We start from the raw sequence: 113,599 nt of genomic DNA, 5'->3' as shown, positions 1-113,599 counted from the left end.
CGTCACGACCAGTAGGTCGGCCCGAGCGGTCGTCGCGGCTGTACGGCTTACGGTCAGATGAGCCACGATCGTCGCGGCCGTAGGGCTTGCGGTCGTCCCGGTCACGCGAGGGCTTGGAGTCCTTGCGGTCCCATGAGGAGGACTTCGCAGGACGGTCGTCACGACCAGTAGGTCGACCTGAGCGGTCGTCGCGGTTGTACGAGGGACGTCCCTCGTCACGGCGTGCCGAGGGCGCACCGCCCGTAGCGGCCCGCGGGGCCTCGGAGCGCGAGGTGAGTTCCTGCTCACGCAAGGTGAGCCGACGCTCTCGCTCGGCGAGTTCGCGTTCCTTGCGGGCGAGATCGTCGCGCGCTCGTGACGCGCTTGCGTCCTCGCGGCGTGAGTCCCAACGTCCGCCATCAGACATGTTGCGGCTGGGTCGGCGGCCGGTGTCGCCTCGACCACGCGAGCCGCCACCGCGCTCGGGGCGTCCACGCCCACGTTCGGGCTTGGGGGCACGCGGTTCTGGAACAGGAATGCCGCTGGGCTCGTGGCCACCTGTGAGGGCATCGACCATGGCCATGGACTCGGCGTCGTCTCCGCGGATCTTACGGAACAACGGTTCGATTCCTGCGTTCTCGAACAGGCGGTCGACGGTCTTGCGCTGGTGCGGCAGCACGAGCGTGACGACCATGCCGGCCTCGCCCGCGCGCGCGGTACGTCCGGCGCGGTGCGTGTAGTCCTTGTGATCGGCCGGTGGGTCGATCTGCATGACCAGGTCCACGGAGTCGACGTGGATGCCGCGAGCGGCAACGTCAGTAGCGACCAACACCGGAACCGTGCCCGCGCGGAAGCCGCTGATGGCGGCGTTGCGCTCGGCCTGCGTCTTGTCGCCGTGCAGGGCGATCGCGTTGACGCCCGCCTCGCGCATTTGGCCGGCAATGCGGTCGCATCCCAACTTGGTGCGCACAAACACGATGGTGCGGCCCTCGCGGGAAACGATGCGGTTGGCGATCTGGTACTTCAGGTGGGGAGGAACGTTGAGGCCCACGTGAGTCATGGTGGCGGTCGCGTCGTCGCCAGAGGTGACGTCGTGCAGCACCGGGTCGTTCATATACGCACTGACCAAGCGGTCGACGTCGCCGTCGAGGGTGGCCGAGAACAGTAGCCGCTGACCACCCTTGGGGACTCCTGCGAGAATCTCGGTGATCTCGTCCATGAAGCCCATCTCGGCCATGTGGTCGGCCTCATCGAGGACGACCAGCGAAACATCGGAGAGGTTGGCGTCGCCGCGGCGCACCAGGTCGGCAAGACGGCCGGGGGTAGCGACCAGAAGGTGTACGCCGCGGTCAAGGGCCTGGATCTGCTTGGACATCGACAGGCCACCGGCGACTAGGCGCAGCGAGACATGCATGGCGTGTGCGTACGGCTCGAGCGCGTCGTTGACCTGCATGGCCAGTTCGCGGGTGGGGACTAGCACGATCGCGCGGGGCTTGTTCGGCTCCGCGCGTCCCGTGTCCGCGAGGCGCGCGATTGCGGGCAGGCCGAAGCCAAGCGTCTTACCTGAACCGGTACGAGCCTTGCCGAGGACGTCCCGGCCAGCCAGGCCATCGGCGATGGTTGCCGACTGGATGGGAAACGCGGTCTCGATTCCGGCGCGCGACAGTGCCTCAACGAGCGCGTCAGGTAGACCGAGGTCGGAGAAGGCGACGGCTTCGTTGGTGTGGGGGTTATTTATGAGAGAACTCGCAATCGCACGGTGCCAGGCATGCTGGCGAGTGCTTCTAGTGCACCGGAGTCGGTGCCGGCCGCGATGTCGGTGACAACGTAGCCAAGGTCGCCGCGCGTTGAGAGCAACTGCGCTTCGATGTTGACGTCGTGCTGTGCGAGCTCGTGGTTGACGGCCGCGAGCACACCAGGGATGTTGGAGTGCAGGTGCGCGATGCGGTATGAACCGCTGACCTGCTCCAGTGAAAGATTGGGAAGATTGACGCTCAGCGACGTGGAACCGTTCTGGACGTAGTCGCGCAGTCGCGTCGCCACGAAGATGCCGATGTCGCGCTGAGCTTCCTCCGTCGAACCGCCAATGTGTGGCGTGAGAATGACGTTCGGCATGTTCTGCAGGGGAGTGACGAAGGGGTCACCCTTTTTCTTGGGCTCCTCGGGGAACACGTCGATGGCCGCACCGCCAATGTGGCCGGACTCCAGTGCCGCGCGCAGGGCGTCGATGTCGACGTTGAAGCCGCGCGACAGGTTCAGGAAGAGAGCGCCTGGCTTCATCGCGTTGATCTGCTCCGGACCAAAGAAGCCCTGGTTGCCGGGGCGTCCGTCAACGTGCAACGTGACGATGTCCGCAGCCGCGAGTAGTGACTCCAGCGTGGGCATGCGGGTTGCATTGCTCAGCGCGAGCTTCTCGGCGCTGTCGTAAAAAATGACGTTCATTCCGAGCGCCTCTGCGATCACGGACAACTGCGAGCCGATGTTGCCGTAGCCCACGATGCCGAGCGTGCGGCTTCGGATCTCGTGTGCGCCGTCAGCGCTCTTATTCCACACGCCCTGGTGCATCATGCGGTTGTGATCGGGGAGCCGACGGGTCAAAGAGATCATCTCGGAGACTGCCATCTCGACTACGGAGCGCGTGTTCGAGAATGGCGCGTTAAACGCAGCGATTCCCTTGCGGGCAGCTGCCGCGAGGTCGATCTGGTTGGTGCCGATGGAGAACGCTCCAACGGAGATCAGCGAGGGAGACGCCTCGATGACACGTTCCGTGAGCTGGGTCTTAGACCGCAGACCAAGCAGTTCAACGCCCTTGAGGGCCTCAATCAGCTCGTCCTCGTCCATGGCGCCGCCATGGTTCTCGACGTCGATTCCGGCGCCCTCGAGGATCTCGGTGGCTTTGGGGTGAAGGTTTTCAAGTAGGAGTGCTCGCACGTGGCTGATTGTCTCGCACTTTGCCGCCGTTTCCAATTCGTATGCGCGACCGTGGCAGGCTAGAGCCATGTCTCGTGCCCTGAACGTCAGCGTGCTGATCGCCTGCGCAGTCGCGGGCGCGGTGGTGATGGCGAGTTGGCAGGGAATAGTGATAGAGGATCTGAAGCACTTTGGCACGCCACGCAACTCGGTAATTGAGGGAGACACGGAGCGCACCATCCCGCTGCCCGACGGCCCCGCTATGAGGCGCAGTGCGGTGATAGTGCCTGAGACCAGCGGATCCTTCGCGTTCTTATTTGACGATGTGAGTGAGGGTCCGGTGCGGTACGACCCCTGTCGTCCGGTGAAATGGGTGCTCTCGCCAGCAGGTATGCCTCGTGGCGCGTTGCCAATGTTGCACAACGCGGCCGATGCTGTAGCCGCAGCCTCCGGCATCGATTTGGTTTACGAGGGAACTACCAACGAACCCGCCAGCTTTGAACGTGAACTCCTGCAGCCGCAATATGGCGAGGGGTTTGCGCCCGTGGTCGTGGGCTGGTCAACGGAGTCGCAAAACCCAGACTTGGCCGGTGCTGTGTCCGGAGTGGGGGGTTCCAGCGCGGTCAACGGCGCATATGGAGAGCAACGCTACCTACGCGCGGGAGTCATGGTGCTTGACAGTGAAGATCTGCGGCAGCTGGCAGTGGCCCCCGGCGGTGAGGCCCGGGCGACGGCGATCATCATGCATGAGTGGGGCCACGTGCTTGGCCTTGCTCACGTTCAGGACCCCAACGAGTTGATGAACGCATCAAGTTCAACGCTCACTACCTGGGGTCCCGGTGACCTGGCGGGCCTGGCAATTGCGGGCGCGGGGCCCTGCGAAGACGTCTAGCGCAGGCAGGCCACGATCCGACTGGCTACATGCCTGGAGGTAGCGCGCCGGTGTGGACCACCTCGAGGCGGCGCGTCGAGCGCGTGAGTGCCACGTACAGGTCTCCGGGATGCTGTGCGATCTGCGCGGGTTCGACTACCACGACGATGTCGAACTCGAGACCCTTGGCCCCGCGTGCTGTCACCAACGTGACATCCTCGATGCCGGCCTCAAGTAGCAAGCCACCCACCTCCGTCAAGAGAGATTGTGGCGCGATGACGGCGACCAGCCCGCCGCCGGTAGCCGCCAGCGTGTGCGAGTGCTCCGTCGCGATCTGTACGGCCCTCGCGACGGCATCGGCGTCCTTCGTCACGGCAACCGAGTCGTCAAGGTCGCGCGCGGCAGTGAGTTCACTCACCGGCAGGCCAGCGGCCCGCGCATACGACTGCGCGACCTCGGCCACCCCGGCAGGAATGCGGTAACTAATGGTGAGCTCGCGAAGGTTCCATGAGTCCTTGAACACGGGGTCCATCGCCTCTGGCCACCAGCGCGTGCCGGCGCTCGCGGTGGTCTGCGCAACATCGCCGACGATCGTGAAGGACCTGGTGGGGCAACGCCGGAGCAGCATCCGCCAGCCCATCGGCGAAATCTCTTGCGCTTCGTCGACTACGACGTGGCCGTAAGCCCATCGCCGGTCGCCGGATGCGCGCTCCGCGACGGACATGCGTCCCGGGCCGGCCTGCATGCGGGCGGCCAACACCTCGGCGTCGACCTTGATCATGCTCTCCGCGCCAAAGCTGTCGAGCACGTCCTTCGCGTACTGGACCTCCTCGGCCGAGGGAGCCTCGTCGCGTGCGCGCTTGTTTGAGCCGGGCATGTCGCCAAGTAATTCCGCCGCCTCGTCCAGCAGGGGGACGTCTGCGTCGGTAAAGGGTGCGTCAGCAGCGCGGAGGAGGTGGGAGCGTTCGGTCGGGGTGAGTGACTGCGCGGCGTAGTCGAGCAGATGCGGTTTGGCGAAGAGGTCGCGCAACAACTGAACGGGGGAGACCGGTAGCCAGCACAGGTTGATGGCCACACGGATGTTCTTGTCATCGCGGACGTCGCGCTCGAACTCAGCCCGGTCGTCGTCGCCTAGTGAATGGTCGAGCTGCTCCATCAACTGCATGGTCAGGCGCCCGATCATGTCCTTGGCGAATGCCTTGCGGGCCTGGTTGTGAGGCTTGCCGTCGCGTCGCGCTCGTGCCTGGGCGTCTTTGACGTCGGCGCGGCGGATGACCACTGTGCGACCGTCCAGGCGAAATTCTTGGTCGGCGCGCGGCAACCGCTGGCGCTCGCGGACGGCGCTGCGAATCACATTCGCCATCTCAGTCCGGCCCTTGAGCGCGGCGGTCTGGTCGGCCTCGATGGCGGACGTGTCGATGCCCTTGACTAGCCCGCTCATGGTGGTGCTCACGGCGCCCGTCTCGCCGAGCGAGGGCAGCACGTGGTCGATGTAGTTCAGGAAGGACCGCGATGGCCCGATGAGCAGCACGCCGCGGCTCTCGAGCTGCTGACGGTGGTGGTAGAGCAGGTACGCGGCGCGGTGGAGGGCCACGGCCGTCTTGCCCGTTCCGGGGCCTCCCTGCACCACCAGCGCGCCCTGCATCGGCGCGCGGATGACGTCATCCTGCTCTGCCTGAATAGTGGCGACGATGTCGCCCATGCGGCCGGTGCGGCGCTCACCCAGAGCGGCGAGCAGGGCGCCCTCCCCGGCGAGCGCGGCGTCTGCGCCGGATTCGCGCAAGGCTTCGACGTCCAGCACGTCGTCCTCGACTGCGGTCACAGTGCGGCGGCGGGTAGTCAGGTGACGACGATTGACCACGTTGCCAGGGTTCGCGGCGGTCGCCGAGTAAAAGGCCCGCGCTGCAGGGGCGCGCCAGTCCGTGAGCAGCGGGGCGTGATCGGCGTCGGACAGCCCGATGCGGCCCACATAGAGGTGATCGCCGTCGCGCAGGTCGAGGCGGCCAAAGCAAAGGCGATCCTCGACGGCGTCGAGCTGCGCAATGCGGTCCTCGTAGAGCGTGGCGAACGCGTCGCGCTCGGAGCGATTCTGGGGTGATCCGCTAGGTCCGGTACGACGAATTTCAGTAAGTCGCTCGTCAGCCTCGTCGCGCAGTGTGTCCACGCGTGAGTAGAGAACATCGATGACTTTTTGCTCGCCAGCGAGTCCAGGCTGGTCCGCATTCACCGTGTTGTCCTCGTGCATCTTCACCCCTTGCATCTACGTCACGTAAGTCGCCGAGACAGTTGACCATTATCGCAAAGATGCTCGAGCGTGGCGACCAAGGTCCCGTGGGTCGTTCGCTCGCAGCGAGGTCTGACGCTCAGCGAGGGATGCCGTGAAACAATGAGGCCATGACTGACAATTCTCTGTTGACGTGGGACCCGCAAGGCGTCGAGGCGTGGACAGCCCGGTCGTCACACGGCTCCGCAGTGCTGATGTATTCGCTACGTGGGTTCATTGACGCCGGCCGTGCCGGCGCGCACGTCGCGGACCACGTACTCGAGCACAGCGAGCCGGTGCGCGTCGCAACGTTCAACATCGATCAACTGCTCGACTATCGGTCGCGCCGTCCTGAGATGACGTTCTCTGTGAACCAGTGGACCGACTACGACGAGCCTCATCTTGAACTTGACATGGTGACCGATGCGGAGGGGACCGCGTTTCTGTTGCTACACGGCTTCGAGCCCGACGTGCAGTGGGAGCGCTACATCCGCGCGGTCCGCGAGATCGTTGACGAGCTAGGGGTCGGCCTCACGCTGGGCACTCACGGAGTTCCCATGGGCGTCCCGCACACCCGGCCGCTCATTGCGACGGTGCACGGCACGCGTCAGGAGATCCTTCCCGACGCGCCGAGCATTTTCGGCACCGTGCAGGTGCCCGCATCGTCGCAAAACCTCATGGAGTACAGGTTCGGCCAGTGGGACCTCGATGCCGTGGGCGTCGCAGTTCACGTGCCCCATTACCTCGCTCAAAGTTCGTATCCGCAAGCCGCGCAGCGCGCCATGCGGGCCATCGAGGATGTCTCAGGCCTGGTCTTATCGACCGGAGATCTGGACGATGCGGCGGCTACGGCGACTGAGGAGATTAACCGCCAGATGGCAGAGTCGGAAGAGATTCAGGGCCTGGTAGAGCAGCTTGAACGTCAGTACGATGCGCTGGTTGAGTCGCGCGAGGGCGTCATTCCAATGGACGGTTCGCTGCCCTCTGCAGACGAACTGGGGGCGGCATTTGAGCAATTTCTTGAGCAACAACGGCCCGACTTCCCCCCAAATCCGTAAAACGTGCCACAATAGGTTCGGTTGCAAGAACGTAGTGTGCGAAACCTGTCTGGCTTTCCGGGCGTGGAACAAATCATTGCGGCGACAAGCAGGGACATGGTGTCCTTGCTTCCCGTCTCCGGGCAGTACAGATAGGAATTAAAAATGGCACAGGGTGCTGTGAAGTGGTTTAACGCCGAAAAGGGTTATGGATTTATCGCACAGGACGGCGGCGGCGCCGACGTTTTCGTGCACTACTCCGCGATCGTGACCGATGGTTACAAGTCCCTCGAAGAGGCGCAGCGCGTCGAGTTCGAGGTCACCGAGGGCCCCAAGGGTCCCCAGGCCGAGCAGGTTCGTCCCCTCTAAGTCTTCTCAGTCTTGGCAGTTGACGCAGGTTTGAGCCCGCTCGACGCCAGCTGAATACAGGCATCAGTAGTTCCCGGCATTCGTGTCGCGACTACGCGCAACGATGGCCGCTCTCCTTCGGGAGGGCGGCCATTTTTGTTTCCCCACCAAGGGTGGGTTCCCGCGCGGAAGGCCGATGCTGTGACCTCCTGGGGCTCGGGCTAGCGGTTCCAGCCAGGGTCGACGCCGGTGGGTAGGGGAGCCGATGCCGCGTACCGTGCGAGCGCTCGCGAGTCGATCTGGTCGCCTGCGACCAGCACCACGTTTCCGCGCCGCTTGCCCTTGAGGACCGCGTGTTCGCCCACGGCAACGACGTCTTTGAACGTGGCTCGCGCAGCACGCGCGTCGTCGCGGCCCATGATGGTGCCCGGGCGGGTGCCGACGTTCGCGAGCACCAACCCGGACGCTCGTACGGACCGCCGTGCCTGCTCCCACCAGTTGACGTCCGCGAGGTGTTCCGGGGTGGCGTCTCCCGCGAACGCGTCCCGCACGACCAGGTCGAGGCTGTCGTCGCGCCGGCTCGCCACTGCAACGAGCCCGTCCTGGGCGCGGATTCTTAGCCGTGGCGCCCGCGGGAGATCCCACCATTCACGAACTAACTCAGGCAGTGAGGTATCGATGTCCACGGCGATGTGGCCGGACTCGGGGTAGGTGTGAGCCAGGTAGCGGGGGAGCGAACACGCTGCGGCACCCACATGGAGAGCGAGCCAGCGCCCATCAGGCGCCCAGGAGGTGATCGCTGCCGCCATGTGACGCATGTATTCGAAGTCGAGCACGTCCAACTCGGGTCGCATACTGGAACTGGGAACATTATTGACCCACACAGTCGTTGAACCATCAGATTCGTCTCGCAGCTCGACGGTCCCTGAACCAATCGCAATAGGAGTGTTGCGTGGCGTGTTGGGGGCGATTAATGAAGGTGTGCGGCGGGCCATGGCGTTCACTGTAGACCCGGCGTCGCGACGCATGTAGGTGCGTGCTCGTGGTGCGGGCTGCGAACGGGCTCAGTTCGGTCTAGTGTCTACGCCGAATATCAACTAGACTTATCCGCACAGGAACCTAAGGAGGTCACGGTGCCGCTTTCAGAATATGAGCAGCGCGTGCTCGAGCAGCTTGAGCACGACCTCGGATCCGACCCCAAATTGGGTCACGCGATGTCGCGCGGACAGAAGTCTCGCGGTCACTTGACGTGGGCAGTGTTCGGGGTAGTCGCCGGTCTCGGTGTGGTGCTAGCAGGCGTGATGACGCAGTTGACGTTGCTCGGCATTGCCGGCTTCGCCATCATGCTGGGGTTCGCAATTTGGGGCCTCACCGGCGGTAAGCCGACGTCCTCAAGTTCCGGTGAGCCGCGTGCGGACGACGCCAAGGGGCCCGCACCCAAGGCCGCTGCTAAGGACGAAAAGGGCTTCATGGGTCGCGTCGAAGAGCGCTTTGAGCGCCGCCGCGACGAAGGCGACCTCTAACTACCGTTCCAGTTCGCCCCCATGGGCGTCATGGTTCGTCACCTCGCGACGGGCTTGCCCTTGACTGCGTGCTCGACCTCGGTCGCCACGAGGTGGGCATCAGCTTCCAGTGACCTGTCCGCGTGGTCTGTGGCCGTTGCGTGGCCCTCGAAGCCGTAGCGAGCGTCAGATACCGCGCCGCACACCCGCGCCAACGCGGCATCTCCGTCCTCGCTGAGGCGAGCGTGAAGTGGTCGCAGGCCTTGCTCAATGTGAGCGGGAACCTCGAGAGGGGTGAGCGTGGACGGCCAGCCGATGCGAGGCGCCAGGCGGTCGGCAAGGATTCGCCACGCGCGCTCGGGTTCGGTGAGCGCGTGAGCGGGGCGTACTCGACGGCGCCACCATATCGCGGCGATCATGGCGACAACGGCGACGATGATTCCTGTCACAGCCCACCAACTGATCACGGGGGCGGCTGCCGTGTCGACGTGTGGCGTGGGGTTGGCTCCAGGGTCAGGATTACGGATCTCACCTGGGTTCTCCGGCGACCGTCCCTCGGGAAGGTTGATGACGGGCTCGTTGATGCCCTGCGTGGGGTCCGCATAGATGGGGGGAGTCCCAGTCTGGACGGCAGGAGTGGGTTCAAATCGGACCCAGCCCTGATCCGCAAAGTAGAGCTCAGGCCATGCGTGAGCGTCCGAGCCGCGAACCACAAAGGTCTCGTCTTCTGTCACCGTTCCGCCTAGGAAGCCCACCGCTAGCCGCGCAGGGATGCCTAACGATCGCGCGAGTACCACCATGGTCGTGGCGAACTGAACGCAGTATCCAGACTTCGCGTCCAAGAATTCAGACACAGAGTCGTTTCCGGTTGGGGTGACTGTTGTGTCGTACTTAAAGTCGAGCGGGCTGCGTAGGTACTGCTGAAGTGCGAGTGCCTGGCCATAGCGGGTGTCTGCCCGTTCCGTCACGTTTAGTGCGACGGCTTGCACTCGGTCAAGATCAATGTCTGGCGCAACGTCGAGGTACCGCGGGTCGAGTCCAGCATCGGCGCCATCGTCGATCTCGCTCTGTTCCTCAATGAGAGCATCCTTGTCGTGGTAGTCCAGGTCGGTGACGACCGAGTAGGTCAGGCCATTGGTGGTCTTGTCGTCACTCGTGACCTCGTCGCGGGAGGGCACATACGACCAACCAGGGCCTACGTCCACCGTGCGCGGTGCGGTCGGCAGCGGCAGATTGCGCTCGGAGAGCGAGCGCACCTGAATGTCGAGGCGCTCGCGATTGCGTCCGGCCCAGTCGTCCACCGCCGTTGGCCACAACACGCCGTCGGTGGCGGGCACCGACTCGTCGGTGGGCTCGTCACGCTCCCACGAATTACCGTCAAAGTCGGTCAGCGTGTAGAGGCGCAGCGCCTCGGGGCGAGACCCCGAGGTTGCGTAGACCATGACCGCGGTGCCGGACTTGGTGGTGAGCGAGCTGCGCAGGTCGAGTGCCAGGTTGAGCCGCGTGGTGCCGTCCAGGCCGTTCGGCGCCTCGAAGCGTGGAATCAGACCCCAGCCGGGCGCTCCCACTCCGAGCGGGGCGACGAGCGCGGCAACCGCCACTACTGCACCCACCGTTACCACCGCGCCAGTCATGGAGTGCGGAAGGCCACGGCCGGTAGGCGCACGGGTCAGCACCATCGCAGCCACCCAGCAACCGATGGCGGCCATCAGGAGGGTGATGGAGACCTGGTGTTGCAGGATCGCGGCTGGCAACCACGCTAAGAGCAGCAGAATGCCGGCCGTCGCGGTCAGGCCCCAAGAGACCGCGAGGTACTCGCTGATGAGGAACAACGCGAGGACGGAACCCGCGATTATCGCCGCAAACCCGGGAGTAGCAACCACTGGGATCGTGGAGACCTCGGCGTGGTGGATTCCTTGACCAAGGGCGGTCCCTAGATCGCGTAAGGCGCCGACGGTGGGAAACGTGTGGTGCGACCCATCCTCCCGTGCGGCGAAGTCCCAGATCATGAACATGAAGGCGGCGACCGCGCCCACCGCAGTCGGTATCCACTTGGAGGGTGTACGGGTCCGCGCGAACGCCACGATGGCGGCAACGGCCAACACCGTGACGACCACGGTGCGCAGCCAGGTGTCGTAACGGATCATCACGGAGAGTCCGCCCAGTCCAAGCAGGGCAGCTACCGCAATCAGTATGGTGACGAGCCACGAGGGCCGAGTGGCGCGGGCGGTGCGGGTGACTCCAGTGCGATGGCTCATGTGGAGCCTCCTGCGACTAGTTCGCTCCACACGGAACTGAGGTCATCGCGCACCGACGCGGTGACAACTTTCCAGCCCGACCTACTGAGGGTTGCGGCGGTTTGCTCGGCACGCTCGTCTTGTCGGGGGCCGTCGCCACAACGGACTATCGCCCATGCGCGACCGGCCTCGCCCAGTGGCACGAGCGACGCCAGAATATCGCCCGCCAGGGGATCACACACGGCGATGACAACCTCACCGTAGGCCGCTTCGTTGACGGCCGCCCGTGCTGCGGCACGGGTGTGCTCGAGTGCGGTGTCACGATTAGACGGGACCTCAAGGTCGAGTGTCGCGTTGAGGATGCGGGATCTGGCACTGTCTCGGTTATGGGCGTCGTGTACCTCACCGGCTTCGGGAGGCGCATTCGCGCCCACCAACCTCACGGGATGTCCGGAGGCGAGCACAGACACGGCGACCGATGCCGCGGCACTGATGCTCCACTCGGCGGCCACTGGATTGACCGGTAGGTCGAGCAAAACGGTGGCGGGCCTCACTCCTGCGCGCTCATCGGCCCGGACGACCATGGTGCCGCGCCGTGCGGTACTTTTCCAATGCACTCGGCGCAGGTCATCGCCGTCCCGGTAGTCGCGTAGCGACGAGTCGTCTGCGGACGGAGTGCGGGCACCCATCACTACCCGGTCGGCCTGACCCATCAACGCGCCGGTGGCGGCCGTGAGGTCGACAATGCGTGGCCAGACGGGCACGTGCTCGACGCTACCGGCGGCGACGTCTGCCCAGATCATGCCGAGCGGTTCGGAGATCTTCACGAGGGCGGGTCCGAGCGGCCACCGGCCGCGGTGTGTCGGGTGCACCTGGTAGTCGAGCCGAAGTTCCTCGGCGGAACGCCCGACTGTCGCCTTGGTGGAGAGGCCTCCGGTGAGCTCGGCGGCGGCCTGCTCACGCACATCGAGGGCGGACGCGAGTGCGTTACTAATGCCCAGCCGCTGGCGGTGCTTCGCGGTGCGGATGCTGACATTGACTGTTCCATTGCCGCCCGCTGTGAGGGGGTGGGGGGCCACTGTTCGCCATGCATCAGGGAATCTCTTGCGGAACATTGCCACGGAGGTGATTAGCCATAGCGCTGCGATGAGCACCGTGGCAGCCATGGAGACCCCAACCCACACGAGTACTGGGCTGGCGAGGCCGATGCCCAGAATGGCCACGACAACGCCGGACGCTCCCATGCCGATCCCCCGGGGTGTCATCACGGTGATTGACCCCGAGTCGCGGTTGCGGCGTCGCTTCATTGTGCGGGCGCGGCCTGGGTGCGGGTAAACGCCCTCTCACGGTGCGGAGCGACGTCTCGGGCTTCGGATGGGATGGCAGTTCGGGCCAGGATTTCGCGCATGACTTGGTCGGACGTGCGCCCGGCGAGCCGCGCCTCGGTTGAAGAAATGAGTCGGTGAGCGAACACCGGCACCGCTAACGCTTTGATGTCGTCAGGCAAGACGTGATTGCGTGCAGCCATCGCGGCCCGAGACTTTGCGGCGGCCAACAGCTGGAGCGCCGCACGCGGCGATGCCCCCAGTCGAAGTGCGCCGTCCGAGCGAGTCGCCGTGGCGAGGTCGACGATGTATTGCTTGATGGCCGGCGCCGCGTATATACGGCGCGCAACGTCGACAAGGCGGGCGATCGTCTCGGTATCCGCGACGGGGGTTACCAGGGTGAGCGGGTCGACGCCGTCGTGTGACTCGAGCATCGCCATCTCGTCCTGCGGCGAGGGGTAGCCGACCGAGACCTGCGCCATGAAGCGGTCGCGTTGCGCCTCGGGAAGAGGGTACGTGCCCTCCATCTCGATGGGGTTCTGCGTCGCCACCACCAGGAAAGGACGGGGGAGAGGGCGCGTGGTGCCATCGGACGTCACGGACCGCTCGGCCATTGCCTCCAGCAGAGCGGACTGAGTCTTTGGTGACGCGCGGTTGATCTCATCCGCGATGACGACATTCGCGAAGACGGGGCCGGGGCGAAACTCGAAGGACGCATCGGCCGCCCGGAAGATGCTCACTCCGGTGACGTCCGAGGGCAGCAGGTCGGGCGTGAACTGGAGTCGGCCTAGCGAGCAGTCGATGCTCGCGGCAAGGGCACGAGCGAGCGTGGTCTTACCTACGCCGGGGACGTCTTCCATGAGGAGGTGCCCCTCGGCGAGCATCGTCGCGAGGGCGGCGGTCACTGCCGTGTCCATACCGGACAACACGGTGGAAATTGACTCGCGGATCTGAGAGGTGACGTCCGCGACTTCGGCCAGTTCCGCCTCAGTGGGCAGCGGCTGTGACATGTGCGCTCCTTTACGTAACCCCACGAGCCTATGCGATGCAGGCAAGTCGCAAGGTCACTCCACTTATTTAACTAGACTTTTACCTGGTGATTTGTTCAAGATTGGAAACTAATTTCGCCCAATCCACCCAATTGTGGAGAGAAGTGGAGTAATGTGGGGACAACTGGCGAGTCGTGGCGTTGGGGAGGTGATTGGACGTGTCGGAGACAACCGCACATGGGTTGGGCCCTACGGGGGTCTTTCTCGGCACGTTCACGCCCAAACTGGACGACAAGGGCCGCCTGATCCTGCCCGCTAAGTTCCGTGGGCGCCTTGCCTCGGGACTCGTGGCGACGCGCGGGCTCGACCGCTGTATCTTCCTGTTTCCGCTTGACGAGTTTGCGAGTATCCACGACCGCCTTCGTAAGGCGCCGCTCGAGAACAAGAACGCACGGGACTACTTGCGCAACTTCCTTGGCTACGCATCGGACGACATCCCCGACAAGCAGGGGCGCATCCTGCTTTCGCAGCCGCTACGCAAGTACGCAGGAATCGACCGTGAGGTCGCGGTAGTGGGCCTGGGCTCTCGCGTAGAGATCTGGGACATCGATGCCTGGAACGAGTACCTCGAGCGCGGCGAGGACGACTACGCCGCCACCGCAGCTGAAGTTTTTGACGATATGTAACGCCGACATGCCCCGTGGCCTCCTCCCGCGCCGCTCTGACGGACTTCCCCCCGACAGAGAGCCGGAGGGAGACCTCGGGACATGTCACCCAATGACACCAACCACTACCCACAAGGAGGGGCGATGACGCACAGCGCGGCTTCCCGGCACCAGCCGGTCATGCTTGAACGTTGCGTCGACCTCCTCGCCCCGGCCCTCGAGGCTCCCGGGTCCATCGCGATTGACGGCACCCTGGGTATGGGAGGTCACACCGAGTTACTGCTCACTCGTTGCCCCCACGTGACCGTCGTGGGTATTGACCGTGACACCGACGCGATCGCCCTTGCGAGCGACCGACTTGCGCCGTTTGGCGACCGGTTTGTCGCGCACCACGCGGAGTACGACGACATTGCGGGTGCCCTCGCGCTGGTGGGAGCGACCACCGCCAACGGCATTCTGCTCGACTTAGGGGTCAGCTCGCTACAGATCGACGAGGCCGATCGCGGGTTCTCGTACGCGCAAGACGCGCCGCTGGACATGCGTATGAACCGCGAGGACGAGGTCACTGCGGCAGACCTGCTGGCTGACCTTTCCGAGCGAGACCTGGCGCGCATCTTCCGGGAGTACGGTGAGGAGCGTTTCGCTCCGCGCGTCGCCCGGGCCATCGTGCGCCGACGTGAGACCGCGCCAGTGACGCGCAGTGCGGACCTGGTCGAGTTGGTCCGTATTGCTATCCCAGCCGCGGCGCGTGCGAAAGGCGGCAACCCTGCCAAACGCACGTTCCAGGCGCTGCGCATCGCCGTCAACCGTGAGCTCGAAGTACTCGAACGCACCATCCCTACGGCCATCGAGGCCACCCCAGTGGATGGTCGCATCGTTGTGATGTCCTATCACTCGCTGGAGGACCGGATCGTGAAACAGGCCTTCGCCGCGGGCGTTGTGTCCTCCGCACCCCCGGGAATGCCCGTCATTCCGGACGAGGACCAGCCGTATCTGAAGGCCCTGACCCGTGGGGCGGAGATGGCGACCGAGGCCGAGGCCGAGGACAACCCGCGATCCAAACCCGTGCGCCTGAGGGCCGCGCAACGTACCCGTCTCACCCCCGTCGAGCGCCTGAGGAGAACAGCATGAGTGCAGCACCACTGCGACAGCGGCCCTCTGCGCGCGCTGGAGCGCCGCTACCAAGCCCGAGGCAGGCCCCACGCCGGCGCGAGCACCTGCGCGCGGTTGCGGCTCCCGAGCAGGTCCGATCAATGGTTCCCTTCGCCTGGTTGTGCGTGGCGATAGTGCTGGGGTCGATGGCTGCCGTGCTGATTCTCAACACCACCATGGCGAGTGGCGCGTATGAGCGCCGTGACCTCAAAATTGAGATCGCGAGCCTGCACCAGGAGCGCGCTTCACTCGTCACGCAACTCGAATCCAACTCTTCGCCGCAGTTCTTAGCCAATGAGGCGGCCGACATGGGTATGGTTCCCGCAGAGACGTTGGGTTTTGTCTCGCTTAAGGATGCGGTTGTACTCGAGTCGGAGGGGCAGTAGATCGATGGCATCGGCGCAGCGCTCAGTCGCACCGACCGTAGGCAAGCCCGTCAAACGACAGCGCATTCTTGCGGTCCTGTTGTTGGCATTATTGGTTGTCTTTGCAGGACGCCTGGTCCTCGTGCAGGGTGTCCAGGCAGCCGAGCTCTCTCAGGAGGCGCTTGCGTCGCGACTCGTCACCACTGAGGTCGACTCGGAGCGCGCAGACATCGTTGACCGCAACGGCGTGGTCCTGGCCACCTCAGTCAAGCGCTACAACGTCGGCGTCAACCAGAAGCTCATCGCCCAGTTCAAGCGCACAGAGAATAAGCAGGTCGTGGCCGAGGGGCCGCTCGACGCAGCCAAGATCTTGGCCCCCATCCTGGGTCTTAAGGAGTCGGAGCTCGCCGCCAAGATGGTGGGCGACAGCACCTTTAAGTACATTGCCAAGGACATCACTCCTGAGACCTGGGAACTGATCCAAGAGGAGAACATCTACGGCATTGAGCCCGAGCCGACCTCGGAGCGCATCTACCCAAACGGGGACATCGCTGGCAACGTCGTGGGCTTTGTCGCGGGTAACTCGGATGGCCCGGGAGTGCGTGGTGCGGCGGGCACGGAACTCGAGTACGAGGACGAGTTGCTCGGCAAGCCCGGTTCCATTACTTATGAGAAGGGTGGCGGCGGCACCATCATCCCCACCGGCACTCACGAAGAGACCCCCGCGGTTCCCGGCTCTACCGTTGTGTTGACGCTCGACCGCGACATTCAGTGGCAGACGCAGAAACTGGTAGAGGCTGCGGTCAAGAAGACGGGCACCGAGCGGGCGATGGTCACCGTCGAGGACGTCCAGACGGGAGAGATCCTGGCTCTGGTGGATTCCGGCTCAGTGGATCCCAACGACCCAGGCGCTACCGATGCCGCCAAACGTGGCGCTGGCACAGTGTCCACGGTCTTTGAGCCGGGCTCTACCGGCAAGGTCATCACCATGGCTGCCGCCCTCGAAGAGGGCATCGCCACGCCCCTCTCGGAATATAAGGCGCCGTACAAGTACACCACCTCCAATAATCAGACCTTTCGCGACTCGCATGACGCGGGAACCCAAAAACTCACGCTAGCGGGCGTGCTCGTGCAATCCTCCAACACGGGCACCGTTCAGATCGGCGAGAAGCTGTCGCCCGAGACTCGGTACGACTACCTCACGGCTTTCGGCTTTGGCGAGCCCACGAACGTGGGCTTGCCCGACGAGTCGGGTGGAATCCTGCACCCTTGGGAAGAGTGGGACGGCCGCACCAAATACGCCGTGCTCTTTGGGCAGGGTGTTGCGGTGACGGCCCTGCAAACCGCGCAGGTCTACCAGACGGTGGCGAATGGTGGCGTGCGCCTCCAGCCCACAATCGTCAAGGGGCTCCAGCACCCGGACGGCACGTTCACGCCACGGGAGCTCGACGAGCCCACGCGGGTGGTGTCGGAGAAGACGGCATCGGAGCTCATGCTGATGCTCGAGGATGTGACCGAGGACGGTACCGGTAAGAAGGCGCAGATCGACGGATATCGCGTTGCGGGTAAGACTGGCACTGCCCAGGCGCCCGACGCCAACGGGAAACTCTCCAAGATCATCGCGTCGTTTGTTGGCGTTGCGCCCGCAGACAACCCACGTATTGTCGTATCGGTCATTATGTATGAGCCCAAGACTTCGATCTATGGTGGAGAGGTTGCAGCACCGCTCTTTAAAGATGTCTCCACCTTCGCACTGCAGGCGCTGCGCGTGCCGCCATCCGGCACGCCCGCCAAGCTGTACCCGACCACCTGGGAGTAATTTTGGCTGAGATGGCGCTACGGCCCGCCAGTGTTCCGTCCACCACCTTGGCGGACGTTGCCAACCGCGCCAGCATCACCGAACTCGGTGCCGAAGCCGCGCACGTGAGGGTGACCGGTGCAACCGTTGACTCCAAGCACGTCGCCGCCGGTGACCTCTTTGGCGCGTTCCCGGGCTTCAACCGACACGGCGCAGTGTATGCGGCCGATGCTGTAGCGCGTGGTGCGGTAGCGGTGCTTACCGACGAGGCCGGCGCCGCACAATTGTCCAACATTGGTGTTCCTGTCTTGGTAGCGGCCGATGCGCGGCTCGCCATGGGCGAGGCTGCGGCGCTTGTCTACGGTGACCCCTCACGCGACCTCGTTTTTGTTGGCGTGACAGGCACGAACGGCAAGACCACCACGAGCTACTTCATCGACAACGCGCTCGCTGCGGGACACCCGCACCGGGGACTGATGGGCACGGTCGAATTGCGCATTGGCAACGAGGCGATCGAGAGCCCGCGCACGACGGTCGAGGCGCCGGTCCTTCACGCGCTGCTCGCCCGCATGCGCGAGGAAGGCGCGACTGCCGCCATCACCGAGGTCAGTTCGCACGCCGCCGAGCTCGAGCGCATCAGCGGCGCAGACTTCTCCGTGGCAGTCTTCACCAACCTTCAGTGGGACCACCTGGACTTCCACGGCACCATGGAGAACTACCTCAAGGCAAAGGCCAAACTGTTCGCCCCCGGCCGGGCCCGGCGCGGAGTCATCAATGTGGACGACAAGTGGGGCAGGCAACTCGCACGCGAGGTGCAGATTCCCGTCGAGACCGTCGCCACGCGTCCCGACAGAACAGGCGACGAGGAAGCGGTAGCCGCCGCGGCATCGGCCGACTGGGCCGTGACTGATGCGGATGTTGGACTTGACGGGGTGGGCTCGCGGTTCACTTTCCGCGACCCGCAAGGCGTGCTCCACGAGGCGCACAGCCCGCTGCCCGGGCTCGTCAACGTGTCGAACGCCATGGTTGCCATCGTGACGGCGCACGCCGCGGGCATCGATTTGGCCGCCGCGATCGAGGGTGTGGCCACCGCGCACGGCGTCCCGGGCCGCATGGAGCGCGTCATCGAACGTAGCGACGTCGACCCGCTCGCGATCGTCGACTACGCTCACACGCCCGATGCCCTGACGCTCGCGCTCGAGGGGGTGCGACCCATCACACCTGGCAACCTCATCCTCATCTTCGGCTCTGACGGCGACCGGGATCAGGGCAAGCGACCGGTCATGGGCGAGATCGCCGCCCGGCTCGCCGACGTCATCGTCCTCACCGATGAGAACCCACGCTCAGAAGAGCCCGCCGCCGTGCGAGCAGCGATCCGTGCGGGAATCGAGAAAGTGCGACCGGATCTCGCGGACGTTCACGAGGTCGAGCCGCGAGTGGCCGCTGTCGAGTACGGGCTGCGCCTCGGTGGACCGGGAGACTCGGTCATCGTGACTGGCAAGGGCCACGAGCCCACGCAGGAGATCGCGGGCGTGTTTTACCGCTACAACGATCGCGATGCCTACCTGCAGGCACACGAACGCATAGTCGCCGACCGCGCAGGCGGTAGCGGCGCTAGCACTAGGGGAGAGTCATGAGGCAGTTGACGGCGCAGTGGGTTGCGAATGCAGTGGGCGGGACGCTCGTCGCGGACGTCGACGTGCGCGTCGACTCTGTGGAGAAGGACACCCGCGACGTCGAACCCGGTGCGCTGTACGCAGCGTTCATTGGCGACCGAGTCGACGGCCATGACTACGTGGACCACGCTATTGCGGCCGGCGCTACCCTGTGCCTGGTGCAGCAGCCGGTGGGCGCTCCGCACATCATGGTGGACGACGTGACCGAGGCCCTGGGTCGCCTGGCTCGCGCGTACCTCGCGCTGCTGCGGGTCGAGGGCGACCTCACCGTAGTCGGCATCACCGGCTCGAACGGCAAGACCACCACCAAGGACCTGCTCGCTCAGGTGCTTCCCGACGTGGTGGCACCGGTTGGTAGCTTCAACAACGAGATCGGGCTGCCGCTGACGGTGCTGCGCGCGGATGCCTCGACCCGTCACCTGGTCCTTGAGATGGGTGCCAGCGCGCCCGGAGACATCGCCTACCTGACGTCGATCGCGCCGCTCGATGTCGCGGTAGTTCTTACGGTTGGCACCGCACACGTGGGCGGCTACGGCAATATTGATGCGTTGGCCGCGGAAAAGTCGACGATCATTGACGGCGTCATCCCCGGCGGTACGGTCTTGCTCAACGCGGACGATGCGCGGGTAGCGGGGATGCGCGACGTCCCCGCGGTCCATGACAAGAGCCTGACCGTACGGACCTTCGGTGCGACAGAGGACACTGGCGTAAGCCTGATCGCTTCTCGCGCGCGCCTCGTGGACGGGCGCGCGGAGTTCACCCCCATTGTGCAGGCATTGTTCGCGTCGAGCGCCAGTTTCCACGACCCGGATGATCCCGGCCAGGGCGGGGGAGACTCCGCTAGCGATGGATTTGTGGACGGCGCGGTGCCCTACGCGATCCACCTGGGTCTTGTAGGTGAGCACCATGTGACCAATGCGCTCGCGGCCATCGCCGTAGCGCTGACGACTGGGATGGAGTACTACAGGACGATAGACGCAGTGGCCGCAGCGCGGCCGCTGTCAGCCCATCGCATGGCGGTCACGAACCGCGCGGATGGCGTTACCGTGATTGATGACTCATATAACGCGAGCCCCGAGAGCATGCGCGCCGCGCTGCGGGCCCTGATGGCTGTCGGATCCAAAGGCCGCACGTTTGCGGTCATTGGCGAGATGCTGGAGATGGGTGACGCCTCGATTGACGCGCACAGCGACATCGGCCTCGACGTGGTCCGCCTGGGCGTGGACCACCTGTTGGTGGTTGGCGCGGGTGCGCGACCCGCATTTACATCTGCCGTGCGCGAAGGGTCGTGGGGCGACGAGGCTGCCTGGGTCGCTACGATTGGGGAGGCACGGGCGTTTGTTGACGAGCGTCTGACTGCCGGAGACACCGTGCTGGTCAAGGCATCGCACGGTGCGGGACTGTGGAAGCTAGCCGACCAACTTGTGGGAGTGAATGAATGAGAGCGGTCGTAGCTGCGGGAGCGATTTCGCTGGTGCTGTCCCTTTTGGGGACGCCCCTGCTCATTCGGTACCTCACGCAGCGCCAATACGGTCAGTTCATTCGCCAGGATGGGCCTGCGAGCCACCACGTCAAGCGTGGAACGCCCACCATGGGCGGCATCGTCATCATTCTGGCGGCGGTCATAGCCTGGTTCGTCGCTAACCTCGCGACCGGGAAGTTACCCAACGCATCGTCGATTCTGGTGGTCTTCCTCATGGTGGGCCTGGGGCTGGTGGGCTTCCTGGACGATGGCATCAAAATTACTCGCGAACGCTCGCTCGGCTTGCGCGCGCGGTGGAAGTTTCTTGGCCAGGGCGTCGTCGGCATCACCTTCGGCATCTTGGCGCTGCAGTTCCCCAACGGTGAGGGACTGACACCTGCCTCGACGTCCGTGTCGTTTCTGCGCGACACCGCGCTTGACCTCGCGTACTGGGGACCGGCTGTGGGCCTCATCCTGTTCATCGTGTGGTCAAACTTCCTCATCACCGCATGGTCCAACGCGGTCAACCTGACCGACGGCCTGGACGGACTCGCTACCGGCGCCTCGATCGTGTTCTTTGGTGCGTACGTGCTCTTGAACATCTGGCAGGGCAACCAGATATGCGGGCTCAGCGACAGCAGCAGTCTCTGCTACGAGGTGCGCGACCCGGGTGACCTGGCGATCCTGTCTGCGGCCATCGCGGGGGCGTGCTTTGGCTTCCTGTGGTGGAACGCCAGTCCCGCAAAGATTTTCATGGGCGACACCGGCTCGCTCGCCCTTGGAGGCGCGATTGCCGGCCTCACTATCGTGTCGCGTACTGAGATTCTGGGTGGCGTCATCGGCGGCCTGTTCGTCATCATCGTGATGAGCTCGGTGCTGCAGATTGCTTCCTTCAAACTCACGGGCAAACGCATCTTCAAAATGGCGCCACTGCATCACCACTTCGAGCTGATGGGTTGGGGTGAGGTCACCATCGTGATCCGCTTCTGGATCATCGCGGGGCTCTGTGCCGGCATCGGCATGGGACTGTTCTATGCGGAATGGGTCAGTTCGCTGTGACGCTAGCGGGCAAGCACGTCCTGATTCTGGGCGTGGGCGTCGCGGGGACCTCGGCCCGCGCGGCCGCGCTCGACTTGGGGGCGACCGTGTCTACGGTCGACGCCAACGGCAACGCCGATGCAACGAGCATCGCCGAAGTGGACCTCACCACGTTCGATGTCGTCATGGCTTCCCCGGGCTTCTCGCCGCACAGCGAGGCCGTCCTTGCTTGCGAGGCCGCGGGGCTGGAAATCTGGTCCGAGATGGAGTTCGCGTGGCGCGTGCGTCGCCAGGGCGTGCCTTGGGTGCTGATTACCGGTACCAACGGCAAGACCACGACCACGCAGATGGTGGGCACCATTGCAGCGGCCGCAGGCCTGGATGTCGCAGTGTGCGGCAACATGGGAGTGCCAGTGATCGCCGCAGGGCGCGAGCAGCACGACCTGGTCGCGGTGGAAATCGCCAGCTTGCAACTCCACTTCAGTTCTACCATTGCGCCGCTTGCTGCCGTCGCGCTCAACGTCGACGATGACCACACTGACTGGCACGGCGGCATCGAGAGTTACCGGGCCGCCAAGGCACGCGTCTATCGCAATGTCGAGAAGGCGTGTGTGTATCCGGCGCACGACGCAAGTATCGAGGCAATGGTCGCTGATGCGGATGTGCAGGACGGCTGCCGCGCCATCGGCGTCACTCTCGGAGCACCTGCCATCTCGCAGTTCGGCGTCGTGGACGGCGTGCTGTGCGAGAGGGCCTTCACCGACAACCGCCGCACCGAGGCGCTTGAGCTTGGCCACGTTGAGGACCTGCAACACCTCGTGTCTGGCGCCGTGCCGCCCTACCTAATTTTCAACGCACTCTGTGCCGCTGCGCTGGCTCGCGCCGCCGGTGTGCCCACGTCGGCCGTGCGCGACGGGTTACGCGCCTTCTCCCTTGACGCTCACCGCACCGCGACGGTACGGGAGATTGACGGGGTGACGTTCGTGGACGACTCGAAGGCGACCAACGCGCACGCCGTCATTGCTGCCTTCGGCGGGCGCGAGGAAAAGTCCGTGGTGTGGATCGCCGGCGGGCTGGACAAGGACCAAGAGTTCGACGACCTGATCCGGTCCGTTGCCCCGCGTGTGCGGGAGGTGGTACTCATCGGCGTCGACCCTGTGCCGTTGAGCGAGGCGCTCGCGAGACACGCGGCAGATATCCCTGTGACACGCATTGAACCGGGGGACACTGTGATGGCGCGGGCAGTTGAGGCCGCGCGCGACGTGGCACGGGCGGGCGACACGGTTTTGCTGTCTCCGGCTTGCGCATCAATGGATCAGTTCCGCAGTTACGCGGATCGCGGGGAAGCCTTCGCTCAGGCGGTGGGGGCGCTAGGGAGATAGGACCGGGCATGACGGCAACCGCATCAAAGCGTGATGCAGCCGCATCTCCGACGCGATCAGCCGCTACCTCCTATTACCTGCTGGTCGCTGCGACCACCATTCTGGTGGTGTTGGGCCTCGCGATGGTGCTGTCGAGTTCCTCGATTCTGTCCATTCGTCAGACCGACGGCAACCCTTACGCATTGTTTATGGTCCAAGCCATGGCGATGGCCGTGGGCCTTGTTGCCCTGATCATCGGCTCGCGGCTTAGCGTCAAGATGTGGAAGCGGTTGGCTCCGTGGATACTCTTCGGCTCCATCGCCCTTCTGATGCTCGTATACGTCGCTGGCACATCCTCCGGTGGCAACAAGAACTGGCTCAAGGTCGGACCGATCACCATGCAGCCCTCCGAGATCGGCAAGCTCGGCATCGCGTTGTATCTGGGCGTGGTGCTGGCCACCTTCCGCAATGAGCTCACCAACCTTAAGCGTGCGCTGGTTCCCGGGGGGATCGGCGCCGGCATCGTCCTGGCACTCGTTCTGGCCGGACACGACATGGGCACGGCAATGGTGATGGCCATGATGATCGCGGCCGCGTATTGGGTGGCCGGGCTACCCGCTAGGTTTTTTGGCTTATTCGCAGTCTTGGGTGGGGTAGGAATTCTCGCGCTCGTCAACATCGGCGATACCAGGCTTGACCGCATCCAGACATTCCTGGAGCCCGAGGGCTGCGACATTCAAGCGGCGTGCCAGCAGACTACGCACGGCACGTGGGCGTTGGCCTCCGGCGGGCTGTGGGGCCTTGGCCCCGGCATGAGTCGCGAGAAGTGGGGCGGCCTTCCCGCCGCCGACAACGACTTTATTTTCGCAGTGCTCGGCGAGGAGTATGGCCTCATCGGCACGGTGTTGGTCCTGCTCGCCTTCGCGATGATCGTCATCGCGGTGACCCGCATCGTCAGCCGCTCGCGCGATCCCTTTGTACAGATCGCAGGAGCCGCGATCGGCGTCTGGATCGTTGGCCAGGCCTGCGTCAACATCGCGGTGGTGGTGGGCCTGGCTCCCGTCACCGGTGTGCCGCTGCCGATCGTCTCCTCCGGAGGTTCGTCACTGATCATGTCTATGACCGCGCTGGGTGTACTCATGGCATTCGCCAGACACGAGCCTGGCGCGCAGGAGGCATTCGCCGCACGCCCCTCGGTGATCAAGCGTTCTCTCACCGTGCTGTCGAGGGGGCGCCGTGGCTAAGTCATTCCTGCTTGCAGGGGGTGGCACGGCCGGGCACGTCAACCCGCTGCTGGCGACCGCCTCCGAGCTCACTCGTCGCGGGCATTCCGTGACCGTGCTGGGCACCGCAGAGGGCCTCGAGCAGGACCTCGTGCCCCGTGCAGGTCTGCCGCTCCTCGTGGTGCCGCGCGTTCCCATGCCGCGCCGGCCATCGGGCGACATGTTCCGCTTCCCCGGGCGCTGGAACGCCGCCGTCCGCGCCGCCAAGGACGCGATCCGCTCCACCAACGCCGATGCCGTGGTGGGGTTCGGTGGGTACGTCTCCACGCCCGCCTACGTTGCGGCTCGTAGCCTCAAGGTGCCGATGGTGGTGCACGAGGGAAACGTCCGCCCGGGCATGGCCAATAAGCTCGGCGCGCGCTTCACGGCGAACATTGCCGTCACCTTCGCCGACACGCCCCTCAAAGGCGCCGTCGAGACCGGACTGCCGCTGCGCCCGGAAATTACTGACCTCGCCCGTACGCTGAGTTCGCCCGCATCGCGAGACTCGGCTCGTGCCGCTGCGAGGGAGTCCCTCGGCTGGCCCGTGGATGCCCCGGTGGTGCTCGTCACCGGCGGGTCGCAGGGTGCCGCGAGCGTTAACGCCGCCGTCGTCGAGGCCGTCCCTACTCTGCTCGATCACGGGCTGTATGTGCTTCATGCCACGGGCCGGGGCAAGGATGACGAGGCGCTGCGGGCCAAGGGCGATCTCAAGGCCACGGTGCGCGATCGCTACGCCGTCCACGAGTACGTGCACGACATGGCCACCGCCCTTGCGGCGGCGGATGCAGTGGTGTGCCGAAGCGGAGCGGGCACGGTGGCGGAGACCACCGCGATGGGTATCCCCGCGCTCTACGTACCGCTACCTCACGGCAATGGGGAGCAGGCGCTCAACGCCCGTGGCGCGGTGGAAGCAGGAGCCGCCCAGCTGATCGATGACGGTGACCTCACCCCTCAGAAGCTCGTGCTCGCGACCGAGCGCATGGTGCTGGACGCGGAAGTTGCTGCAGCCATGCGGGCAGCCGCAGCCACAGTCGGCATCGCCGACGGTGCGAGCCGGCTCGCCGACATGATCGAAGAGGCCGCGGCGTGAGTCAAGACACCCTGACAACTAGCGAACGAGTTCATTTCATTGGCGTGGGCGGCTCCGGTATGTCCGCCGTCGCCCGGCTCATTGCCGCGCGTGGCTACAGCGTCAGCGGCTCGGACCGGGGCGAGAGCGCCTATTTCCGCGCCCTGCGCGACGCCGGCATGGACGTCCGAGTGGGCCACGACCCAGCGTTGGTTGAGGGAGCGCGTGCCGTCGTGATCTCGACGGCCATCCGCGAGACCAACCCCGAACTTGCTCGCGCGCGCGAGCTGGGAATTGACGTGTGGCACCGATCAGAGGCGCTCGTGCGTGCGCTCAAAGGACAGCGAATCATTGCGGTCGCCGGTACGCACGGCAAGACCACTACGTCGGCGATGGTGGCGCACGTCCTGCACCACTGCGGAATCGACGCGAGCTATGCCGTGGGCGCGCGAGTCTTTGGCATTGAAGGCGCAGTGGCGGGCGGATACGCGGGTTCGGCCGGCATCGCGGTGGTCGAGGCCGACGAATCCGATGGTTCGTTCCTGCGCTACGACGCCGACGTCGCGATCCTTCTCAATGTTGAGCCCGACCACCTGGACTATTACGGCACCGTCGAGGCGATGGAGGACGCGTACACCACGTTCGCTACTGCGGCCAACGCACTCGTAGTGTGCGGGGACGATGCGCACGCCGTACGCATCTCGGACGCCTCCGGACACGCGGCCGATGCTGTGGTCACCTACGGACTCGCCGCGGACACCGACGTGGTGGTGGGCGACGCCGCGATGACTCGCGATGGTGAGACCTTCCCCACCGCACTGACGATGCCTGGTGACCACAACCGGCTCAACGCCGCCGCGGCCTGGATCGCGGCTACTCAGGTGGGAGCTGACCCGCGCCGCGCAGCCGAGGCGCTCGCGACGTTCGCCGGCACCGGCCGGCGCTACCAGCTGCGTGGAATGGTGGACGACGTCAAGGTGATCGATGACTACGCTCATCACCCCACCGAGGTCACCGCGGTCCTACGCGCCGCGCGCGAATCAGGCGTGGGACGCATGGTGGTGCTTTTCCAGCCGGCGCTGTTTACGAGGACGCAGGCACACTCTGGCAACTTTGCCCACGCGCTGTCTCTCGACGACGTTGACGTCGTGATCGCCGGTGTGCACGGCGACCGCGAGGACCCTATTGAGGGCGTGAACTCACAGCTCATCGCCGACCAGGTGGTGCCCGGTGCGGGATCGACGGTGACAGTGGTCGAGGACCTGGCCGATGCCGCCGGGGTTGCCGCGAGCCTGGTGCGCCCGGGCGACACGGTACTGACAGTTGGCTCGGGCACGGTGACTCTCGCGGCTGACTGGATCCTTGGCGCGCTCGAGCGACGCACGGCGGGAGACTCCACTGGGCTCGACGCCAGCAACGGCGGCGACCAGTGACTGATCAGCGCCGCCCCCCGTCACCAAAGCAGTCAAGCCCCGCTCCAGGCGCCAAGCAGCGCCCCGCCGCGCCCAGCAGTGGGGGAGCGCGCAAGACTGGCTCTAAGGCCGCCCCCTCCACGTCGCGCAAGCCCGTGTCGCCGCGCACCAGCGGACCTGCCGCGAAGCCGCGCACCGGCAAGCCGGCGATGCCCAAGCGAGCGCCCAAGAAGTCCACGGCCACGGCATCGGCCGCAACGGAATCCGTCCCGGTGAGCACCACCAGGATCGTCGCCCGTCCCCCGAGCGCGCCGCGGCCTTCCGAGGCAGGCAAGGACGGTGTTGACGCGAAAGCCCCCGGCGCATGGTCGCGCGTGGCGATCGTCACGTCGAGCCAGATTCGCAAGGGCCCGGACAACAAGGGCGAGGCGGAGGCACTGTCGCCGCTGGCTGCCACCATTAACCATTCAAAGGCCGCGCTCGGCAACGTGACCACGCGCATGCAGGAGCGGCTACGCGAGCGGTCCAAGGCCAAGAATCGTGTTCTGCTTATCAAGTGGGCCAAGCGTGCCGCGTATGTGGGGACCGCGGTGCTCGCCGTATGGCTACTACTACTATCCCCGGTGTTCGCTCTGGATCCGGCCAAGGTTGAGGCCAGCGGGTTTGGAACCGTCGTGGACCCCGCGGCGGTCGACGATGCAATCGCCACGCACGAGGGAACGTCGCTAGCGTTGTTAAACACCACTCACCTCGCGAACGAGATTCGTGACGTCCCTGGTGTCAGAGCAGTGCACATCGAGCGTGAATGGCCGGCGGGGTTGGCCGTGACTATTGAGTCGCGAGAGCCCGTCGCGGCGGTGCCAGACCCCGAGGGCGGATATTTGCTGATCGACGACGAGGCCGTGCAGGTGGGCCGCTCCGACGAGGCTCCCGACAACCTGCCCGCGATCGAGGTGCCGGTAGGAGAGGACAACGTGCGGGTGCTGAAGTCGGTGCTCGGCGTGGTCGATCAGTTGCCCGTCGAGGTCAGCCGGCGCGTGGACAATATCAAGGCCGCGACCGAGGACTCCGTCACTTTCACGTTGCGCAAGGGGCCGCGGGTCGAGTGGGGCAGCTCAGAGCAGTCGGCGCTCAAAGCGAGGGTGCTCGAGGTGCTGCTGAACTCCGGCGATGCGGATGACGCCAAGGTCATCGACGTCAGTGCGCCTACGCTACCCATCACGTCTAAGTAGACGCTCGAGCGAGTCGCGGCGCGCGGCAAGAAAATAGCGCCGCGATTATCGGCGACACGCGCGTCAATGCGCCGCTGGTCCGTTGGCTGGACGTACCTTCGTGGTGGATCTAGTTGACATAACTATAACCTTCAGGTAGAGGGTTAATGTTTAGGGGAGAACATCATGGCTGCACCGCAGAATTACATCACCGCCATCAAGGTCGTCGGCGTCGGCGGAGGCGGCGTTAATGCCGTCAACCGCATGATCGATGTAGGCCTTAAGGGCGCCGAGTTCATCGCGATCAACACCGATGCCCAGGCGCTCCTGATGTCGGACGCCGACGTCAAGCTCGACATCGGCCGCGAGCTCACCAGGGGACTGGGCGCTGGCGCCGACCCCGAGGTGGGCAAGAGCGCGGCGGAGGACCACGAAGAGGAGATCGCGGAGGCACTGCGCGGCGCCGACATGGTCTTCGTCACCGCTGGTGAGGGTGGCGGCACCGGCACCGGCGGCGCACCCGTGGTGGCACGGATCGCGCGCGGCCTCGGTGCGCTGACCGTTGGTGTCGTGACCCGCCCGTTCGGCTTCGAAGGCGCGCGCCGCTCCGACCAAGCCGACGCCGGTATCAAAAATCTGCGTGACGAAGTCGACACCCTCATCGTCATTCCCAATGACCGTCTACTCGACATCGCGGACGCGGAACTCAGCGTGCTGGGTGCGTTCGCGGCGGCCGACCAGGTGCTACAGGGCGGCGTCCAGGGCATTACCGACCTGATCACCACACCGGGCCTTATCAACGTCGACTTCAACGACGTGAAGTCTGTCATGCAGGGTGCGGGCACCGCGCTCATGGGAGTGAGTTCGTCGCGCGGCGAGGGACGAGCGCTCGCAGCCGCCGAGGGAGCCATCGCGTCACCGCTTCTCGAGGCTTCCATCGAGGGTGCACACGGCGTGCTCCTCTCCGTCGCGGGTGGTTCCAACCTCGGCATCCGGGAGGTCGAGACGGCCGCCCGCCTGGTGCGTGAGGCCGCTCACCCCGAGGCAAACATCATCTTCGGTACCGTAATCGACGACTCACTAGGCGACGAGCTTCGCATCACCGTGATCGCCGCCGGCTTCGACGGAGGCTCGCCGCCGTTCCGCAAGCACGAGGGTGCACTCGGCAGCGTTGACGGCCAGGGCGAAGCGGCAGTCGCCGCTGCGGAACTTGAGCCCGTCGACGCCCCCATCGAGGCGGACGCTATCCCAGTGACGTTCCATTCCGCCCCGCAGGCGACCGCGTCTCACGAGGCCGCGCCGGAGACGGACGCAATTGACATCTCAGCGACCAAGGAAGAGGACGACGCGCTTGACGTGCCGGAGTTCCTGCGCTGATTCGCTGATCTCACCCACTCGAGTCGTGGCCGGGGCGCGCTAGTGCCCGGTCACGGCCGTTCTGGTTTGCATCCGGGCGATGCGGGGCTTCCCGTCACCGCGTTCTTCACTACCCGTGCGGAAGGCGTCAGCCTGGCTCCGTACGAGTCTCTCAACGTCGCCGATCACGTCGGGGACGATGCGCACGCGGTGCAACGCAACCGCCGCATCGTCTCAGAACGGGCCGGCGTTCCCGTCGCGTTTCTCAACGCGGCCCACGGTATCGCCGTCGAACATGTGACGGCTCAAACGCAAACCTTGCCCCTCGCGGATGTCCTTGTGGCGACCGATGCCGGAGTCGCCCTGGGGGCGATTGCGGCAGATTGCGCGCCCGTGCTGATCCACGACGGCGCATCGGGCGCGGTGGCCGCGGTGCACTGCGGGCGCGAGGGGCTGTATCGGGGCGTGATCGACGCCGCTATAGCAGCGATCTTTGACCTGCGTGGCGGCTGGTCTGACGGCGCGCTGCTCACCGCCAGCATCGGGCCGTCAATTTGCGGCCGATGCTACGAAGTCCCCTTGGATATGCGGGAAAGGGTGGCGTCGCGCCACCCCGCGGCACGTGCCTCGACGCGGCAGGGCACCGCGGCTCTCGACATCCCTCGCGCGATCGAGTCTCGGCTGGCGGAATTTGGGTTTGGTGAGATCGTCAGGTCTGCCGCCTGCACCTACGAGGATGAACTCTACTTTTCGCACCGCAGAGAAGGAGTGACGGGACGGCAGGCCGGCGTCATTGTGTGCGAAGGACCCACAGGTTCCGCACGCGGCGCACGATAATCGCGGCGTGTCGCGCCGGTGAAGTCAGGCAGTCGCCGTACCGTGAGAACACATAACTTTTCGTGCCAACTGATGTGATTAAGGGGAGTGCCATGAGCGCAATGCGAAAGGCAATTCAGTACCTCGGGTTCGACGTAAGCGAGCACGAGGAATACGACTACGCAGAAGAGGAGCTCGCGCCAGTGACGAACCTCCACGACGTGTCAGAGGTCAAGCAGAAGGGATCGCGCGCCGAGCGCCACGATCGCCACCGCGAGGCTGCCCCCGCACCGATGTCCGCAGCGGAGCTGCGCCGCATCCAGACCATCAAGCCGCGCTCGTATAACGACGCGCGTCTGATTGGAGAGGCGTTCCGCCAGGGTGTGCCCGTCATCATGAACCTCACCGAGATGTCCGATGCCGACGCCAAACGCCTCGTCGACTTCTCCGCGGGTCTCTCCTTTGGACTGCACGGTTCCATCGAGCGCGTCACGACTGCGGTGTTCCTGCTGTCGCCCGCGCACGTTGAGATCGGGATGGACTCGGACCCCCACCAAGAGGATCAGGCATTCTTCAATCAGGCCTAGGCTCGGTTAGGCTCACTGCGTGAAAGTATTCGTAAACGCGGCCGACTTCGTCATTTTCCTCTTTACGTTGTGTCTCTTTGGGCGCATCGTGCTTGGCTTTGTCATGGCGTATGCCCGTGACTGGCGCCCCACGGGGGTGATGTTGGTGCTGACGGAAGCAGTGTTCACCGTCACGGACCCGCCGCTCAAGTTTGTGCGCCGCTTTGTGTCGCCGCTCACTCTGGGCCAGATGCGCATTGACCTGTCGATGCTCATCGTGTTCGTCGCGCTGTTCATGTTGCGTGTAGCGCTGGCATACATCCCGACATAGGGCTCACGGTGACTCAAGTGCGTGCCGATACGTAAGTGAGTAGAGTGAATTGTGAATGACGCGTTTGATGTCCGACCGAAAAATTGATCCTGCCCCGGCCCACTCGCGGCCGGCCGACTGTAATAGGTGGTAGACGAGATGGCATTGCTCACCGCTGAAGACGTCCTTAACAAGGCGTTCTCAAAGACCAAGTACCGCGAAGGCTTCGACCAGGACGAAGTTGATGACTTCCTCGACGAGGTGGCGCACACCATCACCTCGCTGATCGCCGAGCGCGATGACCTCGCAGCCCGCCTTCAAGCAGGCGGCGGTGCACCGCAGGGAGTCGAGGCCGCACCGCTCACCGAGGCAGGCGGCGTGCCCGGCACGTCGGGACTCCTCGGTGCCGCAACGGACCCCAACCCGCCCAGCCCCGCAGGCATGCTCGCCATGGCGCAGAAGCTCCACGACGAGTACGTCAACGCTGGCGAGGAGGAGAAGGACCGCATCATCGACGAGGCCAAGACCAAGGCCGAGTCCATCGTTGAGCAGGCGCAACAGGACGCGAAGGGTCGCATGGACGACTTGGCCGCTGAGCGCGGCGATCTCGAGCGCAAAATCGATGACCTGCGTCGCTTTGAGCGCGACTACCGAGCCCGCATTAAGACGTTCCTCGAAAACCTCCTTGGCGACCTCGACCACGGCACCTCTCGTGAGGCCGCGGCGACCCCTCAGTCGTCCGATGATGCCGCAGGAGCTGTTCCGTCCGCGGCTGCCGTGCAGTGGCCCGAGGGCAACGCTGCGGATGACGATGCCTCTGCGGACGATGACGCGGAGGAAGACTCCGTGGCGCCAGCGAAGGAGTTCACGCCCGAGGTGCAGGGCGGCGAGTCAGTTTCTACGGATGGTGACGACGCCCAGCAAAGCGACGGCGTCGACGCCCCCGCGGTAGAAGATCCGCCTGTACGCCAGAGCTTCGGTTACCAGCCCCCCGCGCAGAACACGCAGAGCGATGACCAGGGTGAGGCGAGGAACTTCGCAAATCCGTTCGCTCCGGTGACTGCGCAGCACCCCATTGTGAGTGCCGGTGACGTTGCCGAGGGTGACGGCGAGGAGCCACCGCGTTACCCCACCGCTTTCTAGTAAAACTCAGCACGCGAGGTGCCGCACCGCTAACGTAGCGGTGCGGCGCTTTGCGTCTGGGGACAAACGGGACTAGTCTCACTCCACTGGAGACAATCGAGGATGAGGAATGACGAGCACTGACATAGACATCATCGTGGTCGATCCGGCTGTTATTAAGCCGGCTGACGCGAAGGAGCTCCCCGTCCGCGACGGCGACGAGCCATGGAAGGTTGCGGAGCTCCGCGACATTGTTAAGACCCTCAATTCTGACGTCGAGCGGCTGGTCGCTGAGTTCCACGCGACCGAGACTGAGCTTGACGATCTTCTCCACACCTCCGAGGGCGCGGGTGACGATCAGGCTGATGCTGGATCCACCGCGCTCGAGCGTGAGCAGGAGATGAGCATCGTCAACAACACGCGCGACATGCTAGAGCAAAGCGTTGACGCGCTGCGCCGTGTGAAGGCGCACAAGTACGGTGTATGCCGGGTATGTGGCAAGGGTGTCGGCAAGGCCCGCCTGCAGGCATTCCCGCGCGCTTCTCACTGCGTTACCTGTAAGCAGCGCGAGGAGCGGCGTTGACCTGGCGACCAGCCCTTTGGCTGGTCGCAGGCGGCGTGATTCTCGCAGACCAACTCTCTAAGCAGTGGGTGCTCAATAACCTTGTGCCCGGTGAACTGCACCCCGTGCTGGGTGACTGGCTGGGAATCGAGTTGGTCTTCAACTCTGGCGCCGCGTTCTCCTTCGGTAACTCCACGACGTGGTTACTCACCATCGTCGCGCTCATCGTGAGCGCCGCCATCGTCTATTACGCTCGTCGCGCGCAGACGACCGCGGCTGTGTGGATCTTTGGCATCGGGCTGGGCGGCGCGATCGGAAACCTAATTGATCGCCTCTTCAGAGCACCCAGTTTTGGACAAGGCCACGTGGTCGACTTCATCAACTACAACGGCTGGTTTGTCGGCAACATCGCGGATATCGCCATTGTTGGCGCGGCCATCGTGGTGGTACTGATGGGGATCCTAGGAAAGAACTTGCTTGCACCCGCCAGCAGTGACACAGACAAAACGTCTCCCAACGCCGATGCGGCCGCCGGTTCCGACGCGCCCGGCGCTGGCGAAACCACCAGCCCAGAGGCGCGTCCCAGTGAGTGAAACCCGTTATCTTCCCGTTCCCGACTCGCTAGTGGGAGATCGCGCCGACGCAGCCCTGTCGCGCATGCTCGGCCTCAGCCGCACCAAGTGCGCAGACCTGCTTGCTGCTGGCGCGGCCACCCAGGATGGCATCGAGCTCGGCAAGTCCTCTCGTATTGGCGAGGGAGTCCTCGAGATCACCATTCCCGACGAGCGCGAGCGTGGCCCCGAGCCCGCCGTACCCGGTGGGCTCGAGGTGGTGTACGAGGATGATGACCTGCTGGTCGTCAACAAGCCCGTGGGCGTTGCGGCGCACCCATCTCCCGGCTGGGAGGGCCCCACCGTCGTGGGCGCGCTTGCCGCGAGCGGTCACACGCTTGCCGATGCCGGCCCGCCCGAGCGCCAGGGGATTGTCCACCGACTCGACGTGGGCACGTCGGGGCTCATGGTGGTGGCCAAGTCCGATGCTGCCTATAGCGCGCTCAAGCGGGCTTTCAAAGAACGCACGGTCGACAAGATTTACCACGCGATCGCGCAGGGTCACATGGACCCCACCGAGGGCACCATCGACGCACCCATTGGCCGCCACCCGTCCTCCGACTTCAAGTTCGCCGTCATCGAGGGTGGCCGCCCGTCCGTCACGCACTACAAAGTGATGGAGATGTTCCCCGCGGCGTCATTGCTCGAGGTCCACCTTGAGACCGGGCGCACGCACCAGATCCGCGTGCACATGACCGCGATGCGGCACACGCTCGTAGGTGACCTGCAATATGGTGCGGACCCGACTCAGGCGAAGCGCCTTGGTCTCAAGCGTCAGTGGCTGCACGCGAAGGAGCTCGCATTTGAGCACCCCACGCGCGGCGGCGAGCTGCGCGTGACGAGCGAGTACCCCGAGGACCTGGCCTCCGCACTCGAGAAGCTCCGAGCCTCCTAGCCGGATGACGTGGGCGCCTCGCGCCGGGAAAGGAAAGGCGCCGATGCGCGTACAGGCGGTTACCAATGAGGCGGAGTTCGCCGATGCACTCTCGATTCGCTTTGCGGTCTTCGTGGACGAGCAGGCCGTGGATCCCGAGTCTGAACGAGACAACCTCGACGACGACCCACGCACGCTGCACTGTGTGGCCTACGCGGACGATGGCACCCCGCTAGCAGTGGGGCGATTGCTGGCTCCGCACACGGACACGTCTCATGGTGCTGGAACTTCCCACGGCAACATGGATCCTGCGCTGCCGCACATCGGCCGCGTGGCCGCGATCAAGCAAGCTCGGGGCACCGGCGCGGGGCGTGCGGTGATGGAGTTCCTCGAGGAGGCCGCGCTCGAGCGTCACGGCGCCTCCGGAGAGGTGCGCGTCGAGCTCAGTGCGCAGGACCAGGCCATGGACTTTTACGCTCGCCTTGGCTACACGGCCTTTGGCGATGGATACCTCGACGAGGGGATCATGCACCACGACGCCTACAAGGTCGTCAGCTTCTAGTTGGCGGCAGGCTAACTCGGCTCAGGTGCGAGGGCCACCACCCATTCCAGCGCGGCGCTCACAATCTCTGACCGTGCCGCCGCATTGCTAATCGTCGGCACGCCATCGCCTGGCTGCGGGCCATAGTCACCAAACTGCGCGTGTGACGCACCCTCGATCTCCGTGAACTTAGCGTCGTCCGGGAGGTCCGCGCGCGAGGCGGCTATCTTCGCGGGGGTAGACAGCCCGTCCTGTGAGCCGGAGACGGAGAGCACTGACGCGGTGAGCGACTCGCTGATGTCGCCCGCGGGGTAGGACGCAAAAAACATCAGTCCCACGGCGGGGGCTTGTGCATCGGTGTCACCGGCATCGGCCTCCATTGCCGCCACTGTGCCACCGAGCGAGTGCCCGCCTACCACCCACTGGTTGATCTCGGGGTGGTGGGGGCGCGCCTCATCGAACGCGGGCAAAGCGAGGAACGCGATACCGAGGGGCTGCTTGGGTATCACCACCGTGTACCCCCAATACGCAAGCGGCCGCAAGACCGCAGCGTACGCGCGTGCTTCAACCTTCGCGCCGGGCTGGAAGAACACTCCCAGAGTGCTTGGCGTCCCGGTGGGCGTCATGACGATCTGGGTAGCGGTTTCCGTCACGGTCACATCGTGGTTGGATTCCATCGCGCTCAGTGCGGGCTCGTGAGCAGTGAAGGGCCGCAGCCACCACATGAGCACGACCCAGATGATCGCTGCCACGAGGAGCACGATGCGCAGTGCGAGCCGCCAGCCCGACGTGCGAGTGCGCGCCGTGTACGAGCGCCACAGCGCCCACGCGGCGCAGATGACAGTGAGGGTCAGCAGGATCGCATAGGCCGGGTGCCCGTGCACGATCGCGCCCCAAGCCGTGAGGCAGGCCCACAACACGACTGCGAGGGCGGCGACGGAGACGACGCGGCCGGTCCAGGTCAGCCACGCGCGGGCCTGAGACGTGCGATCAGTAACCGCCTCTTCGTCACCATCGGAGCCGGCGCTCTGGTTGGGTGTCGTGTCAGCCATGGAGCACCTTTCGGATGCGCTTGTCGCTCACTGGTCCGTCGGTGCCGAGTTGCTGCGCGAAGAGCGACACTCGCAACTCCTCGAGCATCCAGCGCGCCTGCTCGAGTTGCTGCTCGCGTTCGGCGTTGCTCTTGCCAGCGTCGTACTCGGCACGCGCGGCGGCCACCTCGTCCACGACGCCCCGGAGCTGCCACAGGCGCTCGGCGTCGCGGTTAGGGTCGGAGGGAGCCTTGTCGAGCCGGTGGACGTCCGCGCGCAGGTATCGCGCCAGGTGGCGAATGCGGTGCGGTGCAGTGCGCGCGAGGAAGCCGTCGGTGAGTAGTTCGGCCTTGTGGTCGCGCACGTCCGCGAGGATGGGCAGCATCGCGAGGCTCGAAGTATTCGCCACGCCTACATCGATGTCGCGTCCTGCCGCTAGTGCGGGCACGATTCGTCCCACCAGCGCGTAGACCTCATCCTCGAGGTTGGTGCGAACGTGTGCGAGGGCCTTGGCGTAGCTGTCGGCGTCGCGCACTGTTGTCGCGTCAATACCGGCGGCCGATGCGGGGGGCGCCGGGGCATCGGGAGTGGTCAGAGCCCACACGGCCGCAAACTGAAGATCGGCCACCAGCGCTTCGGTGGAGCGATAGGGCGACGCCGCGAGGGTGAGCGACTCGGTTGCCGTCCAGCGAGAAGTAATGCGCTTGGTGCCCAGCGCGGCCTCTTCAGTCAGGAGTCGGCGCACGCCGCGCGCGTGGGCTGAATCCCGGGCAGTGCGGTCGGCGAGCACCCGTAGTGCGGCGGTGACGGACGGAGCGGTGCCTTCCTCGACGATGCCGGGGTAGCCCCGGACAATGAGCGCCCCCACCTGTGTGGCCACCTCAGCGGGTAGAGCGCCATGGGGAAGGCCTGCAGGCCACGTCGTGAGGCGAGGCTGCTCGTCGATGCTACGGGGGAGCGACGCGGTGTCCACGGAGTCCGGAGAATTGGTTTCCGGGGCGGATGATGCGTCCTGCGCAGCCTCGCCCACCGGAGCGGCCACCGTGGAGGGCGACCCGGGTCGGGTGCCGGCGTGCTCGTTCTTGGTGCTGGGCGTCGGGTGAGGCATCTCGGAGCGGTTCGGCGATGAAATACTCGCACTCGGGCGCGTGCTCTGCACTGCGCTCTGTACGGCGGCGCGGGCGCGGTCGGCGAGTTGGCGCTGCAGTGAAATGAGGTCGCTCGACTCACCCACCACCTCCACGCGTTCGCGGGTGCGGCCCCCGCGGCCGGCTTCGAACACGGTCTCCTCGATACGGAATGTCATCCGCAGGTGTGCGGGCAGGCGCTCGGTGGCCTCATCCCACGCGTCGTCCGGAATGTCGACGCCGCGGATGTCGCGCACGGCGTGACTAAATTCAGTCTGGAACGAGTTCGCCATGTCTCCGGCGCGCGCGATGTCCGCCCACTCCGGGGTGTGCGCGTCGAGCCAGCCGAGCACCTCACGTGCTGTGTCAGGCGCAGGAACCAGCAGCCTGCGAATTGTTTTGGGTAGAGCCCTGATGGTCGCTGTCGCGAGCTCGTCCAAAAGCCCGGGGACCATCCAGTCGAAGCCGTCCACGCCCACCTGCGGCAGTACCTCAATGGGGATATGAACAGTGACGCCGTCGGCATCGGTGCCGGGCTCAAATTGGTACGTCAACGGGAGCGTCAGCTCGCCCTGCGGCCAGTCCGACGGGAACTCGCTAGGGTCCGTCTCACCGGCCTCGGGCGCCAACTGGGACAGTGAGAAGGCGAGCAGGTCCGGATTTTCGCGGCGCGCGTCCTTCCACCACTTGTCGAAGTGCGCGGCGGAAACTACCTGCGCCGGGATGCGCTCGTCGTAGAACGCGAAGATTGCCTCCTCGTCAATGACGAGCCCGCGCGTGCGCGAGCGGGCCTCGAGGTCTGCGGCCTCCGCCAGGACCCGCTGGTTGTCGTTCCAGAAGCTATGGTGCGTGGTCCACTCTCCTTGCACCAGCGCGTGAGTGATGAACATGTCGCGCGCGGCCTCAGGATCCACCTGCGCCCACAGCACCGTGCGATCCGTGACGATGGGCACGCCGTAGAGCAGCACCTTCTCGCGGGCGAGCGCAGCGCCACGCTTGGTGGACCAATGCGGCTCGGAATGTGTCTTCTTGGCAAGCGGGCCGGCGAGTTCCTCGGCCCATTCGGGTTGGATACGGGCCGCGTCACGCGCCCACAGTCGCGAGGTCTCCACGAGCTCGGCCGCCATGATGAACGCAGGCGGCTTCTTGGCAAGGCCAGACCCGGGGAAGATCGCGAACCGCGCCCCCCGTGCACCGATGTAGTCGTTGCGACCCTGCTTCTTGGCGCGGCGGACCGCGGCCTCGCGCGCACTGCCCTTGAGGTGAGCGAAGGATGACGCTTTGGGCGCGGCTGTCTCCTGCATGCCGATGTGCGACAGCAGCCCCGCGAGCACCGAGCGGTGAATCGCCTCGTCGTTCCACACGTGACGGATCGAACCGGGGGCATCGTCGCCGTTTTTCCTCGTGGCGCTTGCCTTGCCGCCGCTATTCTTGGCGACATCGCCCTTCCCAGCCGATGCATCGGCCGGCTTGGGGTCGTCGACCAGTGGGGTAGGGGCACGGTGATGGATGTCGATGCCGAGCGGCCGCGCCTGCTGGCGAATCTGGGCGACCAGGTCCTGCCACTCACGAATGCGTAGAAAGTTCAGGTGCTCGGCCTTGCACATGCGCCTAAACGCGCTTCCGGAGAGCTCTTGCTGGCGCTCGCGGCAGTACTCCCACAGATTGAGGTACGACAGCAGATCCGACGCGGGGTCCGCGAAGCGGGCGTGCGCGCGGTCGGCCTTGTCGCGCTGCTCGGTGGGGCGCTCGCGAGGATCCTGGATAGACAGCGCGGCGGCGATTACCGCGACGTCGCGGGCCACGTCACGGCGCGAGCCCTCGACGATCATTCTGGCGTGGCGTGGGTCGATGGGCAGGCGCGCGAGTTTGCGACCCACGTCCGTCAGCACGGTGCGCGCGTGCACGCCCTTGCCGGCGGTGACTGCGCCGAGCTCCTCGAGAAGTTGCACGCCGTCACGGATCGCGCTCGTTTCTGGCGACTCAACGAACGGGAAGTCGGCCACATCCGCTGGAGAGGACACCACTCCCACGCTGATCATGTGCAGCAGCACGGAGGCAAGCGACGTACGCAGGATCTCGGGCTCGGTGAATGGCGGGCGAGTCTCAAAATCCTCGCGGCTGTACAGGCGGATCGCGATGCCGTCCGCGAGGCGTCCCGCGCGTCCCGAGCGTTGGTTGGCGCTCGCTTGGGAGATGGGCTCGATGGGAAGGCGTTGGACTTTAGTGGCCTTGGAGTACCTCGAGATGCGGGCCGTGCCGGGGTCCACCACGTAGTGGATGCCGGGGACGGTGAGGGAGGTCTCGGCGACGTTGGTGGCGAGCACGATGCGCCGGCCCGTGTGGCTCGAGAACACCTTGTGCTGGTCCGCCGCGCTGAGGCGGCTGTACAGCGGCAGGATCTCGACTCGTTGCGGGTGGCGCGGGTCGCGGGCCCGGGCACCGTAGTGTCCCTCGAGTGCGTCCGCCGCGTCGCGGATCTCGCGCTCGCCGGACAGGAACACCAGGATGTCGCCGTTGCCCCACGTCGACAACTCGTCGCACGCGTCGACGATGCTGGTGATGAGGTCCTTCTCGTCCTTCTTGGATTCGCCCTCGAGCGGGCGGTAGAGGATGTCCACCGGGTAGGTGCGGCCGGTGACCTCGATCACCGGGGCGGCGCGGTCGTCCGCGCGGTCCGTGAGAGAAGGCGACGGCTTGGAGTCGGGGACCGCGGCATCGTCCGGCTGTCGTTCGTCCTCGAGAGGCGGCAGTGGGCCGCCACGCGCGAAATGGCGCGAGAAGCGGGCCGAGTCGATGGTCGCCGACGTGATGATGATCTTGAGGTCCGGGCGGCGGGGGAGCAAGTTGGTGAGGTAGCCGAGTAGGAAGTCGATGTTGAGGCTGCGTTCGTGCGCCTCATCGATGATCAGGGTGTCGTAGGCCAGCAGCTCTGGGTCGCGCTGGATCTGGGCAAGCAGGATGCCGTCGGTCATTACCTTGACGAGGGTCTGCTCCGACGACTGGTCGGTGAAACGCACCTGATAGCCGACCACGTTGCCGAGGTCGGTGCCGAGTTCCTCGGCGATGCGTTCCGCGACTGAGCGGGCGGCGATGCGGCGGGGCTGGGTGTGGCCGATCTGTCCGGCGCGGCCGCGGCCCATCTCGAGTGCGATCTTGGGGATCTGGGTGGTCTTGCCGGAGCCGGTTTCGCCGGCCACGATCACTACTTGGTGGTCGCGGATTGCTGCGGCGATATCCTCGCGGCGAGCGGAGACGGGCAGCTCCGGGGGGAAGACGATGGGCTCGAGCGTGACGGCGGCGCGCTTAGCCGCGGCGGTGTCGAGTTCCTTCTGAGTCACGCGCTGAGGGCGCTGACGCTGATCGTTCCTGCGGTCGCGACCGTGGTCTTGCTTTCCGCGCCTGTTGCTGCGCTTGCTACGGTCACCCTGACCGTTGCCGCGCTCACGTCCAGCATCGTTCTTAGGCGCGGGTCGCTGAGGCGACTTAGCGGCATCGGCGTCGGGGGACATGCCTGCCATTGTCGCAAGTCCCAGGCGCGACTCATAACCCGGCGACAACCACTGCATCGGCGGGTGCGCGCGTCGCTGTGACCGCATGGTGAGACGGCGACGCGATGGGGCGTTTCGGTAACCGCGGTGTCGGTCGTCGCGCCTACAATCGGGGCTATGCCCGGCCAGGATTTCACTCACCTCCACGTCCACACCGAGTACTCCATGCTGGACGGAGCGGCCAGGGTGGGCGACCTCATGGACGAGGTCAAGGCGCAGGGGCAGAGCGCGATCGCGACGACCGACCACGGCTACATCTTTGGTGCGTTTGATTTTTGGTCCAAGGCCAAGGCCGCTGGCGTCAAGCCCATTATCGGACTCGAGGCGTACCTGACGCCCGGTACGGCGCGCGCGGACCGCACCCGGGTCAAGTGGGGTGACCAGTCGCAGTCCTCGGACGACGTTTCAGCCAACGGCGCGTACACGCACGCGACGATGTGGGCGGAGACCACCGCGGGCATGCACAACCTGTTCCGCCTGGCCTCGCAGGCCAGCCTTGATGGGCACTTCCACAAGCCGCGCATGGACCGCGAAATCTTGCAGCGCTTCTCGAAGGGAATCATCGCCACCACCGGCTGCCCGTCGGGTGAGGTGCAGACGCGACTGCGCCTTGGTCAATACAAAGAGGCTGTCAAGGCTGCGGCCGAGTTCCAGGACCTGTTTGGCAAGGAAAACTACTTCGTCGAGCTGATGAACCACGAACTCAGCATCGAGAAGCGCGTCATCCCTGACCTCCTGAAGATTGCCAAGGAAATTGGGGCGCCGCTGGTGGCCACCAACGACCTGCACTACACACGGCGCGAGGACTCCGTCGCGCACGAGGCGCTGCTGTGTGTGCAATCGGGATCGACGCTGAACGAGCCGACGTACGACCAAGGCGGCAAGCGCTTCGCCTTCAATGGAGACGGCTACTACGTGAAGTCCGCCGCGGAGATGTGGGACATCTGGGGAGATCACCCCGAGGCGCTGACCAACACCATGCTGATCGCCGAGCGGTGCGACGTCGAGTTCAACACCAAAGCGGACTACATGCCGAATTTCGAGACTCCTGAGGGTGAGGACGAAACGTCGTGGTTCGTCAAGGAGGTCCAGGTCGGACTTGAGAAGCGCTATCCCGGTGGCATCCCTGGCAATGTGCAGGAGCGCGCAAACTTCGAGATTGAGGTCATCACCGACAAGGGTTACCCCGGGTACTTCTTGGTCGTTGCCGACTTCATTCAGTGGTCCAAGGCCAATGGCATCCGCGTGGGTCCCGGCCGAGGCTCCGGCGCAGGATCGATGGCTGCGTACGCGATGGGCATCACCGACCTCGACCCGATTGTCCACGGCCTTTATTTTGAGCGGTTCCTCAACCCCGAGCGCGAGTCCAAGCCCGACTTCGACATCGACTTCGACGAGCGACGTCGCGGCGAGGTCATCCGCTACGTCACGGACAAGTACGGCGAGGACAAGGTCGCCCAGATCGTCACGTACGGCACCATCAAGGCAAAGCAGGCGCTGAAGGACTCGGCCCGCGTGCTCGGCAAGCCGTACTCGGTGGGCGAGATGCTCACCAAGGCCTACCCCGAGCCACAACAAGGTCGCGACATGCCGCTGGCCGGCGTGCTCGACCCCAAGCACCCGCGCTACGGCGAAGGCAACGACTTCCGCGCGCTCATCGAGTCCGACCCGGACGCCAAGGAGACCTTGGAGCTCGCGCAGGGGCTCGAGAACTTGAAGCGCCAGTGGGGAGTGCACGCCGCCGGCGTGATCATGTCCTCAGACCCGCTGATCGACATTATCCCCATCATGCGTCGCGAGGCCGACGGCGCGATCATCACGCAATTCGACTACCCCACGTGCGAAGGCCTGGGGCTGGTCAAGATGGACTTCTTGGGCCTGCGCAACCTGACGATTTTGGACGATGCGCTCGAGAACATCGTCAATAACGGCAAGGACCCCCTGGTTCTGGAGGACCTGCCGCTCGAGGACGAGGAGGCGTTCAAGCTCCTGGGCCGCGGCGACACCCTGGGCGTGTTCCAGCTGGACGGCGTGGCCATGCGTCAGTTGCTGCGCCAGATGCGGCCGGACTCGTTTGAGGATATTTCCGCAGTGCTCGCGCTGTACCGCCCTGGTCCAATGGGTGTTAACTCGCACACCAACTACGCGGAGCGTAAAAACGGCCGCCAAGAGGTGGACTACATCCACCCAGAGTTGACCGAATCACTCACCGAGGTGCTCGAGGTCACTTACGGGCTGATCGTCTACCAAGAGCAGGTGCAGCGCGTTGCGCAGATCGTCGCCGGCTACACCCTCGGTGCCGCAGACCTGCTGCGTCGCGCCATGGGTAAAAAGAAGCCCGAGATCCTCGAGAAGGAGTTCGAGCCCTTCAGTGCCGGTATGCGCAAGAACGGGTTCTCCGACGAGGCCATCAAGGCGCTATGGGACACGCTCGTGCCCTTCGCCGACTACGCGTTCAACAAGGCCCACACCGCCGCGTACGGAGTGCTGTCGTTCTGGACCGCGTATCTCAAGGCGCACTACCCGGTCGAGTTCATGGCCGCACTGCTCACCTCGGTGGGCACGGACAAGGACAAGTCGGCGCTGTACCTCTCCGAGTGCCGGCGCATGGGCATCACGGTGCTGCCGCCGGACGTCAACGAGTCCATGGCGCGATTCTCCGCCGTGGGAGACGACATTCGCTTTGGTATGACCGCCGTCCGCAACGTGGGGCACAACGTAGTCGCGGAGATCGTCAAGACCCGCGAGGCTAAGGGCAACTTCACGTCCTTCTCGGACTTCCTCGACAAGGTTCCGGCGACCGTGTGCAACAAGCGCACCATTGATTCGCTGGTGAAGGCCGGGGGGTTTGACTCGCTCGGCCACACGCGTCGTTCGCTCAACGCGGTGCACGAGCAGGCCATCGACTCCGTGGTGGGAGTGAAGCGCAAGGAAGCGACGGGACAGTTCGACCTGTTTGGCGACGACCCCGATGTGGGCGGCGGCGTGACGGTGGTCGTTCCTGAGCTCGACGAGTGGGACAAGAAGACGTTGCTCAACTTTGAGCGCGACATGCTCGGCCTGTATGTGTCTGACCACCCGCTGTCGGGGTTGGACCACATCATCCGCTCGGAGGCCTCGCACCAAATTCTGGCCGCGACGCCCGCGAACGGCGTGAAGGACGGCGACCAGGTGGTGTTTGCCGGTCTACTCACCAGAGTTGACCGACGCATCGCCAAGTCGGGCAACCAGTACGCGATCGTGACCCTCGAGGACATGACGGGTGAGACCGAGATCTCCTTCTTCGGCAAGACGTATGAGACGTATGCACGTGACCTCACCGACGATGCCGTGATCGCGATCAAGGCACGCTCGCGGGAGCGCGGTGACGGTGGACTTCAGTTCAGCGCGGTTGAGGTGCGTATCCCTAACCTCAACGTGCAGGACACGTCGCCCGTAGTCATCACGTTGCCGGCATCGCGAGTGACACCACCGCTGGTGGAGCAGGTCAAGGGCATCCTGGGCATGCACCCGGGTGGCATCGAGGTGCGCATGGTGTTGACCGGCTCTGCGGACCCGGTCACGATGCGGCTCGACGACAAGTTCCGCGTGGCCCGGTCCAGCGCGTTGATGGGCGACCTCAAAGCGACGCTGGGTCCCAACTGCCTGCAAAGCTGAAGCCTGGATTCCCACCCGTATCTCAACCGCACCCCACTCAGCCCACCTCGTATTGGTCCGATTTCGCACGGGATCCGGGGGTGTGAGCGCGCTGTTGGTCTGATTTCGCACGGTTCTACGCTTCGTCGCGCCATGTTGGTCCGGTTTGCCACACGTGCGCCGCCAAATGTTAGCCTCAACGCATGGCAACTCTCTGATCCGTGCGCACCGGCTAGTGCCGATGCTGCGCATACCCGAGCCCCCGCACCCCCTCCTCGTGGTAGGCGGCAAAGTGCGCCACCTTGAATCAGATCGGAACACCCATGCGCTCCAGTAATCAAGATCCCAGCACCCGGCAGCCCGACACCGCGGACTTCAATTCTGGGCGACACCGCGGTCAGTTCCTTCTTGCTGGCAAGACAGCTTTGGTGACGGGCGTATCCCGCCGCCGCGGCATCGGCTTCGCTGTGGCCACCAAGTTCTTGGAGCTCGGCGCCAGCGTCTTCATCCACCACTATCGCCCGCACGACCTTGATCAGCCGTGGGGCGGCGACGACATCGCCGATGTGCTCACCGGGCTCGAGGCCGCGCGAGTGGGGGACGCGACCATCGGCGATCTGAGTGGCGACCTGAGTGATGCCGCCGAGGTGCCGAGGCTCATGGCCGCCGCGGCGGCGCTCACCGGCGAGCTCGACATTCTGGTCTGCAACCACGCCAAGAGCGGTGACGATGGCTCGATCCTGGACATGACTGCGGGTCGCCTAGATGCGATGTGGGACACCAATGCCCGCTCGACAGTTCTCCTGACCAGACACTTTGCCCAACTTCACGTGCAGTCGTCCCCGGATGCGACACCGCGCAAGCCGGGGGAGCGCATCCCCAATACCGGACCTCACGACGTGCCGGTGGGACGGGTGTTCTGGATGACGTCAGGGCAGATTCATGGCCCGATGCCGGGGGAGGTGGCATACGCGACGAGCAAGGCCGCGCTGGCGGGGATTACGCCGACAGTGGCGAGCGAGCTTCTCAATCTGGGCATCGTGCTCAACACCATCAACCCTGGTCCGGTCAACACTGGCTACCTTGACGCGGACGTGACAGACAAGGCCCCCGACGAGTTCCGGCAGCTTGAGGAATGGACGGCGACCACGGCCTTCGGGCGGTTTGGCCGGCCCAGCGACCCGGCTTCACTGATTGGTTGGCTTGCGACCGATGCTGGCGCCTGGGTAGTCGGTCAGGTGATCACGAGTGACGGCGGCTTCAGCCTCGGGTAGACCCGCTCGCGCGCCACATTGGACCAACAGGACGCTCGGACCCACCCAGAGCGTGCGAGAAGGGACCAATAGCAGGGTGGATGCGAGGTCGCTCCGGCAGTGGAGTACAGGAGAGGCGCGGCTTCCCTAGGCTTACACCATGAACACTATTAAGTGGCAGCGCGTCGAGAGCGCCGCGATAGCAGTCGCCGTCATTGTCGGAATGCTCGTGTTGGGCTTCGGATGGTGGTGGCTACTGGCGCTGTTCCTCGCCTTCGACCTCTCTGCGCTGGGCTTCCTCGCGAACCCCAAGGTAGGTGCGATGTTCTACAACGCGGTTCACAACTACACGGGTCCGGCGTTAATGGTGCTGATCTACTTCGCGACCGACCTTCGCTGGGTCGCGCTCGTGGCGATGGCGTGGGGTTTCCACGTCGCGGTGGACCGTGCGCTGGGCTATGGGCTCAAGCATGACGACGACTTTCAGCACACGCACCTGGGTTGGATCGGCAAGCACAAGGCCAGCGACACGCCCACCACTGGCTGACGCGCAGTTCCGGACCGCCTGAAAAAACAGAGTGCGTCAAACGTACATTGTGGGACCGCTACGGGGTTGGTGTGGTGGCGCGACGCGATGGCCACATGCTCACCCCAGTAGACTCGTCGCGTGCTTTCACTCATCGATCTTCGCGGCCAGAATCTCACCACGCGCGAGCTGCTCAGGGTAGTTCCGCGTGCCGACGTCAACGTGGGCGACGCCCTCGCCACTGTCGAGCCGATCATCCATGATGTGCGCGAGCGTGGGGAGGTCGCGCTGCGCGAGCTCGGCGAGAAGTTCGACGGCGTGAGCCCCGAGCACTTGCGAGTCCCCGCGGACGCCATTTCCGAGGCGCTCACCACGCTCGACCGCGACGTCCTGGGCGCCCTCGAGGAGGCCATCACTCGCGTCCGCAAATATCACGAGGCGACGGTCCCGCCGGAGGTCTCGGTCGACCTCGCCGAGGGTGCAAACGTCACGCAGCGCTGGATCCCAGTGGGTCGTGTGGGCCTCTATGTGCCCGGCGGCCTGGCGGTGTACCCCAGCTCGGTCATCATGAACGTGGTCGCCGCCCAGGCCGCGGGCGTCGAGTCCATCGCCGTGACCAGCCCGCCCCAGAGCGAGTTCGGCGGCCTGCCTCACCCGACCATCCTGGCGGCGTGCGCGCTGCTGGGTATCACCGAGATGTACGCGGTCGGCGGCGCGCAGGCCATCGCCATGCTCGCCTACGGAGTCGACGACCTTTGCGACCCGGTTGACGTCATCACCGGCCCCGGCAACGTCTACGTCGCGGCGGCCAAGCGCGCCGTGCGTGGCGTCGTGGGCATCGACGCGGAGGCCGGCCCCACCGAGATCGCGGTCATCGCGGACTCCACCGCTAACCCGGACTTCATCGCCGCGGATCTCCTCAGCCAGGCCGAGCACGACCCCATGGCCGGCTCGGTATTGATTACGGACGATGCTGTTCTCGCCGACGCTGTTCAGTCGGCTCTCGCGCGCCGCGCCGAGGCAACCAAGCACGTCGCTCGCACCAAGGAAGCCCTGAGCGGTCGCCAGAGCGCGGTCATCCTGACGAGCGGCATCGCGCAGTCCATCGCTGTCGCCGACGCGTATGGCGCGGAGCACCTAGAGATTCACACCGCCGATGCCGCCGCCGTCGCGGCGAACATCCGCAACGCAGGTGCGATCTTCGTGGGCCCACACAGCCCCGTGCCGCTGGGCGACTACCTCGCGGGGTCCAACCACGTGCTGCCCACCGGCGGCACTGCTCGCTTCGCCAGCGGGCTCAACACCACGAGCTTCCTGCGCGCCGTATCCGTTATCACCTACAGCGCCGATGCGCTGGCGGCGGTGGGGGACAAGGTGGTCGCGCTCGCGAACGCCGAGGACCTGCCTGCCCACGGTGAGGCCATCACCGCGCGCACTCAGCACTCTTAGTGCACTATTAAGCACATGAATCCGAGGCGCATCGCGGCTACGTTGTCAGGGGTGTTGGTCGCCCTAGCGCTCGCGGGTTGCTCAGACAACGGTGGCGGCTTGAGCGCGTTCCAGGGTGGTGGCGCTGAAGCGGCCTGCGCGGCTCCTGAGGTGGCAGTGGAGCCCAACCCTGTAGTGGCCGGTGAAGCCGCGACGATCACAGCCAACAACCTGAGTGCAACGTGCAATGACCAAGGTGAAGGAGCGGACTCCCCAGCCAATGGCGTGACGGTGAGCCTGGAGGCCGCGGACGGTTCGTGGGGGCCGTCGGATGTGGCAACTCTTGACGCGACGGAGGACTTCACCGCTACGGCGACGATCCTGCTTCCAAGCGACACGGTGCCAGGCGCGTTTAACGTGATGCTCGATGGTGATCAGTTCGGGAGCTTCGAGGTGGTCGCGCCATGATGATGCGGGTGCGCTCGGCGCTGACGATCGCTAGCGGCGCGCTCGCGCTTGGCGCCGCGCTCGCCGGTTGTTCGGGTGCAGACGAGATGCAGGTTGTCGCGGCTTCTTGTGTCCCGATGACGGTCGAGTCGAGCCCCAGCCCGGCGATCTCCGGCAGGCATGTGATTCTGTTGTTCACCGACGTACACGCCGAGTGCAATGACACTGATCCGACTGCGGAGACCGCGGAGCCCACCACCGCAGACGTGGGTCTTTGGGAGGTAAGCGGGTCATGGCGAGAAAGCGACCTCGGCACGCTTGAGAAAGACACACAAGACTTGAGTGGTCGCGCTGAATTTTTGATTCCCGAATCGGCGCCTGCTGGAACCTACGGGGTGATGGTTTTTGGTCGCGAGATCGGCCAAATTGAGGTCGAGCTGCCGTAGTCGTGCGTGCCTGGCCGAGTGCTTGACTGGACTGCTTCACGACCGCCAGTAGACTGCCACCCATGACTCTGCCCCTGCGCCCCGAACTCGTGGGACTCGAGCCGTATGGCGCTCCCCAACTTGAAGTTCGGGCTCGCCTGAACGTCAACGAGAATCCCTACTCACCGCCTCCCGCCGTCGCAGATGCGATCGCGACGGCCGTGCGCAAAGCCGCCGAGGGGCTCAACCGCTACCCCGACCGCGACTTCACCGCGCTGCGCGCCGACCTCGCGAAGTACCTTGCGACCGAGAGTCACGTCGACTTTCTCGAGGTGCGCAATATCTGGGCCGCGAACGGCTCGAACGAGGTCATGCTGCACCTCCACCAGGCCTTCGGCGGCCCGGGTCGCACCGTGCTCAGCTTCGCGCCCACCTATTCGATGTATCCGGAGTACGCCCGCGACTCGTTGACCGAGTTCGTGACGTTGCCGCGCAATGAGGATTTCAGCCTCGACATCCCGGCCGCCGTGGCCGCGATCGCGGAGAGGAAGCCCACTCTGGTTATTGTCGCCAGCCCGAACAACCCGACGGGCACGGCGCTTCCACTTGACGACGTCCGACAGCTAGCCGATGCCGCCCAGGCTGTTCCTGGCGGTTGCGTCCTGGTCATCGACGAGGCATACGGCGAGTTCCGCAGGCGCGGTGTTCCGAGTGCGGCAAGCATCCTTCCTGAGTACCCCAACCTGGCTATCAGTCGCACCATGTCCAAGGCGTTTGCCCTGGCAGGCGGCCGACTGGGCTACCTCGCGGCGCACGAACCCGTGGTGGACGCGCTGCGCGTGGTGCGCCTGCCGTATCACCTGAGCGCCGTCACGCAGGCGACGGCCCGTGCCGCCTTGGCTCACAGTCGCGTGCTGCAGGCACAGGTCGACGAGATCCGCGCCGAGCGCGACGAGACGGTCACGTGGCTGCAGGACCAGGGGTACACCGTCGCGGACACGGACGCCAACTTTGCGCTGTTCGGCCCGTTCGGCGACCGGGTCAAGGTTTTTGAGGGACTGCTCGAGCGCGGAGTGTTGATCCGCGTAGTGGGACCCGAAGGATGGTTGCGCGTGTCCATCGGCACGCCCGCAGAAATGGCGCTATTCCGCGCCGCACTACTGGAGGTCACGGCATGAGTGAGACGGCATCGGGAATTGTTAAGGGCACCCGCACGGGCCGCGTCGAGCGCGCCACGAGCGAGTCCAGCGTGCTTGTGGAGTTGGACTTAGACGGCTCCGGCGTCACCGAGATCAGCACCGGCGTGCCGTTCTACGACCACATGCTGACCGCGTTGGGCAAGCACTCGCTCATGGACCTCAAGGTGCAAGCCACGGGCGACGTCCACATCGACAGCCACCACACCGTTGAAGACGTTTCCATCTGCATCGGCGAGGCACTCAAGCAGGCGTTGGGCACTAAGGCTGGTATTTCCCGCTTTGGCGACGCGATGGTGCCGCTCGATGAGGCCCTCGCGCAGTGCGTCGTGGACGTCTCCGGCCGTCCGTACTTTGTGCACGTGGGTGAGCCTGTCGGCCAGGCCACTCACCTGATCGGCGGAAACTTCGCTGGCTCGCTGACGGCTCACGCTCTCGAGTCCATCGCGCACCACGCGGGCATCTGCGTGCACATGCGCGTGCTCGCGGGACGCGACCCGCACCACATCGTGGAGGCGCAGTTCAAGGCGCTCGCGCGTGCGCTGCGTGGTGCCGTGGCGGCCGATGCTCGGGTCACGGGCATCCCGTCCACTAAGGGTGCGCTGTAGTGAAGGAGGCGACGCCGATTGGCCAGCCGGCCGAGGCATCAGAGGAGAAGGCGACGGTTGCATTACTGACCCCGCTGCCCAATGGCAAGGTGCTGGCTGCGCTGTGCTCGCTGAACAGCATCGGCGGCAAGGTCATCGAGACCGGTGCCGGAGCCTTCGCGGTCCTGGACGACACGTCCGAGGGCGCGGTCGACAGCGCAGGCAAGGCGATTTCCACGTTCCTGAAGGATCAGCCGATGCTCGCCATGGAGCGTCGCGGCGGTCACATCACCATTCACCGCTGGTCTGCCGGGGAGAAGGGTGAGTCGCTGTCGCCCGGGTTCGCGCTGGATCAGGCGCCCAGCGCCATTACGAATCTGATGATGGGAACTGAGGACATCGAGGACTTCGCCGTGACGCACCCGGACAAGGTGCACGACGCCAATATGGGTCGCATCAAGGCGTTCAAGGAATTACGCAAGATGGCCAAAGAGGCGAACCGCAGAGAAGGCCTCTGAGCGCTGAGGCGCTCAACGCAAACTCGCTCGTGGCCTACTTGGGATTGATGCCCCGCAAACGCACGGCATCCTCGGCGGCCCGCACCTTGGCCATGCTTTCCTGCTCGGCGGCGTCGTAACGCGCCTGGGCATTGTTGGCCTCGATGGTCGCATTCGAGTTCGCTTCGGCAACCTCCTGCTCCGCGGCAGCGACGGCAGCGTTGCGTTGCTGCTGCAGCGTCTCGACCTGGGCGGCGGCACTCGTAATCTTGGCGGCTAGGGCGCGCACCTCGGCCTCCTTGCCGAGCGCAAAGGTCACCACATCGGAAATGCCATTGCCACCGAGCGTCAGTGCGACGGTTCGCGTGTCCACCGCATCGTCCGTTCCCTCCGCGCCGTCCGCGACTGCGGGCGAGCCGGTGATGTCCGCGCTCGCAGTGGTCTGTGGAGTGAGTGCGTACTCGCCGGACGGAGTGGTGATCATGAGGCCAGTGAACGACACCGTGCCGTTTGCCCCCTTCAGCGAGTCGATCCTGTCCCCGCCGATTGCGGTGGCCTCGCGAAGACGATCCTCGGCGCGCTTGGTGCGTTTGCGGGACTCCTTCTCCGTTGCCTTGAGTTCGCTGTTGAGTTCGCCAACGCGGGTGGAGTACTGGTCCTTGGCGTAGACGAGCTCGCGCTCCTCGGGGGTCAGCGCGGCGAAGGTGCGTGCCTTGCGCCGGCGAATCGCCACGATCAGCACTACTGCGAGTACAGCGACGATGGCCAGTCCGACGATGATGAGTACCGTATTGCTATCCATGATGTGCCCCTATGCCGGTGAGTAGTTCCTACTATTCACAGTAGTCGGCGGGCGTGAACTGCGCTCAGTGTACATTTTGGGACCGCTAGAAAAATCAGAGTGCGCATAACGTGCGCTGAGGGACCGCTAGGGGGACGTGGCACCGACCCACTTCGTAGCGGTCCTGCAAGGGACCTTCCGCGCAAGCAGATAATTCTGGCGGGCCCAAAGTGCACAACTGGGAGTGGGGGAGCGGCGGCATTCAGCCCGGTAAACTTGCCGCCATGTCTGCTCCTCTTGTCTGCGTCCTCGACTATGGCTTCGGCAACGTGCGTTCCGCGGTGCGCGCCCTGGAGCACGTGGGCGCCCGGGTGGTGCTGACGGACGACCGCGTGATCGCCGAGAACGCCGACGGGCTCATCGTCCCTGGTGTGGGTGCTTTTGAGGCGGTCATGACCGGACTCAAGCAGGTCCGTGGCGAACAGATCATTGGCCGTCGCCTGGCTGGCGGTCGCCCAGTGATGGGAATCTGCGTGGGCATGCAGGTCATGTTCGAGAAGGGCGTCGAGCACGGCACCCAGACGGACGGCCTTAACGAATGGCCCGGCACCATCGAGCGGCTGCAGGCCCCGGTGGTCCCCAATATGGGCTGGGCAACAGTCGAGGCCCCCGAGGGCAGCGCGCTGTTCGACGGCATCCGTGACGAGCGCTTCTACTTTGTTCACTCATATGGAGCTCGCGCCTTCCCGCTCGGTATCACCGAGGACACTGGTCGGTTCGCGCCGCCGAGCGTCACGTGGTCTACGGCGGGAACGCCCACGGCCGATGCGCCCGAGGCTGGAGACAGGTTTGTCGCTGCAGTCGAGAATGGCCCACTCACCGCCACCCAATTCCACCCCGAGAAGTCAGGTGACGCGGGCCTGCACCTGCTGCGCAATTGGCTCGCGACTCTCTAGTCCCCGTCGCAGCAGTCGCCGCCGCATCCGCATTGGGATTCTTCTCCGCGTAAGAGCGCCCCTGAAGTCGCGCAGCAACCGTCGCCTCGCCAAGCATTGAGCCCCTCGCGCACTGCGAAGGCGGCGATGACCAACGCGGCGACAGGGTCGGCCCACCACCAGTTCAGCGCGGCATTCAGCGCAAGCCCAGCGAGCAATGCCGCCGACAAGTACGAACACAGGATCAGCTGCCGGGCATCGGCCACGGCCGTAGCAGACCCAAGTTCGCGTCCCGTGCGGCGCTCGAACCACGCCGCAAGGGGCATGATCGCCAATGACACAGACGCGAGAACGATGCCTACGGTGGAGTGTGCGGGCGCGTCGCCTTCGAGGAGGGCTCGGGTGGCATCGACGCTCACCACTATGGCGAGTAGGAAGAATGCTCCTGCGATGAGTCGCAGTGTCACGCGTTCGCGTCGCTGGGGGTCTGGGGCGGAGAACTGCCATGCGACGGCGGCGGCGGAGCCCACCTCCACCACGGAATCCAGGCCGAATCCAATGAGCGCGCTCGAGGACGCTACCGAGCCGGCGGCGAGCGCAACGATCGCTTCGATGGTGTTGTATGCGATGGTGAGCGCGACGATGAGTTGAATCCGTCGCCGCAATATCGCTGCCCGTCCGGGGGAGGTGCGCGTCAGCATCGGCACTCGTCACCCGTGCAACAGGTGGGATCGAGGGTCAGAGTGATAGCCAGCAGCTCGTCGAGGATGTCGAAGAGGGCGGGGTCCGCGAGGCGGTAGTGCGCATGGCGCCCTGCACGTTCGGCGAGAACTAGGCCGCACCCGCGAAGGCATGTGAGGTGGTTGGACATCGATTGTCGACTGACGCCCAAATCTTCAGCCAGGTCCGCGGGGCTGCGTTGGCCCGAGCGTAGCGACAACAGAATGGACGTGCGTGTGGAGTCCGACAGGGCGTGCCCGATGCGGGACATGGCGCTGGCGTGGGTAGCGGTCGCGATCATGTGGGCAACCTTAGTACATCGTTTGATGTATTAACAAGGCTGGTGATTACTGTGCCGCCAATGCAGGGGCCTCGCGCGTACGCGGTACGCTGGTGCCGCCCTGCGAGACCACCAGAAAGCGACTCATGACCACCATGCCTCACCTCGAACTGCTCCCCGCCGTAGACGTAGCTGACGGTCAAGCCGTCCGCCTCACCCAGGGCGAGGCCGGATCTGAGACCAATTATGGTGACCCGCTGAGTGCGGCGCTCGACTGGGTCAAGGGCGGCGCCGAGTGGATCCACCTCGTGGACCTGGACGCGGCGTTCGGTCGCGGCTCCAACGCCGAACTACTGGCGAGCGTCGTGAGGGCCGTCGATGTCAAGGTCGAGATGAGCGGTGGAATCCGCGACGATGAGTCGCTCAAGCGCGCGCTCGCCACCGGCTGCACTCGCGTGAACCTCGGCACCGCGGCGCTTGAGAACCCCGAGTGGACCGCTTCGGCGATCGCCGAATACGGCGACCGCATTGCCGTGGGCCTCGACGTGCGCGGCTCCACGCTCGCCGCTCGCGGCTGGACCAAGGACGGAGGCGATCTCTGGGAGGTCCTCGCACGCTTGGACTCCGAGGGCTGCTCGCGCTACGTCGTGACTGACGTCAAGAAGGACGGCATGCTGTCGGGCCCCAACATCGAGCTGCTCATGGAGGTCTGCGAGGCCACCAACGCGCCAGTGGTCGCCTCGGGAGGCATCAGCTCGCTTGACGACATCGCCGCGCTGCGCACCGTGACCGGGCTCGGCATCGAAGGCGCCATCGTGGGCAAAGCGCTTTACAACGGCAACTTCACGCTTCCGCAGGCACTGGACATCGCTGGCCGCCCGTAGCATTGAAGTTATGAGCGACGGCGAGCCCTTCAAGGAAATCCCCGAGTCGATCTTCGCGGACGACGACGGTAGCGCCGACGCACGCCTCGCCCAGGCGCTCATTAAATTCTCGCGGGGCAAGGCGCCGCTGACCGACGTGGTCGACGCGCTTGCTTATGCTCGGGTGCTCGTCCCCGTACTCGCGTCGGGCGACGAGCGCTTCATCGGCAAGCACGGGATAGAGCAGGACGAAGTCGCCTCCACTGGGGTGGTCGCGGTGCAAATGCCCGATGGTCGTGCGGCACTGCCCGTGTTCACCGACGTCGACGCGATGAAGGCCTGGAACGTCGATGCTCGACCCATCCCTGCCGAAGGCCCTCGTGCGGCCCTCGCGGCCATGGCGGAGGAGTGGAGCACGCTCGTCATCAACCCAGGCATGGAGACCGTGCTGATCCCGCGTCCGGCGGTGTGGGCGCTAGGTCAGGGAGAGGATTGGAAGCCGGCAGTCGTCGACGGTGTCGTTGACGGGGACATCCTCGAGGCCGTGCGCGCCGCCGTGCAGACTGACGCACAACTGCGAGGCGTGGACGCTGTCTCTGGCCGCGGCGCCGAGGTCACGATTGTGCTGAGCCTCGCCGCGGGACTCACACAACCCGAGCTCGACGATCTGGTTCAGCGTGTGCAGAGACAACTGGCTCGGAGCAGTGTGGTCGCTACCCGGATCGACAGTCTCGAGCTTCGTTTGGCGCAGGCCTGAGCGACTACTGGCAGTCCGCGTCGTTGGGCAGCTGAAGCGACGTGTCTGACAGGAACGCGCTCAGCGACTCCAGGGTGACGGCAAAACTCTCGCCCTTCTTGTCCGTCGCATAGAGGACGCCCACCACTTTGCCGGCATCGTCGTAAACTGCCGACCCAGAGTTGCCGTGTTCGGCCTGCACCTTGATGAGATCGACGTCATCCCGCCCCTCGCCAATCGTGTCAGGCACGCGCTTGATGAATGGCCCGGTGCGGGTCTCGAGCGGTCCACCCAGCGGGTAGCCTACGACATCCAGCTCGTCGTCGGGCGCGGGTTCAGTAGTGGCGATGGGTGCAGCAAATTCGAGGGGCTCATCCACCGTTACCAGCGCGAGATCCGCGAAGTCGGCCATGACCGACGCGGTGCCCTCGTACTGCTCGCCGTCATAGGTTGTCAGGGTGATGGTCTGTGCGTCCTCGACCACGTGCCGGTTGGTGACGACGGTGTGTTCGTCCAACATGAAGCCAGAGCCCACGGTGAACTCCTCGCACGTACGCGCCCGGATCCGCATTGCCGCGTGCTCCTGGTCGGAGAAGCCATCGGTGACGGTCACGGCGGCCACGCTGGGAGCGGGCGAAGTGGAGGCCGTCGGTGCGGCGGATGGAACCACGCTCACGGGTGAGAGTGAGGGCAAGGGTGGAGGCGACTGCGGCAAAATGGCGCACCCCGCAAGCGTGACCGCGGCCACTGCGGCAGGAGCCAGGAAGTAAAGGCGGCGCATGTGTCAGTTGGACTCGAGTGAGGCCTGGTAATCCACGTACGACTGCTCGACGTCGCTGCAGTAGTTGGAGACATCGCGGCCCTCGGCGGCGAGGCTTGAGGCCGTGTAGCGAGACGCGTTCTCAAGATGCGATATGTGGCTCGCTTGAGCCTGTGCGCATTGCTGGAAGGAGTCGGCGAGCTCGGTCAGGAACGCGGCTTGGTCATTGGCATTCGCCGAGCTGTCGGCCAGATCGGTGACCTTGCCCGTGGCGCCCGCGAGATTCTCCTGCGCCTGGTTCAGGTCCGACTGCAGCTCAAGAATCTGGGTGTTGTTGTCGGCCACTTGCGCATTCAATGCGGCTACCTGCGTACGCAGGTCGTCATTCTGCTCCTGCCACTGCTCATTCACTACCCACAAGTACGCGGCGAGTACGGCGAGCGCGGCGGTCACGATGGCCAGTACCACCACCCATACCCTCGCCTTCGACTTCTTGGCGGGAGGTGACGCCGGGGCGGGAAGTGTGTCTGCAACGGCGGACGATGCTGGGGTCGCCACCGGTGTGCCGCTACGGACCTGAGGGGGCGAGGTGGGGGAGAAGACTGGAAGACCGCTCTTGGGTACGACGACAGGGAACGACGTGTCGCGGGCGCGCGGCTGTTGCGAGGGGTCGTCGTTCGTGCTCATAGAGTCATGCCTAGCACTGCGCAGCTTCCGGCACCAGTAGCGACGTCTCGTCCAGCAAGGTCTTGAGGGTGGAGACGGGCACAATAAAGCTCTGGTTGGACTTGTTCTTGGCGTAGACCACGCCCACCACACGTCCGTCCTCGTCGAGCACCGGTGAGCCGGACGAACCCGGCTCTACGGTGGCCGTCGTGGCCAATACGGTGCCGATGGCGCTGCCAAGCGGATCTGGCGACTCGCCTAAGACCACTCCGGACACAGTGCTGAGGCGCCCACCCTTGGGGTATCCCACCACCGTCACCACGTCTGTCTCAACGGGATCCTGGCGAGCGACGTTCGCGAACGTCCCCCCAAGCGACTCCTCGGTGGTGATGATGGCGATGTCTGCGACTGTGGTTGTTGAGGCCGTTGTCGCATTGATGGACCGGCCATCGTAGGTCTGTACCTGAATCTTCTTGGTGTCCTCGATCACATGACGATTCGTGACGAGGGTGTGGGCGTCAAGAGCGAAGCCGGTGCCGGTAGAGATGAATCCGCACCCGACGTTGCGGACCCGCACGGTCATCCGCTGAGCGGCCGTAAAGCCGTCGGGGGACAGTGCGCCGGGGCCCTCACCAGGGGACACGGAGGGCGAGGGAACAAAGTCGGTGGGGAGCGGGCCGGGCGCTTGCGGCAACATGTTGCATCCAGAGAGCGCCAGCGTGCATGCCGCGACGAGCGCGACAACCGACCGTGACATCACTGTGCGAGTTCCTCTTGCAGGTCGGAGTTGGCCTTCTCTGCGTTGTCACACAGTTCCCTCACGCTGTCCTGATAGTCGGTAATCTCCTCGGGCGTGTACTCCTCGTCGCTCGCGAGCGTGGCGGCAAGTTCCTGCTGTCCATCTGCGCAGCGCTGAAGCCCGTTCGCGGCGGACGCGGCCCGGGTGACCAGGTTTTCGGTGGCTTCTACCTGCTGTTGTGCGAATTCCGTGTCGTCACGCCACTGCGCCTTCTGGTCGGAAAGTTGCAACACCGTGTCCTTAGAGTTCGACAACTGCTCCTCGAGGAGGTCGATGTTGTCGTTCAGGCGCACGTTCTCGGACTTTTCATCGGCGACTTGTTTGCCAAGGGTGTAACTGGTGTCGGTGATCTCCGCCACCTGAGCAGACCATTCGTTGGAGCGGACGCTCGCCTCGTAGGTCATGGTGATCGAGGTCGCAAGCAGGCCGAGCAGGATCAGGATCACCACGATCCAGGGCCAGCGGCGCCGGGGCTTCGTCGAGCGATTTCGGGAGCGGGGAGGGGTTTCGACATCACGAGAAGCGGCGTCGCTATGTAAACCGTCTTCGCCGTCGGACACCTCAGTGCCCTCAACGCGCGGTTCAGTTTTTACGCGACCTTCGTCCGCCTCTGGTGTGTCATCTGCCAATTACGCCACTGCTCCCGTGTATTTCTCACCCGGACCCTCACCCGGTACGTCCGGAATGACCGAAGCCTCCCGGAATGCCAACTGTACGCTCCTGAGTCCGTCCCGGAGCGATCGAGCGTGAGTGTCGCCTAGGTCTGGAGCGGCTGCAGTGACGAGACCTGCCAGGGCATTGATGATGGCGCGTGCCTCATCGAGGTCCTGGTACTCCTCGCCGTCGTCGGCCAGACCGCATCGCAACGCGGCGGCACTCAATAGGTGAACGCTTACAGTAGAGATAAGTTCCACCGCGTTAACCTCGGAAAGGTCGCGCGCAGAGTTGTCGGGTGTGTCCGCAAAGAAGCGGTCGAGGGGCTGGTTTGGCTCAGATGCCTGATTTATGTCGCTCATAGTGATATTCTGTCTTACTGACCGGCCGTGGGATCTCCCAAGGCGCGCAAGTGGAGTCCACCTCCCACCTTCGAACCAGAACATGGATCGGGGTATGTCACCGGTGTTGGCTGTGCATTCCGCACGGATAACGCACGGTACTTGGTGGCCTTTGCTCGCGTTCGAGCAGGGGCTTTTTTCTTTGCCCGGCGGTAGGAACTGACTACACAAGGAGCCACCATCAACGAGCCCCGCATCAACGAGCGCATCCGAGTCCCGGAGGTGCGCCTTGTCGGCCCCGCCGGCGAACAGGTTGGTATCGTCCGCATTGAGGACGCGCTCCGTCTTGCGCAGGAAGCTGACCTCGACCTGGTTGAGGTTGCACCCAACTCGCGTCCCCCGGTCGCCAAGCTCATGGATTATGGCAAGTTCAAGTACGAAGCCGCCGTGAAGGCTCGCGAGGCACGTCGCAATCAGGCCAACACTGAGATCAAGGAAATGCGTTTCCGTCTCAAGATCGATGAGCATGACTACGAGACCAAGAAGGGCCACGTCATCCGCTTCCTCAAGGGCGGCGACAAGGTCAAGGTCACGATCATGTTCCGCGGCCGCGAACAGTCGCGCCCAGAGATGGGTCGCCGCCTGTTGCAGCGCCTCGCCGAGGACGTCGCGGATCTGTCGATTGTCGAGAACGCACCCACGCAGGAGGGTCGCAACATGTCCCTCGTGCTCGGCCCGCTGAAGAAGAAGGCCGAGGCACGCGACGAGGCACGTAAGGAGCGCGAGGCGAAGAAGGCGGCCGATGCTGCCGAACGCGCCGCGCTCAAGGCGGAAAAGGCGGCGACAGACGCAGCAGCAGCCGATGCCGCACCGACTGAGGCCCCGGCCGAAGTGGTCGCGGACGAGGCTCCGGCGACGGCAGTTGTCGAGGAGACCGCACCCAAGCCTGGTGCCAAGAAGGCCGCACCTAAGCCCGCAGCCAAGGCGGCACCTAAGCCTGTGGCCAAGCCAGCACCTAAGCCGGCTGCCAAGAAGGCACCAGCAAAGAAGGCACCAGCAAAGAAGGCTCCGGCCAAGACCACAGCAGCGGAGGCCCCGGCCGCCGCAGAGACTTCGGGCGAATAGCCCGTTACTACGTGCCGAGTCGCAAGACTCGGCCTGACACGAAAGGGCAGTCATGCCGAAGAACAAGACCCACTCGGGTGCCAAGAAGCGCTTCAAGCTCACCGGTACCGGCAAGGTAAAGCACGCTCACGCAATGAACGTGCACAAGTTTCAGGAGAAGACGAGCTCGCGCAAGCGTCGCGTCGCCGTGGACGGAATCCTTTCCGCTCCCGACTCGAAGAAGATCAAAAAGCTGCTGGGCAAGTAACCGCCCCCTCGAAACAAGGAGTTAGAACATGGCACGCGTCAAGCGGGCGGTAAACGCCCATAAGAAGCGCCGCAGTACCCTCGAGCGCGCAGCGGGTTACCGCGGTCAGCGCTCACGCCTTTACCGTAAGGCGAAGGAACAAGTTACCCACTCAATGGTCTACTCCTATGGAGACCGCAAGAAGCGTAAGGGTGACTTCCGTCGTCTGTGGATTCAGCGTATTAACGCTGCGGCTCGCGCAAACGACATGACGTACAACCGTCTGATCCAGGGCCTCAAGCTCGCGGAGATTGAGGTTGACCGTCGCATGCTTGCCGAGATCGCCGTGACCGACCCCAAGGCGTTCACCGCACTCGTCGCGCTTGCCAAGAAGGCACTGCCCGCCGACGTGAACGCCCCTGCGGCCGCGTAAGCGAATAGAACGATGACAGAGCGCCCCACGGGGCCCCACTTCACGCCCACCTTCACCAACGCGAAGGCCGAGCGAGTCAAGCAGGTGCGGGCCCTGGCGGGGCGTTCTGCGCGTTCCAAGACCGGCAGAATGCTGGTCGAAGGACCCCAAGCGGTGCGCGAGGCTGTGCGCTTCGCGCCCAGTCGTGTCCGCGATCTTTTCATGACTGAAGACACTGCAGCTCGCTACAGCGAGATCGTCGCTGATGCTCAGTCCGCTGACATGTACCTTCACATCGGTACCCCGGTCGTCCTCGAGGCCATGAGCCCCGACGGACAGGGCGTCGTTGCCGTCCTGGACAACGCTGGTGTGTCGCTCGACGACGCCCTGGCGTCGGACACCCCTCCGCGCCTCGTCGTGGTCCTCAGCAACGTTCGCGACCCTGGTAACGCCGGCACCGCGATCCGCGTGGCCGACGCCGCTGGCGCCGACGCCGTAGTGCTGGCAGGGGAGAGCGTCGACCCCTCCAATCCCAAGGTGATCCGCGCATCGGCCGGCAGCCTCTTCCACGTGCCAGTGGTGCGGTCGCTTCCCCTCGACGACGCGCTTGCCGCGCTCGCCGAGGCGGGTATGCAGATTGTCGCTGCGGACGGTTCCGGTACCGCCGAACTGGGCGACAGCAATGCTGGCGACGAGTTCCTTGCCAAGCCCACTGCCTGGGTATTCGGCAACGAGGCATGGGGCCTGCGTGAGGAAGAGTTGGCGCTCGTCGACTCCGTTGTGCGCATCCCTATTTATGGCAAGGCGGAGAGCCTGAACTTGGCTACTGCGGCCTCCGTGTGCTTGTACGCCAGCGCGCGGGCCCAGCGCTCGTAGGGCCCATACCCGCCCGGGGAGGTGACGATTGGGTCACACTCCACGCAGGGGGTCCGCGAGTTTTTGCATTGGCGCTCCGACGCGGGCGTAACGTGAATGCATGAACGTGAGCGGAAGTCGTCGTCCCCGTTCGCTCAGCCGTTCCCGCAGCCTCCTGATCGGGGCAGCGATTCTCATCGCGATTCTGCTAGTGCAGATGATCACGTCCGTCATCGGCGCCGTTGTCGCGCAACGCCAGGCGACCGATGCCGCCAAGGACACCTTCTCCTACGTCGGAGACCTGACCGCGGAACGGGTGTCGCGGTATGCCGCGTCGGGCGAGGAAGTCGTGGGAGCGACGACCGCCGCCATCGAGGACGCGGGAACGATGACGCTCGACGGCGCGGCACATCTCATGTATCTCGCGCTGGATCGTGCCCCCGAGGTCCGCGGCGCTTACGTAGGATTCCCGGATGGCACCTTTGTGTCAGTGAGTCATGCCGGTACTGGCTACACCTCGCAGCGGGTGGAGATCGCTCCTGAGTATCGCGTGACACAGGTGAACTACGACGCCACGTTCTCGCCAATCACCACCGAGGAACTCGACCTACAGTACGACCCGCGCGACCGGCCTTGGTACATCACTGGCGAAGACTCACTCAATACCAATTGGACCGAGCCTTACCTCCTGTTTGACAGTGATGTGACCTTCGCGTCGGTCACTCGTGCGGCGCGAGATTCCAGCAACTTAATCGCCGTAGTGGGTGCGGACCTCGACGTGGACCAGATGGCGACCGTGCTTGACAATCTGCCGTTGGGCGACGGTGCGGAAGCCTTTGTGCTGTCACCTGACCGCAAGGTGATAGCCGCGCCGTCCGACTACCGTAACCAACTGCGAGCGACCGCTGGGCTCAAGGGAGAGGTGCCGCTGGCGAGCGACATTGGCGTGGGCTCTGAAGCCGTGGCAACGTCCTACGCGGACGGGGACGTCTTTGGGAGGGACGGCGGACGGCTCACTCTGGAGCGTGGTTTCCGCAAGAGCGAGGGGTTGGACTGGATTCTTCACCTTGAGGCGGAGGAGAGTCAGCTATCCCCGGGACTGGACCGTCTGCAATTCACGATCTATACGATTACCGCGTTCTCCGCGTTGATGGTGTTTGCGGTCGCCGTGCTGATGTACCGCATGTGGCGTCCTCTACGCCGCCTCAGCGTGCGGGCCCGCACCGACCAGTTGACAGGGCTGGCTAATCGCCATGAGTACCGCTCGCGCGGAGCGAGGCTACTGCGACGGGCGCAGGCTCGAGGCGAGGTGGTGGTAGTGGTCGTCTTTGATATTGACAACTTCAAGGCGCTGAATGATGACCTGGGTCACGATGCGGGTGACATTGCGCTGACCATCGTGGGAGATGCATTGGTAGCGGCTTCGCGGGAGAGCGACGCAGTGGCGCGATTGGGCGGCGATGAGTTTGTGATCATGCAGGTGGTTCACGGCGTTGAGTCGGTCCCAAGCGTCGTGGAACGCATCCGCGAGACAGTGGAGCACACCGTGCGCGTGCAGGCGCCCGGTGGCGAGTTGGTGGGGCTCACGGCCGGTTACTCGCTGACGTACCCTGACCTATTTGACTTGGACATACTGATGGCGAGGGCGGACGCAGCGCTGGTGGCGGGCAAGCGCACCGCGAAGGGCGTCACCTACGCGTATGAGCGTCCGGACGACTTGTCCTGACCTCACGCAACATTGCGGACACATGCACGAGGTATTCTCGCCACATTCACATGTGAGGGAGCAAGAGATGGACAACGTCCAGAAGTTGGACATTGAGGGCGCGCGCGACACCGTCGAGGTGGACGGCGTCTTTGGCGTGTTTTATAGGATTCGGGTTGGCGGCGAGGTCGTCAGGCGCGGCAAGGGCGGCTGGGACGTGCCGATGCGCAACGGCAGCACATCAAAACTGACGTCTCGTGGGATCGTGCCCGGCTTTCAAAAGCTCTACCTCGACAACACGCCCATCTACGCGATGGGGGCGCACGTCGACCTCGGCATGCGAATCCTCATGTTCCTGCCGTTCGTGCTGATTTTGGTCAACTACCTGCTCGGCTTCTTGCTCGCGCTCATTCTGTTCTTCATGAACATTTCCATAGTCAAGAATCCCCACATGCCAAGGCCCGTGCGCATCATTCTGCTCGTGGTCAACACGCTCGCGGGTGGGTTGATGCTGTTCCTGCTGGCAGGGCTGCTCTAGCCCTACGCTCGCTCCACAGTGGGGCTCTGTGCGCCAGGTAGGATTGTCGGGACTTCTTAAGCCACCTGGAAAGCAGACATGACTGACCTGTCACCATTGGACGCCGCGGGCGTCTCCGCTGCCGTTGAGGAGGCGCTCGCCGCCTTTGCCGCAGCGAGCACACTCGAGGACCTCAAGGAAGCTCGCCTGGCTCACACCGGCGATAAGGCTCCCATCTCGCTCGCGAACCGCCAGATTGGTGGGCTCGAGCCCGCCGACAAGGCCGCGGCAGGCAAGAACATGGGCATGGCGCGTGGGCGCATGAACAAGGCCATCGAGTCGCGTCAGAGCGACCTGGAGGCCGAGCGCGACGCCCGTGTGCTGGTCGAGGAGGCCGTGGACGTGACGCTGCCCGTCGAGCACGCGCTCGTCGGCGCCCGTCACCCGCTCGAGACACTGCAGGAGTCGATGTGTGACGTGTTCGTCGCCATGGGCTGGGAGGTTGCCGAGGGGCCCGAACTCGAGGCTGAGTGGTTCAACTTTGATGCTCTCAATTTTGACCCCGATCACCCGGCGCGAGAGATGCAGGACACGTTCTTCATCGATCCGCCTGAGTCGGGTCTGCTACTGCGCACCCACACGTCGCCCGTGCAGATCCGCGCGGCGCTGGCCCGCAAGGAGGCGCTCGAGGCCGAGGGTCGCGGCATCTACGTGATTTGCCCCGGCAAGACGTTCCGCACGGACGAGCTCGACGCGACCCACACGCCCGTGTTCCATCAAATCGAGGGCCTGGCTATCGACAAGGGCCTCACCATGGCTCACTTGAAAGGCACGCTCGACTTCTTCGCGCGTGCGATGTTCGGCCCCGATGCTGTGACGCGCCTGCGTCCGTCCTACTTCCCGTTCACGGAGCCGAGCGCGGAGATGGACCTGCGCTGCTTTGTGTGTGGAGGCGAGGACACCGCCTGCCGCACGTGCTCCGGCACCGGTTGGATCGAGTGGGGTGGCTGCGGCATGACGCACCCGAACGTCCTGCGTGCAGCGGGAATTGACCCCGATGAGTACACCGCCTTTGCCTTTGGCATGGGTGTTGAACGGACGCTGATGTTCCGCCACGGAGTCAAGGACATGCGTGACATGGTCGAGGGCGATATTCGCTTCTCGCAGCAGTTTGGGGTGGAGATTTAAATGCCTAAGGTACCGCTGAGTTGGCTCGCAGAGTCCGTTGACCTCGTTGACGGATCCTCCGCCGAGGATGTTGCCGCCGCGCTCGCGCGCGTGGGGCTCGAGGAAGAGGGCATCGAAGGCCCTCCCGTCAAGGGCCCGCTGGTGGTGGGCCGCGTGCTGTCGCTGGTCAAGGAGACCGCGAGCAACGGCAAGACCGTGAACTACTGCCGCGTGGATGTAGGCGGGCACAACGACGAGCCCATCACCGAGGGCTACGACAACGTCGGCCAGGTAGAAGGCAAGGGACCGGACGCCGGCCACTTCTTTACCCCCAGCCGCGGAATCGTCTGTGGTGCCCACAACTTTGTCGAGGGTGACTACGTGGTCGTCGTGCTGCCGGGCGCCGAACTGCCTGGACCATTCCCCATCTCGGGTCGCAAGACGTATGGCCACTGGTCGGATGGCATGATCTGCTCCGCCAAGGAGCTGGGCCTGGGTGAGGACCACGATGGCATCATCGTGTTGCAGTCGCCCACCCGGGACGCCGATGCTGAGTTCGGCGGCTTTGCTTTGGCTCACCTCGAGCCTGGCCAGGACGCCATTGAACTGCTCGGACTCGACGAGAACACCATCGAGATCAATGTGACCCCGGACCGCGGCTACTCGTTCTCGATCCGCGGAGTCGCCCGCGAGTACGCGCACGCCACCGGCCAGGAGTTTCGCGACCCGGCTGCCATAGAGACACCGGCAAAGACCTTTGGCGGGTTCTCGGTAGAGATTGACGACCCCGAGCCCGTGCGGGGCAACGTGGGCGCCGACCGCTTCGTCGCGCGCATTGTGCGCGGCTTCGACCCCACCGCGGCAAGCCCTACGTGGATGAAGAGCCGGCTGACCGCATCGGGCATGCGGCCCATTTCGCTGGCCGTCGATGTCACCAACTATGTGATGCTCGAGCTCGGTCAGCCGTTGCACGCGTACGACCTCGCAAAGCTGACGGCGCCGATTGTGGTGCGCCGCGCATCGGCTAGTGGTGACCTGCCGGCGATCTCCACGTTGACCACGCTGGACGACTCCGAGCGCAACCTTGACGGTGAAGACCTGCTGATTTGTGACTCCGAAGGTGGGCGCGGCGCGCGCGCCATCGGAATTGCAGGCGTAATGGGAGGGGCGGATACCGAGGTGTCAGACTCGACCACCGACATCCTGTTGGAGGGCGCACACTTCGACCCGATCACCATCGCGCGCTCGGCCCGCCGTCACAAGCTGGGATCCGAGGCCTCTCGCCGGTTCGAGCGTGGCGTCGACACCCAGCTCGCACCCGTCGCGGTGCAGCGCGCCATCGACCTGCTGACCAAGTTTGGCGGCGGCGAGGTGGACACTCAGGTCACGGATGTTAACGACACCGTCGCCCCCACCCCCATCGAGATGCGCGTGGACTTCCCCGGGTCGATTGTGGGAGTGGAGTACACCCGGGCTGGCGTCATCGGTGCTCTTGAGCAGGTGGGCTGCACGGTCAAACTGTTCGAGGCGCTGTCCGAGCCGGACTCGTTGACCGTTACGCCGCCCACGTGGCGTCCCGACCTCACTGACGCGATCAACCTGGTCGAAGAGGTCGCGCGGCTCCACGGATTTGAGAACCTGCCATCGGTGCTGCCCACCCCTCCGCCCGGTCGCGGCTACACGCACTCGCAGAAGGTGCGCAAGTCCGTCGCGCGCGGTCTTGCTGATCGCGGGCTAACACAGGTGCTGACCTACCCGTTCATCTCGGAACAGCGCCTGGACGACATGCTGATTCCGGATGGCGACCCGCGTCGCGAGGTGGTGCGCCTGGCTAACCCGCTGAGCGCCGAGCTTCCACTGATGCGTACGTCGCTGATCCAGTCGCTCGTGGATGCGCTCAAGGTGAACCTGGGCCGTGGCGCCCAGGATGTTGCCATCTACGAGGTGGGTCGCGCCTACCGTGCCAGCAACATCGGCCAGGTGGCGCGCACCTTCTCCGGTGACGCCATCACGCCTGACGACGTCGAGGCACTCAACGATTCGCTGCCCATGCAGCCGCGTCGCGTGGGTGGACTCATGACTGGCCAGCGCACGCCGTCCGGCTGGCACGGTGCCGGTGCGCCGTTCGACTGGACCGATGCTCTAGCCGCGGCTCAGGCGGTCGCGCAGATGGCTGGGGTCACGATTGTGGCGTCCGCCGAGGCTCACATGCCGTGGCATCCGGGCCGATGCGCCACGTACCGCCTCGTTGACGGAACCTTTGTGGGTCACGCGGGCGAATTGCACCCCAAGGTGCTGGAGACCCTTGGTCTGCCTTCCCGCACGGTTGCCTTCGAGATGATCCTGGACCCGATGGTCGAGTTCCGTGAGGGGCAGATCACTCTGGCCGATGCCGTGAACGCCCAGCCGCTCGCCAAGGAGGACTTCGCGTTTGTCGTCGCCTCCGACGTGGCCGCGGGAGATCTCGTGGCGTGCGTGAGGCGCGCCGGGGGAGACCTAGTGGAGGACGCGCGAGTGTTCGACGTCTACGTGGGCGAGCAGGTGGGTGAGGGCAAGAAGTCTCTCGCCGTTGCCGTGCGCATGCGTGCTGAGGACAAGACGCTGTCTGCCGAGGACGTCCTCGAGGTGCGCAAGGCGATCATTGCCGCTGCGGAGAGTGAATTTGAGGCAGTGCTGCGCTAGCTGACCTGCAGCCCTGATTTTTAGGGACCCAGAGGGGCACCCCAGCGGCCCCAACGGAGTGCTGCTGTGCACTTAACTCGCGAAGTTACCCATATTGGCGTCGACGACCCAATCCGAATCGTGCGTGCGTGAAGCGAGGATGGGAGCGTCGTCGCGCAATAGCAAATAGTCGTGGCTCAGTTCGTCGCCCGAGTCATCCCAGGTGGTGTCTACTAGCAGCCACTCGCCGTCGATCAGGACCTTGTTCCACGCGTGATTGCCACCGGTAGCGCCGGCACTGTCGGATCCTGTCACTTCCACAGAGGTGAGGCCCACGGCGGCGGCCATTGCGTTGAACGCTTGCGCGTAGCCGTTGCACACTGAGGTGCCGTTGACCAGCAATCCGTATGCCTCCTGAGATTCCTGGACTCGAACGGTACTTTGCTGGGCATTGATCTCATCGAACGCCGCGTAGTCATACGTGCCGACGTTCACGATGTAGTCGTGGATAAGCCGAACCTTTTCCTCGTCTGAGGTGGCTGAGCTCGCGCCCGATTGCGCGACGCCGGACGCGACGGCGTGCATGGTGGCGGCTCTGCGGCGGTCGCCCTCGTCGCGGTCGTACGGGTAGTCGGGCTCAACAGTGACGGTGCCACCGTGGTCAAACACCGTGTAGGCAGCGGAATAGATGTACGGATTCTGTGTCATCGCTTCGCTCATGGCATCGGTCAGGGAGTCCGTCCCGTTCACGCGAGCCCAGTGGGTCACGTCGATGTGGCTCTGCTGCGCGATCATTCCGCGCTCCAGGTAGGTGACGAGTTCGGTGGAGCCGAAAGTCGGGTAGTCCACGTCGACGCCATTCGGCTTAGTCGCGTCAGCGACTGCTGACGCGACCTCGCTCACTGCCGGCGCCACTTCTGCGCGGTTGACGTAGGAATAGCCGCCGACAGCTACGGCGATGACGGTGAGAAGGACGAGTGCGCGTCTGCCTCGCCGGGGCTTGGGTGGCGCCGCGCTCAAGGAGTAGGACCGAAGAGAAGTGTCCGCCCGGTCGTAGGTAGGAGCAACGACACCGGTTTCGATGCGCGTGAATCGATTACGTGTGCGTGCAGTCCAGCGTGAGCCGTCCCAGTAGCGCTCCAGGTCCGTCTCGCTCGGGTCGGGCATCCATCCGGCAGGGGGAAGCCGGGGGGAGTGGGCGCGTGATTGTTGATAGGACATGCTCGCCGCCCGCCTGGGGCGGCACCCTTAGCTGCCCCGCTCGTGCACCAGACTAGCGACATGTGCCGACATCCGGTGGCATGAGTAGGGTTATTGCACCAACGGGTGCTTACAGTTCCCGAAGCACCTTTGCGGGATTCCCGCCCGCGATGACGCCAGGCGGCACGTCCTTGGTGACGACGGAGCCCGCGCCCACAATCGAGCCGCGCCCGATGGAGACACCGGGGCAGATCACCACGGACCCGCCCAGCCATACATCGTCCTCGATGGTGATGGGCAACCCAATCTCCCACCCAGCACGGCGTAGGTCGAGATCCGCGGGGTGGTTGGGGGTGTAGAGGCGCGCATCGGGCCCAATGAGTACGTTGTCGCCAATGGTGACAAGACCGCCGCCCAGCACCATGAAGTCGGTGTTGATGAAGACGTTGCTTCCCAGGCGCACGCGCTCTTGATACTCGATCGAGAACGGGGGACGGAAGTCCAGGCCGGGACCACACTCATCCAGCAGGTCGGTGAGTAACTGCGTCGCTTGAACGGGGTCCACAGGGTAGAGCTCGTTCAAGCGTTGACACGTGCCCTTGGTGATGCGCTGGGCGTCGGCGAGTTCCGGGCCGGCGCGGTACTTGAACCACTCACCGGCGAGCATCTTTTCGCGGTCGCTCCGGGTGGGATCCTCGACAGGATTGGTGCGGCCTGCGGCTTTGCCGTTGGGCAGGGGAGTTGTGGTCATGACACGATCGCCTGTCCCGCGTCCACGACCTCGCCCACGAGCCGCTCCACGACGTCTTCAAGCATTGCGGTGCCGATGACGTCCTCGCCATCGGTTACGAGCGCAATATGGGTTCCCTGGGCCTGCATGGACGACAAAGCCGAATCCAGACGCTCATCGGCGGAAATCGTCACCAGTGGCCGCACGGCATCGGCCGGTAGCGACTTGGTGGCGCCCCCGCGCGGCACTGACACGAAGTCCTTGAGGTGAACGTAACCCACGATGACGCCGCCGTCGTCCTCGAGCGGGAAGCGTGAGAACCCGGTCTTGACGCAAAGACGCTGCGCCTGCTGAGGCGTGGCTCCCACGGGCAGGGTGATCAGATCCTCGCGGGGCACCATGACGTCGCGTACAGTCTCGAAGCCCAGTGTGAGGGAACCGCTCAGCACCCGGTGCTCAGCCTCGTCCAGCAAGCCCTCGGCACGAGACTGCGCAATGAGCCCGCCTACCTCGTCTGCGTCAAAGGTGGACGCAACCTCGTCTTGTGGGTTGACGCGCAGCATCTTCAGCACCAGGTTCGCGATGGCGTTGAGTAGCCAAATGACGGGCTTCAGGACCGTGACGACCACGTACAACGGCGGACCTAGGATGAGCGCGGTGCGCTCAGGTCCCGCGATGGCGAGGTTCTTGGGAACCATCTCGCCCAGCACCATGTGCAGGAAGACCACAAGGGCTAGCGCGATGGTGAAGGCCACCCCGTGCAACCAGGCGCCGGACACGCCGATGGCCTCCAGCGGCACCTCGAGCAGGTGAGCGATGGCCGGCTCTGCGATTGCTCCCAGGCCAAGCGAGCACATAGTGATGCCCAGTTGGGCCCCGGCCATCATCATGGACACGTGCTCCATGCCGCGAATGGTGAGCCTAGCTGAGCGCGATCCCGCGGCGGCGCGGGGCTCGATCTGGGTGCGCCTAGCGGAGATGAGCGCGAACTCGGCGCCCACAAAGAAGGCGTTGCCAAGTAGTAGCGCGATAGCGATGGCGATCGCGGTGAAGTCACTCATCGTCACCCTCCTCTCGCTCGAGGACATCGAGCATCACGCGATCCACTCGGTGACCATCGATGCGCGTGACCTTCAGGGTCACCGTGACAGGGCGTGCCAGACCATCGGAGTCGCGGTCTGTCTCGTCGCGAGCCTCGAGTTCGATGAGGTCGCCGCGCACGGGAAAACGCTCGAGGTGCTCGGTGAGGAAACCGCCCAGGGTGTCGGACTCATCGGCCTCGGGAAGCTCCAGCCCCGCTATCTCACCCGCCTCGTCGGGTCGCAGCAGACCTGACAATGACCATCGACGAGGCCCAATCTTGCGGTGCCGGCTCACGGGAAGGTCTTGCTCATCCTCGATCTCGCCCACGATCTCCTCGACTAGGTCCTCAAGAGTAATGACGCCATCGGTGCCGCCGTACTCATCAACGACGACAGCCATCTGCACACCACCTCTCAGTTGTTCGAGCACCGCGTTCAGCGGCATCGAAGACGGCACCGCTGCGATGGGCATCATGATGTCCGACATGCGAGTGGACTTGCGGGAGCGGGCGGGAACAGAAAGCGCCCGCTTGAAGTGCGCCACGCCCACAATGTCGTCTACGCCCTCGCCACGGATAGGAAAGCGGGCATGCCCGGTCTCCGAGGCAAGGTGAAGGAGGTCAGTGACCGTGTCGTCGGCGTCTACAAAATGGAGTCGCGGACGGGGAGTCATGGCGTCTGATGCTGTGCGTTCACGCAGTTCGGCCGCGCGGGACAGTCGCTGGGCCACGTGGGGTTCTAGGGTGCCGCGTTCGCCAGACCGTGCTGCCAGAGATTCAAGTTCCTGAACCGAACGTGCCGACGCCAGTTCCTCGCGGGGCTCGACGCCAAGCGCGCGCACGATGCCGTTGGCGGAACCATTCAGCACACGAAGGAGGGGTTGCGCGAGCCAGGTGAAGCCGCGTTGGAAGCCCGCCACCATGCGTCCGGCGCGCATCGGCTCAGCAATGGCCCAGTTCTTGGGGACCAATTCGCCGAACACCATCTGTGTCACGGTGGCGATGATGAAGGCAAAGGCAAGCGACACGGCGAGCGTGGAGCCCTCGGGCACGCCCAGAGCCGCAATGGGCCCTTCGAGTAGCGTCGCAATCGATGGCTCGGCAATGAACCCCACCAAGAGTGAGGTCACGGTGATACCGAGTTGCGCACCCGAGAGCTCAGTCGAGAGCTTCTTGAGGCCGGCTTGCAAGGACACGGCCCGTGCGTCGCCCTCGCCCGCTCGCTTGTCGACAGATGCGCGGTCGACTGTGATGAACGCGAATTCGGCGGTCACAAACAGCGCATTGGCCCCGATGAGGAGCAGTGTGAGCACTAGAAGTAGCCAGGCGGCGGTCATGCGGGGGCCTCAAGTGTCACTAGTGATGAAAGGTGGGGGAGCGTGAGGCGGTCGTGCTGAGCACCGCTCCCACGCTTGTGACTGTGCGCGTCGGGCATGGGTCTACTTTAGGCGAAGAGGCGCCGGACGCTAACTCGCGTGGCTGTGCGCCGCCCAGCAGTCGGGGCAAAGGTGCCTGGGTGAAGTTGTGGGTAGCCTTTCCTCATGACTCAGCAGCCCGTCGCCGACGACCAGTTCGTCCTCAACGCGGGGCGCTCGGGTCCCTTTGTTCTCATCGAGCCCAAGCACGTGCCCTGGTACGGCGCTCTCGTCGTGGGCTCGGCTCTGCTGGCCTGGCCCATCGCAAGCAGCTGGCAGCCGCTCGGGTTCGTGGGCACGCTGACATTCATCACCGTCCTAGTGGCGCTCATTGTGGCCGGCTACTACCGCACCAAAGCCTATTTGGGCTGGCGCGCAAGCGAGGTCTACTTCACGGTGACGCACGCTGCCCTCACCGGGTGGCACGGCACGCATGACTCGCGCCGCGCGGTGGCGACCTTCGCCACGGGCGAGACACTGGCCGTCGCATCGGACACCCGCACCGCCGTCCCGCGTCTGGTGGTCTCTGCCGCAGGTGAGAGTCTCATCCTCGGCCCTCTATGGGGGATCTACCCGCAGGAGTACGAGCGGTGGCGAACGTGGGTCGAGTCCCACGGCTGGACGGTGAACGACACCTACATTGAGGATCCCAACTCCACACGCGCGCGACCCCTACGGGTCGCCGATGCCTGGGTTGAGTTTTCCCCGCAGGACGACGCCGCGCAGTTCGTGTTTGGAATACCTGCGGGACCGGATCGTGCCAGCGCGCGCGCTGGGGGTCGTGATGACTGGCTGCCGGCCAAGAACCCCAAGCACGTGGGGGCTTTCACCTCGACCCTCCCGGGCGCGCAAGTGACAGCCATCGCCGCGCGCCTAGGCGACATCGATACTGAGGCGACGGTCACCGAGTTCGGAGGCGTGGCATCGGCCGCGGAAATCCGTCAGGGAGAAGTGATCGCCGACCTGAACTTCGCGGAGGACGTGGACGCCGTGGCCGTCTCGCATACGGCCGATGGCAGGGTGGAGTTGCGCTTCCGCCGCACCCCAAAATAATTGGTACTTCAGCCTACGCTGCACGCTGAGCAGGGGACGCGTGGGTGCCGATGGCCACTGGTCGCGCCAAAGCTCGACAAGGAAGTGCCGCCAGCGATGGCCATGGCAGTGACGGGTGGATAACGGAGCCCCGGTCTTGTCGGTAGTCCGGGATCGATAGTCTGTCGGCATGTCAGGTGAGGCCGATCTACGGGTGCTGCTCGCGAGTATGCAACCGCGACTGGACACTGCGGTGTATGTCTGGGCAAGTGTCGATTCGGCAAGCGTCGCGAATGAGGTTGTCGCTGCCGCAGTGGTCACTGTCCGTGAGGATGAGGGGCTCACGCTTGTCCTCGAGTCCTCCATAGCTGAGGCTTACGGCCTCAAGTGTGAGTATCCCAGCGCGAGGATCACTCTCGAGGTCCACTCAGCGCTCGAAGCCGTGGGGCTGACGGCGGCCTTCGCTGCCGCGCTCGGCGATGTAGGCATCAGCGCGAACGTCGTCGCGGGATATCACCATGACCACATCTTTGTTCCCTGCGAACGAGCGGACGACGCCATGATGGCGCTACGCCAACTTTCCGCGGCGTCGGCGCTGAGGGCACGCAACCCATAGACGCTCGTCCACGAGGCATTCGGTGATATGTCGACGTTGATGAGGGCTCCCGGTCAAGAATATTGGTCAAACTTACAACGTCACGACGCGGTTACGAGGCCCTTTGGTGGTGGCAAATCGCCGACAAATGGGGGAGTATGAAGGCAGGCCGCTACCAGGCGACCTGCGTTACCGGGGGCAATGGCCGGCCAATGAAGTCCAGCAGTATCCTGACGCACTCAGCACGTCAGGTTGGACCCGATCCTTGTCTCCGTTTTTCAATTAAGGAGAGCAAGATGAACAAGTGGAACCTCTTTCAGAACAGCAAGGTTGTACGGGTAACCGCTAGCGCGGGAACCATCATCGCTGTCGTCGCAGTTGTCGGCGCCGGCTATAAGTGGAACTAGTTTCAATCAGTGCGGGAGGGCGGCGCGAGCATGCGTAGTTTCGCGGCGCCCTCCCGGCTCAATCTGTACCTCTCGGCGGTCGGTGCCTTAGGTGTCGCTGGGATAGTTTTCGCTCTTGTTTCTACCTCCTGGTCATCGTTAATCCACGAGGTTGTTTTTTGGCCAACGATCTTCCTGGCAGTCGGTGCGATCGCCGGCGAATTGAAGCCAATTGCACTAGTTCGCGGTGGTGCCGAGCCACGAACCCTCTCCACTTCGACCCCCTTTATTTTGGCGCTCATCGCCGTCGCTGGGGTCGGGGTCGCCGTCCTCGTACAAGCAATTGCGAGCATCGCGGACGACGTTATTCGCCGCCGTGAGTTCAAAAAGTCGCTCTTCAATACCGCCCAATATGGACTGAGCGTCGTGTGCGCGAGCGCGGTCTATTCGTGGATGTCGGGGAATCCGTTCCTCGCGGTCCCCTCGGGAGTCGAGCCAAAAGACATCATCGCGCTTCTCGTCGCCGGCGTCGTGATGGTCAGCGTCAATTGGCTGCTCGTGACGACAGTCGTCTCGATCGCTGCCGAGTTGCCGTTTTGGTCTGTCCTGAGGGACGACGCACAAAGTTCAATCGTCACGCACATCGTGTTGCTCAGCGTCGGAGGCATCGCAGCACTCGTCGCCGCGGATGGCCTAGTCGCACTCATGCTCTTGGCGGCACCGGTTGTTGCCGCTCATCTCTTTGCGGCGTCCGCAGCCCGGCACGCCCACGACGCGACTCACGATGCGCTGACTGGACTTGGCAACCGGGGTCAGGCCAACTACGAACTACGCGGGGCGCTTCGCGAGGCGCGCCAGTCGGATGACGACGGGCCAGGTTTTGTGTTCCTCGACCTCGACCACTTCAAAGACTTCAACGATGCGCTGGGGCACCCCGTGGGGGACAAGATTCTGTGCGAGGTTGCAGAACGACTCAAGGCAGCCACCCCTGAGCACTCCTCCGTGCACCGACTCGGGGGCGATGAGTTTGCCGTCGTGGTCCGCGGTGGCGTCGGGGAGTCGACGCAGGTGGCCCACGACCTCGTAGCCTCACTCGACGCACCCATCAAGGTCGATGACCTTGAATTGCTCGTGCGCGTCAGTGCCGGAGTGGCCGTGGCACCCATGCACGGCACCGATGTTGAGACGCTGATGAAGAACTCGGACATCGCGCTGTACCGCGCCAAGGTAGAGCGAGACCAGGTCAGCATGTACTCGCACGAGTTTGATGTGAACAGCGCTGAACGCCTGCAACTTCTGGTTGACCTGCGTGCAGCTTTGGATTCGCGACAGCTTGAGGTCGTCTACCAGCCGCAATTCAACCTCGCGGATCGACGAATGGTGGGAGTCGAGGCCCTGGTGAGGTGGAATCATCCGACGCGCGGCACGGTGTATCCAGACGAATTCATTCCACTGGCGGAGAGCTCGGGGCTCATCTTCCCACTGACGGCCTTTGTGCTTGATGAGGCATTGAGCCAGTTGGCTCGGTGGCGTGCGTCGGGCTACTTCATGCGGATGGCGGTTAATCTTTCCGCTCGCCACCTCTCGGACTTGGCGCTGCCAGAGCGGGTCGCCGAGGTTGCGGACCGACATGGAGTCTCCTTGGGCTCCCTGGTGCTCGAGGTGACGGAGACCGGGATCATGTCGGATCCAGTCCGCGCCGACCTGGTGATTCGAGCATTGCGAGAGCGTGGCGTCGCAATCGCGATCGACGACTACGGAACGGGCAATGCCTCGCTCAGTTATCTCAAGCGACTGGAGATCGACGAACTCAAGGTTGACCGGTCCTTTGTCAGCAACATCGGTGCGGATCACCAAGACCTCGTCATTGTGCGGTCCACTATTGCACTCGCGCTGGCGCTGGGGTTACGCGTCGTGGCCGAGGGCATTGAAGATGAGTCCACCGCGGTCTCGTTGCAGGAACTCGGCCGGGTGGTGGGACAGGGGTACCACCTGGGTCGCCCCGCCTCACCCGACGTCATCGAAGCGATGCTTGATACTGAGCGTCAAACACTGGGCACGCACAAGAATGCGGAGTCCTGACCATGCTTGTTGTCGCGCTGTGTGTGATCGCGGTCGTCTCGCCACTGGTCGCCTTGCGTTGGCCCGCGGGGTTGCTCTTGCATCGGTGGCGATGGCCGCTGCTGGTCTGGGCCGTCTTGGCGTTCCAGGTGGTGGTGCTCGAGGTGTCCATGCCAACCGGTCTCGCGGCCGTGCTTCATGTGCTGACGTATGTCGCAGCCATCGGCTTCCTATGGATGAACCGCAGCATCGCGGGCGTCTGGATTGTCGCGGCCGGGTCGCTCCTCAACGGAGTTGTGATCGCGCTGAACGGAGGCACCCTGCCCGCAAGCGCATCGGCCGTGGCCTCCGCTGGTCTCGATCCCGATATGGCGTTCGCCAATTCGGGCATTCTTGAGGATCCTGTCTTGCCGTGGCTAGGCGACGTGTTCGCCTGGCCTGCGCCTATGCCGCTCGCGAACACCTTCAGTGTGGGGGACGTGCTGATTGTGGCTGGAGTGTTCGTGGCGGCGTGGACAGGTACGCGCCGGCTCGGTGCTGGCTCTGGTGCCACTGCAGAGAACGCCGACACGCCGCACCACGCTTGACCGAACATCGAACACGTGTTCGAATGGGCGTATGCGTTGGCAGACACAGGAACTCACGACGGAACGGGCCGATGCGCTGCCAGGGTTGGCCAAGTTATCTAACCTCGTGAGGTCCGTGCAGACGCCGGGCTTCGAGGGTGTGACGTTCCACGAGGTGGTCGCTAAGTCTGCCCTCAACAAGGTGGGCGCCAGTAGCGCGGTCCCCTTCACGTGGACCATCAATCCCTATCGCGGATGCAGTCACGCCTGCGTTTACTGCTTTGCGCGCACCAGCCATAAGTACCTGGAACTGGACGCCGGGCAAGACTTTGATAGCCAGGTGATCGTCAAGGTCAACGTCGCCGAAGTCCTGCAGCGCGAACTCGCGCGCAAGTCCTGGACCCGCGAACCCGTGGCCTTGGGCACCAATACGGACCCCTATCAACGAGCCGAGGGCAAATACAAGCTCATGCCAGGCATCATCGCAGCGCTCGCAGACTCTGGTACGCCCTTCAGTATCCTGACAAAGGGAACGTTGTTGCGCCGCGACCTGCCGCTGCTGACGGAGGCAACCAAGACCGTCGACGTGGATGTCGCGATGTCGATCGCAATCTTCGATGACGACCTGCAGAAGTCCGTGGAGCCGGGGACGCCGTCTACTGCAGCTCGACTGGCAACCGTCAAGGCGGCACGGGACGCGGGCCTCAACGTGTCGGTGTTCATGATGCCGGTGCTGCCGTTCCTGACCGACAGTGAGGAGCATCTCGATAGCGCGCTCCAGCGGATTAAGGAGGCGGGCGCGACGTCGGTGACCTACAGCGGGCTTCACCTGCGCCCCGGGGTTAAGGAGTGGTACGCGCAGTGGTTGGGGCGTGAGCGTCCAGAGGTGCTGCCGCGTTATCGCGAGATGTACGGCGACGACTCCTACGCCCCCAAGGAATACAGGCGCTGGCTCGCCGCGCGCATCAAGCCGCTGATCGCTAAGCACGGGCTAGAGCGAGCCGAAACCGATGCGAACACCGGGGGAGCCGCGTCGTCGCCTCCCCGTCGAGCAGAATTTCGCGACGCAAACGGTGAGCTCCCGGCCCGCGCGACTGCCTCGAGCAACCTCACCGAGCGTGAGCTTGCCGCGACGCTGTTCTAGCCGGGCCCAGGAACGGTGCTCGTGAGCGCCTGACGCGCGCCTGTGGATAACTCTGGGGCCCGTTCTGTCAACCTCCCTATGCTGACTCACGAAAGCACCGAATGACCAACGACGATCGTGAGGAAGCACCCATGCCCGACAACGTCCCACCCCCGATGCCGCCGTCCGCCAAGCAGTCGATGGATCCAGAAGCAGTTCCCCCACAAGCACCCACGGCGCTCAATCGCCGCAGGTTCAGTGTTGTCGCCATCGTGCTGTTGGCGGTTTCAGTCGTGATTCTGCTCACCGTCGCTATTGCAGTCGCGCTCGGCTTCGCGCGGTCTGGCTCGGAGGAGTCCGAGGGGACAGCCGCGGCACCGAATCAACCGACCGAGGACCTCGAGACGGAAGTCGACACGGGAGTCGACGGTGAGGCCGCGCCCGCACCGATGGCCGATCCTGTGGAGGTTTCAGGCACGGACGTGACGCTGATCGATGGTGTGGTGTCGTCGCAGTGCTTCGACTATCAAGTCCCGACCTACGGTGAGCACGAACTGAACCGGGCTTCCAGCGCGTGCGCCTCGTCTATTCGTCTCGCTGGCGGCGACTCCCTTTCCGAGATCAACGTCAACGCACAGGTCAACACCGGATCCCTTGACGAGCTGGCAGCGGACGTCAATGAGTTCCTGGTCGGCTCAGGGCTGGAGGAAAATGCCCGCATCGACACGGTGGCCGGACGAGAGTGGGTGGTCGCCGATGCCGTTGATAACTACGGTTTGCCGATGGCCATTTATGAGACTGATATCACGGACGCTGGCCTCGTCTACGAAGGTGATCCCCTCACCTCAATCTTCATCTCCGGACACAATGGAGATCCCGCGGTAGCCGACGAACTGCTCGACCTGGTGGAGTCCATAGACATTGCAGGTCTCGACTGATGGCGCTTGCGGGGAGGGTGGGGTGCGGGTGAGCACCTCGCAGTCCGGCACACTTGAGTCATGAACTTCCGCGTCTCGTCTCGGCTCGTCGTCGGAGTGGTGCTGGGGGCAGGCATATTGGTGACGTCCGGGTGTAGTACGGACGATCCCGCGCCGCCGCCGGCTGTGGGACCGACGGTCAGCACCTCCCCGGTGCCGTCCGCGGAGGCGACGGGCGAGGCAACCGCCCCCACGCCATCGGCCAGTCAGGTCGAGTCCTCCGTCGACGCGCGAGTCATCGATCATGCGAACAATCGCTACTTGGTGGTGACATTGCCGCTCGATGAGTGGGACGTTCGGGTTGACTGGAACCCCGAGGACGAGGGCACGATGCTGCGCGATGTTGTCGCACAAGATTCCACGGTGGCGGTCGCCACCAACGGTGGAATTTTCACCGACCAGTTGGTGCCCGGGGGTCTGTTGGTCAGCGGCGGTGAGGAGCTGGTGGGTCTCAACCTCAACGACGGCGGCGGTAACTTTCACCTCATGCCCAACGGGGTGTTCGCGGTGATGGTCGACGGAACTGCGACCGTCGTGAACTCCGTGGAGTATGAGCCGACCGGGGTCGAGTTTGCGACCCAGTCGGGGCCTGCCTTGCTACTCAACGGCGAGGTGCACCCCGAGTTCAACGAAGGTTCCACGAATGTGGCATTCCGGTCGGGTGTGGGCGTCAGCCCAGAGGGCGACACGGTGTACCTGGCAATGTCCTGGAGCCTGACCAACTTCCATGACTTCGCGACGCTCTTTCGGGTCGAACTGGGTGTCGACGACGCGCTCTACCTGGACGGCGACATCTCTCGGCTGTGGGTCGACCAGATGGAAGAACCCGGTCCACTCGCGGGGCCCTACGCCGGTGTCATTACCGCGCGCCCGCATGACAAACTGAAGTCATGAGCAACAGCTACACGGCGACCCAGTACAGCTACGAACAGCCGATCGTCTCGGTCGTGGTGCCGCTCACGCTGGTGAGCCTGGTCATCGTATTCATCGCGACGGGGGACGCGACGGCATACATGTGGACGATGGTGCTGAGCCTCCTGCTGGTCGTGGCGCTTTTCTTCATGCCGCTCAAGATCGAGGTCACGGCCCATCAGATCCGTGTGCGGCTCGCGTGGGTGTTTCATCGCGACATTGACTTAGCCGATGTCGTCACGGTGCAGCAGCGCGAATATCACGCGCTGCGGCAATTTGGTGGCTGGGGTTGGCGGATCGGCCGCGACGGGAGCCGCGCCTACACGGTTAAAGGCAACGATGCCGCGGTAGTGACGTTGCGTGACGGGGCCGAGGTCTACCTGGGTGCCCGCGACACGCACGCACTCGCGCAGGCAATCGGCGAGCGCGTACCGACCTGAAGGGCCGTCACCCAAACGTTAGCCGGCGGGCGCGTTCTTCTCGTCGTGACCACCAAAGCCCTTGCGCATTGCGCTGAGGATCTTGTCGGCAAAGTCTTCCTGGAGTTGAGACTCGAAGCGCGAATACAGCGCCGTGGTGAGTACGGGCGTGGGCACACCCTCATCGATGGCCGCGATGGACGTCCACCGTCCCTCGCCGGAGTCTGACACGCGTCCATCAAACTCCTGCAGGTCGGGCGACTCATTCAGCGCCTCTGCCGTGAGATCCAGGAGCCAGGACGAGATCACACTGCCGCGCCGCCACACCTCGGCCACCTGCGCCGTGTCGATGTCGTACTGGTAGAACTCAGGATTCGCGAGTGGTGCTGTCTCAGCATCGGCCGATGCTCCTGCCATGCCCGCATTCGCCTTGCGTAGGATGTGAATCCCCTCGGCGTAGGCGGCCATGAGGCCGTATTCGATTCCGTTGTGCACCATCTTGACGAAGTGTCCGGCGCCATTCGGGCCGCAGTGCAGGTAACCGTGCTCGGCGTTGGTGGGGACCTCAGGTCCGCCGGGGGTGCGAGGCGCGGAGTCCAGGCCGGGAGCAATGGTCTCAAAGATGGGGTTCAGCCGGTTGACCACCTCGGTCTCGCCGCCAATCATGAGGCAGAACCCGCGCTCGAGGCCCCAGACGCCGCCTGAGGTGCCAACGTCCACGTGGTGGATGCCCTTCGCCTTAAGCATGGCGGCGTGGGCGAGGTCGTCACGGTAGTAGCTGTTGCCGCCATCGATCACCGTGTCGCCGGGCTCCAGGACTGCCGCCAGACTCTCCGTGACCTTCTGAGTGATGGTGCCGGCCGGCACCATGATCCACACAGTGCGGGGCGCCTCGAGCTTCTCGATAAAGTCCGACAGTGCGGGGGCGCCCACGGCGCCCTCACTCACCAACTCGGCAATGGCATCGGCGCTCACGTCGTTGACCACCATGTGGTGGCCGTCGCGCATGAGGCGGCGTGAGAGGCCAGCTCCCATGCGCCCAAGTCCCACCATTCCTAATTGCATCGGGGTGTCTGTCGCCATCGTGGTGCCTTTCGCTTGTGTCGTGCTGCCTGGGGTGAAGTGAGGGTGGCTATTCGTGACCGTGGAGCGCCTGAGGGTTGTGCCAATGCGTGTGCTCCGCGATGAGGGCATCGGCTTGGAGTGGCCCCCAGGACCCCTGCTCGTACGGAATGCACTTGGGGCGGTCGGTCAGGATGTCGTCCACGACCTCCCAGGCGGCCTCGACGGACTCCTCACGGGTGAAGAGCGCGCCGTCGCCGTTCATGGCATCAGTCAGCAAGCGCTCGTACGGTGAACGCTCCTCAGGACTCTCGGTGTGCAGCACGAGCTCCTCGGGTTCGCCCACGAACTCCTCGCCGGGTGTCTTGACGCGCGCAGAGATGGCGATCTCAGAGACGGGGGATAGCCGGAAGCGCACGTAGTTGCCGCGCTGAAGTGTGTCCAGCGCATCGTCGAATAGTGACTGCGGCGGGTGCTTGAACTCGACCACCACTTCGCCCGCCGTGCGCGCGAGGCCCTTGCCAGTACGCAGGTAGAAAGGAACGCCAGCCCAGCGCCACGAGTCGATCCACAGCCGCACCGCCGCGTAGGTCTCGACGTCGGAGTCCGGCGCGACGCCGGGTTCATCTCGGTAGCCCACAAACTGACCGCGAACGATGTCGTCCCGGGTGAGCTTGCGCATGGCCTTGAACACGTCGACCTTGGCCGACTGGACCGCGCCATACCCCTGATATGGCGGTGCATCCATCGCCAGTAGCGCGACGATCTGGAAGAGGTGGTTTTCGATTACGTCGCGCAGAGCGCCGGCGGATTCGTAGAAACTACCTCGACCCTGGACCCCAAAATCTTCGGCGACAGTGATCTGCACGCTGGAAATGTAGTTGCGGTTCCACAGCGGCTCGAACATCGCGTTGGCGAACCTGAAATACAACAAGTTCATGATCTCTTCCTTGCCCAGGAAGTGATCAATACGGAAGACCGAATCCTCGGGGAACGCATCGGAAATCACGGCATCCAAGGCGAGCGCGGACGTCAGGTCGCGGCCGAAGGGCTTCTCCACCACCACGCGCGCGTTCTCGTTGAGGCCCTGCTTCTTCAGACCCCCCACCACGGTTCCAAACAAGGTGGGCGGAATCGCGAGATAGTGCGTCGCGTGAGTGGTGTCTCCGAGTGCTTCACGGAGTTGCTCAAACGTGGAGTCTTCGTTGTAGTCACCGTCGACGTAGCGCAGCAGGCCGAGGAGCGTGTCCATCGCGCCCTGGTCATCGATGCCATCGCCGGACGCGGAGACGGCGTCGTGGGCTCGCTTCTTGAGGTCGTCTAGACCCCAGTCGGAATGTGCGACGCCGATGATCGGCACCGTCAGATTCCCGTGCTTCACCATCTGATACAGAGACGGAAAGATCATCTTGCGAGCAAGGTCGCCGGTGGCGCCAAAGAAGACAAATGCGTTGGAGGTCTTGTGGTGGACGGGGCGGGCCATGGCACTCCTAGGTTGTGACGATGCGTGCACCTCTCACCCTAGTCATCAAGCCGTATCGATGCAGGTAGCGCTCCCACGCAAGCCGCGCGAGAATAGCCTGATAGCGCGGGGTCAAAGGAGAAAAGAATGCCCGATGCACAAGTGTCATTGGCCAATGAACGCACCTTCTTGTCATGGGTGCGCACGTCACTTGCTCTTGAGGTTACCGGTGTCGCCATCGTGGCGTTCGATCTCCCGATCTCGCGTGGTTGGCAGATCGCCTCGGGGCTCATGTTCGCGGCCCTTGGCATCGCCGCTGCGGTGCAGGCGTGGCTGGGATGGCGGGCCACCGATCGGGCCCTGCAGCGTGGAGCTGAGGTTCCAGCGCCATCGTCCGCCGTAGTCATGGTCATAGGAGTGGTGGCCGCCGTGCTGGTCCTGGGTGTGGGAGCACTTCTCGCATGAGCGCACGTGGTCGACAGCGCGCGGCGGAGGAGACGCTACTCGCCTGGCGCCGCACCGCGCTGCAGGTGGGTCTGGCGGCGGTCGTTGCTGCGCGTGGTTTGGCACAGCAATTTGGGGTGGGCGTAGTCCTGGTGGCGCTGTGTGCAGTTGCGCTGGCCGTGGTGGTGCACGCTTCTGCCAGCCGAGCGTATTCACGGGCCGCACATTCCGACGGTTCGGTCTCTCAGCGAGCGCTCTCCAGTTTGGAGTCTCCACACATTCGACTCACCCTGATTGCTGCCGGCAGTATTGCCGTTGGGCTTCTGTCGGTGGGGTGGATGGTGGAGCAGTTGCTGCGCTGATGATGTCCATCATGGCGTAGGCAGGCCACCGTTCACGTTGATGGTCTCGCCCACCACATAACTGGACTCTGGTGACGCCAGGAATACGTAGGCAGGAGCGAGTTCTACTGGCTGGCCCATGCGGCCCAATGCTGTGTTCTCGCCAAAGTGCTCAATCTTGTCCTGAGGTTGTCCGTCGGTGACCTGCAACACCGTCCAGATAGGCCCGGGTGCCACCGCGTTTACCCTGATGCCCCGCGGGGCAAGCTGCATTGCGAGCCCCTTGGTGAAGCCATTGATGCCAGCCTTAGTGGTGGCGTAGTCCACCAGAATTGGGGACGGCTTGTACGCCTGAACTGACGTGGTGTTGATGATGGTTGAGCCCGGTTGCAGGTAGGTAAGTGCCGCGCGGGTGATCCAATGCATGGCGTAGAGGTTGGTCTTCATCGTCCGATCAAACTGCTCATCGTCAAGGTCCTCTAGGTCTTCCGTAAAGATCTGGTGCCCGGCGTTGTTGACGACAATGTCCAAGCCACCCAGTGCATCGGCCGCCGTCGACACGAGTTCCGCGCAGAAGTCACGGTCCCTGATATCTCCGGGAATGAGTTCGGCAATACGTCCTTCGGACCTGATCACCTCGGCAATGTGGTCGGCATCTACTTGCTCGCTAGGAAGGTAGTTGAGTGCGACGTCGGCTCCCTCCCTCGCGAAAGCGATGGCGACTGCTGCGCCGATTCCCGAGTCGCCTCCGGTGATGAGAGCCTTGCGACCCGTAAGCCGCTCAGTTCCGCGGTAGGACTCTTCTCCGTGGTCGGGCTTCGGATCCAGGCGTGCATCTATGCCGGGAACGCTTTGCCGCTGGCGCTGAGGCTTGATGTGCGAGAACCGTTTTGAAGGGTCGGTGAGTGCCAACTGATCGTCAGTCATTGTGATTCCTTTCAGATACAAGGTGCAGTCCCTCAGCAGTTTCAGATTAAGGAGAAGCACTCCAGGTTGCACGGCGAAGGTTGCTTATTTCGCCCTCTGCGGAAATTGACCCACGGTGGTGCGGGCGTGCTAGACCTGAGGGTGTGCCAGGCGTGCCCGCCCGGTGCACGACCCATATGCGAGAGGTGAGCGTCATGCCAGAGAGCCACGACCGGTCAGAGAAGCACGTTGAAGACCACGAAGAGATCAAAGAAGCTGAAAAGCAGATGGGCAAGGGGGAAGACGATGCTGAGGCCAGCGCCGTCCGCACCGTCACTAAGGAGCAGTCGCGCAAGTTCGAGACTGAGGACGACAGCGATACCGAATAGCCTGGTGACGTAGCCCCTTCACCACACAGACTTCATTACCCCGTATTTTCATCCCGTAATCATGGAGGACAAGTGTCCGAGCACTCTGCAGCACTAAAGCACCTATCAAAGGCTGGCGTATCCATTTGGCTTGATGACTTGTCACGTGAGCGTCTGAATACCGGCTCGTTGGCGGCGGACGTTGCCGAACATCACATCGTGGGGGTGACGTCCAACCCCAGCATCTTTGCCAAGTCAATTGGCGACCCGGACACGACGGACTACGACCGTCAACTCGCGGACCTGCGCGAGCGCGAGGTGACGGTAGGCGAGGCAGTGCGCATGATGACCACGGCCGACGTCCGCGGGGCATGCGACGTGCTGGGCGAGACCTACGAGCGCACCAGCGGGGTGGACGGCCGCGTGTCGATCGAGGTGAGCCCGTTCTATGCTCGTGACACCGCCAAGACCATCGCCGAGGCTCGCCAGCTGCACTGGCTGGTCGACCGCCCCAACGTGCTGATCAAGATTCCCGCGACCAAGGAGGGTCTGCCAGCGATCCGCGCCGTGTTGGGTCAGGGTATCTCCGTCAACGTCACGCTGATCTTCTCCCCGGAACGCTACAAGGAGGTCCTCGAGGCCTTCCTGCTCGGTCTTGAGGATGCCAAGGCCAACGGTCTCGACCTGTCGCGCATCGAGTCGGTCGCGTCGTTCTTCATCAGCCGCATCGACTCCGAGGTGGACAACCGACTGGGAGAAGCGGGGCCGAACGCCGAGCTGCGGGGGACCGCGGGCATTGCAAGTGGACGCCTGGCGTACGAGCACTTTGAAGGCGTGATGGAGTCTGACCGTTGGAGGGCGCTCGCGGACGAGGGCGCACACCCCCAGCGACTGCTGTGGGCCTCAACTGGGGTCAAGAACCCGGACTACCCGCCCACTATGTACGTGGACGAGTTGGTGACCGAAGACGTCGTCAACACGATGCCTCAGGCCACGATCGACGCGGTTGCCGCGGCGGGCCAGGACCACTTCTCCGACACCATCAAGGGCACCTACGAATCCGCTCACGCGGTCATGTCCGGGCTCGCCGATGCGGGAGTCAATATGGCTGAGGTCACGCAGTTGCTCGAGGACCAGGGTGTTAAGAGTTTCTCGGACGCGTGGCAGGGCCTGCTCGACGGCATCGAGAAATCCCTCAAGGGCTAAATTCCGCATCGCCATTCACGGTATCGCCCGCACCGAAGCAACTCGGGGAGCTAGGCGATACCGTGAACGGCCCGCGAGCGGCGCGAGATGGCGTCCACGATCACCGCGAGAAGTAGCACCGCGCCGGTGACCATGTAGCGCACGGACGAGTCGAGGCTGAGCAGCGTCAGGCCGCTTGAGATCGACATGATGACCACGATGCCAAGCAGCGCCGACCAGGCTGACCCGCGCCCGCCAAACAGGCTGGTGCCGCCGATGACGGCCGCGGCGATTGCCGTCAGGTTGACGTCACTGCCGCCCGAGCTCTGATTGGCGGCCGCCAGGCGCGCCGCAGCCAGAATTCCTCCGAGCGCCGCGAACGTGGTCGCCGCCATAAACACGGAGATGTAGACGCGATTGACGCGGATCCCCGCACGGCGTGCTGCCTCGACATTGCCGCCTACGGCATAGACCGAGCGGCCCCACTTAGTGCGGGTCAGCATGTAGTTGGCGCACACCACGAGCATGACGAACAGCACGAACATGAGCCCAATCCCACGGTCCTTGTTCAGGTACCAAGACCCGAAGCCCAGCAGGAGAAGAAGCGAGAGCGCGCGGATGGCAGTCTCGGTGATGTGCATGGAGCCCAGCCCCGCAGCGGCTCGGCGGCGTTGCGCCCGGAAAGTGACCCAGAAGTACAGGCCGGCGGCTGCGACGGCGGCAATGTAGGAGACGACGTCGGGCAGGAACATTTGTTGTGCGAAGCGCACGATCCACGAGTCAAAAGGAAGGTTGATGGAACCATCGTCGCCCAGCACCCACAACTGAAGACCAAGCACGCCGAGCAGGCCGGCAAGCGTGATGATGAACGTGGGAACACCAAAGCGCGTGTAGAGGAAGCCGTAGAACGCGCCAATCGCGGCGCCGGCGAGCAGCGCGACAATGATCGACGCAACGACGGGCCAGTCCCATTGCACGAACGTCACGCCCAGGATCGCGGCGGCGAGGCCGCTGATTGACCCCACGGAGAGGTCGATCTGACCGAGCAGCAGTACCAGTACCACTCCAATCGAGATGGTGCCGACCGCAGCGCACTGCAAAGCCAGGTTCACGAGGTTGGGAGCCGTCAGGAAGGTGGGGTTGAGGATCTGAAAGACCACCCAGATGATGACCAGGCCGATGACGACGGGGGTCGATCCCAAGTCGCCGTCGCTGAGGCGCTGTTTGAAGGCGAGCAACGAGTCGCCGATGCGGCGCTGTTTGGAGGTGGCTGTCACGACGCGGTTGCTGCCGGTGGTTGGCGTCGTCATGCCTGCGGGCCTTCCGTAGATGCTTGCGCGCGGCGGCTGACGGCGTTATCGGTGGCGCCGGTGATCGCTGCGATGATTTGCTCGTAACTCACGTCCGGAACACGGAACTCACCGTTGTTCTTGCCCAGTCGAAGCACCACGACGCGGTCGGCGACGGCCTGCACATCCGCCATGTTGTGGCTGATCAGGACCACGCCGAGACCGTTCTCACGCAGGCGCTCGATCAAATTGAGTACCTCCGCGGTCTGGGCCACTCCAAGTGCGGCGGTGGGCTCGTCCAGCACCACCACGGCTGGGTCTCCGACGAGTGAGCGTGCGATTGCGACAGTTTGGCGTTGTCCGCCCGATAGCGAGGCGATCGGGGTGCGAACCGTGGGTAGCTTGGCGGAGAGTTGGCGCAGGAGGGCCCACGCTCGCTGCTCCATCTCGACCTCGTCGAGGGCCATGTCGCCCACCTCGCGGCCGAGGAACAGGTTTGCGACCACGTCGAGGTTGTCGCACAGTGCGAGGTCCTGGAAGACAGTGGCGATGCCGAGCTCACGGGCGTCAGCGGGGGAGTCAATCGTGACCTGTTCGCCTTGGTGGAAGACCTCGCCTGAGGTGGCACGGTGGTCCCCGGCCAAGATCTTCACAAGCGTGGTCTTTCCAGCTCCGTTGTCGCCCACCACGGCAACGACCTCACCCGCGTAGACATCGAAGTCCACTCCTTGCAGCGCCTTGACCGCCCCAAAGTTTTTGGTCACGCCCCGCAGCGAGAACACCGGCACTTCCTCCACTACGTGGAGATCTTCGATGGGCACTGGTGCCTCCCTATTCGATTCCGGCGTCGGCACACGCGGACGCGTACTCGGGGGTGCAGATTTGGTCGACCGTGTAGAAGCCGTCGGCAACTACGGTGTCCATGATGTTGTCCTTAGTCACCGAGACCGGGTCGAGCAGCGTGGTGCGTACCCCGTGGACGTCTTGGCCAGCGCTCACGGCACCGTCGGTCAGTAATTCAAACGCAGCATCGGCCGCAGCCTTTGCCTGGGTGGGAATGGCCTTGTACACGGTCATGTACTGATCTCCCGCGATGATGCGCTGAATAGCGGCGAGTTCGCCGTCCTGCCCCGTGACGGGGGGAAGTGTGTGGACCCCGGCGGCTTTGAACGCGGCGATCGCCCCTCCCGCGGTGCCGTCGTTCGCGGCATATACTCCCGCAATTCGGTCTCCGTGCTGCACTACTTGACCGGCGGCCCACTCCTGGGCCTTGTCGGGGCTCCAGTCGGGCGAGTCGTATTCTGCAATCACCTTCAGGTTTGACTTGTCGATCACCGAATGGGCGCCGTCCTTGAAGTCCTGTGCATTGGGGTCTGTGGGCGAGCCGTTGATCATGATGATGTCGCCGTTAGCGTCTCCGTTCGAGGTCATGCCGTCCACCAGCGCGACGCCCTGCAATTCGCCCACAGACTCGCCGTTGAAGGACACGTAGTACGCGATGTCCGCGTCGGCTATCTCGCGGTCGTAGGCAATCACGGGGACGCCCCGCGCATTGGCGGCGACCACGATCGACCTCGCCGCGGAGGAGTCCACCGCGTCCAGGACGAGGACGTCGATGTCCTGGGTCAGCGCGGACTCGGCCTGCTGCTGCTGCTTGGAGGCATCGCCGTCGGCATTGGAGTAAATCAGGTCGCAACTGGGGCAGACCTCCGTCAGGCGCTCCTCGAACACGGGGTGATCCACGGCCTCGTAGCGCGTGGTCTTGGACTCCGGAAGCAGGAAGGCTACTCGGCCGCCATCGCCAGAGCCGTCGTCGGCACTACTCGGACCGCAGCCGGACAGGGCGAGCGCGATGAGTGCGAGCGTTGCGATACGAGCCCCGCCCGCTCGGGCGGCGCTGCCCAACGTTGTCCCGCGTGGGCGCGGTGCCCCCGGCGGCAGATTTCCTGACGTCATGAAGCGACGGCCTTGGTGTGCGTGGTGTGAGCGCGCTGCTTGCTGTCCGAGACGGCGCTGTCGGTAAGCACGCTGAGCTGATCGATCGCGTAACTCACGGCACCGAGTACTTCAGCGCGGTTACCCAGTTGCCCCTGGATGACCTCGGGAGCGTTCTCCGGAGCGACCAGCAGGGACCGCTCGAGGGTGTGGCGCAGCGGACCGAGCAGAATTTCGCCTGCGTTCGCGAGGTCGCCGCTGACTACGACGCGTTCAGGATCCAGGATGTTGCATAGATCCGCGGTAGCGACGCCGATGAGGTGGCCGACGTCGGCAATCGCGCGCACGAATCTGGCCTCGCCGCCCACGGCGCGGCTGACTACGTCCTGAAGCTTGAGACCGCGGCGGTCGGAACGCAGCGGCTCGATAATCGCGGAAGCGCCCACGTACATCTCGAGGCAGCCACGTTTGCCGCAGCGGCACAGCGGTCCCTGCTCGTCGACGGTGACGTGTCCGAGCTCTCCGGCAATGCCGTGGTGCCCGCGCCACACCTTTCCGCCCAGCACGATTCCGGCACCGATGCCCTCTGAGACGTTGATGTAGATCATGTCGCCGCGGCGGCGTGCGGCTCCACGGCGGTATTCGGCCAACGCGCCGAGGTTGCAGTTGTTGTCCACAAAAACGCGGCAGTTAAGAGCTTCTCCCAAGGACTCGGAGACGTTGACACCGTCCCAGCCGCGCATGATGCCTGGGCGCGAGATGAGCCCGGTGCGTTTGTCGATGGGGGCCTCGATCGCGACGCCCACGGCCAGCATCTCGCTGAGGTCGGTGTCCAGCGACTCGAACATGTCCGCAAACATTCGTGCCAGGCGACCGAGTTCGGCGTCCGCTCGGTGGTCTTTGGCGAGGGGCAGGTGATGCTCGGCGACTACCTGTTGCGCGACATCGGCGATGACCACGCGCAGGTGTCGCTGCGCGATATGCACTCCGCCCACCAACCCCAATTCGTGGGCGAGGGTGACGAACTGTGCTCGCCGGCCGCTGCGGGTGGACTGAGTGGTGTTCAGGATGCCCTGTGCGGCGAGTTCCTTGACGATGTTGGAGACGGTCGCGGGGGACAGGCCCGTGGCGCCCACGAGTTCCACCTGCGTCAGACCACCGTGCAACTTGACCGCGTCGACGATTCGCGCGCGATTAGCCTCGCGCAACGACGTTTGGGAGCCCGGCGTTGGGCGGCTGGTGGTCACTCCACAAGGTTACACGGGGCCATCGCACGGCCCGTGCTGGTTCCCGGCGAGGCGTCACACCCGGCGTCACGGGTGGGACTGGCGGGAGTCAACCGATCAGGCTGGGCTGCAGATCGCGCAGGGTGCGCTGGTGGGTCATACGCACCACGCCGATCGCTGCGATTGCAAGCGACGCGATCAGCCAAATCCCTAGCACCCCGGCGTCGCCCCATGCGGTGGTCGCGCTGCCGCCGTACATGGTCTGCCTCATGCCATCCACCGCGAAGGACATAGGCAGGACGTGGTGCAGGGCGGCCAATGGACCAGGTAGCGTCTGCCACGGGAACGTCCCACCGGCCGTCACCAGCTGGACCACCATGAGCACCAAACCGAGGAACTGCCCCACGGATCCCAGCCACACGTTGAGTGCGAGGATCATCGCGGCAAAGGTCAGCGAGGCCAGCGCCATGAGGCCGTAAGTCGCGAGAGGGTTGGCAACGTCGAAGCCAAGCACCCCGGAGACGATGACGAACAGCCCAATCATCTGCGCTGCTCCCAGTAGCCCTGGAGTGAGCCAGCCTGCCGCCGTGATGCGCAGGGGAGAGTGCAGCGCGGTGATGGCACGACGGGAGACCGGCCTGACGATCAGGAACAGGGCATAGATGCCGATCCAGGCGGCCAGCGAGATGAAGAAGGGGGCCAGGCCGGCACCGTAGTTGCCCGCAGTGGTCACACTGGAGTTCTCCAGGCCCACGGGGTCAGCAATGGTCTCCGCCTGGTTCGCTCGCAGCTCCGTCGAGGAGTCTGGTATTTGAGTGACTCCATCCTGGAGTCCGTCTCGTAGCGTCGCGGTGCCGTCATGAAGCGTCACGATGCCCGCGGCAAGGTCGGTGGCGCCATCAGCGGCATCGGAGGCCCCGGAGGACAGCGAGGACGCGCCGTCGGCTGTGTCGCTTGCCCCGTCGCTCAGCGTGGCGCTACCTGCGGCGGCCTTGGCGGCGCCGTCACTCAGGGTGGAACTGCCATCGGCCGCTGTTGATGCCCCGTCGCGGAGTTGTTCGCTGCCCGCTGCCGCCTCGCGTGCGCCGGTCGCGAGTTGGTCCACCTGGACGGCGAGGGCCTGGACCTGGGCGTTGCCGTCCTTGATCTTTGCGCCTAACGGGTCGATCGCGGAAAGTACTTTGTCTATCTGAACTTGAGTCAGTCCTTGGGCCGCGAGCTCGTCGGCTATCGCCTGCCGTGCCTGCGGCAACTCGGCGACCGCCGCGTCTGCTTTGGCCGCGGCATCGTCCGCCTTGGTGGCGAGCAGAGTGTTGCCGTCGGCCACTTTCTGAATGCCGTCCGCGAGCGTGGAGGCCCCGTTCGACAACTTCTGGTTGGCCTCAGCGAGAGCTTTCGCGCCGTCCGCTAGGGCGTCGTTCGCGTCGGCGAGTGTCCTTGCCCCGGCGGCTAGATCGTCCGTGGCCCCCGCGAGCGTGGTCGCGCCGTCGGACAAGGTGGAGGTCCCCTCAGCGAGTTGCTGGGAGCCCGCCTCCGCGTCATCGCTGCCGTCGACCAATTGCGTAGCGCCTTCCGCGGCTTCCACGAGCTGACCGCGGATATCCGACAGGCCCAGCAGGAACTGGTTGGCGGCCTCTTCGTTGACCTTCTGCACAATCGACACCCGGATGGCCTCCGCCGCCTGCTCGCCAATGCTGGAGGCAAGGTACGCGTTCGTGTCGTTGGTGGTCAGCACCACTTGCGCCTGGTGAGGATCCTCGGTCGACGCCGAGGCGAGGGAGGCGGAGAAGTCGCTCGGGAACGTCACGGAGAAGTCGTAGGTGGCGCCGTCGACGCCGGTCGTGGCATCGGCCGTGTCCACGATGTGCCAGTCAAAGCGGCCGTCATCGACAAGTTCCTGCGCGACTTCCTGGCCGTAGTCGCGCTGGGCGCCGTCGACGCTCGCGCCGGTGTCCTCGACCACGATCGCCGCGGGAACTCGGTCGAGCCGCGCGTACGGGTCCTGGTTGGCCCACAGGTACAGCCCGCCGTAGAGGATGGGCACGCACATGAGCGCAAACAAGGCGATCATTGCCATAGGGCTCGAGGTGAGGCGCCGCACCTCGGCGGTAATCATCTGGGGGATCTTGACGTGAAGTTTCACGCTTCTATGCCTTTGTTCGAGTTTGAAACACCCAGCGCAGCGGCCGATGCAGCACCGGCGACGACGGCCACGGCAAGTCCGCGTGCGGCGAGGTCGAGCGCGGTGTCCCACCATTCGGTGGGGCTGCCGCCGTGACGGTCGGGGGAGACGATGATGAGGCCGTCGACCTCTGCGCGCAGCGTGGCGAGCTCGGTGAGCAGGCGCACGCGGTGGCGTGGTGGGACGGTTGAGATGGAGTCCTTGGAGTACTCGGCGAGATCGAGTTGGGCGAGCAGGCGGCGTACGGCCGCGCGGTTGGACGGTAGGCCCGCGAACATGAGCTCCTCGGCGGTGACGCCGGCGACGGTCACGTTCGGCGCCGGTTCGCACACCTCTGGCGCGTCGACAAGCGCGACGCGGCGACGAATGTTCGACCAGTCGGCCTGGACGTCGTCGAGGGTGACGACGCCCGATGCGGGGCGCATGCGGCCCGAGGCAATGAGGCCCACGATGGTAGGGCGCTGCTCGGTTTCCGCGAGGATAAACGTCACGCTGCCCGATTCAATGGTGGCGGTCACCGCGTCAACCGCACCGTGCCCTGCCCCCTTGGTGACGTTGCCGAGGGTGAGGATCACTACTTGGCTCCCATGCTCACGTGCAGGATGGGGTGAGTGTCGATGAGCTTCTCCGCGCCTCGCCAGCTCATGCCTGCCGTGCTGAGAGCACTCAGGATCACCAGTCGGTGACCTCGTTGGAGGCTCATCCTGGCGCGCGTAGCCTCGTCGAGCACGGCGAGAGCGCCGCCCTCGATCAGGCGCGCGAGGGTCTTGGGCGCAATGTCCGAGCGGATGTCGTTGTCGCGGACGCCGCGCGCGATGGTTTCCTCGAGGCGAGAGCGCAATGGCGCGAGGGCCGCGGCGACCTGCCTGCGATGCGGTCCGCGCAGCGCGAAGTTGGCGAGCGCGCGAGCGTGGTTGACCTCAGCCCAAAGGGTCGCCCCCAAAAGCGCTAGCTCGACGAGCGCGTCCTCGTGTTCCACGCTGGCCACCGAGGTGGCGATGCGCGATGCGCCGCGTGTCAGAGTCTGCTCGACAATCGCGTCGCGGCCGGAGAAGTGTCCGTACACGGCGCGGCGACTCAGCGACGCTGCAGCGGCGATGTCGTCCACCGACGCGTCGGGGTTGATCGAGAGTACGGCCGCGGCGGCGCTCAGGATGATCTCGCGGTTCTCGGCAGCGTCGCGGCGCTGTGGGCGATCAATAATGGCGGGAGCGGTCATGTCGCCATTCTATAACTTGCACAGCAATGTGCAAGTTATATTTCGATTGGCACGCTGCCGCTCCCGTGTCGCATACGGCGCTGCGCGCTTCGCGATGTCTTTCTCACGCTACCGCCGATGCCTCGATGGCGCATGGGCCCCGTGGGTCGGTGTTAAATTGTTCGGTATGCCGAACTTTGACCACGTGCCGCTGCCCGAGAGGGCCGCCGTCGTCAGCGAGGCATCGGAATTCGAACGAGCATCGGCCGCTCGAAAGAAGAAGCCGGAGCGCGGTTTGTGGCGGCTGCTCGGCCCCGCCTTCGTGGCGGCCGTCGCGTACGTGGACCCGGGCAATGTCGCCGCGAACCTCACCGCAGGAGCCAACTACGGATACCTGCTGGTGTGGGTACTCGTGGCCTCGAACGCCATGGCGGTCCTCATTCAGTACCTGTCTGCGAAGCTGGGGCTTGTCACGGGCAAGTCACTGCCAGAGCTGTTGGGAATCCGCCTGCGCACGGGTAGCCGGCGTGTCTATTGGCTTCAGGCGGAGGTGATTGCGGCCGCCACCGACGTTGCCGAGGTGATCGGCGGGGCGATTGCGCTGAACCTGCTGTTCTCCATCCCGCTGTGGTGGGGCGGACTCATCACCGGCGCCATCTCGATGGTGCTGCTCGCCATCCACAGCAGGCGCGGGCAGCAGCCTTTCGAGTTCGTCATCATCGGCATGCTCGCGGTGATCGCCTTCGGCTTCCTCGCCGGTCTTTTTGTCTCCGACGTGAGTTGGGCCGATGCTGCTGCAGGCCTCGTGCCTCGCTTTCAGGGTTCGGAGACCGTGCTCCTCGCGGCGTCGATGCTCGGAGCAACCGTCATGCCGCACGCGATCTACTTGCACTCCGCTCTCGCGCGCGACCGACATCGTCCACAAGGCGTGCCTGAGGAGCCCGCCCATGAGGACCACCAGCTCACGCGGCGCCTACTGAAGGCCAACCGTTGGGACGTAGGTGTGTCGCTCATCATCGCTGGTTCGGTGAATATCGCGATGCTGTTGCTTGCCGCGGCGAGCCTGCGAGGAGTGGCGGGCACTGACACGATTGAGGGGGCGCACGCTGCCATTCAGAGCGCGCTTGGCCCCGGCATTGCCATCATCTTCGCGGTTGGGTTGCTCGCCTCGGGTCTGGCTGCAACCTCCGTAGGTGCGTACGCGGGTGCGGTGATCATGGGAGGCCTCATTCAGAAGCGTATTCCACTGCTGGTGCGCCGCTTGGTGACCCTCATTCCTGCGCTGATTCTGCTCGCTCTGGGAGCTAATCCGACGTGGGCCCTGGTGATGTCCCAGGTGGTGCTCAGCCTCGGCATTCCGTTCGCGCTGATTCCCTTGGTGCGACTCACTGGTAGCCGCACGGTGATGGGACGGTTTGTGAATCCGCGTTCCACGCAAGCCATTGCGTGGTTGGTGGTTTCGCTCATCGTCGCTCTCAACGTGGCACTCGTGGTCATCACGTTTGCGGGCTAGCAGGCTGTAGAGGTGTGCTCAGGCCTGGACGACCCAGACCGCGTCAGCATCCTCTGCGCTCAAGTTCAGAATCCTGCCCCCCACCTCGATCTGCATGGCACAGGTCGAGTCTGAGTGCATCACCACGTCAATGGCGGCGTCGAGTACCAGCCCCTGCGCCGCAAACTCCCGCAGGCGTTCTGGGTCAGAGTCGGAAATGCGCGCCACCACGGCGGAATCACCGATGACCACGCTCGACAGCGGGTACGCGTTGGGCAGGTGTGGGGCGCCGGCGGCGGAGGGGATGGGGTCGCCGTGAGGGTCGCGGGTGGGGTGGCCCAGCCTCGCATCGATCGCCTCGAGCAGGCGGTCTGAGACTGCGTGCTCGAGCACTTCAGCCTCCTCGTGGACCTCATCCCAGTCGTAGCCGAACTCGCGGACCAGGTACGTCTCCATGAGTCGATGCCGACGCACCATCGATACTGCGTGCGTGTTGCCGAGTTCGGTCAATTGCACTGCGCCGTAAGGCGAGTGCTCGGCGAAGCCGTTCTCGACGAGCTTCTTCACGCCGTCCGATGCCGTGGACGTGCGAATCCCTAGGCGCTCGGCGAGCGCGGTGACGGTGACGCCGTCGGTCGACCATTCGCCCAGCGACCAGATGGCCTTCAGGTAGTCCTGCGTGGCGGAGGTGAGGTTGGTGACGGACACGTGCGACTAGCCTTGAGTGGTGTGGGTCGAGTCGCCCAAGAAGGCGGCGATGGCGCGTTCGTAACGCTCGATGAGTGCGTCCCAGCGTGCGTTGGTGGCGGCGTCAACCGTGAGGCGTGACGGGTCCGCACGGTGCCACGCGATGGACTCGTGAATGCCGTCCTTGAAGCGTCGGGCGGGGTTGAAGTCGGGCACGACTGCGCGGAGCTTGGAGGTGTCGAACACGCCCGCATTCGCTTTGTCGCCCAACAAGGGGCCCTCGAACGCCTCCCGGTCGTACTGCGCAAGCAAGGTGCTCGGGATGAAGACCGACTGAGCGGCAATAGCCTCCGCAGATACTCCCACGGCCGCGCCCACGTATTCGTGGATCTGGTTCCATGTGAGAACGTCATCGGACGTAATGGTGAAGTCCTCGCCGAGGGCCTTGGGATTACCGAGCAGTCCCACCAGACCCACCGCGAAGTCGCGGTGGTCGGTGAGGGTCCACAGCGACGTGCCGTCACCATGAACAATGAACTTCTTGCCGCTCTCAATGCGATCAATGGCAGTCCACGGCGCGTCCCATGCGGCGATGGCCAGCGGAATCTCCGAGTACCCATAGGTATGTGACGGTCGCACTATCGTGAAGGGAAAGTGGGACTCGTGTGCCGCCTCACGAAGCAGCAACTCGATCGTCGCTTTGTCGCGGCTGTATTGCCAAAAGGGATTGTCGAGCGGCGTCTGTTCCGTCGTCACGTAGTCCTCAGGCGGAGTCTGGTAGGCAGACGCCGAGGAGATAAAGACGTACTGGTCGGTGATGTCCGCGAACGTCTCGATGTCCTGGCGGGCATGGTCTGGAGTGAAGCAGATCCACTGCACCACAGCGTCATAGCGGCCGTGAGCCGCGACATCAGCGTGTAAGACGTCGCGCAGGGCCTGGACGTCGTGAATATCCACATGCAACTCCCGCGCGCCGGCTGGCGCCTTAGCCTTAGCCGACTGGCCACGGTTGATCAGGGTGAGATCCATGCCGCGGTCGACGGCCAGGGGAGAACAGGCGGAGGAAATGAGCCCCGTTCCGCCGATGAAGAGTGCGCGCAAGGGGAGCCTCCAGGCCTAGTTGCAGTGAAGTTCTTCGGCCGCAGACAGGACCCTGCCTGCGTCGGTAATGTCCTCTGATAGCGCCGAGCCTTGGTCGTTAAGGTCTTGGAGCGTCGCAGTGAAATCTTCGGCATCGTCAGCGTCCGTACTCGCGATAGCCATCTGCTGGAACACGTCGAGCATTTCTAAGTAGGTGCCGAGAGCATCGGCGATCTCCTCGTCAGGCGCCGCGTCCCTTGCCGACTGGAACTGAGCCCCCACGTCCGTGATCGTGACCTGCGCATCCGCCCCCCACGCATTGAGCTCGGTGAAGTCACCTTCGCCCGCGGCGGCGAGTGCCTCCTGGTCAGGGACGAGTCCGTCGATTTCCTCGGTCTTGGTTGCGAGGCTTGCGCTGGTCTCGCAAAACTCCCTGTACTCGGAGTCGTCGCTTGAGCAGCCGGACAGCAGCACCGCTCCCACCAGCACCGTCGCGCCCACCCGGAGCGTGCGCGAACCGATAAACCGCGCTGCGGCATGTCTGCTTCTCATGGGCCAACCCTAAGGCGCGGTGAATCCGGGGGCAACACTCTGCGGTCGGGAGGACTAGACCAAAGTGCGCGCGATACCCACCACGCCGAGCACGAGCGCGAGTAGCGCGATGCCTCGAGCGGTGCGGGCGCGAGACTCAATCTTAGGATCCACTCCCTCTACCGCCGCACGCTTGGCGAAGTAGAACGTTCCGGCCACCTCGACGAGCACTAGTACACCCAACAAGAGGGCAAGTGTGGACATCAGCACGGCGCCCACGCCCAGCACGACACCCATGATGCTGAGCCTGATCGCCACCATCGCGAACTTCGATGATTCGCCGTCCAGGGCAGAGTTACGTGATTCGAGTGAGCTCATGGCCGACATCTTACGAGGTGACGCTCTGCACCGCGCCTACTGCTCCTAGGACGATGCCGATTGCTGAGAAACTCACGGCTGCTTGGCGCCACTTACGGTCACGCGCCTGGACATCGTCTGGCGCATCGTCGCCATTGACGGGGTTGCCTTGCCAGGCGAATATCAGACCCACCGCTCCCATCGCGACAGCGGCGGCACCGAGTACATGCTGGGACAGCGAAATGATTCCGAACACCATCGCGAGGATGCTGATGGCGAATCCGCCGTCAGCGGCCTGACGCGACTTCTTGATCGCGCTATTCGCCTTGTTGTCTGCGCTGGCTGGCTTTTCGCTCATGTTTCCACGCTAGAGGTGCTCCGGAATGGTCGCAACACCGGTGAGAGCAGCTGTGCGTTGAGCCGGGCAGTGGGCGTGTCAGTAGACGTCGCGGCAGAGCATGACGACGCGGACAGTTCCGCCCTTGGTCTCGCGCTCCTCAAGCTGGCGGAAGCCGAGCTTCTCATGGAACGCGATCGAGCCCGGGTTGGGAGGACGCACGTTGACTTCGGCGGCAATTTCGGAGGCCCCGCGCTCGCGGGCACGCTCGAACACCGACTCGTACAGAGCGCGGCCGATGCCGGTTCCCTTGGCGCCGGGGCCCACCACGATGCGGTCAATGTACTGGTGGCGCACGCCGCGACCTTCGAACCATGCGTAGTTCTCCGACTCGTATGGCTGCCCACCGCCCAGGCTCAGCAGGAAGGCGTTGACATTGCCGTCACGATCTGTCGCGACCAGGGCGACGTCGCACATGGCGAGCAGGCTGGAGACCTCGGCCTCCTCGAGAACGTTCACCGCCGGGGCAGCGTCATTGTTGAGGGCGGTCACGGCAGGGACGTCTGTCTCGCGCATCACGCGCAGTCGGAGGTTTTGCATGTCAACAGTGTGCCTGTTCTGTGTCACGAATGTGTGAATTGCGCGGGTCAAGTTAAAGTCGAGCCGCGCCGCGGGCTACTCGCAATTTCATACAAAGCACTGTATGTTTATGCACATGACGATTTCAGTCGCAGTATCAGGCGCCTCCGGCTATGTCGGTGGCGAAGTCCTCAGAGTATTCAGCGCGCACCCAGAAGTCGAGTTTGGGGCGCTGACCGCGCACTCCAGCGCGGGGGACGCCGTTGGCGTTCACCAGCCGCACTTGCGTCCGCTTGCCGAGCGCACGCTAGTGCCCACTACTGCGGAGAACCTCGCCGGGCACGATGTGGTCGTGCTCGCCCTGCCGCACGGCGCATCGGGTGACATTGCGGCACAACTTCCGCCCGAGACGCTCGTGATTGACTGCGGCGCGGACCACCGGCTCGCCAGTGCCGATGCTTGGGCCGAGTACTACGGCGGTGACCACTCGGGTACTTGGCCGTATGGCATGCCCGAACTCATCACCGCCGACGGCCACCAACGGGATGTGCTCCTCGGCACCAAGCGCATCGCCGTCCCCGGGTGCAACGTCACCGCCGTGACCCTTGGCCTTCAGCCTGGCGTCGCGGCCGGCCTGATCGACCCCACCAACATCGTCACCACCCTTTCCGTTGGCTACTCAGGTGCTGGCAAGAAGTTGGCTACCAACCTGCTTGCCTCCGAGGGGCTCGGCGCGGCCAGCCCGTACGCAGTGGGCGGCACGCACCGTCACATTCCCGAGATCATCCAAAATCTAGGCGTGGCTGGCGCGGACGACGTGCGCATCAGCTTCACGCCCGTCCTGGTGCCGATGGCGCGCGGAATTCTCGCGACCATCACGGCACCTCTTGCCGCCGGAGCGGATGCCGACGCGGTGCGCGGTGCCTGGGCGGCGGCCTACGCCGATGAGCCATTCGTGCACCTGCTGCCAGAGGGGCAGTGGCCCACGACCGCGGCGACGTTGGGCGCCAACACTGCGCTCGTCCAGGTCACGGTCGACAAGAAGGCTGGCAAGGTCGTGGTGATCGCCGCAATCGACAACCTTGTCAAGGGCACCGCCGGCGCCGCGCTGCAGTCAATGAATATTGCGCTCGGGCTGCCGGAGACCACCGGACTGACCACGATTGGAGTCGCACCGTGAGCGTGACGTATGCACAGGGATTCGAGGCCGCTGGCGTCGCTGCTGAACTCAAGTCCACCGGCGCCAAGGATGTGGCGCTCGTCGTGAACACCGGCCCCACCAAGGTGGGCGCGGGGGTCTTCACCACTAACCGAGTCTTTGCCGCACCGATCGCCTGGTCGCGCGAGGTCATCGCGGACGGCCGCGTTGACGCCGTCATCCTCAACTCGGGCGGCGCGAACGCGGCGACGGGTCCCGAGGGGTTTGTCGACACCCACCGCACCGCCGAGCACACCTCCGAGGCGCTGCAGGCTGCTGGCCGCGACGTCTCCGCCACCGACGTGGCCGTGTGCTCTACGGGACTGATTGGCGTGCGCCTTCCCATGGACAAGCTGCTCGGTGGCGTTGACCAGAGCGTTGCGGAGCTTTCCGCCACCGGCGGGGATGATGCCGCACACGCGATCATGACCACCGACTCCGTGCCCAAGCTCGCCACTTCAGACGGCGACGGCTGGGTCGTGGGCGGCATGGCCAAGGGCGCCGGCATGCTCGCGCCCGGCATGGCCACGATGCTGTGCGTCGTCACGACTGACGCCGCGATTGATTCCGAGGTCGCCCAGGCCGCGCTGATCCGTGCGGTCGCCACCACGCTGAACCGGGTTGACTCGGACGGTTGCATGTCCACCAACGACACCGTGTTGCTTCTGGCATCCGGCGCATCGGGGGTGACGCCCACACCTGAGGAGTTCCAGGCCGCGCTGACCGACGTGTGCGCGCAGTTGTCGCGCGGGCTTGTTGCCGACGCTGAAGGCGCCAAACACGATATCTCGGTGACCGTCACGAACGCGAGTTCGGAGGACGCCGCGGAACAGGTTGCGCGCGCCATCACCCGCTCGAACCTGTTCAAGACCGCGATCTTTGGTAACGATCCCAACTGGGGTCGCATCATCTCCGCAGCGGGAACTGTCCCCGAGGACGTCGCCCCGTTCGACGCGACTAATCTCGACGTTCACGTCAACGGCATCCACGTGTGCCGCGCCTCCGGCGTGGGCGACGACCGCGACCTGGTCGACCTGACCGGCCGCGAGGTATTCGTGGTGCTCGACCTGCACGCAGGCGACGCCCAGGCCACCATTTGGACCAACGACCTCACCCATGACTACGTCCACGAGAACAGTGCATATTCATCATGAGCCATGACTTTGAACTACCCGACCTGAGCGCCAACCAGAAGGTGGGCGTCCTTATCGATGCCATGCCCTGGATCGAGACGTACAAGGGCGCCACCGTCGTCATCAAGTACGGCGGCAACGCCATGATCGACGACGAGCTCAAGCGAGCCTTCGCCCAGGACGTTGTCCACCTGCGCCTGCTCGGCCTGTACCCAGTGGTGGTGCACGGCGGCGGACCGCAGATCTCCGAGATGCTCACCAAGTTGGGCATCGAGTCCGAATTTCGAGGAGGCCTGCGCGTCACCACGCCCGAGGCGATGGACGTGGTGCGCATGGTGCTCACTGGCTCCGTGTCGCGCGAGTTGGTGGGGCTCATCAACGACCACGGCCCGCTGGCGGTTGGACTCTCAGGCGAGGACGCCGGTCTGCTCCAGGCCAAGCGTCGCAAGGCCACGGTCGACGGCGAGCCCGTGGACGTGGGACTCGTGGGCGACGTCGTCAAGGTCAACCCCGCCGCGGTCGAGGACATCATCCACGCCGGACGCATCCCCGTGGTCTCTACGGTCGCACCCGACGTCGATGACCCCACCACGGTGCTGAATGTTAACGCGGACACCGCAGCCGCCGCGATCGCCGTGGCGCTGCGCGCGCGCAAGCTGATCATGCTGACCGACGTGGAGGGTCTGTACGCGAACTGGCCAGACCGCACCTCGCTAGTGCGCCGCATCCACGCAACGGACGTCGAAAACCTGCTGCCCGGACTCGCTTCGGGCATGGTGCCCAAGATGGAGGCGTGCCTGCGGGCAGTGCGTGGAGGCGTCTCGCACGCGCACATTATTGATGGCCGCGAACCGCACTCCATCCTGACGGAGATCTTCACCAGTTCGGGAGTTGGCACCCTCGTGCGCCCCGACGACGTCGAACTGTGGGCATCATGAGCGCGCAGCCTCCCTACGAACACGGCGGCGCCGGCCTCGACAAGGGCGCGGCTGAACTTCAGCGCTACAGCCACGCCCTGATGGGCACGTACGGCCAGCCGATGCGCGTTATTGAGCGCGGCGAGGGTAGCTACGTCTGGGATGCCGACGGCAACAAGTACCTGGACCTCTTGGGTGGTATTGCCGTCAATACGCTCGGTCACGCCCACCCCGCATGGGTCGCGGCGATCACGCAGCAGGCACAGACTCTCGCTCACACGTCAAACTTCTTCGCGACCAAGCCGCAGATCGAACTGGCCGAGAAGCTGCTCGACCTCGCGAATGCCCCCACTGGTTCGCGCGTGTTCTTCTCCAACTCGGGTGCTGAAGCCAACGAGGCCGCGTTCAAGATGGCGCGTCGCACAGGCAAGGGCACCATCATTGCTCTCGAGGGCAGTTTCCACGGCCGCACCATGGGCGCGCTTGCGATGACGCACAAGCCCGCGATTCGGGAGCCGTTTGAGCCGATGCCGGGTGGTGTGATCTTTGTGCCTGCCGGAGACGTCGAGGCTCTTCGAGCGGCCGCCACCGAAGCCGGCGACGACCTAGCTGCGATCATCCTCGAGCCCATTCAGGGCGAGGCTGGGGTGCGCCCGCTGACGCACGGCTTCATGGCTGCAGCAAGGATCTTCACGGCACGTCACGATGCGCTGCTCATCATCGATGAGATTCAGACTGGCGTCGCTCGCACCGGCGCGTGGTTTGCGCACCAACTACACGGCATCACGCCCGACGTGATGACACTCGCGAAGGGTCTGGGCGGCGGTTTCCCCATGGGAGCGGTCATTGCGTACGGCGAGCGCGCCGGCAACTTGTTGACCAAGGGCGACCACGGCACCACGTTCGGGGGGAATGCTCTCGGAGCGGCCGTCGCTCTGGCGACCCTGCGCACGGTCGAGGACGAGGGTCTCATTGCGAACGTCAAGTCTGTGGGGGAGCACCTGCGCACCACGCTGGGTGCCGTTGCGGGCGTTACCGAGGTTCGGGGCGAAGGGTTGTTGCTCGGCATCGGCCTGGCAGCGCCCGTGAGCGCGGAGATCGCGGCCGCGGCCGTCGAGGCGGGCTTCATCATCAACCCGCCGTCACCTGACACGCTGCGTCTTGCCCCCGCGCTGAACCTGACCACTGCCGAGGCAGACACGTTCATTGATTGGTTCACCCAGTACGTCAGCAAGCATCCGATTGAGGTGACAGCTGTCGAGGCGACGCCGACCTCCGAGGACGCGCAAGAACAGGAGAGCGAGCGTGACTAGGCACTTCTTGAGGGATGACGACCTCACTCCCGCGCAGCAGCGCGAGGTGTTGCAGCTCGCGCTGGACTTCCGTCAGGACCGCTACATCAAGCAACCGTTCCTCGGCCCCAAGGCTGTCGCGGTGATTTTTGACAAGCCGTCCACGCGCACCCGGGTGTCGTTTGCGGCCGGTATCGCTGAGCTCGGCGGGTATCCGCTGGTCATCGACTCGCTCACCTCGCAGCTTGGACGTGGCGAGTCCATCGCGGACACCGCGCGGGTCCTTGACCGTCAGGTCAGCGCGATCGTGTGGCGCACGTTTGGTCAGGAACGCCTCGAGGAGATGGCTGCCTACTCGACTGTGCCCGTGGTTAACGCCCTGACTGACCTTTTTCACCCGTGCCAGATTCTGGCCGACTTCGCCGCGATTGCGGACGAGCGCGGCTCGGTAGACGCGTTGGCAGGACTCAACTTCGCGTATGTAGGCGACGGTGCCAACAACATGGCGCACTCGTATTTGCTCGGCGGTGCGACTGCGGGCATGCACGTGCGCATCGGCACCCCGGAGGGCTACCTTCCGCACCCGGAGGTCGTCGCCAAGGCGGAACTCATCGCGGAGTCAACAGGCGGTTCGGTGGTTGTCACCCACCACCACGACGACGCGGTGCGCGGTGCGGATGCCGTGGCCACTGACACGTGGATTTCAATGGGCGACGAGTTGCAGACTGACCAGCGCTCCACGGTTTTTGCCGACTTTCAGGTCAACGCGGCGTCGCTCGAACTCGCGGCCGCCGGCGCCCACGTGCTGCACTGCCTGCCTGCCTACCGGGGCAAGGAGATCTCCGCGGAGGCCATTGATGGCGACCAGAGCATCGTCTGGCTAGAGGCGGAGTACCGCCTGCACGCGCAGAAGGCGCTGCTTGCCTGGTTGGAGGAGCAGTGAACCCGTTGACCAAGATTCCCGCGACTAAGGCGGCACGCCAGGCGCTGATTAGGCGCCTGATCGAGTCGGAGCCCATCCGTTCGCAGGGTGACCTCGCGGGCCGTCTCGAGGCGGCAGACATCTCCGTGACCCAGGCCACGCTGTCGCGTGACCTCGTGGACATCGGCGCGGTCAAGGTACGCGCGATGGCCGGGGGACATGTCTACGCGGTCGGAGAGAGTGGAGAGGCTTCCGAGAGTTCGGACCAGCGGCTGTCGCGCCTGTGCAGCGAACTGCTGTTTAGCGCCGATGGCTCCGCGAACCTCACCGTGATCCGCACGCCCTCGGGCGCCGCGCAATATTTGGCGAGCGCGATCGATGGCCACGACGACCTCGACATCGTCGGAACCGTCGCGGGTGACGACACCGTCATGGTGATCTCCCGCGACCCTCATGGCGGGATGGCTCTGGCCCAAAGATTCCTCGACCGAGCATCGGGCACGTTGCACTAGAGACGCATCGGGCCCGCACAAAACCGGCCGCTACCGGCCCTCACCAAGACTTCCCAAACGAACATCTGAACGACCGACTTAAGAAGAGGTAATTGAAATGACTGAACGTATTGTGCTGGCCTACTCGGGCGGCTTGGACACCTCGGTGGCCATCGGCTGGATCGCCGATGCCACGGGCGCCGAGGTTATTGCCGTGGCCGTGGACGTGGGACAGGGAGGCGAGGACCTCGAGGTCATCCGCCAGCGCGCATTGGACTGCGGCGCCGTCGAGGCCTACGTGGCCGACGCGCGCGACGAGTTCGCGGAGCAGTACTGCATGCCGGCCCTCAAGGCGAACGCGCTCTACCACGACAAGTACCCGCTGGTCTCGGCGCTGTCGCGCCCCGCGATCGTGTCCCACCTCGTCAAGGCAGCCCGCGAGTTCGGCGCCACCACCGTGTCGCACGGCTGCACCGGCAAGGGCAACGACCAGGTTCGCTTCGAGGTGGGAATCACTTCGCTGGCTCCCGACCTCAAGTGCATCGCGCCCGTGCGTGACCTCGCCCTGACGCGTGACCGCGCCATTGAATACGCGGAGAAGCACAACCTGCCGATCGTGACCACCAAGAAGAACCCGTTCTCGATTGACCAGAACGTGTGGGGACGCGCGGTGGAGACTGGATTCCTTGAGGACATCTGGAACGCACCCACCAAGGACGTCTACGAGTACACCGACGACCCCGCATTCCCGCCTGTGCCCGACGAGGTTGTCATCACGTTCCGTGAGGGCATCCCCGTCGCGATCGACGGCCAGAAGGTCACCCCGCTGCAGGCCATCGAGCAGCTCAACCAGCGTGCAGGCGCGCAGGGTGTGGGCCGCATCGACATCGTCGAGGACCGTCTTGTGGGCATCAAGTCACGCGAGGTTTACGAGGCTCCCGGCGCCATCGCGCTCATCGAGGCTCACCGCGAGCTCGAGAACGTGTGCCTTGAGCGTGACCAGGCCCGCTTCAAGCGCACCATCTCCGACCGCTGGACCGACCTGGTCTACGAAGGCATGTGGTCATCGCCGCTGAAGGACTCGCTCGACGCGTTCATCAACGACACCCAGCAGTACGTGAACGGCGACATTCGCATGGACCTGCACGGTGGCAAGGCCGTCGTGACCGGCCGTCGCTCGGACACCGGCCTGTACGACTTCAACCTGGCGACCTACGATGAGGGCGACGCGTTCGACCAGAGCGCCGCGCGCGGTTTCATCGAGATCTATGGCCTCGCAGCCAAGCAGGCAGCGGCACGCCAGAACCGCTTGAAGGGATAGCCATGGCAGAGCAGTCCGGCAAGAGCGAGGGCGACAGCGCCACGAACGAGGGCGCACTGTGGGGAGGTCGTTTTGAGGACGGTCCTGCAGCTGCGCTCGCCGCTCTCAGCAAGTCGACTCACTTTGATTGGCGCTACGCGGACGAGGACCTGATCGGGTCCATCGCCCACGCTCACGCGCTAGAGAAGGCCGGGCTGCTCAGTGCCCAGGAGACCCTGGACATGGTCGCGGGCCTCGAGTCGCTCCGTGAGGACGTCCGCGAGGGCAAGGCGCGCGTAAGTGCCAGCGACGAGGACGTGCACGGGGCCCTTGAGCGCATGTTGCTCCTCAAGGTCGGCAACGACCTGGGCGGCAAACTACGCGCGGGCCGCTCACGCAACGACCAGATCGCCACGTTGCCACGCATGTATCTGCGTCGCCACGCGCGCCTCATTGGCTCACAGGTGCTCGACGTCGTGGACGCGCTGCTGGAGCAGGCTGATCGCCACATCGACGACCCGATGCCGGGCCGCACTCACTTCCAGCACGCTCAGCCCGTCACGTTGGGACACCACCTACTTGCTCACGCGTGGCCGTTGCTGCGAGATGTCGAGCGCCTCACGGACTGGGACGCGCGCGCCGCGTACTCTCCCTACGGGGCAGGCGCGCTGGCCGGCTCGACGCTGGGGCTCGACCCTGCAGCCGTGGCGGCGGAGCTCGGCTTCGAGGGCCCCATGGAAAACTCGATCGACGCGACTGCATCGCGCGACGTCATCGCCGAGTTCTCGTGGGTGACCGCGATGATAGGCATTGACCTATCCCGGATTTCCGAGGAGGTCATTGCGTGGGCGACCGTGGAGTTCGGCTTCGCCAAGCTCGACGACGCGTACTCGACCGGCTCGTCGATCATGCCGCAGAAGAAGAACCCTGACATCGCGGAGCTCGCGCGCGGCAAGGCTGGGCGCCTCATCGGCGATCTCACGGGCTTGCTCGCGACTCTCAAGGGCCTGCCGCTCGCTTACAACCGCGACATCCAGGAGGTTCACGAGCCGGTGTTCGACGCCGTCGACACCCTTGAGGTTCTGCTTCCCGCCTTCTCCGGCATGGTGCGTACGTTGCGGTTCCAGACTGAGCGCATGGCGGAGCTCGCTCCGGCGGGTTTCTCGCTCGCGACCGACATCGCCGAGTGGCTCGTCAAGCAGGGCGTGCCGTTCCGCGAGGCCCACGAGGTCGCGGGTTCCTGTGTTCGCCTGTGCGAGAAGCGAGACAAGGAGCTGCACCAGATGACCCCGCAGGAGTTGTCGGCGATCTCGCCACACCTCAACGAGGGGGTGCTCGAGGTGCTGACCGTCGAAGGCTCACTAGCTGCACGCGACGGAGTTGGCGGAACCGCCCCCGCTCGCGTCATCGAGCAGGGAAAGCTGGCACGCACGCGCGTCAAGCACTTCCGGCCCTGGACCAAGCCCGCATCGGTGTAAGGACGACGTCGTTCGGCGATAGTTCTCGAGCGCATATCTCTGCTTGAAACAACTGGCAATGCCCCCTGTTTGGGGGGCTTTACCGTTTTTGGCGCAGCCTCTATATTCAACCCGACGGCGCGCAACAACGTGCGTCGCCTAGGTTCAAAGGGGACCCGCGTGACCAGCAGCATCTTGCCCACCAGACGACGTAGGACATTCGTCAGTCTGGCGACAATAGTGGCGATTACCATGTCTAGTGTTTTTCTGACCGCACCGATAGCATCGGCCGCTAGCGACCCACTCACAACTGCGCAGCGAAATGCGATTGTTGCAAAGGCTAAGGAAGTCTCCACAGCGAAGACGATGTACGGGAGCGCCTTTGGATATGGGCACTCTAAGACAAAGCCCGGCGCGACAAAGCAGACGGGTAGTGCCGCGAGTGTGGTGTCCTTGACGTCCGGCTACATGGACTGTTCCGGCCTCACACGCTACGCATACAGTGCGATCGGACTCGACATCGAGTGGAGCGGCGGAGTCAAGAACTCGGGCTCGTGGAGCGTCGGCACCACGAACCAGAAGAGTCGCTTCAACGCGATCGCCAAGGCGGACCGACTGCCGGGCGACGTGTTGTTCAAGCCTGGCCACATCGCCATTTACATTGGCGGCGACAAGATGGTCGAGGCGACGACTCCCGGCCACATCGCGAAGATCTCGACGGTGCGCAGTGACTTGACCTACATGCGCATCAAGCCCGAGCTCGCCAAGAAGGCCACAGGTGCTAAGCCCACCACAACGCCTACGCCAACGGTTACGCCCAAGCCCACCACAACTACCGTCAAGCAGGTGACGACGAGCGGCTCCGGCACTTGGTGGGGCACGTCGCACTGGAACCGCCTTTCGCAGGCCATCGGTCAGCCGCAGGATGGAAGCAACTTTGGCCGTAGCCCGGCCTGGGAACGGTACGGAGCAACGAGTTCTAGGGCGAAATCGTTGCAGTCCTACCTAAATGCTCAGGATGGGGGGCTGACTGCAAACATCACGGTAGACGGGGCTTGGGGGCCGGCTACGACAGAGAAACTGCGAGCAGTGATTGACCGCAAGTGTGGTCTGACGAAACTCGGGATTTACGGCGCCGTCGACGGCAAGGGAGCGAACGGCACCATATTCGACTTCAATGCCGATGAGGCTGCCGCGTTGGCCAAGTGCTTGAACTCCAAGAAGTTCTGATCCACGCCTGAGGTGCCAACCAGATCACTGTAGGTGTCACCAGGAACTGGCACCCGCGTCTCTTCATACGCGGGTGCCAGTGTCGAGTTCGCGAACAACCAACTCGCAGATCGCAGCGCGAACGGCCCACTCTGTGCCCTGTGCTCGGCAGTGAATTCAATGTGCTCAACGCTGGCAGTATGTATGGCATGCCAATAGACGTGCTGACCTCGTGCACCGCACGGATGCCCCAGATGCTGAGCGACGTCGAACGCATCATCAAGTTCGAGTCTCCATCCAACGACCACGAGGCGATCAGATGTAGCGCGGCACTCGTCGCGGAGACGCTGGGGGCACCACTCGCTCAGGCCGGCATTGACACCGCGGTCGACAGCATCGTGATAGATGGAGTTACCCATCTGCGCTGGCGTATCGGCTCCGGTCCCCGTCGCGTCCTACTGCTCGGCCATCACGACACTGTCTGGCCGCACGGCACTCTTGAGTCCATGCCGTTCAGCGTTCAGGACGACGTCCTGCGCGGACCTGGCTGCTTCGACATGGCAATCGGCTTGGTCCAGGCGGCGCACGCCACGGCACTGTTGGCCGAACTCAACGGCGCCGATGCCGTGGATGGCGTTACCATTTTGGTTACCGGCGACGAGGAGGTCGGCTCGCAGACCTCACGCGCATTGCTGGAGGATGAGGCACGCGGCTGCAACGCGGTATTTGTCCTTGAGGCATCCGGACCTGGCGGAACGCTCAAAACTGAGCGCAAGGGCACCTCGATGTATACGGTCCACGCCAATGGCAGGGCCTCGCACGCGGGCCTCGACCCCGAGTCCGGTATCAACGCCGGTGTCGAACTCTCGCACCAGATTCCCGCGATCGCCGCCCTCGCCAACGCCGAACAGGGCACTACTGTGACGCCCACGAGCGGCCGCATTGGCACCACGACCAACACCGTCCCCGCTCAGGCGAGCGTCGACGTCGACGTGCGCGCGCGCACTGCCGCCGAACTCGAACGCGTCGATGCCCAGATCTGCGAGCTTGCCCCCGCGCTCGCCGGCGCAACCATCACCGTCACCGGCGGCATCAACCGCCCGCCGCTCGAACTTGCCAGCGCGAAGGGATTGTTTGCTCGCGCTGCACGTCTGGCGCCCGATGCTGGCATCACCGACCTGCGCGACGTCGCCGTAGGTGGTGCCTCCGACGGCAACTTCACCGCCGGCATCGGCGTCCCCACGCTGGACGGGCTGGGAGGCGTGGGCGGGGGAGCGCACGCCGATTCTGAGCATGTCGAGCTGTCACACGTCCCGCACCGCACGGCCCTGTTGGCCCTGCTGATCGAGGATGTCCTGGGGCAGGCACGCAAATGAGCGATACCCACAACGCTGCCATCTGCGCTGACGCCTGGGCCGACTACCGCGCTCTCACGACGCGCGTAGGCGTCGACGTCCGCCAGGTGACGGGCACCGACCCCTGGGTCGCGACCGCGCTGCTGGAAGAGATCTGGGGAACTAAGCCGGTCGAGGCAGCACTACTCGTCGCGCTCGAGCACGGCGGTGGCTATGCCGTTGTCGCGGTCGACGCCCGCGCGGAACCTGCGGCCGATAGGCCGAACACGGGTGAACACCTGGTCGTCGGCGCTGCCGCCGGATTCTTCGCGACTCCGCTCGGCGTGGCGCTTCACTCCCACGTCGCCGGGGTGCGGCCGGGACTGGGCCGCCCCGGCATCGGCCGCGCGCTGAAACTCCACCAGCGTGCCTGGTGCCTAGATCGCGGCGTGACCGAGGTGACGTGGACCTTCGACCCGTTGGTCTCGCGCAACGCGCACATCAACATCGTTCGCTTAGGTGCCCAGATCGACGAGTACCTCGTGGACTTCTACGGCAACATGCCCGACGGTATCAACGCAGGCCAGGGAAGTGACCGCGCCCTAGTGCGTTGGCACCTCGACCGCCCGTACGTTTCGGACAGCGCCGAGCTTCCTGCCTCGCACGCGGGAGCGGCCCCAGTGCTCGTCGTCGCACCAGACGGCTCGCCACAGGCCAACCCAACCTCGGCATCGGCCGCCGTGACGCTGGCCATCCCGCGCGATATCGAAGGACTGCGTGCGACCAACCCGGCACAGGCGTCGGCTTGGCGCACGGCGCTGCGGGATGCGATGGCACCCTTGCTCGGCGACGGCTGGCGAGTCACAGGATTTGAACCTCAAACCGGCTACCTCGTGGAAAGGCCCACATCATGACGCTGCAGATCATCTCCGCCACGTATCACTCGCTCGAGATTCCGTTGGTGACGCCATTCACCACCTCGTTCTCCACACAGACCGCGCGCAAGATGCTGGTGGTGGAGGTGCAGGTCGAGGTAGATGGAACGCAAGTGACGGGATGGGGCGAGTGCGGCGCGCTGGCGGAGCCGGTGTACTCCGAGGAGCACACCACGGGAGTGCTCGACGTGAGCGAGCGCTTCCTTTTGCCGCTGCTCGGAGCGGCTCAGCGCGAGGGCGGTATCACCGCAGAGACCGTGGGACATTACCTGGAGCCCATCGTCGGCCAGCGGATGGCGAAGGCGGCCCTCGAGATGGCCGTGCTCGACGCCCAATTGAAGGCGGCGGGCACGTCGTTCGCGGACTACCTGGGGGTGACGCGCGACAAAGTTCCCTCCGGAGTGTCGGTGGGTATCCAGGACTCCGTAGCGCAACTGCTGAGCGTGGTGGATGATTACCTCGCGGAGGGCTACCAGCGCATCAAGCTCAAGATCAAGCCCGGCTGGGACGTTGACCCTGTGCGCGCAGTGCGCGAGGCTCACCCTGACGTGCCGCTGCAGGTGGACGCGAACGCGGCCTATACGTTGGTGGACGCGGCGCAGCTGCGCAAGCTCGACGCGTACGACCTGCTGCTGATCGAGCAGCCCCTCGCCGAGGACGACCTGCGCCAGCATGCCGAACTTGCCCGCGTGATGCAGACGCCCATGTGCCTGGATGAATCCGTGGTGAGTGCAGCATCGGCCGCCGACGCGATCTCCATGGGAGCCGCGGCGATTATCAATATCAAGCCCTCACGCGTTGGCGGCTACCTCGAGGCGCGGCGCATTCACGACCTCGCTAGCGCGCATGGAACTGCAGTGTGGTGCGGAGGCATGCTCGAGACGGGAATCGGCAGGGGAGCGAACGCAGCCCTGGCCGGTTTGCCAGGGTTCACGCTGCCCGGCGACATCTCCGCATCGAGCAGGTTTTACGCACAGGACATCACGACGCCGTTCGTGCTGGAGGACGGCTATATCCGTGTCCCGACCACGCCCGGTATGTGTGAGGCCCCCAACCTGGACACGCTCTCGGACTTCACCAAGGCGACTCGCACGGTCGACGTCTCCTAGCAGGGCTGCGTACCGCTCGCCCCTCTCCAGCGTTCAGGAAATGGTTGAATCTGAGCCGTTCAGCGCTCTCATGTTCACCTGATGGTTGAAACTAGCGAGTCACGGTCACTTCAGTGCCGTGGGTGACCCGCACCAGATCCGTGTAGGAGATCCCAAACAGCGACGCAGGGATGCCGCCGGCCGCCCACAACTCGTCATAATCGCGCAGTGTCACATCTATATACGTACGCACTGGCGCAGGATGACCCACTGGCGCGACTCCGCCAATGGGCTGACCTGTGGTGTCGCGCACCTGGTCAGGAGTGGCGCGGCCAATGCGCAGAGCGCCGATCTGCTCTGCCAGCACGCTGGTGTCGATACGGTGCGCGCCACTGGTCATGACCAAGATGGGCACGTCGTCCGCAGTGAACACCAGTGAATTGGCGATCGCGCCAACGTCGCAGCCCAGAAGGGTCGCGGCGGCGAGCGCGGTCGGCGTAGGCGCGTCTAGGACGCGCACTGTGATGGGAAGGCCGGCAGCGACGAGGGCCTCTTGGACCCGGGTGACGGAGGGGTGCATTGCGCCACCGTATCCTTGGCCCATGCAGAATCCGAGTATCGCGGCCCTCGCCGATGAGGTGCGTCGCAGGGACCCTCACCTGGCAACCACGCGGTTACTGCTCATCGATGGTCCTGCCGGTTCGGGCAAGACCACTCTGGCGGGACGACTCGGCAAGGCACTCGATGCTCAAGTGGTTCATGGCGATGACATCTACGAGGGCTGGAGCGGGCTCGACACAATGTGGCCCACCCTCGGCGAGCAGATTTTGGAGCCGCTAGCCCGAGGCGAGGAAGCATCGTTTGCTGCCTGGGACTGGCATGCGTCGCGTCGTGGTGCGGTGATCGACGTTCCCGCCACCCCGTTCCTGATCATTGAGGGAGTCGGGGTCGCTCAGCGCGCAGCCCGCCCGTTCGCCTCACTTGTTCTCTATGTAGAGGCACCCTGGTCTGAGCGACTGCGCCGAGGGATTCAGCGCGATGGCGAGGCAATGCGGGACGACTGGGAGCGCTGGCAAGTCCTCGAACTGATCCATCACGACGTGCAGCAGACCCGCGCCGGCTCGCACATCGAGATTGATGGCACCGCACCGATCCCAGACGCGTAGACGCACTGTTTGGTTCGCGTCTCGGCAAGGGCGCGCATGCCGCTTGCAGCGAGTCCGCGTTCCCCTGGCACAATGAACGCATTATGACGAACATTCTCGACGAACTCGCCTGGCGCGGGCTCATCTCTCAGACCACCGACGATGCCGCGCTTCGCAAGGCCCTCGACGAGGGACCAGTGACGCTGTATTGCGGGTTTGACCCCACTGCGCCCAGCCTGCATGTCGGGAACCTGATGCAGATCCTGACCGTGCGCAGGTTTCAGGATGCCGGCCACAAGCCTCTCCTGCTTGTGGGTGGCGCGACCGGCCTGATCGGCGATCCGCGCATGTCGGGGGAGCGCACCCTCAACCCCGTGGATGTCGTCCACCAGTGGGTGGAACGCATTCGAAGCCAGATCGAGCCCCTCATGAGCTTTGAAGGCGATAACGCCGCGCGCATGGTGAATAACTATGACTGGACTAAGGACATGGACGCGATCGCGTTCCTGCGCGACGTTGGCCAGTACTTCCGAATGGGGACGATGCTCGCGAAGGAGACAGTGGCGCGCCGACTCAACTCTGACGAGGGGATCTCGTACACCGAGTTCAGTTACCAGGTCATGCAGGCGATGGACTACGCCGAACTCTTCCGCCGCTACGGGTGCACGCTGCAGACCGGGGGCTCCGACCAGTGGGGCAATCTGCTTGGCGGCGCTGAACTGATTCGCAAGTCCGAGGGCGGTCAGGCACACGCTCTCGCCACTCCGTTGGTGACGAAGACTGACGGCACTAAATTTGGTAAGTCCGAGGGCGGTGCCATCTGGCTCGATGCCGAGATGACCTCGCCGTACTCGATGTACCAGTTCTGGCTCGGAAGTGCCGATGGGGACGTGATTCAGTACCTCAAGTACTTCACTTTCCTCTCTCAGGAACAGATAGCCGAGCTCGAGATCAAGGTGGCCGAGGAGCCCTTCCGTCGCGAGGCGCAGAAGGTCCTCGCACTCGAGGTGACGACACTCGTCCACGGCGCCGATGCCGCGGAGGCTGCAGTTGTGGCGTCCCAGGCGATCTTTGGGCGAGGTGAGTTGGCTGGACTCGATAGGCGAACCCTCGACGGCTGTGCGGCCGAGATCGGCGGGGTGGACGTCGAGGATGGTATTTCCCTGGTGGACGCGCTGGTCGCGGCAGGCGTTGTCGACTCAAAGTCAGCTGCTCGTCGGGCCATCGGCGAAGGTGGTGCGTACGTCAACAACGAGAAGGCGACGGACGCCGATGCCGTGGTTTCGCGTGGCGATACGCTCGCCGGTGGCTGGACTGTGGTGAGGCGGGGCAAGAAAACTTTGGGAATGATTCGAGTCTTGTAGACGTGGATACATCCAGTGCATCCTCGGTAGTGAATGATTAGCAGGGATGATAGCCG

Annotated in this window: 111 protein-coding genes (1 of these 111 cut by a window edge); 73 read left to right on the top strand and 38 right to left on the bottom strand. The window is 64.6% G+C overall.

Annotation, left to right across the window (positions count from 1 at the left end; genetic code table 11):
- Window positions 1-1,612 carry the 5' portion of a DEAD/DEAH box helicase gene (locus AOP77_RS00550; RefSeq protein WP_269078420.1) on the bottom strand. The gene continues 407 nt to the left of window position 1, outside the view, so only the first 1,612 of its 2,019 coding nucleotides appear in the window; it begins with the start codon at window positions 1,610-1,612; the stop codon falls past the left edge of the window.
- Between the two features lie 101 nt (window positions 1,613-1,713).
- Entirely contained in the window at window positions 1,714-2,910 is a 1,197-nt protein-coding gene (serA, locus tag AOP77_RS00545) for a phosphoglycerate dehydrogenase (RefSeq protein WP_062207949.1), read from the bottom strand.
- Window positions 2,911-2,977: 67 nt separating this feature from the next.
- On the opposite strand from serA, the gene AOP77_RS00540 reads away from it, so the two are divergent.
- A complete protein-coding gene (locus tag AOP77_RS00540) occupies window positions 2,978-3,781 on the top strand; it encodes a matrixin family metalloprotease (RefSeq protein WP_062207946.1) in 804 nt (267 codons plus the stop codon).
- 25 nt (window positions 3,782-3,806) lie between these two features.
- On the opposite strand, the gene AOP77_RS00535 is transcribed toward AOP77_RS00540, so the two are convergent.
- Entirely contained in the window at window positions 3,807-6,005 is a 2,199-nt protein-coding gene (locus AOP77_RS00535; RefSeq protein WP_062211230.1) for a HelD family protein, read from the bottom strand.
- 149 nt (window positions 6,006-6,154) lie between these two features.
- Between AOP77_RS00535 and AOP77_RS00530 the strand changes: the two genes are divergently transcribed.
- Entirely contained in the window at window positions 6,155-7,081 is a 927-nt protein-coding gene (locus AOP77_RS00530) for a PAC2 family protein (protein ID WP_062207943.1), read from the top strand.
- Between the two features lie 144 nt (window positions 7,082-7,225).
- Window positions 7,226-7,429: a cold-shock protein gene (locus AOP77_RS00525; RefSeq protein WP_061964501.1), complete on the top strand. Its 204-nt coding sequence runs from the start codon at window positions 7,226-7,228 to the stop codon at window positions 7,427-7,429.
- A 200-nt stretch (window positions 7,430-7,629) separates the two neighbouring features.
- Here AOP77_RS00525 and AOP77_RS00520 read toward each other — a convergent pair whose 3' ends face one another.
- Entirely contained in the window at window positions 7,630-8,403 is a 774-nt protein-coding gene (locus tag AOP77_RS00520) for a spermidine synthase (RefSeq protein WP_062207940.1), read from the bottom strand.
- 138 nt (window positions 8,404-8,541) lie between these two features.
- Between AOP77_RS00520 and AOP77_RS00515 the strand changes: the two genes are divergently transcribed.
- On the top strand, window positions 8,542-8,931 hold the full coding sequence (locus tag AOP77_RS00515) for an SCO2097 family morphological protein (RefSeq protein ID WP_062207937.1): 390 nt from the start codon (window positions 8,542-8,544) through the stop codon (window positions 8,929-8,931).
- Between the two features lie 38 nt (window positions 8,932-8,969).
- Here the strand turns inward: AOP77_RS00515 and AOP77_RS00510 are convergent, their stop codons facing one another.
- The 3 genes from AOP77_RS00510 to AOP77_RS00500 are packed head-to-tail and all read right to left on the bottom strand — an operon-like array spanning window position 8,970 to window position 13,482.
- A complete protein-coding gene (locus AOP77_RS00510; protein WP_062207934.1) occupies window positions 8,970-11,168 on the bottom strand; it encodes a transglutaminase TgpA family protein in 2,199 nt (732 codons plus the stop codon).
- Window positions 11,165-12,412, bottom strand: a complete 1,248-nt coding sequence (locus tag AOP77_RS00505) for a DUF58 domain-containing protein (protein WP_160300022.1) — start codon at window positions 12,410-12,412, stop codon at window positions 11,165-11,167. Before AOP77_RS00505 ends, AOP77_RS00510 begins: the two co-directional genes overlap by 4 nt.
- A 38-nt stretch (window positions 12,413-12,450) precedes the next feature.
- Window positions 12,451-13,482: an AAA family ATPase gene (locus AOP77_RS00500; RefSeq protein ID WP_062207928.1), complete on the bottom strand. Its 1,032-nt coding sequence runs from the start codon at window positions 13,480-13,482 to the stop codon at window positions 12,451-12,453.
- A gap of 197 nt (window positions 13,483-13,679) precedes the next feature.
- Here AOP77_RS00500 and mraZ point away from each other — a divergent pair, with 197 nt between their 5' ends.
- The 21 genes from mraZ to AOP77_RS00395 all read left to right on the top strand — a co-directional run bounded on the left by mraZ (window position 13,680) and on the right by AOP77_RS00395 (window position 34,714).
- A complete protein-coding gene (gene mraZ / locus AOP77_RS00495) occupies window positions 13,680-14,147 on the top strand; it encodes a division/cell wall cluster transcriptional repressor MraZ (RefSeq protein ID WP_062211227.1) in 468 nt (155 codons plus the stop codon).
- Window positions 14,148-14,270: 123 nt separating this feature from the next.
- Entirely contained in the window at window positions 14,271-15,257 is a 987-nt protein-coding gene (gene rsmH / locus AOP77_RS00490; protein ID WP_062207924.1) for a 16S rRNA (cytosine(1402)-N(4))-methyltransferase RsmH, read from the top strand.
- Window positions 15,254-15,664 (top strand): cell division protein FtsL, encoded by a 411-nt coding sequence (gene ftsL, locus AOP77_RS00485; RefSeq protein WP_152649715.1) that lies wholly within the window; start codon window positions 15,254-15,256, stop codon window positions 15,662-15,664. The genes rsmH and ftsL overlap by 4 nt, the downstream gene beginning before the upstream one ends.
- Before the next feature lie 4 nt (window positions 15,665-15,668).
- Window positions 15,669-17,462, top strand: coding sequence for a peptidoglycan D,D-transpeptidase FtsI family protein (locus AOP77_RS00480; protein ID WP_236685721.1), 1,794 nt, complete (start codon window positions 15,669-15,671; stop codon window positions 17,460-17,462).
- Window positions 17,463-17,473: 11 nt separating this feature from the next.
- Entirely contained in the window at window positions 17,474-19,078 is a 1,605-nt protein-coding gene (locus AOP77_RS00475; RefSeq protein WP_084622389.1) for a UDP-N-acetylmuramoyl-L-alanyl-D-glutamate--2,6-diaminopimelate ligase, read from the top strand.
- Window positions 19,075-20,559, top strand: coding sequence for a UDP-N-acetylmuramoyl-tripeptide--D-alanyl-D-alanine ligase (locus AOP77_RS00470; RefSeq protein WP_062207920.1), 1,485 nt, complete (start codon window positions 19,075-19,077; stop codon window positions 20,557-20,559). Before AOP77_RS00475 ends, AOP77_RS00470 begins: the two co-directional genes overlap by 4 nt.
- Window positions 20,556-21,638 carry a phospho-N-acetylmuramoyl-pentapeptide-transferase gene (gene mraY / locus AOP77_RS00465; protein ID WP_062207917.1) on the top strand — a complete coding sequence of 361 codons (1,083 nt, stop codon included), beginning with the start codon at window positions 20,556-20,558 and terminating at the stop codon, window positions 21,636-21,638. The genes AOP77_RS00470 and mraY overlap by 4 nt, the downstream gene beginning before the upstream one ends.
- Complete coding sequence (gene murD, locus AOP77_RS00460) at window positions 21,620-22,999, top strand: UDP-N-acetylmuramoyl-L-alanine--D-glutamate ligase (protein WP_062207915.1); 1,380 nt, start codon at window positions 21,620-21,622, stop codon at window positions 22,997-22,999. Before mraY ends, murD begins: the two co-directional genes overlap by 19 nt.
- A gap of 8 nt (window positions 23,000-23,007) precedes the next feature.
- Window positions 23,008-24,222, top strand: a complete 1,215-nt coding sequence (locus AOP77_RS00455) for an FtsW/RodA/SpoVE family cell cycle protein (protein ID WP_062207912.1) — start codon at window positions 23,008-23,010, stop codon at window positions 24,220-24,222.
- Window positions 24,215-25,333 carry an undecaprenyldiphospho-muramoylpentapeptide beta-N-acetylglucosaminyltransferase gene (gene murG, locus AOP77_RS00450; RefSeq protein WP_062207909.1) on the top strand — a complete coding sequence of 373 codons (1,119 nt, stop codon included), beginning with the start codon at window positions 24,215-24,217 and terminating at the stop codon, window positions 25,331-25,333. The genes AOP77_RS00455 and murG overlap by 8 nt, the downstream gene beginning before the upstream one ends.
- Window positions 25,330-26,745: a UDP-N-acetylmuramate--L-alanine ligase gene (murC, locus tag AOP77_RS00445; protein WP_236685720.1), complete on the top strand. Its 1,416-nt coding sequence runs from the start codon at window positions 25,330-25,332 to the stop codon at window positions 26,743-26,745. The genes murG and murC overlap by 4 nt, the downstream gene beginning before the upstream one ends.
- Window positions 26,742-27,956 carry a cell division protein FtsQ/DivIB gene (locus tag AOP77_RS00440; protein WP_062207903.1) on the top strand — a complete coding sequence of 405 codons (1,215 nt, stop codon included), beginning with the start codon at window positions 26,742-26,744 and terminating at the stop codon, window positions 27,954-27,956. The genes murC and AOP77_RS00440 overlap by 4 nt, the downstream gene beginning before the upstream one ends.
- 165 nt (window positions 27,957-28,121) lie before the next feature.
- On the top strand, window positions 28,122-29,312 hold the full coding sequence (gene ftsZ / locus AOP77_RS00435; protein ID WP_062207900.1) for a cell division protein FtsZ: 1,191 nt from the start codon (window positions 28,122-28,124) through the stop codon (window positions 29,310-29,312).
- Between the two features lie 42 nt (window positions 29,313-29,354).
- Window positions 29,355-30,128, top strand: coding sequence for a purine nucleoside phosphorylase YfiH/LACC1 family protein (locus AOP77_RS00430; RefSeq protein ID WP_062207897.1), 774 nt, complete (start codon window positions 29,355-29,357; stop codon window positions 30,126-30,128).
- A 92-nt stretch (window positions 30,129-30,220) separates the two neighbouring features.
- On the top strand, window positions 30,221-30,694 hold the full coding sequence (locus AOP77_RS00425; RefSeq protein WP_062207894.1) for a cell division protein SepF: 474 nt from the start codon (window positions 30,221-30,223) through the stop codon (window positions 30,692-30,694).
- Between the two features lie 19 nt (window positions 30,695-30,713).
- Window positions 30,714-31,004, top strand: coding sequence for a YggT family protein (locus tag AOP77_RS00420; RefSeq protein WP_062207891.1), 291 nt, complete (start codon window positions 30,714-30,716; stop codon window positions 31,002-31,004).
- 138 nt (window positions 31,005-31,142) lie between these two features.
- Complete coding sequence (locus AOP77_RS00415; RefSeq protein ID WP_062207888.1) at window positions 31,143-32,126, top strand: DivIVA domain-containing protein; 984 nt, start codon at window positions 31,143-31,145, stop codon at window positions 32,124-32,126.
- A gap of 109 nt (window positions 32,127-32,235) precedes the next feature.
- Window positions 32,236-32,688 carry a TraR/DksA family transcriptional regulator gene (locus AOP77_RS00410; RefSeq protein WP_062207886.1) on the top strand — a complete coding sequence of 151 codons (453 nt, stop codon included), beginning with the start codon at window positions 32,236-32,238 and terminating at the stop codon, window positions 32,686-32,688.
- Window positions 32,685-33,260, top strand: coding sequence for a signal peptidase II (gene lspA / locus AOP77_RS00405; protein ID WP_084622055.1), 576 nt, complete (start codon window positions 32,685-32,687; stop codon window positions 33,258-33,260). Before AOP77_RS00410 ends, lspA begins: the two co-directional genes overlap by 4 nt.
- Complete coding sequence (locus tag AOP77_RS00400; RefSeq protein WP_062207876.1) at window positions 33,253-34,173, top strand: RluA family pseudouridine synthase; 921 nt, start codon at window positions 33,253-33,255, stop codon at window positions 34,171-34,173. Before lspA ends, AOP77_RS00400 begins: the two co-directional genes overlap by 8 nt.
- Before the next feature lie 43 nt (window positions 34,174-34,216).
- Window positions 34,217-34,714 (top strand): GNAT family N-acetyltransferase, encoded by a 498-nt coding sequence (locus tag AOP77_RS00395; RefSeq protein WP_062207871.1) that lies wholly within the window; start codon window positions 34,217-34,219, stop codon window positions 34,712-34,714.
- An 11-nt stretch (window positions 34,715-34,725) separates the two neighbouring features.
- Here AOP77_RS00395 and AOP77_RS00390 read toward each other — a convergent pair whose 3' ends face one another.
- Together AOP77_RS00390 and hrpA are read right to left on the bottom strand one after the other, a co-directional pair.
- Window positions 34,726-35,745 carry an alpha/beta hydrolase gene (locus AOP77_RS00390; RefSeq protein WP_062207868.1) on the bottom strand — a complete coding sequence of 340 codons (1,020 nt, stop codon included), beginning with the start codon at window positions 35,743-35,745 and terminating at the stop codon, window positions 34,726-34,728.
- A complete protein-coding gene (hrpA, locus tag AOP77_RS00385) occupies window positions 35,738-40,363 on the bottom strand; it encodes an ATP-dependent RNA helicase HrpA (protein ID WP_084622388.1) in 4,626 nt (1,541 codons plus the stop codon). Before hrpA ends, AOP77_RS00390 begins: the two co-directional genes overlap by 8 nt.
- 156 nt (window positions 40,364-40,519) lie before the next feature.
- On the opposite strand from hrpA, the gene dnaE reads away from it, so the two are divergent.
- From dnaE to AOP77_RS00340, 9 genes are all read left to right on the top strand, one after another.
- Window positions 40,520-44,059 carry a DNA polymerase III subunit alpha gene (gene dnaE / locus AOP77_RS00380; protein WP_062211217.1) on the top strand — a complete coding sequence of 1,180 codons (3,540 nt, stop codon included), beginning with the start codon at window positions 40,520-40,522 and terminating at the stop codon, window positions 44,057-44,059.
- Window positions 44,060-44,361: 302 nt separating this feature from the next.
- Window positions 44,362-45,312: an SDR family oxidoreductase gene (locus AOP77_RS00375; RefSeq protein WP_084622053.1), complete on the top strand. Its 951-nt coding sequence runs from the start codon at window positions 44,362-44,364 to the stop codon at window positions 45,310-45,312.
- 139 nt (window positions 45,313-45,451) lie between these two features.
- A complete protein-coding gene (locus AOP77_RS00370; protein ID WP_062207865.1) occupies window positions 45,452-45,838 on the top strand; it encodes a DUF4260 domain-containing protein in 387 nt (128 codons plus the stop codon).
- A gap of 120 nt (window positions 45,839-45,958) precedes the next feature.
- Window positions 45,959-47,266: a histidinol dehydrogenase gene (hisD, locus tag AOP77_RS00365; RefSeq protein ID WP_062207862.1), complete on the top strand. Its 1,308-nt coding sequence runs from the start codon at window positions 45,959-45,961 to the stop codon at window positions 47,264-47,266.
- A 15-nt stretch (window positions 47,267-47,281) separates the two neighbouring features.
- Window positions 47,282-47,713, top strand: a complete 432-nt coding sequence (locus tag AOP77_RS00360) for a hypothetical protein (protein ID WP_152649714.1) — start codon at window positions 47,282-47,284, stop codon at window positions 47,711-47,713.
- A complete protein-coding gene (locus AOP77_RS00355) occupies window positions 47,710-48,138 on the top strand; it encodes a hypothetical protein (protein ID WP_062207853.1) in 429 nt (142 codons plus the stop codon). The genes AOP77_RS00360 and AOP77_RS00355 overlap by 4 nt, the downstream gene beginning before the upstream one ends.
- A 62-nt stretch (window positions 48,139-48,200) precedes the next feature.
- Window positions 48,201-49,295: a histidinol-phosphate transaminase gene (locus AOP77_RS00350; RefSeq protein WP_062207849.1), complete on the top strand. Its 1,095-nt coding sequence runs from the start codon at window positions 48,201-48,203 to the stop codon at window positions 49,293-49,295.
- Window positions 49,292-49,921 (top strand): imidazoleglycerol-phosphate dehydratase HisB, encoded by a 630-nt coding sequence (gene hisB, locus AOP77_RS00345; protein ID WP_062207846.1) that lies wholly within the window; start codon window positions 49,292-49,294, stop codon window positions 49,919-49,921. The genes AOP77_RS00350 and hisB overlap by 4 nt, the downstream gene beginning before the upstream one ends.
- Window positions 49,921-50,418, top strand: a complete 498-nt coding sequence (locus tag AOP77_RS00340; RefSeq protein ID WP_062207843.1) for a hypothetical protein — start codon at window positions 49,921-49,923, stop codon at window positions 50,416-50,418. Before hisB ends, AOP77_RS00340 begins: the two co-directional genes overlap by 1 nt.
- Before the next feature lie 34 nt (window positions 50,419-50,452).
- Here the strand turns inward: AOP77_RS00340 and AOP77_RS00335 are convergent, their stop codons facing one another.
- Complete coding sequence (locus tag AOP77_RS00335) at window positions 50,453-51,199, bottom strand: hypothetical protein (protein WP_062207840.1); 747 nt, start codon at window positions 51,197-51,199, stop codon at window positions 50,453-50,455.
- Window positions 51,200-51,462: 263 nt separating this feature from the next.
- On the opposite strand from AOP77_RS00335, the gene hisH reads away from it, so the two are divergent.
- Window positions 51,463-52,134, top strand: a complete 672-nt coding sequence (gene hisH, locus AOP77_RS00330) for an imidazole glycerol phosphate synthase subunit HisH (RefSeq protein ID WP_062211211.1) — start codon at window positions 51,463-51,465, stop codon at window positions 52,132-52,134.
- On the opposite strand, the gene AOP77_RS00325 is transcribed toward hisH, so the two are convergent.
- Window positions 52,131-52,814: a cation efflux transmembrane domain-containing protein gene (locus AOP77_RS00325; RefSeq protein WP_062207837.1), complete on the bottom strand. Its 684-nt coding sequence runs from the start codon at window positions 52,812-52,814 to the stop codon at window positions 52,131-52,133. The genes hisH and AOP77_RS00325 overlap by 4 nt on opposite strands.
- The gene (locus AOP77_RS00320; protein ID WP_062207833.1) at window positions 52,808-53,134 is read right to left on the bottom strand and encodes an ArsR/SmtB family transcription factor; all 327 of its coding nucleotides are present in this window, start codon (window positions 53,132-53,134) and stop codon (window positions 52,808-52,810) included. Before AOP77_RS00320 ends, AOP77_RS00325 begins: the two co-directional genes overlap by 7 nt.
- Window positions 53,135-53,259: 125 nt before the next feature.
- On the opposite strand from AOP77_RS00320, the gene priA reads away from it, so the two are divergent.
- Window positions 53,260-53,997: a bifunctional 1-(5-phosphoribosyl)-5-((5-phosphoribosylamino)methylideneamino)imidazole-4-carboxamide isomerase/phosphoribosylanthranilate isomerase PriA gene (gene priA / locus AOP77_RS00315; protein WP_084622051.1), complete on the top strand. Its 738-nt coding sequence runs from the start codon at window positions 53,260-53,262 to the stop codon at window positions 53,995-53,997.
- A gap of 10 nt (window positions 53,998-54,007) precedes the next feature.
- Window positions 54,008-54,733: an SseB family protein gene (locus AOP77_RS00310; protein ID WP_062207831.1), complete on the top strand. Its 726-nt coding sequence runs from the start codon at window positions 54,008-54,010 to the stop codon at window positions 54,731-54,733.
- A gap of 4 nt (window positions 54,734-54,737) precedes the next feature.
- On the opposite strand, the gene AOP77_RS00305 is transcribed toward AOP77_RS00310, so the two are convergent.
- Window positions 54,738-55,325, bottom strand: coding sequence for a S1 family peptidase (locus tag AOP77_RS00305; protein ID WP_160300021.1), 588 nt, complete (start codon window positions 55,323-55,325; stop codon window positions 54,738-54,740).
- Between AOP77_RS00305 and AOP77_RS12300 the strand changes: the two genes are divergently transcribed.
- Window positions 55,315-55,482: a hypothetical protein gene (locus tag AOP77_RS12300; protein ID WP_160300020.1), complete on the top strand. Its 168-nt coding sequence runs from the start codon at window positions 55,315-55,317 to the stop codon at window positions 55,480-55,482. The genes AOP77_RS00305 and AOP77_RS12300 overlap by 11 nt on opposite strands.
- Before the next feature lie 14 nt (window positions 55,483-55,496).
- On the opposite strand, the gene AOP77_RS00300 is transcribed toward AOP77_RS12300, so the two are convergent.
- From AOP77_RS00300 to AOP77_RS00285, 4 genes are all read right to left on the bottom strand, one after another.
- Window positions 55,497-56,159, bottom strand: a complete 663-nt coding sequence (locus AOP77_RS00300; protein ID WP_062207825.1) for a hypothetical protein — start codon at window positions 56,157-56,159, stop codon at window positions 55,497-55,499.
- Between the two features lie 10 nt (window positions 56,160-56,169).
- The gene (locus AOP77_RS00295; RefSeq protein WP_062207822.1) at window positions 56,170-56,895 is read right to left on the bottom strand and encodes a S1 family peptidase; all 726 of its coding nucleotides are present in this window, start codon (window positions 56,893-56,895) and stop codon (window positions 56,170-56,172) included.
- Window positions 56,895-57,497, bottom strand: coding sequence for a hypothetical protein (locus AOP77_RS00290; RefSeq protein ID WP_152649713.1), 603 nt, complete (start codon window positions 57,495-57,497; stop codon window positions 56,895-56,897). Before AOP77_RS00290 ends, AOP77_RS00295 begins: the two co-directional genes overlap by 1 nt.
- Window positions 57,498-57,566: 69 nt before the next feature.
- The gene (locus AOP77_RS00285) at window positions 57,567-57,953 is read right to left on the bottom strand and encodes a DUF1844 domain-containing protein (protein WP_062207816.1); all 387 of its coding nucleotides are present in this window, start codon (window positions 57,951-57,953) and stop codon (window positions 57,567-57,569) included.
- Between the two features lie 198 nt (window positions 57,954-58,151).
- Here AOP77_RS00285 and infC point away from each other — a divergent pair, with 198 nt between their 5' ends.
- The 8 genes from infC (at window position 58,152) to pheT (ending at window position 66,621) form a co-directional block, all read left to right on the top strand.
- Window positions 58,152-59,057 carry a translation initiation factor IF-3 gene (gene infC, locus AOP77_RS00280; protein ID WP_269078419.1) on the top strand — a complete coding sequence of 302 codons (906 nt, stop codon included), beginning with the start codon at window positions 58,152-58,154 and terminating at the stop codon, window positions 59,055-59,057.
- A 52-nt stretch (window positions 59,058-59,109) separates the two neighbouring features.
- Window positions 59,110-59,304: a 50S ribosomal protein L35 gene (gene rpmI, locus AOP77_RS00275; RefSeq protein WP_062207810.1), complete on the top strand. Its 195-nt coding sequence runs from the start codon at window positions 59,110-59,112 to the stop codon at window positions 59,302-59,304.
- Between the two features lie 28 nt (window positions 59,305-59,332).
- A complete protein-coding gene (gene rplT, locus AOP77_RS00270; protein WP_062207807.1) occupies window positions 59,333-59,716 on the top strand; it encodes a 50S ribosomal protein L20 in 384 nt (127 codons plus the stop codon).
- Between the two features lie 12 nt (window positions 59,717-59,728).
- The gene (locus AOP77_RS00265; protein ID WP_062207804.1) at window positions 59,729-60,571 is read left to right on the top strand and encodes a TrmH family RNA methyltransferase; all 843 of its coding nucleotides are present in this window, start codon (window positions 59,729-59,731) and stop codon (window positions 60,569-60,571) included.
- Between the two features lie 100 nt (window positions 60,572-60,671).
- Window positions 60,672-62,276 carry a sensor domain-containing diguanylate cyclase gene (locus AOP77_RS00260; protein ID WP_062207801.1) on the top strand — a complete coding sequence of 535 codons (1,605 nt, stop codon included), beginning with the start codon at window positions 60,672-60,674 and terminating at the stop codon, window positions 62,274-62,276.
- Window positions 62,277-62,343: 67 nt separating this feature from the next.
- Window positions 62,344-62,793, top strand: a complete 450-nt coding sequence (locus AOP77_RS00255) for a hypothetical protein (protein ID WP_062207798.1) — start codon at window positions 62,344-62,346, stop codon at window positions 62,791-62,793.
- Between the two features lie 78 nt (window positions 62,794-62,871).
- Window positions 62,872-63,960: a phenylalanine--tRNA ligase subunit alpha gene (pheS, locus tag AOP77_RS00250; protein ID WP_062207795.1), complete on the top strand. Its 1,089-nt coding sequence runs from the start codon at window positions 62,872-62,874 to the stop codon at window positions 63,958-63,960.
- Window positions 63,961-66,621, top strand: a complete 2,661-nt coding sequence (gene pheT / locus AOP77_RS00245) for a phenylalanine--tRNA ligase subunit beta (protein ID WP_062207792.1) — start codon at window positions 63,961-63,963, stop codon at window positions 66,619-66,621.
- Between the two features lie 72 nt (window positions 66,622-66,693).
- Here the strand turns inward: pheT and AOP77_RS00240 are convergent, their stop codons facing one another.
- The 4 genes from AOP77_RS00240 to AOP77_RS00225 all read right to left on the bottom strand — a co-directional run bounded on the left by AOP77_RS00240 (window position 66,694) and on the right by AOP77_RS00225 (window position 70,948).
- Window positions 66,694-67,821: a transglutaminase domain-containing protein gene (locus tag AOP77_RS00240; protein WP_084622045.1), complete on the bottom strand. Its 1,128-nt coding sequence runs from the start codon at window positions 67,819-67,821 to the stop codon at window positions 66,694-66,696.
- 109 nt (window positions 67,822-67,930) lie between these two features.
- Complete coding sequence (locus AOP77_RS00235) at window positions 67,931-68,551, bottom strand: sugar O-acetyltransferase (protein WP_201774068.1); 621 nt, start codon at window positions 68,549-68,551, stop codon at window positions 67,931-67,933.
- The gene (locus AOP77_RS00230) at window positions 68,548-69,591 is read right to left on the bottom strand and encodes a hemolysin family protein (RefSeq protein ID WP_062207786.1); all 1,044 of its coding nucleotides are present in this window, start codon (window positions 69,589-69,591) and stop codon (window positions 68,548-68,550) included. The genes AOP77_RS00235 and AOP77_RS00230 overlap by 4 nt, the downstream gene beginning before the upstream one ends.
- Window positions 69,584-70,948 (bottom strand): hemolysin family protein, encoded by a 1,365-nt coding sequence (locus AOP77_RS00225; RefSeq protein ID WP_062207783.1) that lies wholly within the window; start codon window positions 70,946-70,948, stop codon window positions 69,584-69,586. The genes AOP77_RS00230 and AOP77_RS00225 overlap by 8 nt, the downstream gene beginning before the upstream one ends.
- Before the next feature lie 204 nt (window positions 70,949-71,152).
- Here AOP77_RS00225 and AOP77_RS00220 point away from each other — a divergent pair, with 204 nt between their 5' ends.
- From AOP77_RS00220 to AOP77_RS00185, 8 genes are all read left to right on the top strand, one after another.
- Window positions 71,153-72,079: a hypothetical protein gene (locus AOP77_RS00220; protein ID WP_062207780.1), complete on the top strand. Its 927-nt coding sequence runs from the start codon at window positions 71,153-71,155 to the stop codon at window positions 72,077-72,079.
- A 169-nt stretch (window positions 72,080-72,248) separates the two neighbouring features.
- Complete coding sequence (locus AOP77_RS00215) at window positions 72,249-72,674, top strand: ACT domain-containing protein (protein WP_062207777.1); 426 nt, start codon at window positions 72,249-72,251, stop codon at window positions 72,672-72,674.
- 587 nt (window positions 72,675-73,261) lie between these two features.
- A complete protein-coding gene (locus AOP77_RS00210; RefSeq protein ID WP_236685719.1) occupies window positions 73,262-75,121 on the top strand; it encodes a putative bifunctional diguanylate cyclase/phosphodiesterase in 1,860 nt (619 codons plus the stop codon).
- A 2-nt stretch (window positions 75,122-75,123) separates the two neighbouring features.
- Complete coding sequence (locus tag AOP77_RS00205; RefSeq protein WP_062207773.1) at window positions 75,124-75,687, top strand: DUF5317 domain-containing protein; 564 nt, start codon at window positions 75,124-75,126, stop codon at window positions 75,685-75,687.
- A gap of 31 nt (window positions 75,688-75,718) precedes the next feature.
- Window positions 75,719-76,810 carry an Rv2578c family radical SAM protein gene (locus tag AOP77_RS00200; RefSeq protein ID WP_062207770.1) on the top strand — a complete coding sequence of 364 codons (1,092 nt, stop codon included), beginning with the start codon at window positions 75,719-75,721 and terminating at the stop codon, window positions 76,808-76,810.
- Window positions 76,811-76,941: 131 nt separating this feature from the next.
- Window positions 76,942-77,727: a hypothetical protein gene (locus tag AOP77_RS00195; RefSeq protein WP_152649712.1), complete on the top strand. Its 786-nt coding sequence runs from the start codon at window positions 76,942-76,944 to the stop codon at window positions 77,725-77,727.
- 60 nt (window positions 77,728-77,787) lie between these two features.
- Window positions 77,788-78,660 carry a phosphodiester glycosidase family protein gene (locus tag AOP77_RS00190; protein ID WP_062207764.1) on the top strand — a complete coding sequence of 291 codons (873 nt, stop codon included), beginning with the start codon at window positions 77,788-77,790 and terminating at the stop codon, window positions 78,658-78,660.
- On the top strand, window positions 78,657-79,118 hold the full coding sequence (locus AOP77_RS00185) for a hypothetical protein (protein ID WP_062207761.1): 462 nt from the start codon (window positions 78,657-78,659) through the stop codon (window positions 79,116-79,118). The genes AOP77_RS00190 and AOP77_RS00185 overlap by 4 nt, the downstream gene beginning before the upstream one ends.
- Before the next feature lie 18 nt (window positions 79,119-79,136).
- Here AOP77_RS00185 and gnd read toward each other — a convergent pair whose 3' ends face one another.
- A complete protein-coding gene (gene gnd / locus AOP77_RS00180) occupies window positions 79,137-80,180 on the bottom strand; it encodes a phosphogluconate dehydrogenase (NAD(+)-dependent, decarboxylating) (protein ID WP_236685718.1) in 1,044 nt (347 codons plus the stop codon).
- Between the two features lie 49 nt (window positions 80,181-80,229).
- Complete coding sequence (gene zwf / locus AOP77_RS00175) at window positions 80,230-81,642, bottom strand: glucose-6-phosphate dehydrogenase (RefSeq protein WP_062207758.1); 1,413 nt, start codon at window positions 81,640-81,642, stop codon at window positions 80,230-80,232.
- A gap of 126 nt (window positions 81,643-81,768) precedes the next feature.
- Between zwf and AOP77_RS00170 the strand changes: the two genes are divergently transcribed.
- Both AOP77_RS00170 and AOP77_RS00165 read left to right on the top strand, forming a co-directional pair.
- Complete coding sequence (locus AOP77_RS00170; RefSeq protein WP_061964625.1) at window positions 81,769-82,086, top strand: YidH family protein; 318 nt, start codon at window positions 81,769-81,771, stop codon at window positions 82,084-82,086.
- Entirely contained in the window at window positions 82,083-82,427 is a 345-nt protein-coding gene (locus AOP77_RS00165) for a DUF202 domain-containing protein (protein ID WP_062207755.1), read from the top strand. Before AOP77_RS00170 ends, AOP77_RS00165 begins: the two co-directional genes overlap by 4 nt.
- 9 nt (window positions 82,428-82,436) lie before the next feature.
- Here the strand turns inward: AOP77_RS00165 and AOP77_RS00160 are convergent, their stop codons facing one another.
- On the bottom strand, window positions 82,437-83,333 hold the full coding sequence (locus AOP77_RS00160; protein ID WP_062207752.1) for an SDR family oxidoreductase: 897 nt from the start codon (window positions 83,331-83,333) through the stop codon (window positions 82,437-82,439).
- Between the two features lie 194 nt (window positions 83,334-83,527).
- On the opposite strand from AOP77_RS00160, the gene AOP77_RS12295 reads away from it, so the two are divergent.
- Window positions 83,528-83,701 carry a hypothetical protein gene (locus tag AOP77_RS12295; RefSeq protein ID WP_160300018.1) on the top strand — a complete coding sequence of 58 codons (174 nt, stop codon included), beginning with the start codon at window positions 83,528-83,530 and terminating at the stop codon, window positions 83,699-83,701.
- Window positions 83,702-83,773: 72 nt separating this feature from the next.
- Entirely contained in the window at window positions 83,774-84,886 is a 1,113-nt protein-coding gene (gene tal / locus AOP77_RS00150) for a transaldolase (RefSeq protein ID WP_062207746.1), read from the top strand.
- A 50-nt stretch (window positions 84,887-84,936) separates the two neighbouring features.
- Here the strand turns inward: tal and AOP77_RS00145 are convergent, their stop codons facing one another.
- The 7 genes from AOP77_RS00145 to AOP77_RS00115 form a co-directional block, all read right to left on the bottom strand.
- A complete protein-coding gene (locus AOP77_RS00145) occupies window positions 84,937-86,175 on the bottom strand; it encodes a sugar ABC transporter permease (protein WP_062207743.1) in 1,239 nt (412 codons plus the stop codon).
- On the bottom strand, window positions 86,172-86,975 hold the full coding sequence (locus AOP77_RS00140; protein WP_236685717.1) for an ATP-binding cassette domain-containing protein: 804 nt from the start codon (window positions 86,973-86,975) through the stop codon (window positions 86,172-86,174). Before AOP77_RS00140 ends, AOP77_RS00145 begins: the two co-directional genes overlap by 4 nt.
- Before the next feature lie 10 nt (window positions 86,976-86,985).
- A complete protein-coding gene (locus AOP77_RS00135) occupies window positions 86,986-88,110 on the bottom strand; it encodes a substrate-binding domain-containing protein (RefSeq protein ID WP_084622043.1) in 1,125 nt (374 codons plus the stop codon).
- Window positions 88,107-89,336 (bottom strand): ROK family transcriptional regulator, encoded by a 1,230-nt coding sequence (locus AOP77_RS00130; RefSeq protein ID WP_084622041.1) that lies wholly within the window; start codon window positions 89,334-89,336, stop codon window positions 88,107-88,109. The genes AOP77_RS00135 and AOP77_RS00130 overlap by 4 nt, the downstream gene beginning before the upstream one ends.
- 88 nt (window positions 89,337-89,424) lie before the next feature.
- Window positions 89,425-91,431 (bottom strand): YhgE/Pip domain-containing protein, encoded by a 2,007-nt coding sequence (locus tag AOP77_RS00125; RefSeq protein WP_062211177.1) that lies wholly within the window; start codon window positions 91,429-91,431, stop codon window positions 89,425-89,427.
- A gap of 23 nt (window positions 91,432-91,454) precedes the next feature.
- On the bottom strand, window positions 91,455-92,072 hold the full coding sequence (locus AOP77_RS00120) for a hypothetical protein (RefSeq protein ID WP_062207736.1): 618 nt from the start codon (window positions 92,070-92,072) through the stop codon (window positions 91,455-91,457).
- The gene (locus AOP77_RS00115) at window positions 92,072-92,716 is read right to left on the bottom strand and encodes a TetR/AcrR family transcriptional regulator (RefSeq protein ID WP_062207733.1); all 645 of its coding nucleotides are present in this window, start codon (window positions 92,714-92,716) and stop codon (window positions 92,072-92,074) included. The genes AOP77_RS00120 and AOP77_RS00115 overlap by 1 nt, the downstream gene beginning before the upstream one ends.
- A 166-nt stretch (window positions 92,717-92,882) precedes the next feature.
- Here AOP77_RS00115 and AOP77_RS00110 point away from each other — a divergent pair, with 166 nt between their 5' ends.
- Window positions 92,883-94,208, top strand: a complete 1,326-nt coding sequence (locus AOP77_RS00110; RefSeq protein ID WP_084622039.1) for an Nramp family divalent metal transporter — start codon at window positions 92,883-92,885, stop codon at window positions 94,206-94,208.
- Window positions 94,209-94,226: 18 nt separating this feature from the next.
- Here the strand turns inward: AOP77_RS00110 and AOP77_RS00105 are convergent, their stop codons facing one another.
- The 6 genes from AOP77_RS00105 to AOP77_RS00080 all read right to left on the bottom strand — a co-directional run bounded on the left by AOP77_RS00105 (window position 94,227) and on the right by AOP77_RS00080 (window position 97,779).
- Window positions 94,227-94,895 carry a metal-dependent transcriptional regulator gene (locus AOP77_RS00105; RefSeq protein ID WP_062207730.1) on the bottom strand — a complete coding sequence of 223 codons (669 nt, stop codon included), beginning with the start codon at window positions 94,893-94,895 and terminating at the stop codon, window positions 94,227-94,229.
- Between the two features lie 6 nt (window positions 94,896-94,901).
- Window positions 94,902-95,975, bottom strand: a complete 1,074-nt coding sequence (locus AOP77_RS00100) for an NAD-dependent epimerase/dehydratase family protein (RefSeq protein WP_062207726.1) — start codon at window positions 95,973-95,975, stop codon at window positions 94,902-94,904.
- A gap of 15 nt (window positions 95,976-95,990) precedes the next feature.
- Window positions 95,991-96,506, bottom strand: coding sequence for a hypothetical protein (locus AOP77_RS00095; RefSeq protein WP_152649711.1), 516 nt, complete (start codon window positions 96,504-96,506; stop codon window positions 95,991-95,993).
- A gap of 54 nt (window positions 96,507-96,560) precedes the next feature.
- Window positions 96,561-96,863 carry a hypothetical protein gene (locus AOP77_RS00090; RefSeq protein ID WP_152649710.1) on the bottom strand — a complete coding sequence of 101 codons (303 nt, stop codon included), beginning with the start codon at window positions 96,861-96,863 and terminating at the stop codon, window positions 96,561-96,563.
- 10 nt (window positions 96,864-96,873) lie between these two features.
- The gene (locus tag AOP77_RS00085) at window positions 96,874-97,200 is read right to left on the bottom strand and encodes a hypothetical protein (RefSeq protein WP_062207717.1); all 327 of its coding nucleotides are present in this window, start codon (window positions 97,198-97,200) and stop codon (window positions 96,874-96,876) included.
- A 78-nt stretch (window positions 97,201-97,278) separates the two neighbouring features.
- On the bottom strand, window positions 97,279-97,779 hold the full coding sequence (locus tag AOP77_RS00080) for a GNAT family N-acetyltransferase (protein WP_062207714.1): 501 nt from the start codon (window positions 97,777-97,779) through the stop codon (window positions 97,279-97,281).
- Window positions 97,780-97,888: 109 nt separating this feature from the next.
- Between AOP77_RS00080 and argC the strand changes: the two genes are divergently transcribed.
- The 12 genes from argC to menC all read left to right on the top strand — a co-directional run bounded on the left by argC (window position 97,889) and on the right by menC (window position 111,055).
- Window positions 97,889-98,938: an N-acetyl-gamma-glutamyl-phosphate reductase gene (gene argC, locus AOP77_RS00075; RefSeq protein WP_236685716.1), complete on the top strand. Its 1,050-nt coding sequence runs from the start codon at window positions 97,889-97,891 to the stop codon at window positions 98,936-98,938.
- Window positions 98,935-100,110 (top strand): bifunctional glutamate N-acetyltransferase/amino-acid acetyltransferase ArgJ, encoded by a 1,176-nt coding sequence (gene argJ / locus AOP77_RS00070; protein WP_062207709.1) that lies wholly within the window; start codon window positions 98,935-98,937, stop codon window positions 100,108-100,110. Before argC ends, argJ begins: the two co-directional genes overlap by 4 nt.
- On the top strand, window positions 100,107-101,027 hold the full coding sequence (argB, locus tag AOP77_RS00065) for an acetylglutamate kinase (protein ID WP_062207706.1): 921 nt from the start codon (window positions 100,107-100,109) through the stop codon (window positions 101,025-101,027). Before argJ ends, argB begins: the two co-directional genes overlap by 4 nt.
- Window positions 101,024-102,319 (top strand): acetylornithine transaminase, encoded by a 1,296-nt coding sequence (locus tag AOP77_RS00060; protein WP_084622387.1) that lies wholly within the window; start codon window positions 101,024-101,026, stop codon window positions 102,317-102,319. The genes argB and AOP77_RS00060 overlap by 4 nt, the downstream gene beginning before the upstream one ends.
- Window positions 102,312-103,241, top strand: a complete 930-nt coding sequence (gene argF, locus AOP77_RS00055) for an ornithine carbamoyltransferase (protein ID WP_062207701.1) — start codon at window positions 102,312-102,314, stop codon at window positions 103,239-103,241. The genes AOP77_RS00060 and argF overlap by 8 nt, the downstream gene beginning before the upstream one ends.
- On the top strand, window positions 103,238-103,732 hold the full coding sequence (argR, locus tag AOP77_RS00050; RefSeq protein ID WP_174435911.1) for an arginine repressor: 495 nt from the start codon (window positions 103,238-103,240) through the stop codon (window positions 103,730-103,732). The genes argF and argR overlap by 4 nt, the downstream gene beginning before the upstream one ends.
- A 97-nt stretch (window positions 103,733-103,829) precedes the next feature.
- On the top strand, window positions 103,830-105,032 hold the full coding sequence (locus AOP77_RS00045) for an argininosuccinate synthase (RefSeq protein WP_061964664.1): 1,203 nt from the start codon (window positions 103,830-103,832) through the stop codon (window positions 105,030-105,032).
- 2 nt (window positions 105,033-105,034) lie between these two features.
- Window positions 105,035-106,489 (top strand): argininosuccinate lyase, encoded by a 1,455-nt coding sequence (gene argH / locus AOP77_RS00040; protein WP_062207697.1) that lies wholly within the window; start codon window positions 105,035-105,037, stop codon window positions 106,487-106,489.
- A 231-nt stretch (window positions 106,490-106,720) separates the two neighbouring features.
- Window positions 106,721-107,698 (top strand): NlpC/P60 family protein, encoded by a 978-nt coding sequence (locus AOP77_RS00035; RefSeq protein ID WP_152649709.1) that lies wholly within the window; start codon window positions 106,721-106,723, stop codon window positions 107,696-107,698.
- 188 nt (window positions 107,699-107,886) lie between these two features.
- A complete protein-coding gene (locus AOP77_RS00030) occupies window positions 107,887-109,053 on the top strand; it encodes a M20 family metallopeptidase (RefSeq protein WP_236685715.1) in 1,167 nt (388 codons plus the stop codon).
- Window positions 109,050-109,925 (top strand): hypothetical protein, encoded by an 876-nt coding sequence (locus AOP77_RS00025; RefSeq protein WP_062207692.1) that lies wholly within the window; start codon window positions 109,050-109,052, stop codon window positions 109,923-109,925. Before AOP77_RS00030 ends, AOP77_RS00025 begins: the two co-directional genes overlap by 4 nt.
- On the top strand, window positions 109,922-111,055 hold the full coding sequence (menC, locus tag AOP77_RS00020) for an o-succinylbenzoate synthase (protein WP_062207690.1): 1,134 nt from the start codon (window positions 109,922-109,924) through the stop codon (window positions 111,053-111,055). Before AOP77_RS00025 ends, menC begins: the two co-directional genes overlap by 4 nt.
- 91 nt (window positions 111,056-111,146) lie before the next feature.
- On the opposite strand, the gene AOP77_RS00015 is transcribed toward menC, so the two are convergent.
- Complete coding sequence (locus AOP77_RS00015) at window positions 111,147-111,614, bottom strand: YbaK/EbsC family protein (RefSeq protein ID WP_152649708.1); 468 nt, start codon at window positions 111,612-111,614, stop codon at window positions 111,147-111,149.
- A 22-nt stretch (window positions 111,615-111,636) separates the two neighbouring features.
- On the opposite strand from AOP77_RS00015, the gene AOP77_RS00010 reads away from it, so the two are divergent.
- Window positions 111,637-112,200 carry a nucleoside/nucleotide kinase family protein gene (locus tag AOP77_RS00010; protein WP_062207687.1) on the top strand — a complete coding sequence of 188 codons (564 nt, stop codon included), beginning with the start codon at window positions 111,637-111,639 and terminating at the stop codon, window positions 112,198-112,200.
- An 83-nt stretch (window positions 112,201-112,283) separates the two neighbouring features.
- Window positions 112,284-113,543 carry a tyrosine--tRNA ligase gene (tyrS, locus tag AOP77_RS00005; protein ID WP_062207685.1) on the top strand — a complete coding sequence of 420 codons (1,260 nt, stop codon included), beginning with the start codon at window positions 112,284-112,286 and terminating at the stop codon, window positions 113,541-113,543.
- Window positions 113,544-113,599 lie beyond the last annotated feature (56 nt).

Origin of the sequence: Demequina oxidasica (genome assembly GCF_000975115.1) — a bacterium.
In the GTDB taxonomy this organism is placed as follows: domain Bacteria; phylum Actinomycetota; class Actinomycetes; order Actinomycetales; family Demequinaceae; genus Demequina; species Demequina oxidasica.
This window is presented reverse-complemented; position numbering and strand designations above follow the sequence as displayed.

Excerpts from the sequence above, each read along its gene's own strand:
- AOP77_RS00540 (WP_062207946.1), top strand. The coding sequence starts at position 2,978 with ATGTCTCGTGCCCTGAACGTCAGCGTGCTGATCGCCTGCGCAGTCGCG.
- AOP77_RS00535 (WP_062211230.1), bottom strand. The coding sequence starts at position 6,005 with ATGCACGAGGACAACACGGTGAATGCGGACCAGCCTGGACTCGCTGGC.
- AOP77_RS00530 (WP_062207943.1), top strand. The coding sequence starts at position 6,155 with ATGACTGACAATTCTCTGTTGACGTGGGACCCGCAAGGCGTCGAGGCG.
- AOP77_RS00525 (WP_061964501.1), top strand. The coding sequence starts at position 7,226 with ATGGCACAGGGTGCTGTGAAGTGGTTTAACGCCGAAAAGGGTTATGGA.
- AOP77_RS00520 (WP_062207940.1), bottom strand. The coding sequence starts at position 8,403 with ATGGCCCGCCGCACACCTTCATTAATCGCCCCCAACACGCCACGCAAC.
- AOP77_RS00510 (WP_062207934.1), bottom strand. The coding sequence starts at position 11,168 with ATGAGCCATCGCACTGGAGTCACCCGCACCGCCCGCGCCACTCGGCCC.
- AOP77_RS00505 (WP_160300022.1), bottom strand. The coding sequence starts at position 12,412 with ATGACACCCCGGGGGATCGGCATGGGAGCGTCCGGCGTTGTCGTGGCC.
- AOP77_RS00500 (WP_062207928.1), bottom strand. The coding sequence starts at position 13,482 with ATGTCACAGCCGCTGCCCACTGAGGCGGAACTGGCCGAAGTCGCGGAC.
- rsmH (WP_062207924.1), top strand. The coding sequence starts at position 14,271 with ATGACGCACAGCGCGGCTTCCCGGCACCAGCCGGTCATGCTTGAACGT.
- ftsL (WP_152649715.1), top strand. The coding sequence starts at position 15,254 with ATGAGTGCAGCACCACTGCGACAGCGGCCCTCTGCGCGCGCTGGAGCG.
- AOP77_RS00480 (WP_236685721.1), top strand. The coding sequence starts at position 15,669 with ATGGCATCGGCGCAGCGCTCAGTCGCACCGACCGTAGGCAAGCCCGTC.
- AOP77_RS00475 (WP_084622389.1), top strand. The coding sequence starts at position 17,474 with ATGGCGCTACGGCCCGCCAGTGTTCCGTCCACCACCTTGGCGGACGTT.
- AOP77_RS00470 (WP_062207920.1), top strand. The coding sequence starts at position 19,075 with ATGAGGCAGTTGACGGCGCAGTGGGTTGCGAATGCAGTGGGCGGGACG.
- mraY (WP_062207917.1), top strand. The coding sequence starts at position 20,556 with ATGAGAGCGGTCGTAGCTGCGGGAGCGATTTCGCTGGTGCTGTCCCTT.
- murD (WP_062207915.1), top strand. The coding sequence starts at position 21,620 with ATGGGTCAGTTCGCTGTGACGCTAGCGGGCAAGCACGTCCTGATTCTG.
- AOP77_RS00455 (WP_062207912.1), top strand. The coding sequence starts at position 23,008 with ATGACGGCAACCGCATCAAAGCGTGATGCAGCCGCATCTCCGACGCGA.
- ftsZ (WP_062207900.1), top strand. The coding sequence starts at position 28,122 with ATGGCTGCACCGCAGAATTACATCACCGCCATCAAGGTCGTCGGCGTC.
- AOP77_RS00425 (WP_062207894.1), top strand. The coding sequence starts at position 30,221 with ATGAGCGCAATGCGAAAGGCAATTCAGTACCTCGGGTTCGACGTAAGC.
- AOP77_RS00415 (WP_062207888.1), top strand. The coding sequence starts at position 31,143 with ATGGCATTGCTCACCGCTGAAGACGTCCTTAACAAGGCGTTCTCAAAG.
- AOP77_RS00410 (WP_062207886.1), top strand. The coding sequence starts at position 32,236 with ATGACGAGCACTGACATAGACATCATCGTGGTCGATCCGGCTGTTATT.
- AOP77_RS00395 (WP_062207871.1), top strand. The coding sequence starts at position 34,217 with ATGCGCGTACAGGCGGTTACCAATGAGGCGGAGTTCGCCGATGCACTC.
- AOP77_RS00390 (WP_062207868.1), bottom strand. The coding sequence starts at position 35,745 with ATGGCTGACACGACACCCAACCAGAGCGCCGGCTCCGATGGTGACGAA.
- hrpA (WP_084622388.1), bottom strand. The coding sequence starts at position 40,363 with ATGTCCCCCGACGCCGATGCCGCTAAGTCGCCTCAGCGACCCGCGCCT.
- dnaE (WP_062211217.1), top strand. The coding sequence starts at position 40,520 with ATGCCCGGCCAGGATTTCACTCACCTCCACGTCCACACCGAGTACTCC.
- AOP77_RS00375 (WP_084622053.1), top strand. The coding sequence starts at position 44,362 with ATGCGCTCCAGTAATCAAGATCCCAGCACCCGGCAGCCCGACACCGCG.
- AOP77_RS00370 (WP_062207865.1), top strand. The coding sequence starts at position 45,452 with ATGAACACTATTAAGTGGCAGCGCGTCGAGAGCGCCGCGATAGCAGTC.
- AOP77_RS00360 (WP_152649714.1), top strand. The coding sequence starts at position 47,282 with ATGAATCCGAGGCGCATCGCGGCTACGTTGTCAGGGGTGTTGGTCGCC.
- AOP77_RS00355 (WP_062207853.1), top strand. The coding sequence starts at position 47,710 with ATGATGATGCGGGTGCGCTCGGCGCTGACGATCGCTAGCGGCGCGCTC.
- AOP77_RS00350 (WP_062207849.1), top strand. The coding sequence starts at position 48,201 with ATGACTCTGCCCCTGCGCCCCGAACTCGTGGGACTCGAGCCGTATGGC.
- hisB (WP_062207846.1), top strand. The coding sequence starts at position 49,292 with ATGAGTGAGACGGCATCGGGAATTGTTAAGGGCACCCGCACGGGCCGC.
- AOP77_RS00335 (WP_062207840.1), bottom strand. The coding sequence starts at position 51,199 with ATGGATAGCAATACGGTACTCATCATCGTCGGACTGGCCATCGTCGCT.
- hisH (WP_062211211.1), top strand. The coding sequence starts at position 51,463 with ATGTCTGCTCCTCTTGTCTGCGTCCTCGACTATGGCTTCGGCAACGTG.
- AOP77_RS00325 (WP_062207837.1), bottom strand. The coding sequence starts at position 52,814 with ATGCTGACGCGCACCTCCCCCGGACGGGCAGCGATATTGCGGCGACGG.
- AOP77_RS00320 (WP_062207833.1), bottom strand. The coding sequence starts at position 53,134 with ATGATCGCGACCGCTACCCACGCCAGCGCCATGTCCCGCATCGGGCAC.
- priA (WP_084622051.1), top strand. The coding sequence starts at position 53,260 with ATGACCACCATGCCTCACCTCGAACTGCTCCCCGCCGTAGACGTAGCT.
- AOP77_RS00310 (WP_062207831.1), top strand. The coding sequence starts at position 54,008 with ATGAGCGACGGCGAGCCCTTCAAGGAAATCCCCGAGTCGATCTTCGCG.
- AOP77_RS00300 (WP_062207825.1), bottom strand. The coding sequence starts at position 56,159 with ATGAGCACGAACGACGACCCCTCGCAACAGCCGCGCGCCCGCGACACG.
- AOP77_RS00295 (WP_062207822.1), bottom strand. The coding sequence starts at position 56,895 with ATGTCACGGTCGGTTGTCGCGCTCGTCGCGGCATGCACGCTGGCGCTC.
- AOP77_RS00285 (WP_062207816.1), bottom strand. The coding sequence starts at position 57,953 with ATGAGCGACATAAATCAGGCATCTGAGCCAAACCAGCCCCTCGACCGC.
- rpmI (WP_062207810.1), top strand. The coding sequence starts at position 59,110 with ATGCCGAAGAACAAGACCCACTCGGGTGCCAAGAAGCGCTTCAAGCTC.
- rplT (WP_062207807.1), top strand. The coding sequence starts at position 59,333 with ATGGCACGCGTCAAGCGGGCGGTAAACGCCCATAAGAAGCGCCGCAGT.
- AOP77_RS00265 (WP_062207804.1), top strand. The coding sequence starts at position 59,729 with ATGACAGAGCGCCCCACGGGGCCCCACTTCACGCCCACCTTCACCAAC.
- AOP77_RS00260 (WP_062207801.1), top strand. The coding sequence starts at position 60,672 with ATGAACGTGAGCGGAAGTCGTCGTCCCCGTTCGCTCAGCCGTTCCCGC.
- AOP77_RS00255 (WP_062207798.1), top strand. The coding sequence starts at position 62,344 with ATGGACAACGTCCAGAAGTTGGACATTGAGGGCGCGCGCGACACCGTC.
- pheS (WP_062207795.1), top strand. The coding sequence starts at position 62,872 with ATGACTGACCTGTCACCATTGGACGCCGCGGGCGTCTCCGCTGCCGTT.
- pheT (WP_062207792.1), top strand. The coding sequence starts at position 63,961 with ATGCCTAAGGTACCGCTGAGTTGGCTCGCAGAGTCCGTTGACCTCGTT.
- AOP77_RS00240 (WP_084622045.1), bottom strand. The coding sequence starts at position 67,821 with ATGTCCTATCAACAATCACGCGCCCACTCCCCCCGGCTTCCCCCTGCC.
- AOP77_RS00235 (WP_201774068.1), bottom strand. The coding sequence starts at position 68,551 with ATGACCACAACTCCCCTGCCCAACGGCAAAGCCGCAGGCCGCACCAAT.
- AOP77_RS00230 (WP_062207786.1), bottom strand. The coding sequence starts at position 69,591 with ATGAGTGACTTCACCGCGATCGCCATCGCTATCGCGCTACTACTTGGC.
- AOP77_RS00225 (WP_062207783.1), bottom strand. The coding sequence starts at position 70,948 with ATGACCGCCGCCTGGCTACTTCTAGTGCTCACACTGCTCCTCATCGGG.
- AOP77_RS00220 (WP_062207780.1), top strand. The coding sequence starts at position 71,153 with ATGACTCAGCAGCCCGTCGCCGACGACCAGTTCGTCCTCAACGCGGGG.
- AOP77_RS00215 (WP_062207777.1), top strand. The coding sequence starts at position 72,249 with ATGTCAGGTGAGGCCGATCTACGGGTGCTGCTCGCGAGTATGCAACCG.
- AOP77_RS00205 (WP_062207773.1), top strand. The coding sequence starts at position 75,124 with ATGCTTGTTGTCGCGCTGTGTGTGATCGCGGTCGTCTCGCCACTGGTC.
- AOP77_RS00200 (WP_062207770.1), top strand. The coding sequence starts at position 75,719 with ATGCGTTGGCAGACACAGGAACTCACGACGGAACGGGCCGATGCGCTG.
- AOP77_RS00195 (WP_152649712.1), top strand. The coding sequence starts at position 76,942 with ATGCCCGACAACGTCCCACCCCCGATGCCGCCGTCCGCCAAGCAGTCG.
- AOP77_RS00190 (WP_062207764.1), top strand. The coding sequence starts at position 77,788 with ATGAACTTCCGCGTCTCGTCTCGGCTCGTCGTCGGAGTGGTGCTGGGG.
- AOP77_RS00185 (WP_062207761.1), top strand. The coding sequence starts at position 78,657 with ATGAGCAACAGCTACACGGCGACCCAGTACAGCTACGAACAGCCGATC.
- gnd (WP_236685718.1), bottom strand. The coding sequence starts at position 80,180 with ATGGCGACAGACACCCCGATGCAATTAGGAATGGTGGGACTTGGGCGC.
- zwf (WP_062207758.1), bottom strand. The coding sequence starts at position 81,642 with ATGGCCCGCCCCGTCCACCACAAGACCTCCAACGCATTTGTCTTCTTT.
- AOP77_RS00170 (WP_061964625.1), top strand. The coding sequence starts at position 81,769 with ATGCCCGATGCACAAGTGTCATTGGCCAATGAACGCACCTTCTTGTCA.
- AOP77_RS00165 (WP_062207755.1), top strand. The coding sequence starts at position 82,083 with ATGAGCGCACGTGGTCGACAGCGCGCGGCGGAGGAGACGCTACTCGCC.
- AOP77_RS00160 (WP_062207752.1), bottom strand. The coding sequence starts at position 83,333 with ATGACTGACGATCAGTTGGCACTCACCGACCCTTCAAAACGGTTCTCG.
- AOP77_RS12295 (WP_160300018.1), top strand. The coding sequence starts at position 83,528 with ATGCCAGAGAGCCACGACCGGTCAGAGAAGCACGTTGAAGACCACGAA.
- AOP77_RS00145 (WP_062207743.1), bottom strand. The coding sequence starts at position 86,175 with ATGACGACGCCAACCACCGGCAGCAACCGCGTCGTGACAGCCACCTCC.
- AOP77_RS00135 (WP_084622043.1), bottom strand. The coding sequence starts at position 88,110 with ATGACGTCAGGAAATCTGCCGCCGGGGGCACCGCGCCCACGCGGGACA.
- AOP77_RS00125 (WP_062211177.1), bottom strand. The coding sequence starts at position 91,431 with ATGATTACCGCCGAGGTGCGGCGCCTCACCTCGAGCCCTATGGCAATG.
- AOP77_RS00115 (WP_062207733.1), bottom strand. The coding sequence starts at position 92,716 with ATGACCGCTCCCGCCATTATTGATCGCCCACAGCGCCGCGACGCTGCC.
- AOP77_RS00110 (WP_084622039.1), top strand. The coding sequence starts at position 92,883 with ATGCCGAACTTTGACCACGTGCCGCTGCCCGAGAGGGCCGCCGTCGTC.
- AOP77_RS00095 (WP_152649711.1), bottom strand. The coding sequence starts at position 96,506 with ATGAGAAGCAGACATGCCGCAGCGCGGTTTATCGGTTCGCGCACGCTC.
- AOP77_RS00090 (WP_152649710.1), bottom strand. The coding sequence starts at position 96,863 with ATGAGCTCACTCGAATCACGTAACTCTGCCCTGGACGGCGAATCATCG.
- AOP77_RS00085 (WP_062207717.1), bottom strand. The coding sequence starts at position 97,200 with ATGAGCGAAAAGCCAGCCAGCGCAGACAACAAGGCGAATAGCGCGATC.
- AOP77_RS00080 (WP_062207714.1), bottom strand. The coding sequence starts at position 97,779 with ATGCAAAACCTCCGACTGCGCGTGATGCGCGAGACAGACGTCCCTGCC.
- argC (WP_236685716.1), top strand. The coding sequence starts at position 97,889 with ATGCACATGACGATTTCAGTCGCAGTATCAGGCGCCTCCGGCTATGTC.
- argB (WP_062207706.1), top strand. The coding sequence starts at position 100,107 with ATGAGCCATGACTTTGAACTACCCGACCTGAGCGCCAACCAGAAGGTG.
- AOP77_RS00060 (WP_084622387.1), top strand. The coding sequence starts at position 101,024 with ATGAGCGCGCAGCCTCCCTACGAACACGGCGGCGCCGGCCTCGACAAG.
- AOP77_RS00045 (WP_061964664.1), top strand. The coding sequence starts at position 103,830 with ATGACTGAACGTATTGTGCTGGCCTACTCGGGCGGCTTGGACACCTCG.
- argH (WP_062207697.1), top strand. The coding sequence starts at position 105,035 with ATGGCAGAGCAGTCCGGCAAGAGCGAGGGCGACAGCGCCACGAACGAG.
- AOP77_RS00035 (WP_152649709.1), top strand. The coding sequence starts at position 106,721 with ATGTCTAGTGTTTTTCTGACCGCACCGATAGCATCGGCCGCTAGCGAC.
- AOP77_RS00030 (WP_236685715.1), top strand. The coding sequence starts at position 107,887 with ATGCCAATAGACGTGCTGACCTCGTGCACCGCACGGATGCCCCAGATG.
- AOP77_RS00025 (WP_062207692.1), top strand. The coding sequence starts at position 109,050 with ATGAGCGATACCCACAACGCTGCCATCTGCGCTGACGCCTGGGCCGAC.
- menC (WP_062207690.1), top strand. The coding sequence starts at position 109,922 with ATGACGCTGCAGATCATCTCCGCCACGTATCACTCGCTCGAGATTCCG.
- AOP77_RS00015 (WP_152649708.1), bottom strand. The coding sequence starts at position 111,614 with ATGCACCCCTCCGTCACCCGGGTCCAAGAGGCCCTCGTCGCTGCCGGC.
- AOP77_RS00010 (WP_062207687.1), top strand. The coding sequence starts at position 111,637 with ATGCAGAATCCGAGTATCGCGGCCCTCGCCGATGAGGTGCGTCGCAGG.
- tyrS (WP_062207685.1), top strand. The coding sequence starts at position 112,284 with ATGACGAACATTCTCGACGAACTCGCCTGGCGCGGGCTCATCTCTCAG.